The 110,739-nt window shown below is 68.8% G+C and carries 115 protein-coding genes and 1 other RNA gene (2 of these 116 cut by a window edge); 64 read left to right on the top strand and 52 right to left on the bottom strand.

Annotated elements, in window-relative coordinates; genetic code table 11:
• Positions 1-1,258, bottom strand: the 5' portion of a protein-coding gene (gene fliI / locus BrevBR_RS04215) for a flagellar protein export ATPase FliI (RefSeq protein ID WP_332641095.1). 83 nt of this gene lie to the left of the window's left edge; the window shows 1,258 of its 1,341 coding nt (coding positions 1-1,258); the start codon lies at positions 1,256-1,258; the stop codon falls past the left edge of the window.
• Positions 1,259-1,430: 172 nt separating this feature from the next.
• Here fliI and cysK point away from each other — a divergent pair, with 172 nt between their 5' ends.
• From cysK to BrevBR_RS04200, 3 genes are all read left to right on the top strand, one after another.
• Entirely contained in the window at positions 1,431-2,411 is a 981-nt protein-coding gene (gene cysK / locus BrevBR_RS04210) for a cysteine synthase A (RefSeq protein ID WP_332641096.1), read from the top strand.
• A gap of 45 nt (positions 2,412-2,456) precedes the next feature.
• The gene (locus BrevBR_RS04205) at positions 2,457-3,674 is read left to right on the top strand and encodes a DUF2336 domain-containing protein (RefSeq protein WP_332641097.1); all 1,218 of its coding nucleotides are present in this window, start codon (positions 2,457-2,459) and stop codon (positions 3,672-3,674) included.
• 191 nt (positions 3,675-3,865) lie between these two features.
• Positions 3,866-4,300: a MucR family transcriptional regulator gene (locus tag BrevBR_RS04200; RefSeq protein WP_332641098.1), complete on the top strand. Its 435-nt coding sequence runs from the start codon at positions 3,866-3,868 to the stop codon at positions 4,298-4,300.
• Between the two features lie 67 nt (positions 4,301-4,367).
• Here the strand turns inward: BrevBR_RS04200 and BrevBR_RS04195 are convergent, their stop codons facing one another.
• The 7 genes from BrevBR_RS04195 to BrevBR_RS04165 form a co-directional block, all read right to left on the bottom strand.
• Positions 4,368-5,474, bottom strand: coding sequence for a DUF2336 domain-containing protein (locus BrevBR_RS04195; protein ID WP_340000035.1), 1,107 nt, complete (start codon positions 5,472-5,474; stop codon positions 4,368-4,370).
• Positions 5,471-6,364, bottom strand: coding sequence for a hypothetical protein (locus tag BrevBR_RS04190; RefSeq protein ID WP_340000033.1), 894 nt, complete (start codon positions 6,362-6,364; stop codon positions 5,471-5,473). Before BrevBR_RS04190 ends, BrevBR_RS04195 begins: the two co-directional genes overlap by 4 nt.
• Positions 6,365-6,425: 61 nt before the next feature.
• The gene (locus BrevBR_RS04185; RefSeq protein WP_332641101.1) at positions 6,426-7,175 is read right to left on the bottom strand and encodes an ABC transporter permease; all 750 of its coding nucleotides are present in this window, start codon (positions 7,173-7,175) and stop codon (positions 6,426-6,428) included.
• Positions 7,172-7,939 carry an ABC transporter ATP-binding protein gene (locus BrevBR_RS04180; RefSeq protein ID WP_340000032.1) on the bottom strand — a complete coding sequence of 256 codons (768 nt, stop codon included), beginning with the start codon at positions 7,937-7,939 and terminating at the stop codon, positions 7,172-7,174. Before BrevBR_RS04180 ends, BrevBR_RS04185 begins: the two co-directional genes overlap by 4 nt.
• Positions 7,932-8,927, bottom strand: a complete 996-nt coding sequence (locus tag BrevBR_RS04175) for an ABC transporter substrate-binding protein (RefSeq protein WP_332641103.1) — start codon at positions 8,925-8,927, stop codon at positions 7,932-7,934. The genes BrevBR_RS04180 and BrevBR_RS04175 overlap by 8 nt, the downstream gene beginning before the upstream one ends.
• 706 nt (positions 8,928-9,633) lie before the next feature.
• Positions 9,634-10,632, bottom strand: a complete 999-nt coding sequence (locus BrevBR_RS04170; protein ID WP_340000031.1) for an alpha/beta hydrolase — start codon at positions 10,630-10,632, stop codon at positions 9,634-9,636.
• A gap of 52 nt (positions 10,633-10,684) precedes the next feature.
• On the bottom strand, positions 10,685-12,508 hold the full coding sequence (locus BrevBR_RS04165) for an ABC-F family ATP-binding cassette domain-containing protein (protein WP_340000758.1): 1,824 nt from the start codon (positions 12,506-12,508) through the stop codon (positions 10,685-10,687).
• A gap of 134 nt (positions 12,509-12,642) precedes the next feature.
• Here BrevBR_RS04165 and BrevBR_RS04160 point away from each other — a divergent pair, with 134 nt between their 5' ends.
• The 8 genes from BrevBR_RS04160 (at position 12,643) to BrevBR_RS04125 (ending at position 21,921) form a co-directional block, all read left to right on the top strand.
• The gene (locus BrevBR_RS04160) at positions 12,643-13,110 is read left to right on the top strand and encodes a YcgN family cysteine cluster protein (RefSeq protein WP_332638732.1); all 468 of its coding nucleotides are present in this window, start codon (positions 12,643-12,645) and stop codon (positions 13,108-13,110) included.
• Between the two features lie 31 nt (positions 13,111-13,141).
• On the top strand, positions 13,142-15,571 hold the full coding sequence (locus tag BrevBR_RS04155) for a PAS domain-containing protein (RefSeq protein ID WP_332638733.1): 2,430 nt from the start codon (positions 13,142-13,144) through the stop codon (positions 15,569-15,571).
• A gap of 236 nt (positions 15,572-15,807) precedes the next feature.
• Complete coding sequence (locus BrevBR_RS04150) at positions 15,808-16,785, top strand: phage portal protein (RefSeq protein WP_340000030.1); 978 nt, start codon at positions 15,808-15,810, stop codon at positions 16,783-16,785.
• Positions 16,748-17,464 carry a GTA baseplate fiber-binding domain-containing protein gene (locus tag BrevBR_RS04145; protein ID WP_445214740.1) on the top strand — a complete coding sequence of 239 codons (717 nt, stop codon included), beginning with the start codon at positions 16,748-16,750 and terminating at the stop codon, positions 17,462-17,464. The genes BrevBR_RS04150 and BrevBR_RS04145 overlap by 38 nt, the downstream gene beginning before the upstream one ends.
• Positions 17,465-17,587: 123 nt before the next feature.
• Entirely contained in the window at positions 17,588-18,523 is a 936-nt protein-coding gene (locus BrevBR_RS04140) for a DnaJ C-terminal domain-containing protein (RefSeq protein WP_340000028.1), read from the top strand.
• Positions 18,523-19,674, top strand: a complete 1,152-nt coding sequence (locus BrevBR_RS04135) for a phosphoserine transaminase (protein ID WP_340000027.1) — start codon at positions 18,523-18,525, stop codon at positions 19,672-19,674. Before BrevBR_RS04140 ends, BrevBR_RS04135 begins: the two co-directional genes overlap by 1 nt.
• A gap of 82 nt (positions 19,675-19,756) precedes the next feature.
• Entirely contained in the window at positions 19,757-21,052 is a 1,296-nt protein-coding gene (locus tag BrevBR_RS04130) for an adenylosuccinate synthase (RefSeq protein ID WP_340000026.1), read from the top strand.
• Between the two features lie 65 nt (positions 21,053-21,117).
• Positions 21,118-21,921 (top strand): response regulator, encoded by an 804-nt coding sequence (locus BrevBR_RS04125; protein WP_340000025.1) that lies wholly within the window; start codon positions 21,118-21,120, stop codon positions 21,919-21,921.
• Between the two features lie 15 nt (positions 21,922-21,936).
• Here BrevBR_RS04125 and BrevBR_RS04120 read toward each other — a convergent pair whose 3' ends face one another.
• Positions 21,937-22,971: an aldo/keto reductase gene (locus BrevBR_RS04120; RefSeq protein ID WP_340000024.1), complete on the bottom strand. Its 1,035-nt coding sequence runs from the start codon at positions 22,969-22,971 to the stop codon at positions 21,937-21,939.
• 83 nt (positions 22,972-23,054) lie between these two features.
• Here BrevBR_RS04120 and BrevBR_RS04115 point away from each other — a divergent pair, with 83 nt between their 5' ends.
• Positions 23,055-23,474 (top strand): winged helix-turn-helix transcriptional regulator, encoded by a 420-nt coding sequence (locus tag BrevBR_RS04115; protein ID WP_340000022.1) that lies wholly within the window; start codon positions 23,055-23,057, stop codon positions 23,472-23,474.
• A 3-nt stretch (positions 23,475-23,477) separates the two neighbouring features.
• Here the strand turns inward: BrevBR_RS04115 and rpoH are convergent, their stop codons facing one another.
• Both rpoH and BrevBR_RS04105 read right to left on the bottom strand, forming a co-directional pair.
• Positions 23,478-24,416, bottom strand: a complete 939-nt coding sequence (gene rpoH, locus BrevBR_RS04110) for an RNA polymerase sigma factor RpoH (protein WP_332638760.1) — start codon at positions 24,414-24,416, stop codon at positions 23,478-23,480.
• Positions 24,417-24,574: 158 nt separating this feature from the next.
• On the bottom strand, positions 24,575-25,603 hold the full coding sequence (locus tag BrevBR_RS04105; RefSeq protein WP_445214739.1) for an RluA family pseudouridine synthase: 1,029 nt from the start codon (positions 25,601-25,603) through the stop codon (positions 24,575-24,577).
• A gap of 132 nt (positions 25,604-25,735) precedes the next feature.
• On the opposite strand from BrevBR_RS04105, the gene BrevBR_RS04100 reads away from it, so the two are divergent.
• The gene (locus tag BrevBR_RS04100; protein ID WP_332638761.1) at positions 25,736-26,374 is read left to right on the top strand and encodes a DUF2799 domain-containing protein; all 639 of its coding nucleotides are present in this window, start codon (positions 25,736-25,738) and stop codon (positions 26,372-26,374) included.
• Between the two features lie 21 nt (positions 26,375-26,395).
• Here the strand turns inward: BrevBR_RS04100 and fba are convergent, their stop codons facing one another.
• The 6 genes from fba to BrevBR_RS04070 all read right to left on the bottom strand — a co-directional run bounded on the left by fba (position 26,396) and on the right by BrevBR_RS04070 (position 33,552).
• Positions 26,396-27,481 (bottom strand): class II fructose-bisphosphate aldolase, encoded by a 1,086-nt coding sequence (fba, locus tag BrevBR_RS04095; protein WP_332638762.1) that lies wholly within the window; start codon positions 27,479-27,481, stop codon positions 26,396-26,398.
• A 110-nt stretch (positions 27,482-27,591) separates the two neighbouring features.
• On the bottom strand, positions 27,592-28,791 hold the full coding sequence (locus tag BrevBR_RS04090; RefSeq protein WP_332638764.1) for a phosphoglycerate kinase: 1,200 nt from the start codon (positions 28,789-28,791) through the stop codon (positions 27,592-27,594).
• Positions 28,792-28,795: 4 nt separating this feature from the next.
• Positions 28,796-29,809: a type I glyceraldehyde-3-phosphate dehydrogenase gene (gene gap, locus BrevBR_RS04085; protein ID WP_332638765.1), complete on the bottom strand. Its 1,014-nt coding sequence runs from the start codon at positions 29,807-29,809 to the stop codon at positions 28,796-28,798.
• A gap of 106 nt (positions 29,810-29,915) precedes the next feature.
• Positions 29,916-31,241 (bottom strand): S41 family peptidase, encoded by a 1,326-nt coding sequence (locus tag BrevBR_RS04080; RefSeq protein WP_340000020.1) that lies wholly within the window; start codon positions 31,239-31,241, stop codon positions 29,916-29,918.
• Positions 31,241-32,824, bottom strand: coding sequence for an ATP-binding protein (locus BrevBR_RS04075; protein ID WP_340000019.1), 1,584 nt, complete (start codon positions 32,822-32,824; stop codon positions 31,241-31,243). The genes BrevBR_RS04080 and BrevBR_RS04075 overlap by 1 nt, the downstream gene beginning before the upstream one ends.
• Entirely contained in the window at positions 32,821-33,552 is a 732-nt protein-coding gene (locus tag BrevBR_RS04070; protein ID WP_332638768.1) for a response regulator, read from the bottom strand. Before BrevBR_RS04070 ends, BrevBR_RS04075 begins: the two co-directional genes overlap by 4 nt.
• 128 nt (positions 33,553-33,680) lie before the next feature.
• Here BrevBR_RS04070 and BrevBR_RS04065 point away from each other — a divergent pair, with 128 nt between their 5' ends.
• Both BrevBR_RS04065 and BrevBR_RS04060 read left to right on the top strand, forming a co-directional pair.
• On the top strand, positions 33,681-34,403 hold the full coding sequence (locus BrevBR_RS04065; protein WP_340000018.1) for an EF-hand domain-containing protein: 723 nt from the start codon (positions 33,681-33,683) through the stop codon (positions 34,401-34,403).
• A 56-nt stretch (positions 34,404-34,459) separates the two neighbouring features.
• A complete protein-coding gene (locus BrevBR_RS04060; protein ID WP_340000017.1) occupies positions 34,460-35,749 on the top strand; it encodes a S41 family peptidase in 1,290 nt (429 codons plus the stop codon).
• Here BrevBR_RS04060 and purT read toward each other — a convergent pair.
• The 4 genes from purT to tkt are packed head-to-tail and all read right to left on the bottom strand — an operon-like array spanning position 35,746 to position 40,146.
• The gene (gene purT, locus BrevBR_RS04055) at positions 35,746-36,939 is read right to left on the bottom strand and encodes a formate-dependent phosphoribosylglycinamide formyltransferase (RefSeq protein WP_340000016.1); all 1,194 of its coding nucleotides are present in this window, start codon (positions 36,937-36,939) and stop codon (positions 35,746-35,748) included. The two genes, BrevBR_RS04060 and purT, sit on opposite strands and share 4 nt — an antisense overlap.
• Before the next feature lie 17 nt (positions 36,940-36,956).
• Positions 36,957-37,799, bottom strand: a complete 843-nt coding sequence (locus BrevBR_RS04050; protein ID WP_332638772.1) for an alpha/beta hydrolase — start codon at positions 37,797-37,799, stop codon at positions 36,957-36,959.
• On the bottom strand, positions 37,796-38,191 hold the full coding sequence (locus tag BrevBR_RS04045; protein WP_340000015.1) for a VOC family protein: 396 nt from the start codon (positions 38,189-38,191) through the stop codon (positions 37,796-37,798). Before BrevBR_RS04045 ends, BrevBR_RS04050 begins: the two co-directional genes overlap by 4 nt.
• Complete coding sequence (gene tkt / locus BrevBR_RS04040) at positions 38,191-40,146, bottom strand: transketolase (protein WP_340000756.1); 1,956 nt, start codon at positions 40,144-40,146, stop codon at positions 38,191-38,193. The genes BrevBR_RS04045 and tkt overlap by 1 nt, the downstream gene beginning before the upstream one ends.
• Positions 40,147-40,289: 143 nt before the next feature.
• On the opposite strand from tkt, the gene BrevBR_RS04035 reads away from it, so the two are divergent.
• From BrevBR_RS04035 to BrevBR_RS03990, 10 genes are all read left to right on the top strand, one after another.
• The gene (locus tag BrevBR_RS04035) at positions 40,290-40,547 is read left to right on the top strand and encodes a hypothetical protein (RefSeq protein WP_332638774.1); all 258 of its coding nucleotides are present in this window, start codon (positions 40,290-40,292) and stop codon (positions 40,545-40,547) included.
• The gene (locus tag BrevBR_RS04030; RefSeq protein ID WP_332638775.1) at positions 40,547-40,858 is read left to right on the top strand and encodes a cell division protein ZapA; all 312 of its coding nucleotides are present in this window, start codon (positions 40,547-40,549) and stop codon (positions 40,856-40,858) included. The genes BrevBR_RS04035 and BrevBR_RS04030 overlap by 1 nt, the downstream gene beginning before the upstream one ends.
• A 75-nt stretch (positions 40,859-40,933) precedes the next feature.
• Entirely contained in the window at positions 40,934-41,413 is a 480-nt protein-coding gene (locus BrevBR_RS04025) for a MarR family winged helix-turn-helix transcriptional regulator (protein WP_340000014.1), read from the top strand.
• Positions 41,413-42,759 carry a S41 family peptidase gene (locus tag BrevBR_RS04020; protein WP_340000013.1) on the top strand — a complete coding sequence of 449 codons (1,347 nt, stop codon included), beginning with the start codon at positions 41,413-41,415 and terminating at the stop codon, positions 42,757-42,759. Before BrevBR_RS04025 ends, BrevBR_RS04020 begins: the two co-directional genes overlap by 1 nt.
• A gap of 53 nt (positions 42,760-42,812) precedes the next feature.
• Positions 42,813-42,973: non-coding RNA, 6S RNA (gene ssrS, locus BrevBR_RS04015), on the top strand.
• Positions 42,974-43,130: 157 nt separating this feature from the next.
• Positions 43,131-43,676: a 5-formyltetrahydrofolate cyclo-ligase gene (locus BrevBR_RS04010; RefSeq protein ID WP_340000012.1), complete on the top strand. Its 546-nt coding sequence runs from the start codon at positions 43,131-43,133 to the stop codon at positions 43,674-43,676.
• On the top strand, positions 43,673-44,497 hold the full coding sequence (locus BrevBR_RS04005) for a TIGR00282 family metallophosphoesterase (protein ID WP_340000011.1): 825 nt from the start codon (positions 43,673-43,675) through the stop codon (positions 44,495-44,497). Before BrevBR_RS04010 ends, BrevBR_RS04005 begins: the two co-directional genes overlap by 4 nt.
• Before the next feature lie 58 nt (positions 44,498-44,555).
• Positions 44,556-45,014: a MotA/TolQ/ExbB proton channel family protein gene (locus tag BrevBR_RS04000; protein WP_340000010.1), complete on the top strand. Its 459-nt coding sequence runs from the start codon at positions 44,556-44,558 to the stop codon at positions 45,012-45,014.
• On the top strand, positions 45,008-45,337 hold the full coding sequence (locus BrevBR_RS03995) for a BlaI/MecI/CopY family transcriptional regulator (protein ID WP_340000755.1): 330 nt from the start codon (positions 45,008-45,010) through the stop codon (positions 45,335-45,337). Before BrevBR_RS04000 ends, BrevBR_RS03995 begins: the two co-directional genes overlap by 7 nt.
• A gap of 105 nt (positions 45,338-45,442) precedes the next feature.
• A complete protein-coding gene (locus BrevBR_RS03990) occupies positions 45,443-46,273 on the top strand; it encodes a DUF5694 domain-containing protein (RefSeq protein WP_340000009.1) in 831 nt (276 codons plus the stop codon).
• A gap of 120 nt (positions 46,274-46,393) precedes the next feature.
• On the opposite strand, the gene BrevBR_RS03985 is transcribed toward BrevBR_RS03990, so the two are convergent.
• From BrevBR_RS03985 to purL, 3 genes are read right to left on the bottom strand one after another with little or no spacing between them, the layout of a single operon-like run.
• Positions 46,394-47,962 (bottom strand): alkaline phosphatase D family protein, encoded by a 1,569-nt coding sequence (locus BrevBR_RS03985; RefSeq protein WP_340000008.1) that lies wholly within the window; start codon positions 47,960-47,962, stop codon positions 46,394-46,396.
• Between the two features lie 52 nt (positions 47,963-48,014).
• Positions 48,015-48,392: a DUF305 domain-containing protein gene (locus tag BrevBR_RS03980; RefSeq protein WP_340000007.1), complete on the bottom strand. Its 378-nt coding sequence runs from the start codon at positions 48,390-48,392 to the stop codon at positions 48,015-48,017.
• Entirely contained in the window at positions 48,392-50,602 is a 2,211-nt protein-coding gene (gene purL / locus BrevBR_RS03975) for a phosphoribosylformylglycinamidine synthase subunit PurL (RefSeq protein WP_340000006.1), read from the bottom strand. The genes BrevBR_RS03980 and purL overlap by 1 nt, the downstream gene beginning before the upstream one ends.
• A 101-nt stretch (positions 50,603-50,703) precedes the next feature.
• Between purL and BrevBR_RS03970 the strand changes: the two genes are divergently transcribed.
• Entirely contained in the window at positions 50,704-50,859 is a 156-nt protein-coding gene (locus tag BrevBR_RS03970) for a hypothetical protein (RefSeq protein ID WP_332638785.1), read from the top strand.
• Between the two features lie 143 nt (positions 50,860-51,002).
• Here the strand turns inward: BrevBR_RS03970 and BrevBR_RS03965 are convergent, their stop codons facing one another.
• The gene (locus BrevBR_RS03965; protein ID WP_340000005.1) at positions 51,003-51,812 is read right to left on the bottom strand and encodes a hypothetical protein; all 810 of its coding nucleotides are present in this window, start codon (positions 51,810-51,812) and stop codon (positions 51,003-51,005) included.
• A gap of 112 nt (positions 51,813-51,924) precedes the next feature.
• Here BrevBR_RS03965 and BrevBR_RS03960 point away from each other — a divergent pair, with 112 nt between their 5' ends.
• Both BrevBR_RS03960 and BrevBR_RS03955 read left to right on the top strand, forming a co-directional pair.
• Positions 51,925-52,164, top strand: a complete 240-nt coding sequence (locus tag BrevBR_RS03960) for a hypothetical protein (RefSeq protein WP_332638787.1) — start codon at positions 51,925-51,927, stop codon at positions 52,162-52,164.
• Between the two features lie 44 nt (positions 52,165-52,208).
• A complete protein-coding gene (locus BrevBR_RS03955) occupies positions 52,209-53,246 on the top strand; it encodes an aspartyl/asparaginyl beta-hydroxylase domain-containing protein (RefSeq protein WP_340000004.1) in 1,038 nt (345 codons plus the stop codon).
• A 48-nt stretch (positions 53,247-53,294) separates the two neighbouring features.
• Here BrevBR_RS03955 and purQ read toward each other — a convergent pair whose 3' ends face one another.
• Genes purQ through purC form a run of 6 tightly spaced genes read right to left on the bottom strand, consistent with a single transcriptional unit; the run spans position 53,295 to position 56,370 of the window.
• A complete protein-coding gene (gene purQ / locus BrevBR_RS03950) occupies positions 53,295-53,957 on the bottom strand; it encodes a phosphoribosylformylglycinamidine synthase subunit PurQ (RefSeq protein WP_332638789.1) in 663 nt (220 codons plus the stop codon).
• A gap of 33 nt (positions 53,958-53,990) precedes the next feature.
• A complete protein-coding gene (locus tag BrevBR_RS03945; protein WP_340000003.1) occupies positions 53,991-54,701 on the bottom strand; it encodes an HD domain-containing protein in 711 nt (236 codons plus the stop codon).
• A 23-nt stretch (positions 54,702-54,724) separates the two neighbouring features.
• A complete protein-coding gene (locus tag BrevBR_RS03940) occupies positions 54,725-55,189 on the bottom strand; it encodes a YbhB/YbcL family Raf kinase inhibitor-like protein (protein ID WP_340000002.1) in 465 nt (154 codons plus the stop codon).
• Between the two features lie 56 nt (positions 55,190-55,245).
• Positions 55,246-55,377: a hypothetical protein gene (locus BrevBR_RS03935; protein WP_340000001.1), complete on the bottom strand. Its 132-nt coding sequence runs from the start codon at positions 55,375-55,377 to the stop codon at positions 55,246-55,248.
• Positions 55,374-55,610, bottom strand: coding sequence for a phosphoribosylformylglycinamidine synthase subunit PurS (purS, locus tag BrevBR_RS03930; RefSeq protein ID WP_332638794.1), 237 nt, complete (start codon positions 55,608-55,610; stop codon positions 55,374-55,376). Before purS ends, BrevBR_RS03935 begins: the two co-directional genes overlap by 4 nt.
• A 1-nt stretch (position 55,611) precedes the next feature.
• The gene (gene purC / locus BrevBR_RS03925) at positions 55,612-56,370 is read right to left on the bottom strand and encodes a phosphoribosylaminoimidazolesuccinocarboxamide synthase (protein ID WP_332638831.1); all 759 of its coding nucleotides are present in this window, start codon (positions 56,368-56,370) and stop codon (positions 55,612-55,614) included.
• A 270-nt stretch (positions 56,371-56,640) separates the two neighbouring features.
• On the opposite strand from purC, the gene BrevBR_RS03920 reads away from it, so the two are divergent.
• Entirely contained in the window at positions 56,641-56,964 is a 324-nt protein-coding gene (locus tag BrevBR_RS03920; protein ID WP_056617868.1) for a DUF1476 domain-containing protein, read from the top strand.
• 77 nt (positions 56,965-57,041) lie between these two features.
• On the opposite strand, the gene BrevBR_RS03915 is transcribed toward BrevBR_RS03920, so the two are convergent.
• From BrevBR_RS03915 to purB, 3 genes are all read right to left on the bottom strand, one after another.
• Positions 57,042-57,656 (bottom strand): fasciclin domain-containing protein, encoded by a 615-nt coding sequence (locus tag BrevBR_RS03915; protein WP_340000000.1) that lies wholly within the window; start codon positions 57,654-57,656, stop codon positions 57,042-57,044.
• A gap of 118 nt (positions 57,657-57,774) precedes the next feature.
• Positions 57,775-58,272 (bottom strand): DNA-deoxyinosine glycosylase, encoded by a 498-nt coding sequence (locus BrevBR_RS03910; protein ID WP_339999999.1) that lies wholly within the window; start codon positions 58,270-58,272, stop codon positions 57,775-57,777.
• Positions 58,269-59,570, bottom strand: a complete 1,302-nt coding sequence (gene purB, locus BrevBR_RS03905) for an adenylosuccinate lyase (RefSeq protein WP_339999998.1) — start codon at positions 59,568-59,570, stop codon at positions 58,269-58,271. Before purB ends, BrevBR_RS03910 begins: the two co-directional genes overlap by 4 nt.
• Positions 59,571-59,705: 135 nt before the next feature.
• Here purB and BrevBR_RS03900 point away from each other — a divergent pair, with 135 nt between their 5' ends.
• On the top strand, positions 59,706-60,356 hold the full coding sequence (locus BrevBR_RS03900) for a glutathione S-transferase (protein ID WP_339999997.1): 651 nt from the start codon (positions 59,706-59,708) through the stop codon (positions 60,354-60,356).
• 189 nt (positions 60,357-60,545) lie between these two features.
• On the opposite strand, the gene BrevBR_RS03895 is transcribed toward BrevBR_RS03900, so the two are convergent.
• Positions 60,546-62,156, bottom strand: coding sequence for a lytic transglycosylase domain-containing protein (locus tag BrevBR_RS03895; RefSeq protein WP_332638800.1), 1,611 nt, complete (start codon positions 62,154-62,156; stop codon positions 60,546-60,548).
• Between the two features lie 219 nt (positions 62,157-62,375).
• The gene (locus BrevBR_RS03890) at positions 62,376-63,164 is read right to left on the bottom strand and encodes a uracil-DNA glycosylase (RefSeq protein ID WP_339999996.1); all 789 of its coding nucleotides are present in this window, start codon (positions 63,162-63,164) and stop codon (positions 62,376-62,378) included.
• 95 nt (positions 63,165-63,259) lie between these two features.
• Here BrevBR_RS03890 and BrevBR_RS03885 point away from each other — a divergent pair, with 95 nt between their 5' ends.
• The 5 genes from BrevBR_RS03885 to BrevBR_RS03865 all read left to right on the top strand — a co-directional run bounded on the left by BrevBR_RS03885 (position 63,260) and on the right by BrevBR_RS03865 (position 70,009).
• Positions 63,260-65,011, top strand: a complete 1,752-nt coding sequence (locus tag BrevBR_RS03885) for an electron transfer flavoprotein-ubiquinone oxidoreductase (RefSeq protein WP_339999995.1) — start codon at positions 63,260-63,262, stop codon at positions 65,009-65,011.
• A gap of 56 nt (positions 65,012-65,067) precedes the next feature.
• Positions 65,068-66,948: a tetratricopeptide repeat protein gene (locus BrevBR_RS03880; RefSeq protein ID WP_339999994.1), complete on the top strand. Its 1,881-nt coding sequence runs from the start codon at positions 65,068-65,070 to the stop codon at positions 66,946-66,948.
• Positions 66,949-66,951: 3 nt separating this feature from the next.
• Positions 66,952-67,812, top strand: a complete 861-nt coding sequence (locus BrevBR_RS03875; RefSeq protein ID WP_339999993.1) for a 4-(cytidine 5'-diphospho)-2-C-methyl-D-erythritol kinase — start codon at positions 66,952-66,954, stop codon at positions 67,810-67,812.
• Between the two features lie 153 nt (positions 67,813-67,965).
• Complete coding sequence (locus BrevBR_RS03870) at positions 67,966-68,976, top strand: fasciclin domain-containing protein (RefSeq protein WP_339999992.1); 1,011 nt, start codon at positions 67,966-67,968, stop codon at positions 68,974-68,976.
• 106 nt (positions 68,977-69,082) lie between these two features.
• On the top strand, positions 69,083-70,009 hold the full coding sequence (locus BrevBR_RS03865) for a hypothetical protein (protein WP_339999991.1): 927 nt from the start codon (positions 69,083-69,085) through the stop codon (positions 70,007-70,009).
• Here BrevBR_RS03865 and BrevBR_RS03860 read toward each other — a convergent pair.
• Entirely contained in the window at positions 70,006-70,743 is a 738-nt protein-coding gene (locus BrevBR_RS03860; protein ID WP_339999990.1) for a polysaccharide deacetylase family protein, read from the bottom strand. The two genes, BrevBR_RS03865 and BrevBR_RS03860, sit on opposite strands and share 4 nt — an antisense overlap.
• Positions 70,744-70,858: 115 nt before the next feature.
• On the opposite strand from BrevBR_RS03860, the gene BrevBR_RS03855 reads away from it, so the two are divergent.
• Together BrevBR_RS03855 and glyS are read left to right on the top strand one after the other, a co-directional pair.
• Positions 70,859-71,746 (top strand): glycine--tRNA ligase subunit alpha, encoded by an 888-nt coding sequence (locus BrevBR_RS03855; protein ID WP_339999989.1) that lies wholly within the window; start codon positions 70,859-70,861, stop codon positions 71,744-71,746.
• Complete coding sequence (gene glyS, locus BrevBR_RS03850; protein ID WP_339999988.1) at positions 71,746-73,809, top strand: glycine--tRNA ligase subunit beta; 2,064 nt, start codon at positions 71,746-71,748, stop codon at positions 73,807-73,809. The genes BrevBR_RS03855 and glyS overlap by 1 nt, the downstream gene beginning before the upstream one ends.
• Before the next feature lie 405 nt (positions 73,810-74,214).
• Here glyS and BrevBR_RS03845 read toward each other — a convergent pair whose 3' ends face one another.
• The 6 genes from BrevBR_RS03845 to BrevBR_RS03820 all read right to left on the bottom strand — a co-directional run bounded on the left by BrevBR_RS03845 (position 74,215) and on the right by BrevBR_RS03820 (position 79,516).
• Positions 74,215-75,192, bottom strand: a complete 978-nt coding sequence (locus BrevBR_RS03845; protein WP_340000754.1) for a glycerophosphodiester phosphodiesterase family protein — start codon at positions 75,190-75,192, stop codon at positions 74,215-74,217.
• A gap of 3 nt (positions 75,193-75,195) precedes the next feature.
• Positions 75,196-76,104 (bottom strand): cobalamin biosynthesis protein CbiG, encoded by a 909-nt coding sequence (locus tag BrevBR_RS03840; protein ID WP_332638810.1) that lies wholly within the window; start codon positions 76,102-76,104, stop codon positions 75,196-75,198.
• Positions 76,105-76,165: 61 nt separating this feature from the next.
• Entirely contained in the window at positions 76,166-76,681 is a 516-nt protein-coding gene (locus BrevBR_RS03835) for a hypothetical protein (RefSeq protein ID WP_339999987.1), read from the bottom strand.
• A 2-nt stretch (positions 76,682-76,683) separates the two neighbouring features.
• The gene (xth, locus tag BrevBR_RS03830; RefSeq protein WP_339999986.1) at positions 76,684-77,481 is read right to left on the bottom strand and encodes an exodeoxyribonuclease III; all 798 of its coding nucleotides are present in this window, start codon (positions 77,479-77,481) and stop codon (positions 76,684-76,686) included.
• 110 nt (positions 77,482-77,591) lie between these two features.
• Entirely contained in the window at positions 77,592-78,617 is a 1,026-nt protein-coding gene (locus BrevBR_RS03825) for a hypothetical protein (protein WP_332638814.1), read from the bottom strand.
• Between the two features lie 131 nt (positions 78,618-78,748).
• Positions 78,749-79,516, bottom strand: a complete 768-nt coding sequence (locus BrevBR_RS03820) for a hypothetical protein (protein WP_339999985.1) — start codon at positions 79,514-79,516, stop codon at positions 78,749-78,751.
• 163 nt (positions 79,517-79,679) lie between these two features.
• Between BrevBR_RS03820 and BrevBR_RS03815 the strand changes: the two genes are divergently transcribed.
• The 6 genes from BrevBR_RS03815 (at position 79,680) to BrevBR_RS03790 (ending at position 84,718) form a co-directional block, all read left to right on the top strand.
• Complete coding sequence (locus BrevBR_RS03815) at positions 79,680-80,771, top strand: MBL fold metallo-hydrolase (RefSeq protein WP_332638816.1); 1,092 nt, start codon at positions 79,680-79,682, stop codon at positions 80,769-80,771.
• Entirely contained in the window at positions 80,768-81,541 is a 774-nt protein-coding gene (locus BrevBR_RS03810; RefSeq protein ID WP_339999984.1) for an enoyl-CoA hydratase, read from the top strand. Before BrevBR_RS03815 ends, BrevBR_RS03810 begins: the two co-directional genes overlap by 4 nt.
• A gap of 34 nt (positions 81,542-81,575) precedes the next feature.
• The gene (locus BrevBR_RS03805; RefSeq protein ID WP_339999983.1) at positions 81,576-82,073 is read left to right on the top strand and encodes a GNAT family N-acetyltransferase; all 498 of its coding nucleotides are present in this window, start codon (positions 81,576-81,578) and stop codon (positions 82,071-82,073) included.
• Positions 82,074-82,278: 205 nt separating this feature from the next.
• The gene (locus BrevBR_RS03800) at positions 82,279-82,845 is read left to right on the top strand and encodes a DUF1285 domain-containing protein (protein WP_332638819.1); all 567 of its coding nucleotides are present in this window, start codon (positions 82,279-82,281) and stop codon (positions 82,843-82,845) included.
• Entirely contained in the window at positions 82,842-83,504 is a 663-nt protein-coding gene (locus BrevBR_RS03795; RefSeq protein WP_332638820.1) for a CoA pyrophosphatase, read from the top strand. The genes BrevBR_RS03800 and BrevBR_RS03795 overlap by 4 nt, the downstream gene beginning before the upstream one ends.
• A complete protein-coding gene (locus tag BrevBR_RS03790; RefSeq protein WP_339999982.1) occupies positions 83,501-84,718 on the top strand; it encodes a CCA tRNA nucleotidyltransferase in 1,218 nt (405 codons plus the stop codon). The genes BrevBR_RS03795 and BrevBR_RS03790 overlap by 4 nt, the downstream gene beginning before the upstream one ends.
• Here BrevBR_RS03790 and BrevBR_RS03785 read toward each other — a convergent pair.
• Complete coding sequence (locus BrevBR_RS03785; protein ID WP_339999981.1) at positions 84,699-85,694, bottom strand: endonuclease/exonuclease/phosphatase family protein; 996 nt, start codon at positions 85,692-85,694, stop codon at positions 84,699-84,701. The two genes, BrevBR_RS03790 and BrevBR_RS03785, sit on opposite strands and share 20 nt — an antisense overlap.
• A 37-nt stretch (positions 85,695-85,731) precedes the next feature.
• Here BrevBR_RS03785 and BrevBR_RS03780 point away from each other — a divergent pair, with 37 nt between their 5' ends.
• From BrevBR_RS03780 to BrevBR_RS03700, 17 genes are all read left to right on the top strand, one after another.
• A complete protein-coding gene (locus tag BrevBR_RS03780; RefSeq protein ID WP_339999980.1) occupies positions 85,732-86,205 on the top strand; it encodes a DUF4112 domain-containing protein in 474 nt (157 codons plus the stop codon).
• A 60-nt stretch (positions 86,206-86,265) separates the two neighbouring features.
• Positions 86,266-86,823, top strand: a complete 558-nt coding sequence (locus tag BrevBR_RS03775; RefSeq protein WP_339999979.1) for a sigma-70 family RNA polymerase sigma factor — start codon at positions 86,266-86,268, stop codon at positions 86,821-86,823.
• The gene (locus BrevBR_RS03770; protein WP_339999978.1) at positions 86,820-87,560 is read left to right on the top strand and encodes an anti-sigma factor; all 741 of its coding nucleotides are present in this window, start codon (positions 86,820-86,822) and stop codon (positions 87,558-87,560) included. Before BrevBR_RS03775 ends, BrevBR_RS03770 begins: the two co-directional genes overlap by 4 nt.
• A gap of 283 nt (positions 87,561-87,843) precedes the next feature.
• Positions 87,844-89,316, top strand: a complete 1,473-nt coding sequence (locus tag BrevBR_RS03765) for a DUF2793 domain-containing protein (RefSeq protein WP_339999977.1) — start codon at positions 87,844-87,846, stop codon at positions 89,314-89,316.
• The gene (locus BrevBR_RS03760) at positions 89,313-89,480 is read left to right on the top strand and encodes a hypothetical protein (protein WP_339999976.1); all 168 of its coding nucleotides are present in this window, start codon (positions 89,313-89,315) and stop codon (positions 89,478-89,480) included. Before BrevBR_RS03765 ends, BrevBR_RS03760 begins: the two co-directional genes overlap by 4 nt.
• Entirely contained in the window at positions 89,477-89,740 is a 264-nt protein-coding gene (locus BrevBR_RS03755; RefSeq protein ID WP_332640327.1) for a hypothetical protein, read from the top strand. Before BrevBR_RS03760 ends, BrevBR_RS03755 begins: the two co-directional genes overlap by 4 nt.
• Complete coding sequence (locus BrevBR_RS03750) at positions 89,737-90,120, top strand: M15 family metallopeptidase (protein WP_339999975.1); 384 nt, start codon at positions 89,737-89,739, stop codon at positions 90,118-90,120. Before BrevBR_RS03755 ends, BrevBR_RS03750 begins: the two co-directional genes overlap by 4 nt.
• 11 nt (positions 90,121-90,131) lie before the next feature.
• Positions 90,132-90,578 carry a hypothetical protein gene (locus BrevBR_RS03745; RefSeq protein WP_339999974.1) on the top strand — a complete coding sequence of 149 codons (447 nt, stop codon included), beginning with the start codon at positions 90,132-90,134 and terminating at the stop codon, positions 90,576-90,578.
• Positions 90,526-90,726, top strand: coding sequence for a hypothetical protein (locus tag BrevBR_RS03740; protein WP_339999973.1), 201 nt, complete (start codon positions 90,526-90,528; stop codon positions 90,724-90,726). Before BrevBR_RS03745 ends, BrevBR_RS03740 begins: the two co-directional genes overlap by 53 nt.
• A 228-nt stretch (positions 90,727-90,954) precedes the next feature.
• On the top strand, positions 90,955-91,788 hold the full coding sequence (locus BrevBR_RS03735; protein ID WP_332640324.1) for a flagellin: 834 nt from the start codon (positions 90,955-90,957) through the stop codon (positions 91,786-91,788).
• 95 nt (positions 91,789-91,883) lie between these two features.
• On the top strand, positions 91,884-92,174 hold the full coding sequence (locus tag BrevBR_RS03730; protein WP_332640323.1) for a hypothetical protein: 291 nt from the start codon (positions 91,884-91,886) through the stop codon (positions 92,172-92,174).
• Positions 92,175-92,306: 132 nt separating this feature from the next.
• A complete protein-coding gene (locus BrevBR_RS03725; RefSeq protein WP_332640322.1) occupies positions 92,307-93,143 on the top strand; it encodes a flagellin in 837 nt (278 codons plus the stop codon).
• A gap of 276 nt (positions 93,144-93,419) precedes the next feature.
• Positions 93,420-96,173, top strand: a complete 2,754-nt coding sequence (locus BrevBR_RS03720; protein WP_339999972.1) for a transcriptional regulator — start codon at positions 93,420-93,422, stop codon at positions 96,171-96,173.
• Positions 96,174-96,249: 76 nt separating this feature from the next.
• Complete coding sequence (locus tag BrevBR_RS03715; protein WP_332640320.1) at positions 96,250-96,915, top strand: hypothetical protein; 666 nt, start codon at positions 96,250-96,252, stop codon at positions 96,913-96,915.
• Positions 96,915-97,355, top strand: a complete 441-nt coding sequence (locus tag BrevBR_RS03710; RefSeq protein WP_339999971.1) for a hypothetical protein — start codon at positions 96,915-96,917, stop codon at positions 97,353-97,355. Before BrevBR_RS03715 ends, BrevBR_RS03710 begins: the two co-directional genes overlap by 1 nt.
• A 163-nt stretch (positions 97,356-97,518) precedes the next feature.
• Positions 97,519-97,998: a single-stranded DNA-binding protein gene (gene ssb, locus BrevBR_RS03705; protein ID WP_332640318.1), complete on the top strand. Its 480-nt coding sequence runs from the start codon at positions 97,519-97,521 to the stop codon at positions 97,996-97,998.
• An 89-nt stretch (positions 97,999-98,087) separates the two neighbouring features.
• Entirely contained in the window at positions 98,088-98,993 is a 906-nt protein-coding gene (locus BrevBR_RS03700; protein ID WP_339999970.1) for a DMT family transporter, read from the top strand.
• Between the two features lie 55 nt (positions 98,994-99,048).
• Here BrevBR_RS03700 and BrevBR_RS03695 read toward each other — a convergent pair whose 3' ends face one another.
• Together BrevBR_RS03695 and lspA are read right to left on the bottom strand one after the other, a co-directional pair.
• Positions 99,049-99,612: a DUF3035 domain-containing protein gene (locus tag BrevBR_RS03695; RefSeq protein ID WP_339999969.1), complete on the bottom strand. Its 564-nt coding sequence runs from the start codon at positions 99,610-99,612 to the stop codon at positions 99,049-99,051.
• A gap of 64 nt (positions 99,613-99,676) precedes the next feature.
• Complete coding sequence (lspA, locus tag BrevBR_RS03690) at positions 99,677-100,183, bottom strand: signal peptidase II (RefSeq protein ID WP_332640315.1); 507 nt, start codon at positions 100,181-100,183, stop codon at positions 99,677-99,679.
• A gap of 172 nt (positions 100,184-100,355) precedes the next feature.
• Between lspA and BrevBR_RS03685 the strand changes: the two genes are divergently transcribed.
• Complete coding sequence (locus tag BrevBR_RS03685) at positions 100,356-101,612, top strand: cation:proton antiporter domain-containing protein (RefSeq protein WP_339999968.1); 1,257 nt, start codon at positions 100,356-100,358, stop codon at positions 101,610-101,612.
• Between the two features lie 22 nt (positions 101,613-101,634).
• Here BrevBR_RS03685 and BrevBR_RS03680 read toward each other — a convergent pair whose 3' ends face one another.
• Positions 101,635-102,426: a PhoH family protein gene (locus BrevBR_RS03680; RefSeq protein WP_332640329.1), complete on the bottom strand. Its 792-nt coding sequence runs from the start codon at positions 102,424-102,426 to the stop codon at positions 101,635-101,637.
• Between the two features lie 303 nt (positions 102,427-102,729).
• Here BrevBR_RS03680 and BrevBR_RS03675 point away from each other — a divergent pair, with 303 nt between their 5' ends.
• The gene (locus tag BrevBR_RS03675; protein WP_332640313.1) at positions 102,730-103,290 is read left to right on the top strand and encodes a gamma carbonic anhydrase family protein; all 561 of its coding nucleotides are present in this window, start codon (positions 102,730-102,732) and stop codon (positions 103,288-103,290) included.
• Here BrevBR_RS03675 and BrevBR_RS03670 read toward each other — a convergent pair.
• Positions 103,253-103,792 carry a PAS domain-containing protein gene (locus tag BrevBR_RS03670; protein WP_339999967.1) on the bottom strand — a complete coding sequence of 180 codons (540 nt, stop codon included), beginning with the start codon at positions 103,790-103,792 and terminating at the stop codon, positions 103,253-103,255. The genes BrevBR_RS03675 and BrevBR_RS03670 overlap by 38 nt on opposite strands.
• A 142-nt stretch (positions 103,793-103,934) precedes the next feature.
• On the opposite strand from BrevBR_RS03670, the gene BrevBR_RS03665 reads away from it, so the two are divergent.
• On the top strand, positions 103,935-104,795 hold the full coding sequence (locus BrevBR_RS03665) for a hypothetical protein (RefSeq protein ID WP_339999966.1): 861 nt from the start codon (positions 103,935-103,937) through the stop codon (positions 104,793-104,795).
• 127 nt (positions 104,796-104,922) lie between these two features.
• Here the strand turns inward: BrevBR_RS03665 and BrevBR_RS03660 are convergent, their stop codons facing one another.
• The 4 genes from BrevBR_RS03660 to hfaA all read right to left on the bottom strand — a co-directional run bounded on the left by BrevBR_RS03660 (position 104,923) and on the right by hfaA (position 110,551).
• A complete protein-coding gene (locus tag BrevBR_RS03660; RefSeq protein WP_339999965.1) occupies positions 104,923-107,787 on the bottom strand; it encodes a M16 family metallopeptidase in 2,865 nt (954 codons plus the stop codon).
• 139 nt (positions 107,788-107,926) lie between these two features.
• Positions 107,927-109,171, bottom strand: a complete 1,245-nt coding sequence (hfaD, locus tag BrevBR_RS03655; protein ID WP_339999964.1) for a holdfast anchor protein HfaD — start codon at positions 109,169-109,171, stop codon at positions 107,927-107,929.
• Positions 109,110-110,126: a holdfast anchoring protein HfaB gene (gene hfaB, locus BrevBR_RS03650; RefSeq protein ID WP_332640308.1), complete on the bottom strand. Its 1,017-nt coding sequence runs from the start codon at positions 110,124-110,126 to the stop codon at positions 109,110-109,112. The genes hfaD and hfaB overlap by 62 nt, the downstream gene beginning before the upstream one ends.
• Positions 110,123-110,551: a holdfast anchoring protein HfaA gene (gene hfaA / locus BrevBR_RS03645; protein ID WP_332640307.1), complete on the bottom strand. Its 429-nt coding sequence runs from the start codon at positions 110,549-110,551 to the stop codon at positions 110,123-110,125. Before hfaA ends, hfaB begins: the two co-directional genes overlap by 4 nt.
• Positions 110,552-110,720: 169 nt before the next feature.
• Here hfaA and BrevBR_RS03640 point away from each other — a divergent pair, with 169 nt between their 5' ends.
• Positions 110,721-110,739 carry the start of a rhomboid family intramembrane serine protease gene (locus tag BrevBR_RS03640; RefSeq protein ID WP_339999963.1) on the top strand. Its footprint extends 632 nt past the window's final position, so only the first 19 of its 651 coding nucleotides appear in the window; it begins with the start codon at positions 110,721-110,723; its stop codon lies beyond the right edge, outside the window.

Raw genomic sequence — 110,739 nt, 5'->3', positions numbered from 1 at the left:
CGAGAAAATTCTCGAGCGCGGGGTTCAGGGCGATGGCGCGGTCGACGATAGGATCGGCCCCGGTGCGATAGGCGCCGATGCGGATCAGTTCTTCCATGTTGGCGTAGGCGCTCAGGCACTGGCGGGCGCGCTTGTTCAGCTCGCGCTCGGGCGGGGTCTGGCAGGCGGGCAGGGTGCGGCTGACGGATTTCAGCACGTCAATGGCGGGGAAGCGGCCACGCTCGGCGATCTTGCGGTCCATGACGATGTGGCCGTCGAGGATGCCTCGCACGGCGTCGGCGATGGGCTCGTCATGGTCGCCGCCGTCGACCAGGACGGTGAACAGGGCGGTGATCGGTCCGGCGGTGGTGCCGTCGGGGCGGACGGGGCCGGGGCCGGCCCGCTCCAGCAGCTTGGGCAGTTCGGTGAAGACGGTGGGGGTGTAGCCCTTGGTGGTCGGCGGCTCGCCGGCGGCCAGGCCGATCTCGCGCTGGGCCATGGCGAAGCGGGTGACCGAGTCCATCAGGCACAGAACCTCAAGGTCCTGGTCGCGCATGTATTCGCTGATCGCCATGGTCATATAGGCGGCCTGGCGACGCTTCAGGGCCGGTTCGTCGGAAGTGGCGACGACGACGATGGCGCGGCGCAGGCCCTCCTCGCCGAGGGTCTCCTCGATGAACTCGCGGACCTCGCGGCCCCGTTCGCCGATCAGGCCGACGACGACGACGTCGCAGGTGGCCTGACGCGCCAGCATGGACAGCAGCACCGACTTGCCGACGCCCGAGCCGGCGAAGATGCCAAGGCGCTGGCCCCTGCAGGTGGTGGTGAAGACGTCCATGGAGCGGACGCCGAGGTCCAGGCGCTCTCCGACCCGGCCGCGCGAATGGGCGGGAGGCGGAGGCGCGCGCAGCGGATAGGCGGCGGGGCCGGTCGGCAGCGGACCCTTGCCGTCGATAGGCTGGCCGAAGGCGTCGATGATCCGGCCCAGCCAGGCCGTGGTGGGCCGCACGCTGGCGGCGGCGGAGACGATGCGGATGTCGGCGCCGGGCGCCACCCCCTCGACCGGGCCGAACGGCATCAGCAAGGCCTTGGCGTCGCGGAAGCCGACGACCTCGGCGGGCAGGGGATGCAGGTGGCGCCGCTCGATCTCGGCGCGGGCGCCGACCGCCAGCCGGGACAGGCCGCCCCGCGATTCAATCAGCAGCCCGTTCACACCCGCGACCTTGCCGGTCACGACAAGCGGATCGACGGCTTCGACGGCGGTGGCGAGATTACGCAAGGCTGGGTCCCGGGATCAGTCCCTCACGGATGCGCTGACGTGGTTAACGGGGGATGAAGGCCCGTCGGTCGAGGCGCTGTTTCCGAGGGTGCGGCGGAGGTTTCGGCGCGGCCCCTCTTTGCTTGGCGGCGGGAAAGGCTATCTCTTGTTCCGCCCATTCCGGAGATCCGCCATGTCCGACGCCCCTTACGATCCCTCCCGCCATCTGAAGGCCGGGCGCGGCAAGGTCTATGGCTCGATCCTGGACACCATCGGGGACACGCCGATCGTGGGCTTGCCGCGGCTGTCGGCGGAGTATTCGCCGAAGGCCACGGTGCTGGCCAAGCTGGAGTTCTTCAACCCGATCGCCTCGGTCAAGGACCGGATCGGCGTGGCCATGATCGACGCTCTGGAACAGGCCGGGAAGATCGGGCCGGATACGGTTTTGATCGAGCCCACCAGCGGCAATACGGGCATCGCCCTGGCCTTCGTCGCCGCGGCCAAGGGGTATCGGCTGATCCTGGTGATGCCCGAGAGCATGTCGATCGAGCGGCGCAAGATGCTGGCCCTGCTTGGCGCGGAACTGGTGCTGACGCCGGCCGAGAAGGGAATGAAAGGAGCCATCGCCATGGCCCAGGACCTGCTGGAACGGACGGCCGGCTCGATCAGCCCCTCCCAGTTCGAAAATCCGGCCAATCCCGCCATCCATCGCGTCACAACGGCGGAGGAAATCTGGAACGACACAGCCGGCGCTGTCGACATTGTCGTGGCCGGTGTCGGCACGGGCGGCACGATCACGGGCGTGGGCCAGGTGCTGAAAGCGCGCAAGCCGTCGCTGCGCATGATCGCAGTGGAGCCGACGGCGTCGCCCGTGCTGTCGGGCGGCGAGCCGGGACCGCACAAGATCCAGGGCATCGGCGCCGGCTTCATTCCCGCGAACGTCGACCGCTCGGTCATCGACGGGGTCGAGCAGGTGTCAAACGAGGACAGTTTCGACATGGCCCGCAAGGTGGCGCGCACCGAAGGGATTCCGGTGGGTATTTCGTCGGGGGCCGCCCTGACGGCGGCCTTCCGGCTGGCCTCGCGGGACGAGAACGCCGGCAAGACCATCGTCGCCATCGTTCCCAGCTTTGCGGAACGCTATCTGTCGACGGCGCTGTTCGAAGGGCTGTAACCGTCACAGCCGGTTAACCGGCGCGGCCGTAACGTCGGCGCCGACATGTCCGATCTCGCGCCCACCCTCGAGGAGCCCGTCCCGGAAGGCGGCTTCCGCGCGCGCCACGCGCTGCTGAAGCGCCTGGCCGATGTGGTGTCCTTGCCCGCCAGCCGGATCAACGCCTTCGAACGTGCGGTGACCGGCGATCTGCTGGTGGAAATGCTGCGTCTGGCCAGCCCGGAAGACCGGCGGCGCGTCGCCCAGCGGTTGGCGCCCCTGGCTGAGCTGCCCAACGCCCTGGCGCGGATGCTGCTACGGGACGAACCCGCGATCGCCGGCCTGCTGATTGAACAGTGCGCATCGCTGTCGGATGCCGATCTGGTCGCCTGCGCGCGCGACACCGGCCCCGAACACCGGTTCCTGATGGCCAGCCGCCGCTCGCTGTCAGAAGTCGTCACCGAGACATTGCTGAGTTTCGGCGAAACCCATGTGATCGAAGCGGTCTTGCGCAACAACACCGCGCGCCTTTGCCAGACCGCCATAGAGGGCGTGGTCAGTCTGAGCCGGCAGGAGCCGCAATTGTGCGGCCATGTGCTGAAGCGGCCGGAACTGCGGCCGTCGGGCGCCTATGTGATGTTCTGGTGGTGCGGTCCCGAGGATCGCCGGACCATTCTGCAGCGCTTCGCCGTCTCGCGGGAAGTGATGCAGGAGGTGGCCGAGGACGTCTTCGCCATGGCCGCCGACGAAAACTGGCAGGATCCGGTGTCGCGCAAGGCGCTGCAGTTCATCGAGCGTCGGCAACGCAACCGGGCGGCGATTGCAAAAAGCCCCTACGGCGGGCTGGAGCAGGCCGTAGCCGCCGCAGCCGCGGGCGGCCTGAACCGCGAGGTGGCGACCGAGATCGCCTATCTGTCAGGCGTCAAACCGATCACAGGGGCCAAGATCCTGGGCGATCCCGGCGGGGAGCCGCTGGCGATCCTGTGCAAGGCCACAGGCCTGGGCAAGAATGATCTCCAAGGCTTGTGGCGGTCCATGCGCCGGCCGGAAACGGCCGAGGACGGGTCGGTTCATCCGGCCTGGGAGCGGGTGCAGGTCACCTATGACATGCTGGCGGTCGATCGGGCCCAGACCGTGCTTCGTTACTGGAACTGGTCGCTGTCTTCCGCCTTGACCCCCGCTCTACTGAGGGCGATCCGGGACGGCGAAGAAGAGGGGATCGACGATTACTCCGCCCCGGAACGCGCCGCCATGCTGGCTTTGGCGGAAAATTTCGGACGCTGACTACCGCAGTGCAACCAACACGGAACCGGGTTTCTACCCGAACTGGCGCCTGCAATAGTAAACTGTCTCGAATCAGTGAGACGTCGTTCCGGTGAGCGCCGATACAGTTGCTTTCAATACGGAACAAATCTATTGACCTCATCGCTGACTGATTCAGTCCGGAATTGAATTCAACAAGACGGGGCCTGCACGTGGAAGACAACGCTCAACTGCTCGAGATGACCGCGGACATCGTGTCCGCCTACGTTGGTAACAACACTGTTCAGGCGACTGAAGTACCGGGCCTGATTTCCAGCATTCACGCAGCCCTGACGCAGGTTTCCAACGGCGCCGTCGAACCCGAGCCCGAGATCAAGGATCCGGCGGTTCCGGTGCGCAAGTCGATCACGCCCGACTTCCTGATCTGCCTGGAGGATGGCCGCAAGTTCAAGTCGCTGAAGCGCCACCTGCGGACCAAATACAATATGAGCCCCGAAGAATACCGGGCCAAATGGGGTCTTGCGAAAGACTATCCGATGGTCGCGCCGAACTACGCCAAGGCCCGTTCGGACCTCGCCAAGTCGATGGGCCTGGGCCAGGGCGGCCGCAAGCCGGCTCGCGCCGCCGCCGGCCGCGCCAAGAAGTAATCCGCCTGATCGATGGTATGAGACGCCCGCTTCCGGCAACGGAGGCGGGCGTTTCTGCGTCCCGGTGTCAGGCCGCCTGGGCGCCGCGGCGCATGCGCCAGAAGCGCAGCGTGCGCAGGGCCGCGTCGCGACTGAGGTCGGCGTACATGCGGGCGTAGGAGTGCGCCTTGGCCATGGCGTCGCCGTCGTCGTTCAGCAACACCACCGCATAGGTCAGGAACAGGGCCCGATCCAGGTCCGCGGATTTGCAGACCACGGCCAGGGCGTCCAGTTCGCGGCGCTCGATGATCTGGCGGGCGGTATGGAAGTCGATGTCCGACAACTGGGCCAGGGCGATCAGGAAAGACGTGGTCCCGCCCGAGCGCAGGAAGCGGGCCAGCATCTGCGGCGACAGCTGGCCGGCGGCCTTCAGCTCTTCGACATAGGCCAGGCATTCGGCGTAGTCGGCGGGCAGGGCGCCGTCGTCAGTGGCGATGCGGGTGCGGCCGGCGGCGATGGCGCTTTCCAGCAGGGCCGGATCCAGACGCCCGTTCTGTTCCAGTATCTGGGTGCGGAGCCGGGCCTCGACCACGAAATACATCTCATTCAGGAGGTCGGGCGGCAGGCTGGCGCGCTCGACCGCCGCCTCGTGCAGGGCGGGATTGGCCTTTGCCCGTTCGATTGCGGTTTCGGATGCCTGACGGGACAGTCTGGCGCCGTCGTTGCGCAGCAATGTCCCAAGGGTCACGTCGTCGCCGCGTTCGACAATGACGTCCGAAATCGCCTCGGACACCGACGGCCGGGCAGAGACGGCGCGCAAGTGGTCCTGGCCATGTTTTCGCACGACGCTGAGCAGGTCTTCGTCGGTCAACACGGGCGAAGAGGCCAGCACGGCGCCGGCGACGGCGGCCTCGTCATTGGCCAGCCGTCGGATCAGGTTGTGGGGCGCGTCGGGCGCCGCTGCGAAACGGGCCGAAAGCTCGGCGCGGACGGCGATTTCCATGTCCGCCGTCAGCCGGGTCAGGACGGCGCCGTACAGGGTGTCTTCGGTCGCGGTGCGGACCGAGCCGCCGAAGAAATGATCGGTCAATTCACGCAGCAGGGCGCGCCGTTTCTCGCTGGAACCCTCTTCAGCGAGGGCGATCAGATCCGGTAGGCGCGAGGGCGCGGAAGTCGGGGCCGCAACCTGGCTCACTGATGGTCCCCGTCGGAAGCGGCGGGGGCTGGGCGGGTCCGTCCCTGACTGTCGCGTATCAGCGTCGGTCCCTGTTCGGGCTCGGCCAGATCCTGCGAGGCGGGGGTCTGGGTCATGGTGATGGCCAGGGCGTCGACGTAGGTCGGCTCGGGCATCGCCAGCGTATCGGGTTGACGGCCGTTCTGGCGGTGGACGGAATAGTAGCGGGCGCCTTGTTGGGGCGGGCGCTCTCCGGTGTTGGTCACGTCCGCGACAGGACGAGGCCGGGGCGCGGGAGCCCCGCCCTGCTCGGCGGCCGGCGCTTCGGCGACAGATTCAGGCGCACGCGCGGTCTGTTGCAAACGGAAGATCGGAGCGTCGCGGCGGGGAGCCATAGGGTCCGCCGGCTGATCAGGGGCCGTGTTGGACGGCGCGGGTTCCGGCGGCGCGGCATAGACGACGTCGGCGGGCGCGCGCTGGCCGCGCCTTCCCTGATCAGGAAGATACTCCGGCGTCGCGGCCGGGCGAGGAGCCGAAGCGACGGCGGGCGGGGGTGCAGCTTCCGCCCGGGCAGGAGCGGGCATGGCCGGGGCGGGCGCCGGGTATGGCGCGGGAGGACGCAGCCAGGCGTTGGCGGGCGTCAGGGTCCGACGAGGCGCGGTCGCGGCAGGGCCGGCCGGGACGGACCCGGTCGCGCCGAAACCGCCATGGGGGATGACGAGATTGGATCGGCGCAGGTCCGGGCGAGCCGCGGCGGGTGCGTTCGCCGGCGGTGCGGCGGTGTTTCTTCCGGGCCAGGAAATCTGGCGCAGGTCCTGCCGGACGGTCGGTTGGGGCGTCTGGGCCATGGCGGCGCCGGCCAGCGTCGTGGCGGCGAAGAATGCGATCGGGAGGCTGTGGGCGCGGCGCAAGGGTCGGCTCCGGACGCAGGGACTGGAGCCGCAGGCTAGGGGTCAGGGCCTTAAGGCGGGGCTAACGGAACCGTCGCGCGGTGCGTTCCAGCGCACTCACCAGGGCATTGAGCGTCAACCCCATGGCCATCAGGAGCGCCAGCGCCGCGAGCATGTCGGCGGTGCGCAGGCGATTGCCGGCCTCGAGCATTCGCCAGGCCAGTCCCTGGGTCGCGCCCGAGCCGGAGACGAACTCGGCCACTACGGCCCCGATCACGGCCAGCCCCGAGGCGACGCGCAACCCCTCGAGCATGAAGGGCAGGGCCGCCGGAAGGCGCAGGCGGAAGAGGCGCTGGAGAGGGGTCGCACCGTAGAGGTCGAACAGCCGTTCGAGGTCCGGATCGGCGGCCTTGAGCCCGGCGAGCACGCCCGAGAACAGGGGGAAAAAGGCGACGGTGGCGGCCAGAACGACGACGGCCCGGTCGGCATGGTCCAGGCCAGTCCAGATGAGCACCAACGGCGCGATGGCGACCACTGGCGTAACCTGAAGCGCGACCGCCAGCGGCCGCACGGCCTGTTCGGCGGGCCGGCTGAGGGATACGGCCAACGCGAGGCCGCCGCCGAGGACGGCGGCGACGATCAGGGCCTGCGTCGCCATCCAGAAGGTGGCCGCGGCGGAAGCGGCGAGGGCCGGCGCACGGTCGACGAGGGCAACGGCCACGGCGCTGGGCGGCGGCAGAAACCAGACGGGGACGTCCAGCGCCCTGCAAGCGATCTCCCATGCCGCCAGCAGAAGGGCGGTCAGCAGGAGCGGCGGAAGGAGACGTGTCACGCGGCCTCCCGGGACGGCGCGTTCATGGCGTCGGCGAGGGTCCGGGCGAGGTCTTCCACGGCCGCGCGATAGCCCGTGTCCAGGCGCCATTGGGCGGGGCGCGGCAGGGAGCCGGGCGAGGCCCGTTCCGTCGCGACACGTCCCGTCGCCGCCTCAAGCACAAGGGCACGTCCGGCCAGATAGACGGCCTCCTCGACATCGTGGGTTACGAAGACGATGGCGGGCCGGGGCGAGCGGGCGGCCCACAGCCGATGCAGATCCTCGATGAGGCCGCGACGTGTGATGCTGTCGAGGGCGGCGAAGGGCTCGTCGAGCAGTAACAGATCGGGTTCGGTGACCAGCGCCCGGGCCAGAGAGACCCGCATGGCCATGCCGCCTGAAAGCTGGCGGGGACGGGCGGTCAGGCGGTCACCCAGGCCAACGGCCCGCAGCGCCTCGTCGGCGCGGCGACGGGCGTCGGAGGAGGCGAGGCCAGCCAGTTCCAGCGGCAGGGCGACGTTGGTCCGGGCGTCGGCCCAGGGCAACAGGGTCGACGCCTGAAAGACGAAGCCGATCCGGCCGGCGCCGACGGCTGTTGCGGTCCGCCCGTCGGCAGGCTGTTCCAGCCCGGCCAGCAACCGCAGGATGGTGGACTTGCCCGCGCCCGAGGCGCCGACAAGGGCGACGATCTCCCCCGGCGAAATGGACAGGTCGATGGGACCCAGCGGCGGACGGCCGGAGTGGCGAACGACGGCGCCCGAAAGCGCGGCCGTCGGCCTAGCCACGGCCGGGCAGGTACTGGGTGGTGAAGGCCTTGCGCCAGTCGAGGCCGGCCGGATAGACGCCGGCTCCCGAAGTGACGTCGAAGAAGGCCTGCCAGCGTTCGGCGGTCATGGCGCCGAGGCCGTACAGGGCCGCGTCGCCGCCATCGACAATGCCGTTGGCCTTCAGCTTGGCCCGGGCCTGATCCAGGATGTCCTGGGTCATCTCGGGATTGTCTTTGCGTATCAGGGCGTCGGCGGCCTTGCCATCGCCCTGGATATAGTCGCGCCAGCCCTCGGCCGAGCCTGCGATGAAGCTACGCAGGGCGGCGGCGTTGTCGCGCGCGAATGCGTCGGGCGCCAGGACCATGGTGGCGTAGGAAGGATAGCCCTCGTCAGCCAGCAGGAAGACCTTGGGGGTGAAGCCCGCGGTCCGCTCGATCGTATAGGGCTCGGAGGTCAGATAGCCCTGCTGCACCGCCCGCTCGTCAGCCAGGAAAGGCGCGAGGTTGAAGGTGTATTTGCGCACCTGATCGTCAGTGAAGCCGTATTTGGCCTTCAGCCAGACCCAAAAGGCTGTGACGGAGGCATCGGCCAGGAGGAAGGGGCGGCCCCGAAGATCGGCGATGGATCTCAGCGCCGGATCCGGATGGGCGATCAGAACCTGGGGGTCCTTCTGGAAGAAGGCGGCGACGGCCTTCACCGGCGCGCCCTCGGCGACAAGGTTCAAGGGGATGAAGCTGTTGGAGCCCATGCCCAGTTCGACGGCGCCCGAGGCGAGCAGTTGGGGTACGTTCACGCCCGGGCCGCCCTGGATGATCTGGACGTTCAGGCCGCGGCGGGCGTAGGCCCCGGAGGCGAGAGCCTGATAGAAGCCGCCGTGCTCGGCCTGGGCGCGCCAGTCGGTGGCGAAGCGCAGACGGACGCGGCCTTCCTCGTCGACGGGGGCCTCGGACCGCTGGCAGGCCGAGACCGCAGCCACGGCCGCCAGCGCGCCGGCGCCCGCGATCATGGCGCGGCGGTCTGGCCGGAAACGGCGATTCCCACGCAAGGTCATGACCTTGGTTTACGGCTCAGTCGGGAGAAGGGGAAGGGGCGTTCATCCGGCGCGCGCCGGGACTGGAACCCTGGCTCCCGCCGGAATTGAGCGAGGGGACGACGGTCCCCGGCGAACCGGCTTCCCTCGTCCCCTCGCCAAGTCCGGGTTGGACTTGGCCATTGAGGTTCAAGACCCTGGCCTTGCATCCGCGGGGCGAACCCCGACGATGGTCGGCTGTATCCTGTCGCGCTCCTGGTCTCAGGCGTTCCACGAGGTCGAACCTCGCGCCGTCCATCGATCCCGATCCGGTTCCCTCCGGGGTTTTCTCCGGCCGAAGCCTTTGAAAAGTCCTTTGGGCCTTGATCCTGTCTCCCGTCCGTTAAGGTCGAAACCCCCCGGTGCGTTCGATCAGAGAGCCGGGCCGGTCCGCTTTGAGCCCCGGGTCTCCCCGGTTTTCCGCGCCGCCGTGTCCCTCGGCCTGATCAAGCTCGCTCCGATCCGCGGAACTGGCAAGCGGTCCGGAATGACCTTCTGTGGACGGTCTTGGGGATAAAGTTTGCAGTGCGGGGACGGCATTGTGTGGAGTGAGCAATTTTGTGAGCTTTGTGAAGCTCTTGTGACTTCTGCACAGGTCCGGTGTCTCGAGCGAAGTTTTTGCCCAGGAGCCGTTCTCGTCGGTTCAGGTTGCTCCGGCGGTCTCGAGAATGGCCAGACGTCGCTCTAGCCAAGCCTGGATCTCGGCCAGCGACCGGACGGCGAGAGGGCCGCCGAAGTGAATGAAGCCGTGCGGAGCCAGGGGCACCTCCAGGAGCTCGGCGTCGCCGGACCAGGCCTCTGCCATCAGCCGGCTGTCGTCGCGCAGGGGATCGAGGTCGCCGGTGACGAACAGGGCGGCGGGCAATCCGCGCAGGTCCGCGTAGAGGGGCGATATGTCCGGGCGGCGGCGTCCTGCTTCGTCGCGGCCGGGGGTAAGGCGGCCAAGATCGGAGGCGAGGGTGGGCCCGTTAAGGACGAGCGTTTCGGGGCCAGCGGCCCGCGCCGAGGGCGTGCCGGACAGGTCGTAGACGCCATAGGTCAGAACACAGCCCCGGAAGGCGCCGAACCGGCCCTCGTCGCGCAGGGCCAGCGCCGTCAGGGCGGCGAGGTGGGCGCCGGCGGACTGCCCGGAGAGGAACAGGCGGTCGGTTCCGAACCGGGCGCGGGCGTTTGCGGCCAGCCAACGTCCCGCGGCCATGCAGTCAGAAAGGGCGTGTTGCATGAGGACGCCGCGAGGCTCGCTGAGAAGGCGATAGTCGACGGAGACGATCGCCAGTCCCGCCTCCGCGGCGAGGTCGGCGTTCAGATGATCGTTGAGTCCGGCGCTGCCGACGACCCAGCCGCCGCCGTGCATGTCCAACACGACGCCGCGCGGCGAACCCGGAGGATTGAGGATGCGGACAGAAACGCCACCGTCCTCTGACGGGATGCGCAAGGTCTCCACCCGCACGCCGCGCCGCTTCAACTGAGCGGCAGTCACCCGGGCGGCGGTGGCGCCGAACCGGCTGCTGAGCCACTGGGTCGCCGCCAGTCTCCAGCCGTCGGCCCTGAGGCGCGGGACCAATGCCAGGGCCGCATTGCCTCGCGCGGCGGCGCGGGCTTCGGCGGGGGTCAGTTCGAGACGGCGGATCCGGGCGGTCATGGGCGGACGCTAACCCGGCTCCAGCCTGCGCGCGATGCGGCGTTGTGGCCGGTCAGGCGGACAGGGCTTCCCGCTTGGCTTCCAACTCCAGCCACTCCTCTTCCGCGGCGGTCAGAAGCGACCGGGCGCGGTCGGCGTCGGCGGTGGCGCGGTCGAAGGCCTTGCGGTCGCGGGCGTAAAGGTCGGGGTCGGCCAAGGTCGCCTCGTGACGGGCGATGTCGTCAGGCAGGGAAGCCAGCAGGCCCTCCAGCTCCTTCAGACGGTGGGCGTCCTTGAATGTAAGCTTGCCAGGCTTCTTCGGCGCGGCGGCGACCGAGACGGGAGCCGGGGCGGCGGCGCGTTGGGCTGCCTCCTTGTCTTGCGGGCGCGGGTTTGCGCCGGGCTGGAGGAAGCCGGGGTTCTGGCGGATGAAGTCGGTCCAGCCGCCGGGGGTTTCGACGATGTCGCCGCGGCCGTTCATGGCGATGGTCGAGGTGGCCAGACGGTCGACGAAGTCGCGGTCGTGGCTGACCAGGATCAGGGTTCCGTCATAGGATTCGAGCAGTTCTTCCAGCTTGTCGAGCGTGTCCATGTCGAGGTCGTTGGTCGGTTCGTCGAGGACCAGCATGTTGGCGGGCTTGGCCAGCGCGCGGGCCAGCAGCAGGCGGTTGCGCTCGCCGCCCGACAGGGTCGAGATCGGCTGGCGCAGCTGGCCCTCCTGGAACAGGAAATCCTTGGCGTAGGCGGCCACGTGTTTCGAGACGCCGCGGACCAGAACGCTGTCGCCGCCGCCGGGGGTCAGGGCGTCCCACAGGGTCATGTCGGATTTGAGCCCCTCACGGGACTGGTCGAGATAGACAGGCTCAAGATTGGCGCCGAGCCGGACCGCGCCCGCATCGGGCTTGAGTTCGCCTAGCAGGATTTTGACCAGAGTGGTCTTGCCGGCGCCGTTGGGGCCGACGATGGCGAGGCGGTCGCCCCGGATGACGCGGGTGGTGAACGGCTTGATGACGGGGCGGTCGCCGAAGGATTTCGAGACGCCCTTCAGATCGGCGACCAGCTTTCCCGACGCCACGCCTGAATCCACGCCGAGGTTCAGTTCGCGGGGGATGTCCTTAACCCGCATCGCCCGGTCCTGGCGCATGGCCTCCAGCGCCCGGGCGCGGCCCTCGTTGCGGGTGCGCTGGGCGGTGATGGAGCGGTAGAAGGTGTAGGTCTCGGCCTCGATGCGCTTGTTGAGGCGGCGCAGGGATTCCGCTTCCTCTTCCATGACCTTGTCGGCCCATTCGTCGAAGGCCGCGAAGCCCTTGTTGAGGGTGCGGACGCGGCGGCCTTCCAGCCAGTGGCAGGACTGGGTGACGCGGTTCAGGAAGGCGCGGTCGTGGCTGACGACGAGGACCGAGAACCGGGCCTGAAGCAGTTCCTCCTCGAGCAGTTCGATGGCCAGGATGTCGAGGTGATTGGTGGGCTCGTCGAGGAGCAGCAGGTCGGGTTCTTCGGCGAAGGCCTTGGCGAGCGCGGCGCGGCGGGTTTCGCCGCCGGACAGGCTTATGGCAGGCTTGGCGGGATCGAGGCCGAAGGTGGTCAGCCAGGCCTCGGCGGTCCAGCGCTCAGCGCCTTCCGAGGCGGCGTAGTCGAGCAGGGTCTCGCCGGCGATGACGGGTTCCTGGGGGACGTAGGCGAACCGCGTGCCGGCCTGGACTGAACGGTCGCCCGCGTCAGGCTCGATCAGGCCCATGACCATCTTCATCAGGGTCGATTTACCGGCGCCGTTACGGCCCACGAGGGCGGCGCGGGTGCGCGGCTCGACGGCGATGTCGACGCCATCGAACAGCGGGAGCTGGCCGTCCTGGAGACGGACGTTCTTGAGGGCGACGAGAGGAGGACGGGGAGCCATGCAAAACCTGGACACGCGGCGCGGCGGGGAGGCCGTGCGGTCGAACGCGGCCATATAGGGCGTCAGGGCCTTTGTGGCCACCGGCGCCGGCGTCTTGGGGAGACAGAAAGGCTGCAAGGGGCTAACAGGCGCCAATGGAACGGCCCTTCTGGCAAACCAAGCGTCTGGAGCAGATGACCCGCGAGGAGTGGGAGAGTCTGTGCGACGGCTGCGGCCTGTGCTGCCTGGTCCGATTCGAGGACGAGGACACCGGCGAGGTGGTTCCGACGCGGGTTCACTGCAAATTGTTCGATCCCGAACGCTGCACCTGCACTGACTACGCCAACCGCCGTGAGCATGTGCCGGACTGCATCAAGCTGACGCCCTGGAATATCGAGGCGCTGAGGTGGATGCCCTTGTCGTGCGGATATCGCCGCATCAACGAGGGGCGGGGGCTGGCGGACTGGCACCCGCTGGTCTCGGGCGACCCCGAGAGCGTGCATGCGGCCGGGGTGTCCGTGAAGGGGCAGACCGTGTCGGAGCTGGCGCTGAAGAAGGCCGAGGACGCGCTGGATTTCGAGGCGCCCGAGTGGATGCTCGAGCGGGGTTCGGACGCTAACTGAAAGTTCGTTGTTCACCCCGCAAGTTGCTTGCATGGGAGCGAAGAGTTCGAAAAAGCCGCGAAAAGCGGCGTCGAGCCGGCTGGATCTGGAAAGTCCGTTCGATCGGCTGACAGCGCTGGCGTGCGCCATGTTCGACATGCCTCACGCCATGATCGGCGTCTGTGACGGCGACCGGACCGTGTTCCGCGCAAACGTCGGTCTGGGGCAGAGCCAGATGCCCCGCAGTCAGTCAGCGACCAATCTGGTGGCCAGCCTGGGGCCGGGCGCGGTTCTGGTGATCGAGGACAGCCTGAAGGACGAACGGGTCCGCAACCATCCAATGGTGACAGGGAAACCGCACCTGCGGTTTTTCGCCGGTGTCGGTGTCGTCAACGCCGCCGGCGAGAGCGTAGGGGCCATTGGCGTGATGGACGTACGCCCGCGCCCGCGGCCGAGCGAGGCGGAAATCGAGAACCTGAAACTGCTGGCCCGGATGGCGGGTGAAATCCTCGACCGGGCGGAGGCCGCTCGAAAACAGGAAGAACAGCTGGAACTGCTGCGTCTGACGGAGGAGATGGCGGGTGTCGGGCACTGGCGCATGGATGCCAAGACCTTTCGATCGACCTGGTCCGACAGGGTCTACGCCATTTACGGCGTGACGCCGGAGACGTTCGATCCAGGTCTCGACGACGCCGTCGCCTTCTTTCACCCCGAGGACCGGGCCAGAATCCAGGAAGCCGTCATGCACGGCGTGGAGACCGGCGAGGGCTTCCGGACGCGCGCCCGCCTGATCCGGGCTGACGGCGAGGAGCGGCTGGTCGAGACCCACGCGAAGACCGAGCGGGGCCCCGACGGACGGGTCAAGGCGATGATCGGCGTGTTCCAGGACGTGACCGAGACGGAACAGGCGGTGGTGCGGATTACCGAAAGCGAGCGGCGCTACCGGCTGCTGGCCTCGCGGGTGACGGACATCATCGTCACCTACGGCGTGGATGGCCTCGTCACCTATGTGTCGCCGTCGCTGGAGGCCGCGACCGGTTATCCGCCGGAGGCGTTGATCGGTCGTCCGGCCACCTCATTCATCCATCCTGACGACGTGCCCGCCCTGACTGAAAGCTTCCGGAAGTTCGTCAAGGCTCCGCCTGAGTATGCGCAGCGGGGGGTAACTTATCGCGGCCTGCCGCGCGACGGCGAGGTGCGCTGGTTCGAGGCGAGGACTTCCATCATCCGCGACGATGACGGCCGGGTCGTCGAATTCCAGGATGTTGTGCGCGACGTCACCGACACCAAGCGTCTGGAAGAAGCGCTGATCGAGGCGCGCGACCGGGCTGAGGCCGGAGCACGGGCGAAGTCGGAGTTCCTGGCCAATATGAGCCACGAGCTGCGGACGCCGCTGACCAGCGTGATCGGCTTCTCGGGATTGCTGCAGGGCAGTACAAACCTGCCTCCGGCCGAGCGCACCTGGGCCAACCGGATCGCCACGGCGAGCGATGCGCTGCTGGGCGTGATCAACGACATCCTGGACTATTCCAAGCTGGAGGCGGATGCGGTCGACCTGGATCCGCAGCCGTTCGATCCTCGCGCCATGGCCGAGGGCGCGGCCGCGATCGTGGAGTCGCAATGCCTGGCCCGGGGACTGACCCTCATCGTCGATGTCTCCGCCGACCTGCCCGCCGCGCTGATGGGTGACGAGGGGCGGCTGCGGCAGGTGACGTTGAACTTCCTGTCCAACGCCGTGAAATTCACGTCAGCCGGGACGATCCGGCTGACGGTCGCTGAGGACGCGGGACGGTTGAGGGTTGCGGTGAGCGACAGCGGCATCGGCATCGCTCCGGACAAGATCACCCAGCTATTCGACCGCTTCACCCAGGCCGACACCTCGACCACGCGCGTCTACGGCGGGACGGGGCTGGGTCTGGCCATCTCGCATCGTCTGATCGAGATGATGGGGGGGCAGATCGGCGCGGACAGCAGGCCCGGAGAAGGTTCGACCTTCTGGTTCACGATCCCGCTGCGCTGCGCGGAGGCCGCGGGAATACAGGCCGCTCCGGCGGACATGGCCGTTCCGGCCGGACTGCGGGTGTTGATGGCCGACGACGCCCCGGCGAACCGGGAACTGGTGACCGCGATCATGGGCGGGCTGGGCGTGAACCTGGATGCGGTCTGCGACGGCGCCGAGGCGGTCGAGGCCGCTCGATCGGGCGGCTACGACCTGATCCTGATGGACGTGCATATGCCGGTGATGGACGGGCTGGCCGCAACACGGGCGATCCGGGCCATGGGCGGCATGGTGGGGCGGACCCCGATCGTGGCCCTGACCGCCAACGTTCAACCCGAACATGTCGAACGCTGCATGGCCGCGGGTATGGACGGCCATGTCGGCAAGCCGATCCAGCTGACGGAACTGCTGGATGTGATGAACCGCGTAACACAACGCGGCGCTGGCGAGACAGAGCGGGACGGTGACGAAGCCGCGGCCTGAACGCGGCCGATCCCACTGATCGCTGTGCCGACGCATTCTTGAATCTATAGTCGGGTTCGAGGAAAAAAATACTTTATAAACATAAAGTTATACTTTTCTCTATCCTGTTTTCCCGCCTTGGTGCGCTGGTCGGGTAGTCTTTGGGCATGACGGGAAATCAGGACTGACCCGGAGAGGGTCCGTTCCCGGACCGGGCGTGCGGATGCACCCAGTCAAAGCTTTCGGGAAGGGTGAAAATGCAGAAACTGCGCTGGCCAAAGGGCCGCCGCGGGCGTGAAATCGCGCCCGAAATCAAGGACAGCCGCGCCGGGCCGCTGATCGCCCTGACGAGCGGGGGGCGCGCACGCTGGACGCGACGCGACTATGCCCATCTGGCGGTCGAAGGGTTCGGCAAGAATGCGGTGGCGTACCGCTGCGTGCGGATGATCGCGGAGGCGGCGGCGTCGACGCCCCTGATCGTCTTCGCCGGCGGAGCAAGGGCGCCGGACCATCCGCTGGCCCGACTCCTGGCGCAGCCCAACCCCGAGCAGTCGGGGGGCGAGTGGCTGGAGGGATTGTACGGCGCGCTGCAAACGGCGGGCAACGCCTACGCCGAGGCGGTGGGGGAGGCGGAGCCCGAGGAGCTTTGGACGTTGCGGCCTGATCGGATGAAGGTTGTTCCGGGCCGTGCGGGTTGGGCCGAGGCCTGGGACTATTCGGTCGACGGGCGGACGGTGCGGATCGGCCGGGCGGCGGATGGCTGGATGCCGGTGATGCAGCTGAAGCTGTTTCATCCGACTGACGACCACTACGGATTTTCACCGCTGGAGGCGGCGGCCTCGGCGATCGATGTGCACAACTCATCAGCGGACTGGAACAAGGCGCTGCTGGACAATGCGGCGCGGCCGTCCGGCGCGCTGGTCTACGGTTCGAGGGATGGGGAGCGACTGACGGCCGAACAGTTCGAGGCGCTGCGGGCGCAGGTCAACGAGAGTCATGCGGGGAGGATGAACGCCGGCCGGCCGATGATCCTGGAAGGAGGGCTGGACTGGAAGCCCATGAGCTGGACGCCAGCCGATATGGACTTCATCGCCGGCAAGCATGCCGCGGCGCGCGAGATCGCCCTGGCGTTCGGGGTTCCGCCGCAACTGCTGGGGATTCCCGGGGACGCCACCTACGCCAACTATCGCGAGGCCAATGCCGCCTTCTGGCGGGGGACTGAAGGTTCGGGTTGAGGGGCGGTCGCCGGAGAGCCGGGCGCCGATCGCCGTGCTCGCGGGCGCCAACGCAGCGGCGGTCCAAACGGAAGATGGCTGGGAACTGGTGCAGTTCCGGACGGCGGAACTGATCGGCGAAGATGTCTGGCGGCTCTGCGGATTGTTGCGCGGGCAGCAGGGAACGGAGGAGGCCATGGCGGCCGGCGGGCCGGTCGGGGCCACCGTGGTTCTGTTGGATGCCGAACCGGCGCGGGTGGACTCGCCCGCGACCGAGCGGGGGCTGCCATTGATCTGGCGTGCAGGGCCAAGGGCCGGACCGGCGGGCGGGCCTTTGGTGAGCGAGGTCGCCCATACCGTCAGCGGCGTGCACGGCCGGCCCTGGTCGCCTTCGCATGTGCGGGCGACGGCGCGGGCTGATGGCGGGTTCAATGTGACGTGGATGGCCCGGTCGCGGATCGACGGGGACCGCTGGGACGGCGAGCCGGCGTTCGCCGATCCGCTGCGGTTCCGGATCCGAATTCTGGCGGGGGCGATGGCGCTGAGGACGTTCGAGGTCGAGGGCGTTGGGGCGCTGTATTCCGCGTTGAACACGGCGGCGGATTTTCCCGGCGGGCCGGACCTCGATGCAGCGATCGCGGTGGCGCAATGGGGCGAGGGATATGGGTGGGGCGTGGAGGCGGTGGCGCCGCTGCGTTAACAGCGCAGAGTTTTCGGCGGCGCGCCTTTGCGGAATCCCCACGATGGCCTAACTGATCCTTTCGGCATTCAGTGGGCTGACGCGCTTTGCGCTGTTTGATCCCGACGCAGGAGCGATTTCTAGGTGGCGGGCGATCCCTACAAGGAACTGGGCGTTTCGAGGGGCGCGAGCGCGGACGAGATCAAGAAGGCGTTTCGCAAGCTCGCCAAGGAACTGCATCCCGACAAAAATCCTGGCAACACCGTCGCCGACGAACGGTTCAAGCGGATCACGGCCGCCTTTGATCTGCTGGGCGACAAGGAAAAACGCGCCAAATTCGACCGTGGCGAGATCGATGCCGACGGTCGCGAACAGTTCCGCGGTTTCGGCGGGGGACAGGCACGCAGCGCCGGCGGCAACCCCTTCGGTCAGGGCGGGGCGCGACAGCAGGGCTTCGAGAACATCGATCTGGACGAGCTGTTCGGGGGGATGTTCGGAGGCGGAGCCCGACCTGGAGGCGCACGGAGCGGCGGCTTCGCCAACGCGGGGCTGGGACGCGGGGCGGACGTCAAGGCGACGCTGGAGATCAGCCTGGAGGATTCCATTTCGGGCGCGACCCGGCGGATCCAGTTCTCGGACGGGCGAACGCTGGATGTGACCATCCCCAAGGGGGCGGCCGACGGCCAGACGATCCGGCTGCGGGGCCAGGGCGCGCCCGGCGCCTCGGGCCGCAGCGAGGCAGGCGACGCCTTGATCGCCCTCAAGATTGCGCGACATCCGATATTCACCCGGGACGGTGCGGACCTGACGATGGATCTGCAGGTGACGCTGTCCGATGCGGTCCTTGGCGGCAAGGTGCCGGTGCGGACTCCGGAGGGGACGGTCTCGATGACCATTCCCAAGGGGTCGAACTCCGGCAAGGTCTTGCGGCTGAAAGGGCGGGGCGCTTTCGCTGACGGCAAGCGGGGCGACCTGCTGGCGAAGCTGATGGTCATGCTGCCCGAAGAAGAGAATGCGGCCCTGACAAAGGTCGCCCAGACCATTCGGGACGCCGGTCCCTACAAACCATGGCGCGATTGATGGCCAACCGGCCGAATGTGAAACCGGCGCGGCCATGGTTCTCGTCGGGGCCGACGGCGAAGCGGCCGGGATGGTCGTCCCAAGCGATCCCGCATGAGCTGCTGGGCCGCGGCATCCGGGCGCCCGAGGTCGTGGAGCGGTTCGCACACGGCCTGAGGCTGACGCGCGAGTTGCTGCAGGTTCCGGCCGATTGGATGCTGGTCTATGTGCCCGGATCCGACACGGCGGCGGTCGAGGCCGCCATGTGGTCGATGCTGGGAGAACGGCCGGTTCAGGTGCTGGCGTTCGAAAATTTCGGCAAGGTTTGGGCGACCGACGCGGTCGATCACCTGAGGCTGGAACCCGAGGTGCTGACCGCGCCATGGGGCGGATGGCCCGACACCTCAAAGGTGGATCCGACAAAGGACCTGGTGTTCCCGTGGAACGGCACCACCTCGGGCGTCTGCGCGCCGAACGGAGACTTCATCGCTGGCGATCGGGAGGGCGTAGTGATCTGCGACGCGACCTCGGCGGCGTTCGCCATGCCCCTGCCTTGGGACAAGCTGGATGTCGTGACGTTCAGCTTCCAGAAGGCGCTGGGCGGTGAGGCTGGCCTGGGCGTAGCGGCGTTGTCGCCGCGGGCGGTCGAACGGCTGGACCGCTATGCACCGCCGCGCAGCGTGCCCAAGGTGCTGCGGTTGCGGGACGCGGACGGGTTCGACCGGACGCTGGCCACCGGATCGATGCTGAACACCTTCTCGGTCTGGACGATCGAGGACTGGATCGACGCGGTCGAATGGGGCCTGGCCCAAGGCGGCCAGGATGCCCTGATCGCGCGGACGAATGCCAATGCGGCGGCGTTGGACGCCTGGGTGCGGCGCACGGACTGGGTCGAGTATCTGGCCGAGGATCCGGCCACGCGGTCGACGACGTCGGTCTGTCTGAAGATCGTGGATGCGCGGGTGACTGCGATGGACGACGACGCCCGTCGCGCGCTGGTCACTCGCATGAAGGCGCTGGTCGAGGACGAAGGCGCGGCCTTCGATATCGAGAGCCACCGCAATGCGCCGGCCGGGCTGCGAATCTGGTGCGGATGCACGGTCGATGTCGCGGACATCGAGGCGCTGACGCCCTGGCTCGACTGGGCGTTCGAGACCGCGTTGTCGGAATAATCGTCCGACGACGGGACACCCGCCGATTCCCCCGCTATAGGCTGCGCCCGCATTCCGAAATCCCGGACAGCGGAGAACAGTCTTGGCGAACGTCGCGGTGGTCGGCGCCCAGTGGGGCGACGAGGGCAAGGGCAAGATCGTCGACTGGCTGTCGAACCGGGCCGACATGGTCGTCAGGTTCCAGGGGGGGCACAACGCCGGTCATACGCTGGTCGTCGACGGCAAGGTCTACAAGCTGGCGCTGCTGCCGTCAGGCGTGGTGCAGGGCAAGCCCTCGATCATCGGTAACGGCGTGGTCGTCGATCCCTGGCATCTTGTCGGCGAGATTGAGAAGATCGAGGCGCAGGGCGTCCGCATAAGCCCCGATGTGCTGATCGTCGCAGACAACGCCTGCCTTATCCTGCCCATCCACCCGGCGCTGGATGTGGCGCGCGAGGCGGCGGCCAGTGCGCCGGGCGCCCGGATCGGCACGACCGGGCGAGGCATTGGTCCCGCCTATGAAGACAAGGTCGGACGCCGGGCGATCCGGGTCTGCGATCTGGCCAGCGTCGAGGACCTGAAGGTCAAGATCGACCGCTTGCGGGCTCACCACGATCCTCTGCGGGCCGGATTGGGCCTCGCACCGATCGATCCGGAGACGCTGCTCGGTCAGCTGCTGGAGATCGCGCCCCGGATCCTTCCCTATGTGCAACCGGCCTGGCGGGTGCTCGACAACGCGCGGCGGGACGGCAAGCGGGTGCTGTTCGAGGGCGCGCAGGGCGCCTTCCTGGACGTCGACCACGGCACTTATCCCTATGTGACCAGCTCCAACACCGTGGCCGGACAGGCGGCGGCGGGATCTGGCATCGGGCCGCGCGGGGTGGGCTATGTCCTGGGTATCGTGAAGGCCTACACGACCCGTGTGGGTGAAGGCCCGTTCGCCTGCGAACTGAACGATGAGGTTGGCCGGCATCTGGCGACTGTCGGCCGCGAGGTCGGGGTCAACACCGGCCGGGCCCGTCGATGCGGCTGGTTCGACGCGGTGCTGGTGCGCCAGTCGGTGGCGATCAACGGCATCGACGGCATCGCCCTGACCAAGCTGGACGTGCTGGACGGGCTCGAGACGCTTAAGATCTGCACCGGTTATCGCATTGACGGCGCGGTGCTCGACTATCTGCCGTCCAGCCTGAGGGCCCAAGCCGCGGCGGAACCCGTGTTCGAGGAGTTGGAAGGTTGGAGCGAAAGCACTGCCGGGGCCCGCAGCTTCCGCGACCTGAACGCGAATGCGATCAAATACGTCCGGCGCATCGAGGAACTGATCGGCGCGCCCGTCGCCCTGTTGTCGACGAGCCCGGAACGCGACGACACCATCATGATGCAGGACCCCTTCCGGGGCTGAGGGCGTTCAACCGGCCTTAACCGCCTCCCGTTAAGGATAATGATCCCGGTCTGGAGGAGTGCGTCTTGTTTGCTGTCGATCGTCGCGTTCTGGCGAAGCTGGCCCCGATGCTGCGGCGGGTTCTGATCGTCGATCCGAACCCCCATTCCGCCCGCATGCTGACCGATATCATCAAGGGACTGGGCGCAGGCGAGATCGTGGTGGAGCCGAACACCGCCCGCGCGCTGCGCACGGCAGCCGAGCTGGAACCCGGCATCATCTTCACGGAACGGACCGGCGAAAAGCTGGATGGCGAGGCGCTGGCGCGTAACGTGAGACGGTCGCATCTGGGATGCCGTCGCGTCCCGATCATCATGGTGACCGCCGAGGCGACGGCCAGCACTATTCTGGGCGCTCGCGACGCGGGCGTGCATGAATTTCTGCGCAAACCCTTCACCAGCGGCGATCTGTTGAAGCGCGTCGAGAATGTCGCCCTCAAGCCCCGGGATTGGGTCGAGGCGGTCGGCTATGTCGGACCGGACCGGCGGCGGTTCAATTCCGGCGAGTTCTCCGGCCCCGGCAAGCGCAAGGCCGACAAGCCCGCCAGCGGCGCGGCCGCTGATGCCGCGGCCAGGGATCAGGCCATGCGGATTCTGGCATCGGCCCTGGACCAGTTCGACAGCGATCCAGCCCAAGCCGTGCGCGCCATCCGGGAGCAGGCGTCCCAGTTGAAGGCGCTGGCGATGAAGGCGTCGGATTCCCGGCTTGTGGTCGCCGTTGGCGCGCTGGAGGTCAGCCTGGCCTCGGGCCCGGCGACGAAAGAGACGCTGGCCGCTCCGATCGGGACGCTGCTGGCCATGGTTCCGGTCGAGGTCAAGCGGGCAGGCTAGAGCCGCACGGCCTGATCAGACCGGCGGAGGGTTGAGCCGGGCGAAGCCTTCCTGACGCCGATAGGGAAAATGCGGATAAGGGGCTGTCGCGGCGCTGACCGCGTTCAAGCGGGCGATCTGCTCCTGCGCCAAGGTCCAGCCGACGGCGCCCAGATTGTCGCGAAGCTGGGCCTCGTTTCTGGCGCCCATGATGACGCTGGTCACCGACGGCCGGGCCAGCAACCAGTTGATCGCGATCTGCGGGATCGAACGCCCCGTCTCTTCAGCGATCTGGTCGAGAACATCCACCACGTCGAACAGCAAGGCCTCGTCGACCGGCGGCCCGAAGTCAGCGGTCTGGTGAAGCCGGCTATGTGAGGGCAAGGGACGGCCGCGCCGGACCTTGCCCGTCAACCGGCCCCAGCCCAGCGGGCTCCAGACCAGGGCGCCGACGCCCTGATCAAGGGCCAGGGGCATCAGGTCGTGCTCGTAGTCCCGGCCGACAAGCGAATAATAAACCTGATGGGCGACGTAGCGCGGATAGCCATGGCGGTCCGCCACGGCCAGCGACTTCATCAGCTGCCATCCGGCGAAATTCGAAACGCCCGCGTATCGGACCTTGCCGCTGCGAACCAGGTCGTCCAGCGCCGACAGGACCTCCTCCGCCGGGGTGAAGGCGTCGAACGCGTGCAGTTGCAGCAGGTCGATATAGTCCGTGCCCAGCCGCCGTAAGGCGTCCTCGACCGCCTTGATCAGGCGCAGGCGGGAGGTGCCGGCGTCGTTGGGGCCGTCGCCCATCGGCAGGCCGGTCTTCGTCGACAGCAGGACCCTGTCGCGCCGCCCTTTCACCGCCTCGCCCAGAACCTGCTCGGATGCTCCATTGGAATAGACGTCCGCGGTGTCGAACAGGGCGACGCCGGCTTCCAGACAGATGTCGATCAGACGGCGGGCCTCGGCGGCGTCGCTGTCCCCCCAGGCGCTGAACAGCGGACCCTGTCCCCCGAACGTCCCGGCTCCGAAGCTGAGGACCGGCACGCGCAGGCCCGAAGCGCCAAGCAATCTGTTTTCCATCGTTCACTCCAGCCGCGGAATCGCGGCCGGCCTGAGATGGCGTTTCCGGTTTCCAGGGGGCAAGTAGTTACCTGATGGTGACCATGAAAGATTCCCCAAGCACCCATTCACCCGCCGAGGAGGGTTTCGGGCCGCGCTATCCCGCGCGCCGACTTCTGGAGCTGATGGGAGACAAGTGGACGCCGGTGGTTCTGTTCTGCCTGTCCGGTTCGGTCATGCGGTTCGGCGAGATTCAGCGGGCGATCCCCGACATCTCCAAGAAGATGCTGATCCAGGTCCTGCGCGCCCTGGAAGCGGGCGGACTGGTCGAACGGACCGTCTACGCCGTCGTCCCGCCGAAGACCGAGTACCGGCTCACGCCCGACGGGCAGACCCTGCACGGCCCCGTCGCATCTCTCTGTGAATGGGCCCAGCGCAACGAGGCGTTTCTGGACAAAGTCCACGAGCGTCGGCGGACTGCGCAAGACAGTCCCGCCGTCCTCGATGAGGACGGCGGGGTCTGAGGATCAGGCGTCGACCAGATTCCGTTCTTCGGCAGCGGCGCGCATGGCCTTCTGCAGCTTTTCGAACGCGCGGACCTCGATCTGGCGGACGCGCTCGCGCGACACGCCGTACTGGCCCGCCAGTTCCTCCAGCGTGACCGGGTCGTCCTTCAGACGGCGCTCGGTCAGGATGTGTTTCTCCCGCTCGGTCAGCTCCTGCATCGCCTCTTCAAGCAGGCTCATGCGGATGGACTTTTCCTCGCTCTCGGCCAGGGCTGTTTCCTGCGAAACCGCCGTGTCGTCGGCCAGCCAGTCCTGCCACTCGCTTTCGCCGTCCGAGCGGATCGGGGCGTTCAGCGAGGAGTCCCCGCCGAGGCGGCGGTTCATGTTGGTGACCTCTTCCTCGGACACGCCCAGCTTGGTGGCGATGGCCGCGAGATGTTCCGGACGCAGGTCGCCTTCCTCGAAGGCCGAGATCTGGCTCTTGGCCTTGCGCAGGTTGAAGAACAGCTTCTTCTGCGCGGCCGTGGTGCCCATTTTGACGAGCGACCAGCTGCGCAGGATGTATTCCTGGATCGAGGCGCGGATCCACCACATGGCGTAGGTCGCCAGACGGAAGCCCTTGTCGGGATCGAATTTCTTGACAGCCTGCATCAGGCCGACGTTGCCCTCGGAAATCACTTCGCCGATCGGCAGGCCGTAGCCGCGATACCCCATGGCGATCTTGGCCACGAGACGAAGGTGAGAGGTCACAAGCCGGTGCGCGGCTTCAGGGTCCTGGTGCTCGGTCCAGCGCTTGGCGAGCATGAACTCCTCGTCCTTGGCCAGCATCGGGAACTTGCGGATTTCAGTCAGGTATCGCGACAGTCCCTGTTCAGGCGACATAACCGCAAGTGATCTAGCAACAGCCATTTGGTCCCTCCGACCGGGGTAAACGAGCGGGTCCTTCGGAAGCGGCCACATGATGTGCGCCGGCGCCTCACCCCTCAACCGATGACATAGGGTCGGGTTTCCGCCTTTGTCAGTGGCGGATGGTCACAGGAAAGCGCGACCGTTGCCCCGGCGCCACGGCACCGAACGAGGGAGTATATAGCGGGTAGTCAGTCCTTAATCAAGACTGACTAGAGGGCGGCGAGGATTTCTTCCAGCTTCCGCATATCCTCGGGCGGCTGCGTCTCGAACCTGAGGGCCCCGCCGGTGATCGGATGGACGAAGCCCAGGATGGCGGCATGCAGCGCCTGACGGGTCAGTCCGGCCGCGGCGATCGCCTCGCGCACCGGGTTGGCGGGGCTGCACGTGCCATAGACGGGATCGCCGAGCAGGGGCGCGCCCTTTGAAGCCATCTGCACCCGAATCTGGTGAGTGCGGCCGGTGTGCAGGGTGCAGGCGACGCGGGCGGCCAATGGGGGAGTGGCGGCTCTGGACCCCTTCTGCGGAGACGCGCCGAACACCTGCTCGACCACATAGTCCGTGATCGCCTCGCGGCCCCCGCTGCTCAGCACCGCCATCTTCTTCCGGTCGCCGGTCGAGCGGCCGAGGTTGGAGACGATGCGTCCGCGCTCGGGACGGAGCGTGCCGCGGGTCAGGGCGATATAGGTGCGTTCGATGTCATGGGCGGCGAACAGGGCTGAAAGCCCGGCGTGGGCCGCATCGGACTTGGCGGCGACCATCACCCCGGATGTATGCTTGTCCAGCCGGTGGACAATCCCCGGACGCGCAACCCCGCCGATGCCGGACAGGGACGTCGCGCAGTGGTGCAGCAGGGCGTTGACCAGGGTGCCGGTTTCGCTGCCCGGGGCCGGATGGACCGCCATCCCCGCAGCCTTGTCGATGACGATCAGGTGAGCGTCCTCGAAGAGCACCGTCAGGGGGATCGCCTCCGGCTGCGGAATTGCGGACACTACGGCGGGCAGGGCGACGGCGTACAGGCCGGGCAGGGCCTTGCCCGAGGCCACCGAGACCGGTTCGCCGTCCCGGGTGACCACGCCCTCGGCGAGCAGGGCCTGCAGCCGCGCGCGCGACAGGGTCGGGAAGATGTCCGTCAGGGCCTTGTCGAGCCGCACGCCGCCCTTATCGAGACGCGCCTCAAGGATGGCGGCGCCATCCTCGTCAACGATGAGATCTTCGGACAGTAGCGGTTCGTCGGACAAGGCGCGGCTCCGCCGCTCGATCGGGCGGTGGCTGATCTAGCACGGCGGACGAATGGACACGCAAGCTATACGGCTTGGCGAAAGGGTCGCGCTGCGTCATGGTTAAGCTTGGCTTAATGGAGGGGCAAAGCCATGCGATCCTGGATTCTTGCAGCCGCGGCGGGCGGCGCGGTCATTTTGCTGGGCAGCTGCGCGACGATGAGCGCCGAACAGTGCCAGGCCGGCGACTGGTCCGGTCAGGGCTATGCCGACGGCGTGGCGGGCCTGACCATGAGCCGGCTGAACGACCACGCCGAGGCCTGCGCCAAACATGGCGTCACGCCCGACGCCGCCGCCTACGGCGCGGGGCGGGAACAGGGCCTTCTCCAGTACTGCACGCCGGACCGCGGATTCCGGGAAGGGCGGGCAGGATCCACATACGCAGGAGTGTGTCCATCGTATCTGGAAGCGGATTTTGTTCCGGCCTACCGCGATGGTCAGATCGTCCACCAGGTGGATCAGGCGCTGGTCAGCGCCCGCAGCCTCGTCGACTCCCACGGGAACCGGCTGGAAGAGCTCGACGAGAAGATCGTCGCCAAACAGGCCGAGGCGCGCGCAGAGGGGCTGACTGACCAGCAGCGCGAGGCTGTTCGCAACCGGATTCAGGAGCTGCGCCGCGAGCGCGCGGACACCGAGCGGGAATGGCGACGGGCCCAGGATGCGGTCGACGATGCCGAACGCGACGTCCGGGACGTGCGCTGGCGGTTCCGCAGTCAATACGGCGACTGGTAAGACCGGCCGCCGCCTCGGCGGTCAGGCGGCTTTCGAAGCCGTCGCGCCGAAGTGGGGATTCAGTTCGCCCCTGGCGTAGCGCTGGGCCATCTGGGCGGTCGACAGCGGCCTGATCTTCGAGGCCTGACCCTCGCAGCCGAACTGGACGAAACGCTCCTGACAGAGTTTGCGCATCGCCTCCTTGGCAGGCTTCAGATAGGCGCGCGGGTCGAACTCCCCCGGCTTTTCGGCCAGGATTTTCCGGATCGCGCCGGTCATGGCCATGCGGTTGTCGGTGTCGATGTTGATCTTGCGCACGCCGTGTTTAATGCCGCGCTGGATTTCCTCGACCGGCACGCCCCAGGTCTGGGGCATCTGGCCGCCATACTGATTGATGATGTCCTGCAGGTCCTGCGGCACGCTCGATGAGCCGTGCATGACCAGATGGGTGTCGGGCAGGCGGCGGTGGATTTCCTCGATCACATTCATGGCCAGCACTTCGCCGTCCGGTTTGCGGCTGAATTTATAGGCGCCGTGGCTGGTTCCCATGGCGATGGCCAAGGCGTCGACCTGTGTCTCGCGCACGAAGTCCACTGCCTGGTCCGGATCGGTCAGCAGGGCGGAGTGGTCCAGCTTGCCCTCGAAGCCGTGGCCGTCCTCGGCCTCGCCCATGCCGGTCTCCAGCGAGCCCAGCACGCCCAGCTCCCCCTCGACCGAGACGCCGCACGAATGGGCCATCTGGACCACGCGGCGGGTGACGTCGACGTTGTACTCGTAGGACGCCGGGGTCTTGGCGTCTTCTTCCAGCGAGCCGTCCATCATCACCGAGGTGAAGCCGTACTGGATGGCGGTGGCGCAGGTCGCCGGGCCATTGCCGTGGTCCTGGTGCATGCAGACCGGAATGTGCGGATACAGCTCGGCCAGGGCGTCGATCAGCTTGGCGAGGACAATATCGTTGGCGTAGCTGCGCGCGCCGCGGCTGGCCTGGATGATGACCGGCGCGTTGACGGCTTCCGCCGCCTCCATGATCGCCAGGCCCTGCTCCATATTGTTGATGTTGTAGGCGGGCAGGCCGTAGCCTTCCTCGGCCGCGTGATCGAGAAGCTGTCGCAGCGTAATGCGCGCCATGGGGTGTCTCCTGAGCCCGTAAGTTTTGCCGTGGTCTACCGCCGCGAGGCGGCCAAGTCACGCATTGTTACAATCAGAGTCACGCGAGGCGAGCGGGCGTTGCGTCGCGGTCACCGGGTTCGGAGCGCCTCGACGCCGGGCAGGGGTTTGCCCTCCATCCACTCCAGGAAGGCGCCGCCCGCGGTGGAGACGAAGGTCATGTCGTCAGCCACGCCCGCGTGATGCAAGGCGGCGACCGTGTCGCCGCCGCCGCCGACCGCGACCAGCACGCCAGCCTTGGCCAGGGCGGCCGCATGGTGGGCCACCGCGACGGTGGCGGTGTCGAACGGCGGGACCTCGAACACCCCCAGCGGACCGTTCCAGATCAGCGTCTTCGACGCGGTCAGGGCGTCGACCAGGCGGGCGACGCTGGCTGGACCGGCGTCGAGAATCTTGTCGTCGTCGGACAGCGGCTGGCCGGCGACGACGGCGCGGGACGTCGCGCCGGGCCTGACCTCTGTCGCTACGACGAAGTCCACGGGCAGCAGAATCTCGCAGCCCTTGGCCATGGCCTCCGCCATGATCTCGCGGGCTGTGTCGGCCATGTCGCGCTCGGCCAGCGAGCCGCCGATATCGATCCCTTGGGCGAACAGGAAGGTGTTGGCCATGCCGCCGCCGATGGCGAGCCGATCCAGCTTGCCGACCAGGTTCTTCAGCAGGTCCAGCTTGGTCGAAACCTTGGCTCCACCCACGATGCCGATCACCGGCTTCTGCGGCTTGCCCAGGGCGGCGTCGAGCGCGTCGAGCTCGCGCCGCATCGATTCGCCGGCGTAGGCGGGCAGCAGGCGGGCCAGCCCCTCGGTCGAGGCGTGAGCGCGGTGGGCGGCGGAAAAGGCGTCGTTGACATAGAGGTCGCCGAGTTCGGCCAGCTGTTTCGCGAAGGCCGGGTCGTTCTTCTCCTCGCCTGCGTGGAACCGGACGTTCTCCAGCAGGACCACGCCGCCGGCCTCCAGATCGGCAAGAACGGCCCTGGCTTCCTCCCCCACGCAATCCTCGGCGAAGCGGACCGGCGCCCCGAGCAGCTGGGCCAGATCATCGACCACCGGCTTCAGGCTCATCGACGGCACGCGCTGGCCCTTGGGCCGGTCGAAATGGGCCAGCAGCGCGACCTTCGCTCCGGCGTCGCGCAGCCTGTTGATCGTCGGCAGGGCGACGCGCAGCCGGGTGTCGTCGGTAACCCGACCGCCCTCCATCGGCACGTTGAAGTCCACGCGAACCAACGCGGTCTTGCCGGCGAGGGAGTCTGCGTCGTCGAGGGTGCGGAAGGTCATGACCTCAGGCCTGGATCAGCTTGCTCATCACCAGCGCCGTGTCGGACATCCGCGTCGCGAAGCCCCACTCGTTGTCATACCAGGTCAGGACGCGGGCCAGCTTGCCGTCGACGACCTGGGTCTGGGGCAGGGCGGCGGTGGACGAGGCGGCGATGTGGTTCAGGTCGGTCGACACCAGTGGATCGGTGGTCGTGGCCAGAACGCCTTTCATCGGGCCGTCGGCGGCGGCCTGGATGGCGGCGTTGATCTCTTCCACGGTGACTTCGCGGCCGGCGACGACCTTCAGGTCGACGACCGAGACGTTCGGGGTCGGGACGCGGATCGACGATCCGTCCAGCTTGCCCTTCAGTTCCGGCAGCACCAGACCCAAGGCCTTCGCGGCGCCGGTCGAGGTCGGGATCATCGAGAGGGCGGCGGCGCGGCCCCGGTACAGATCCTTGTGCATCGTATCCAGCGTGGGCTGGTCGCCCGTGTAGCTGTGGATCGTGGTCATATAGCCGCGCTCGATGCCGAACAGGTCATGCAGCACCTTGGCGACGGGGGCCAGGGCGTTGGTCGTGCACGAGCCGTTGGAGACGACGATGTCGTCGGCGGTCAGGGTCTCATGGTTGACCTTGTAGACGATGGTCTTGTCGGCGCCGTCGCACGGAGCCGAAACCAGCACGCGTTTCGCGCCGGCGGTCAGGTGAGCCGAGGCCTTTTCCTTCGTCGTGAACAGGCCCGTGCATTCGAAGGCGATGTCGACGTTCAGTTCCTTGTGCGGAAGCTTCGACGGATCGCGCTCGGCCGTGACCTTGATCTTGCCCAGGCCGACGTCGATCCAGTCCTCGCCGCACTCGACCGTGCCAGGGAAGCGGCCGTGAACCGAATCGTATTTCAGCAGGTGGGCGTTGGTGGCCACGGGGCCCAGATCGTTGATCGCCACCACCTCGATGTCTCGACGGCCATGCTCGACGATCGAGCGCAGGACGAGGCGGCCGATGCGGCCGAAACCATTGATGGCGACGCGGACGGTCATGGGGCGGTCTCCGAAGAAGGGCTGATTGTCGGCGCTTCAATGGGACCGGCGGGCGCGAGGATCAACCCCGCGCCCGTAACAAGGCGTGATCAACTGTAACGCTGGCTCAGTCCGAGCGGCGCGCGCGCGGTCCCGGACCGCCGAGACCGACCTGATCCATCGTCACGACCCGCCCCGCCTGGTCCCGCGAGAAACGCACGCGCCGGCCCGGATCTCCAACCACGGTGAACAGATCGCCATCCAGCCGCGCCAGAAGCACCGGAGGACGGCGGCCGCGGACGACATTCAGCCGGTCTCCGGCCACCGACACGACCTGTTCGCCATAGGCGCCGGCATAGGGGGCCAGATCGCCTGCCGCCGTGGTCGAGTTCATCGCCTGCAGGGCCCAGGCGGCGTCGGTGCGGCCGCTGTCGCCGGCCAGGATCGCTTCCAGCGCCAGCGTATGGGCGCGCGCGAGTGCCTGATCCCACGGCACGGCGACATCCGGCAGGACCCCCGTCCCCTCCCAGTTTCCGCCTGTGTTCGGATTTTTCGGCGACCCCTGCGAGATGAACACCGCGAAGCCGCCGCCCACCGGGACCATGCCGCCCGGATTGGCCGCACCGCCCGAGGCCTCGCCGACGATGGTCGCGCGCCGGGCGCCCTGCAGGGTGTAGGGGAAGGCCTCGCCCGCCGAACCGGTTCTGCCGCTGATCAGGACATAGACCGGAACTTCCAGCCGGGGCGTCGGATAGAAGACGGTCGGGGCCTCGCTTTCTGTACCCTCGCGGCTGTGGAAGATGTTGTAGATCGGGGCATTCGCCGGAGTGAAGGCGCTGGTCAGATAGCCGACCATCGAAGGCGCGCCGCCGCCATTGTCGCGCAGGTCGAAAATCACCGCATCGGCGTCGGCGACGAAGCTGAGGGCCGCATCGGCTGCGCGCCGGGCCGGATCGGCCGGGTTCTCGAAGTCGATGTTCGAGAACTGGCGCAGATCGATGTAGCCGACGTTGCCGGGCAGGATCTCTACCTTGCGGAAGCCGTAGTGGCCCCGCGCCTCCATCGGATTGGCCGGACGCGCCCTGCGCACCGGTTCCCCCGCGGCTACGGACGGGGGTGGCGAACCGGGAGCCCGCACGACCCGTTGGGGCCCCGCGCCTGGTCCGGCCGGCGCGTTGGGGTCGAAGGCGACGTTGAAGTGGGCGTCCAGCGGTCGCAGCCGCCGGCTCAATGTCGCCGCGAGATCGCGCGGATCGGTCAGGGCGTCGAAGGCGCCGGCCGCGCTTTCGGCCTCCAGCCCGTCGGCGATGCGATCACCGGCGGCGGGATCGAAATACAGGTCGCGAATGCGCCCGGCGACGGCGTTGGCCGTCTCGCGCGGCGTCTGCGTCGGCGTTTGAGCGAAGGCCGGGAAGGCCGCCATGAGGGCGGTGGCGAAAAGCAGGGCTCGCATCAGGGCGTCTCCGTCGATCGGTGGACAAGGGGCAGGGTCAGGCGGGCGGCCAGGCCGCCGCCGGGCCGGTTGGTCAGGGTCACGTCGCCGCCGAACGCCCGCGCCGCCTGCCGGGCGACCGTCAGACCCAGGCCGGCTCCGCCCGTCTCGCGGCTGCGTGAGCGTTCGGCGCGGTGGAAGGGTTCGAATACCGTCTCCAGCTCGCTCTCGGCCAGGCCGGGGCCGTCGTCCTCGACGACGATCACGGCGCGGCCGTCCTCCGCCGACGCCTTGACCCGCGCCGCGTCGCCGAACTTGACGGCGTTGGCGATCAGATTGGCCAGGGCGCGGCGCAGGGCGGCGGGATCGGCCTCGACCGGAAGCGCGTCGCCGTTGGCGAAGGTCACCGCCGCGCCGGTTTCGGAGAAGCCGGCCGCGCAGTCCTCGGCCAGACCGGACAGATCGAACCATTCCCGCCGCTCCGGGGTCGTCTCGCCGCGCACATAGGCCATGGCCTGGGCGATCAGGGCGTCCATCTCCTCGATGTCGGCGGCCATGCGGTCGCGCACCGCTTCCGGCGCCTGTTCGGCCCTGAAGCGCAGCCGGGTCAGGGGCGTGCGCAGATCATGGGCGATGGCGGCCACCGTCTGGGTGCGCCGGCGCATGTGGTCGCGCAGCGACGCCTGCATGTCGTTGAAGGCCTGGATCGCGGTGCGCACCTCGCTGGGCCCGGACGGTTTCAGCGGATCGGCGTCGGGGTCGGCGCCCAGCCGTTCGGCGGCGTCGGCGAAGACCCGGATCGGGCGGGTCAGCCGGCGCGCCATGAACCAGACCAGCGGCGCCAGCAGCAGCATGGATATGGCGAGGGCCAGCAACACCCGCTGCTGCCATGGCGACAACAGCCCGCGCGGCGGCTCGACTGTGGCCCAGCGTCCATCCGGCTGAAGCACCGAGGCGGCGAAGGGGGCGAAGGTCAGCCTGTCGGCCAGAACCGTGAACTGGCGCGTCTCGCGGTCGATTATGAAGGCTCCACCCGGCCCGTGCGGCGCGACATGGCGCAGGTTCAGCCGGGCCCGGATCTCGCCGCCCTGCTGCAAGAGGGCGATGGCCCCGGGCGCCGGGGGAGGCGGCGGCGCGGGGGCCGCGGCCGGCGGCGGGGGAGCGGGCGGGACCGGCGGCCTGGGGGTCCGGCGCTGGCTTTCCACGAAGACGAAGTTGAGTTGATCCCTCGCCGCGGCGTCCGGCGGCCCGGCCCGCCGCTTCCTTGGCCGGTCGTGATCGACCCGGACTCGTACGGTCTCCGGCTCGACGCCCAGCCGCTGGGCCAGAGCCGCAGTGATGGCCATGGCCATGGGATCAGTCCGGTCGTCCGGACCCAGGGCGGTGGGGCGGTCGGTCAGGCGTCGACGCAGCGTCCGCCCGTCCGATGTCCGGGCCGGTTCGCCTTTCAGCGCATTGGCTGCCGCCTCGATGCTGAATCCGGCGGGCCGCGGCTCGGGCGCCAGCACCACGACGCCGAAGGCCACGGCTTGGGACATGACGACGGCCAGCGCCGCAAGCGCGGCCACCTGGACCAGAACCGGAAAGGACGACGGACGCCTCACGCAGCGCCCCGCGCGCCGGCCTGACGTTCCACGCGGACGTCGAACATGTAGCCCTCGCCGCGCAGCGTCTGAATCATCTCCAGGCCCGAGCCGTCGTCGAGCTTTTTCCGCAGCCGGCTGATCTGCACGTCCATGGCCCGGTCAAACACGTCGGCGTCCGCGCCTCGCGCCCGTTCCAGCAATTGGTCGCGGGTCAGCACCCGGCCGGGCCGCTCGGCGAAGGCACGCAGCAGGGCGAACTCTCCCGCCGAAAGGGAGACCGCCCGTCCGTCCGGCCGCGTCAGCTCGCGGCGCAACAGGTCCAGCCGCCAGCCGGCGAAGGTCAGGGCCGGGCCCTCGGCGGCGCTTTCGTCGCGCGGACGGCGCAGTACGGCCCGGACCCGGGCCAGCAGTTCGCGCGGATTGCACGGTTTGGCCAGATAGTCGTCGGCCCCCAGTTCCAGCCCGACGATCCGGTCGGTGTCCTCGCCCATGGCCGACAGCATCACGATCGGCGGCCCGCCCTTGCTCGACAGCCGCCGGCAGACCGACAGCCCGTCCTCGCCCGGCATCATCAGGTCCAGCACGATCAGGTCGGGCGCCTGGCGCGCGATGGCCCGGTCCATCTCGGCGGCCGAGGCGGCGCCCGTCGCGTCATAACCGTGCTGGCCCAGATAGTCGCACAGCACCTCGCGGATGCCGGGATCGTCGTCGACGACGAGAATACGGGGGGCGGGGTCGGTTTGCATGCCCGCCATTGTGGCGAAGCGGACGCTCGCCGTCATTTCAGCGTTGAAACATTTCCAGGGCCGCCTGAAACACAGACGAAAGGGCGGCATGGTGGAACAGCGTCGCTCCATAACGGGAAACAACCCCCATGCTGACCCTGATCGCCCTGTCCGCCCTCCTGATGCAGGATCCCCCCGCGCCTCCCGCCCCGCCGGCGCCCCCGGCTCCGCCAGAGGTCCATGCCCGTTTCCTGGTGGTGGGGGACGGCCCCGGCGGTCTGGACAAGGACGGTGACGGCCAGATCACGCGCGAGGAGTTCGCTGCGCCGATGAATGACCATTTCGCCCGCATGGACAAGGACGGCGACGGGCGCTTGTCGACCGAGGAACTGTCCGCGGGTCACGGCCCCGGCGCGCACGTCTTCATGCGCGGTCCGGGCGGCGAGGGCGGGCCCGGCGTCCGCCACTTCGAACTGAGCCGTTCCGGCGCTCCGGGCGAGCATGCCGAGCATGACGTCCGCACCATGGTCTTCGCGGGCCGTGGCGAAGGCGGCGCCCACGGCGAGCACGAGATCGTCATTCGCGGCCCCGGCGACGAAGGAGGCCCCCGCATCATCCACCTGCCGCGCGGCGCCGGGGGCGAGCGCAACGTCATGGTTCGCCGGCTCGGCGGCCCGGACGGCGAACACAAGATGGACGCCGACAACGACGGCCGCATCAGCGAGGCCGAGTTCACTGGTCCCCTGCGCGAAGCTTTCACCCGCATGGACGCCGACCGTTCCGGCTTCCTCGAGGAAGGCGAACGCGGTCAGGGTCACGACGTCCAGGTCTTCAGCCACCGGATCGAAACCCGACAGGACCGTGAAGACTGATCCGTTCAGCAACTTCGTGATTTGAAAGTCATCGAAGGCGCTCTTTAAGTGGCGTCATGAAGTTCCGTCGCCTGTTTGAACGACTGGCCGTGTCAGCCGCGATGAGCCTTGCGCTTGTCGCGGCTCCGTCGTTTGCGGGCGATCCCGCCGCATCGGCGGCCCCTCCGGCGACGGAGGCGGCCCCGGCCGCGCCCGGCCGCGAACGTGTTCGGATGAACCAGCGGGTTTTCGACCATGTCTGGAACGAGGTTCGCCGCGAATACTACGACCCGGATCTGCACGGCGTGGACTGGAACGCCGCGCGTCAGACGTGGCGGCCTGTGGCGCTGGCCGCTCCGGACGACCGCACCTTGTACCGTTCGCTGCGCGAGATGCTGAACCTGCTGGACGACGACCACGCCGGCGCCGCGCCGCCCGCGGTGGCGCGCCGACAGGACCAGCTGCGCGAGCCCCGCGCCGCCGTCGGCCTGTCCCTGCGCGCCGACCGGGACGATCAGGACAGCTATGTGGTGGAACAGGTCCGCGAGGGTTCGCCCGCGGCCGAGGCGGGGGTAGGCGTGGGCTGGCGGCTGATCGCCGACGGCGCATCGGGCTGGACGCCGGATCAGGACGTGGTCGAGGGCCGGCCCCTTGTCCTGTCGATGATCGACGCCGAGGGCGCCGCGCGGACGACCATCCTGAACCCCCGCGTGATGGAGCCCCGGCCGGCCTTCGTTGCGGACCGCAGCCGGCCCGATGTCCTTGTCCTGCGGGTCGAGGGCTTCGAACAGGGTCTGGGCCGCTGGATGGGGGAGCAACTGGCCGGCCTGACTCCGGACATCGACGTCGTCCTGGATCTTCGCGGCAATCCCGGCGGCCGGCTGATGGAGGCGGACGCGGTGCTGAGTTGCTTCCTGCCGGTGAACCGGGCCTGGGCGACCCGCACCTCGCGAAGCGGCCGGCGGATCGAGCTGAAGACCGGCGGCGGATGCGGGCCGTTGACCGCGCCCGTCGCCAACGATGTAGCCGTTCTGGTCGACGACCAGAGCCGCAGCGCCGCCGAACTGACGCCCGCCGCCCTTCAGGAGGCGCGTCGCGCTGTCGTGGTCGGGGCGCCGACGGCGGGGGCCGTACTTATTTCGCAGGAAACGCGGCTGCCGGACGGCGGCCGGCTGACGCTCAGCCGCGCCGACTTCGTCACCTCGGGCGGCGTGCGGCTTGAGAAGCATGGCGTGACGCCCGATCTGGCGGTTGCGACCGCCGGGGATGGCGGCGCCAGCCGGGACGCCGCGCTTGAGACGGCGGTCGCCGCCCTGGCGGCGCCGCGCGCGGAACAGGCGTGGGCCATGGTCGCCGCGCCGCTCTAGACCGCGACTGGCCTGACCCTCGACGCCGCCAGCCGCGCCCGTTCGCGGGCTTCGTCCGTAGTCGCCCCCCGCGCCGTCGCCACCCCCATGCGCCGGCGCTCATAGCTCTCGGGCTTGCCGAACAGGCGCAGGTCGGCGGTCGGAACGGCCAAGGCCTCGGCCACGCCCTCGAAGGCGATGCCCACGGCATCCACACCGCCATAGATCACCGCGCTGGCGCCGATATCGCGCTGGCTGACATCGACCGGCAGGCCCAGGATGGCGCGAGCATGCAGGGCGAACTCGCTCATGGTCTGGGTCGCCATCGTCACCAGGCCGGTGTCGTGCGGGCGGGGCGACACCTCTGAAAACCAGACCTGGTCGCCCTTCACGAACAGCTCGACCCCGAACACGCCGAGGCCGCCCAGCGAGTCCGTGACCTTGCCGGCGATATCCTGCGCGGCCATCAGGGCGGCGGACGTCATCGCCTGCGGCTGCCAGCTCTCGACATAGTCGCCCTTGACCTGACGGTGGCCGATGGGCGCGCAGAAGTCCGTCCGCACCGCCCCGTCCCGCATCGACCGCACGGTCAGCAGGGTGATCTCGAAATCGAAGTCGATGCGGCCCTCGACGATGACCGTCGCCGTCTCGACCCGCCCGCCAGACTGGGCATAGGCCCAGGCGCCGGCCACCTGATCGGCGGATTCCACGAAGGACTGCCCCTTGCCCGACGATGACATCACCGGCTTGACGAACACCGGCAGGCCGATCCGCTCCGCGGCCTCCGCCAGTTCTTTGGCCGACGAGGCGAAGGCATAGGGCGAGGTCGGCAGGCCCAGGTCTTCCCCCGCCAGTCGCCGGATGCCTTCGCGATTCATGGTCAGCTGTGTGGCGCGGGCCGTCGGGATGACCACGGCATGGCCCGCCGCCTCTATCTCGGCGAGGACGTCAGTGGCGATGGCCTCGATCTCGGGCACGATGATGTGGGGCGCCTCCGCCGCGATGACCCCGGCGAGGATATGCGGGTCCGTCATCGGTATGACGTGGCTGCGGTGCGCCACCTGCATGGCGGGAGCGTTGGGATAGCGGTCGACGGCGATGACCTCGACCCCCAGCCGCTGCAGCTCGATCGCGACCTCCTTGCCGAGCTCTCCGGCGCCCAGAAGCATCACGCGGACGGCGCTGTCCGACAGTGGTGTTCCAAGGCGCATGGTTCAGTCTCCGGTCGTCAGTTCGCGGGCGGGGGAACGGCGTACAGCCGCCGGAACGCGTCCAGCGCGGCCCCGTGATAGATGGTGGCGTGGCTCTCGTTCGGACGCGGTTCGAACGTCCACGTCACGCCGGGCAGGGCGTGCTCGCGCAGATTGCCGGTCAGGGTGTCCATCAGCGCCTGCGCCTCGGCGCCCTCATTGCCCATCGTCAGGATCAAGGTGCGCGGATCGTTCGAATGATCGCGCAGATGAGCGCCCGACTGACGCGCCAGCCGCCCGCCGTCCCACCACAGGCTGGGGCTGACGGCGACGTATGCGTCGAACATCTGGGGTTCCTTGAGAAAGGTCTCGACCACGAACAGCCCGGCCAAGGACTCGCCCATCAGCGCCGTTTCGCCATTGGTGCGAAAGCGGCCTTCGATGAACGGCTGGACCTCTTCCGCGACAAACCGCCGGAACCGGTCGGAGTGTCCTTGCGTCGGATAGCGGGCGATCAGTTCGGCGTTGTCCGTGGCCAGCGCCAGCTCATTGCGCCGGTCGACCGACGCAATCCCGATCACGATCACGTCCCGCGTCGTGCCGTTGACCGTCCCCAGCTGCGCCAGGCCGGAGATGTGGTGGAAATCCTGCCAGGTCGTCCCGCCGTCCAGCAGATACAGCACCGGATACCGCGTCTCGCCCTCCGCATAGCCGGGCGGCAGCCAGACATTGATCTCACGCGCCGCGCCCATCACCGCCGAGGGCAGGGCGTACGACTGGCCGATGACGATCGGCGTGGGCTCCGACTGGGCCGCGGCGGGCTTTCCGGTCAGAATCGCGCCGGCGATCATCAGGACCGTCATCACTGTTCGCAACATCATCTGGTCCCCCAGACCGGTTCGATCAGGTCCCAGGCGTTGCCGTAGAGATCCTGGAATACGACCACCTTCCCATAGGATTCGCGCCGTGGCGTCTCTCGAAATTCCACGCCGGCGGCCATCCAGGCGGCGTGGTCGCGGACCAGGTCGTCCGTCTCCAGAAACAGCCAGACGCGGTCGCCCGCCTGTTTGCCGATGGCCGCGCGCTGCGCCTCCGTCGTCGCGCGGGCCAGCAACAGGGACGTCTGCCCGCCCTTCGGCGTCACCCGCACCCAGCGCTTGCCTCCGCCCATGTCCGTGTCCTCGCTGAGCTCGAAACCCAGCTTGCCGACGAAGAAGGCGATGGCCTCGTCGTAGTCCCGGACCAGCAGGGAGACGGCCCCGAGATGGACCATCAGCCCTGGAGCCGCGCCTTGACCGCCGCAACCACGGCCTCCGTGGTGACCCCGAACTTCTCGTACAGGACCTCGGCCGGTGCGCTCGCCCCGAAGCCGGTCATGCCGACGAAGCCCCCGTCCTCGCCGATGAACCGCTCCCAGCCCTGCTGGATCGCGGCCTCGACGGCGACGCGGACCGTGCCGCGGCCGATGACGCTGTCCTGATATGTCTTCGGCTGCTCGAAGAAGAGCTCGAAACAGGGAACCGAGACGACCCGCGTCGGCGTGCCTTCGGCCTCCAGCGCGTCGGCGGCGGCCAGCGCCAGCGGGACCTCGGTGCCCGTGGCGAACAGGGTCGCCTTCGCCGCGCCGCTGGCGGCGCGCAGCTCATAGGCGCCCCGGGCCGACAGGTTCTCGGACGCCGCGACTGTGCGAACGGCGGCCGTCTTCTGCCGCGACAGGGCCATGGCCGACGGGGCGCTCTTGCTCTCCAGCGCCAGCTTCCAGCACTCCATGGCCTCGACCGTGTCGGCGGGGCGGAAGACCAACAGGTTCGGAATGGCGCGCAGGGCGGCCAGGTGCTCGACCGGCTGGTGCGTCGGGCCATCCTCGCCCAGGCCGATGCTGTCATGCGTCAGCACATGGATCGCCCGCACCCCCATCAGGGCGCCGAGGCGGATCGCCGGGCGGCTGTAGTCCGAGAAGACCATGAAGGTGCCGCCGTACGGGATCACCCCCCCGTGCAGCGCCATGCCGTTCATGGCCGCGGCCATGCCGAACTCGCGGATGCCCCAGTTGACGTACCGGCCCTCATAGGTCGGCGCGTCGAAGATCGGCGTGCCTTTTACGAAGGTGTTGTTCGAGCCGGTCAGGTCGGCCGACCCGCCTATCAGTTCGGGGATGGCGGCGAACAGTTCGTCCAGCGCAGCGCCCGACGACTGGCGCGTCGCCTGGGCCGGCTTCGTCTCGACCAGTTCGGCGATCTTCGCCTGCAGCTTGTCGAAGGCGCCTGTGGGCAGGTCGCCCTTCATGGCGCGGGTAAAGTCGGCGGCCTGGGTCGAGGCGTTCAGCCGGGCCTCCCACGCCTTGCGCGCCTTGGCGCCCCGGCGTCCGACCTTCTTCCACGCCTTGTCGACCGCTTCCGGCAGCTCGAAGGGCTCATGCGTCCAGGACAGGCCCAGGCGGGTTGCGGCGATCTCGGCCGCGCCCAAAGCCGCGCCGTGGGTCTTGTGGCTGCCTTCCATGGTGGCGGCGCCGCGGCCGATCTTCGTCTTGCAGGCGATCAGGGTCGGCCTGTCCTGACGCGTCGCCCACTGCAGGGCCGACTTGATCGCTTTCATGTCGTGGCCGTCGATGGCCTTCACGGCCCAGCCCGCGGCCTTGAATCGCGCCTTCTGGTCGGTGGCGTCCGACAGCGAGACCGCGCCGTCGATGGTGATCGAATTGTCGTCCCACAGCACCGTCAGCTTGTTCAGCCGGTAGCGGCCGGCCAGGGCGATCGCCTCCTGCGACACGCCTTCCATCAGACAGCCGTCGCCGGCGATGACCCAGGTCCGGTGGTCGACCAGATCGTCGCCGAACCGCGCCGCCAGATGGCGCTCGGCCATGGCGAAGCCGACGCTGTTGGCCAGGCCTTGGCCCAGCGGCCCGGTGGTGGTCTCGACGCCCGGCATATGGCCGAACTCCGGGTGGCCGGCGGTCTTCGAGCCCCACTGGCGGAAGTTGGACAGCTCCTCCTTCGTCGCGGCCTTGTAGCCGGTCAGGTGGAGCAGGGAGTAGATCAGCATCGACCCGTGTCCGGCCGACAGGATGAAGCGGTCGCGGTCGGCCCAGTCCGGGCGGCTGGCGTCGAACTTCAGAAATTTCGAAAACAGGACCGTCGCCACATCGGCCATGCCCATCGGCATGCCGGGGTGGCCGCTCTTCGCCTTTTCCACCCCGTCCATTGACAGCACCCGGATGGCGTCGGCCATCTGTCTCGGGGTGGCCTTTTCGGATGCGGTTTTAGCGTCGGTCACGGGGAGGACCTTTCGTCGGGAGGCGGAAAAAAGAAAGCGCGCCGCTTTACCCCGGCGTGCGCGCGGGTTCTATACGGATTCTGGAGGATGTGACCCGAATGGATGCTGCTTCGGCCGCCAAGGACCGTGTCGATCGCGCGCTCGCCCTGCTTGAGCGCCGCCTGCTGGACCTCAAGGGACGCGCTGCCGGATCCAGCCGCGTGCCGGACGACGATCTGTTCGCGCCCGGACCCTCGAGCGAGACCGACCGCCTTCGCATCCACGAGCTTGAAGCCGCCGGCCGCGACGCCGCCGAGGCCCTGTCCCGCGCCGCCGACGCCATCCGCGACAGCCTGGCCGAACAGGAGGTCCGCTGATGGCGACGGTGACCGTGGAGATCAACGGCCGCCCCTACGCCGTCGGTTGCGCCGACGGCCAGGAGGAGCGCGTCCGCACGCTCGCCAGCCAGTTCGACGGCCATGTGCGTCAGGTGGCGGGAGAGGTCGGCCATGTCGGCGACATCCGCCTGTTCCTGATGGCGGGCCTGATGCTGGCCGATGAACTGCACGAAGCGCGCGCCAACGGCGGGGCCTCCCCGGCTCCGTCCGCCGCCGCCAGCACCGACGGCGTCGCCGAGGCGCTGAACGCCGTCGCCGCCCGTCTCGAGAAGATCGCCCAGGGACTCTAAGGCCGACACGCCTGCGCCCGAAGCCTGTCGGATTTGTCATTTGGCGAGATATATTAGCGCTTATATATCTTTCCCATGACCTATTCCCTTCGCACTCACGGCGTTTTGCTGCGCCGGCTCGTCGACCACCTGGACGGGGCGGTGGAACAGACCTACCTCGATGCGGGCCTCGACTACCGGCCTCGCTTCACCCCGATCCTGCGAGCCCTTCTCAACCACGGCCCGTCGACCCTCCGCGCCCTGTCCTGCCACACGGGCGTCACCCATTCCGCCGTCAGCCAGACCATCACCCAGATGGCGGCGCGCCAGTGGGTCTCGCTCGAGCCGGGAACGGACGCCCGGGAACGCATCGTGACCCTCACCCCCTTCGCGCTGGAGCAGCTGCCCCGGCTGGAAAGGTGCTGGGCCGCCACTGAGGCTGCCTCGCGCTCGCTGGACGAGGATCTCGGCCAGTCCCTCGCCGACGTCCTGATCCGGGCGCTGGAAGCGCTTGAACGCCGCCCCCTCGCCGACCGCCTTGCGGCGGCTCTCTCTCCCAACTCCGGAGTCGTTTGATGAATCGTCTTGTCTTTTCCGCCTGCCTTCTGGCCTGTCTCGCCGGAACGCCGGCTCTCGCCCAGCGCGCCGCGCCGACGGCGGTCGCCCGCGCGGAAGCAGCGGCGACCCTGGACGCCGGACAGCGGGCCGCCGCCATAGCCGCCATCATCCAGACGGTGGAGAGCCGATACGTCTTTCCGGACCGCGTTCCGGCCATCCGGGACAGGCTCAATGAGGGGCTGTCCGGCGGACGCTACGAGACCGCTGACCCGGGCGTCTTCGCCGAGCGCGTGACCGCCGACCTTCGGGAATCGAGCGGCGACGGGCACATGTACCTGAACCATGCGCCCGATCAGTATGCGGCCGCGGCCGGTTCGGACGTGGACGCCGAGGACAACCCGGCGCTCCAGGCGATCTGGGCCGCCGCCGCCCGGCGCAGCAACAACGGCCTGACCGAGATGCGCATCCTGCCCGGCAACGTCCGCTACCTGCGGATCGGCCAGTTCCATTGGGTCGCCGACCGCACGGGGCAGGCCTATGACGACGCCATGCGCTTCATGCGTGACGGGGACGTCCTGATCATCGACCTGCGCGGCAACGGAGGCGGGGATCATGCCGCGGTGCGCTATCTGCTCAGCCACTTCATGGAGCCTGACCAGCTCGACATCACATTCCTGGAAGCGGGCAAGGATCCGATCCAGTCGCGCACGCTCGACAACCTTCCGGCCGGTCGGCTGCGCGGAAAGCCCCTCTATGTGCTGATCAGCCGCCAGGTCGGTTCTGCGGCCGAGGCGTTCGCCTATGACGTCCAGCAGTTCAGGCTCGGAACGCTGGTCGGTGCGACCACTGGAGGCGCGGCGAACAACAACACCTTCTTTCCCGTCGCGCCCGGCTTCATGCTCAGCGTTTCGTACGGACGCCCCGTCCACCCCGTGTCGGGCACGAACTGGGAAGCAGCCGGCGTAGCGCCGGACGTGGCGGTCGATCCCGCCGCCTCCCTCGACACCGCCGCGTCGCTGGCGCTGGACGGCCTGCTGGCCCGGACCGACGCCGACCCTGCGGACCGGGCCGGCTGGGAGTGGGCCCGCGTGGGCATCGAGTCCCGGCGGAACCCCGTCAGCCTGCCCGCGGCCCGCATGCGGTCCCTGGCCGGCGTCTACGGGGGACGCGCTATCCTGTTCGAGGAGGGGCGTCTGTTCTGGCGGCGGAACAACGGCCAGAAGGCCGCCCTGTCGCCCATGAACGCCGACGGCCTGTTCGCGGTCGAGGGCTACGATGACAGGCTGAGGCTCCGTCTGACCGGCGACGCCCTGGAAATGCACTGGATCGACGAGCCCGCGCCGTCACGTTTCGCCCGGGACTGAGGCGGTGGGCCATTGTTCCGCCGCCGGAGAGAGACTATCTTCTCCGGCGGCGGGTCTTGCTGCGGCCCTCGTCGAAGGCAACATTTCCTTGCGACCTTAATTCACTCGAAGGGAGCTGTCCCTGATCAGGCTCGTGGGCCTGGGCACACGGCGCCCACCTGGCTACCCAGGTCGAGAGGATTTAAACGTCCTTCACGGTTCTTGCGGCGCCGCCAACCTTTCTCTTTTTGCGCTATCGCTCGCTCCGCGGAGCCTCATTGCTTGAACGCGGCTTCGTCGCCGTCCGGTTTGACCGGACGGTCTCTGCTTGAGCGCGGTGGGGCCGCGCGCTACCGCTGAGAAGCGTGTTCGACGCGGCCGGACGGCTTTTCATGACCGACAAGCATCAGCTTCGCGCCGCAATGCGAGCCATGCGCAAGCGTCTGGCCGGACTGGACGCGGGCGCCGCGGGCCGCGCGGCCGAACAGGCCGATGCCCTGCCGCCCGGACGGATTGTCGCCGTCTATCGCGCCATTGGCTCGGAACTGGACGTCGACGCCCTGTCGCTGGCGCTCGGCCGGGCCGGGCGCGAGCTGTGTCTGCCGGTGGTGATCGAGCGGAACGCCCCCATGATTTTCCGACGCTGGTCGCCCGGCGAGCCGCTGGAGCTCGACGAGGCCGGCGTCCCCGCCCCGTTCCCGCTGGCCGAGATCGTCGAGCCTGACCTGATCCTGACGCCGCTTCTGGCCTTCGACGCCCAAGGGGGAAGACTGGGGCAGGGGGGCGGTTACTACGACCGGACCTTCGCCGCCTTGCCGAAGGCGCTCAGGATCGGCTTCGCCTACGCCGGCCAGGAGGTCGAGCGTCTGCCCGTCGAGGCGCACGACATCCGCCTGCATGGCGTTCTGACCGAGACCGGCTATAGAGCCTTCGCATGAGACTGGCTTTTTTCGGTGATGTCGTCGGCAAGTCCGGACGGGACGGCCTGAGCGACCACCTGCCCGGCCTGAAGCGCGACCTGAACCTCGACTTCGTGGTGGTCAACGCCGAGAACGCCGCCGGCGGCTTCGGCATCACCGAGAACACCGCGCGCGAGCTGTTCATGGCCGGCGCCGACTGCCTGACCCTCGGCAATCACAGCTGGGATCAGCGCGAGGCCCTGACCTATATCGTGCGCGAGCCGCGTCTGATCCGGCCCCTCAACTATCCGCGCCTGATGGACGCCCCCGGCGCCGGGGCCAACCTGTTCGAGACCCACAGCGGCAAGACCGTTCTGGTCATGAACGTGCTGGGCCGCATCCACATGGACCCGATGGACTGCCCGTTCAGCGCGGTCGAGAAGGAGTTGGCCGCCTGTCCGATGGGCGCCGTGGCCGACGCCATCATCGTCGACATGCATTGCGAGGCGACGTCCGAGAAGATGGCCATGGGCCATTTCTGCGACGGCCGGGCCTCGCTGGTGGTCGGCACCCACACCCATGTCCCGACCGCAGACTGCCAGATTCTGCCCGGAGGCACGGCCTATCAGACCGACGCCGGCGGCTGCTGCGACTATGACTCGGTCATCGGCAACGAGAAGGAAGAGCCTCTGCGGCGCTTCACCACCCGCCTGTCGGGCGGACGCTATGTCCCGGCCCACGGCCCGGCCACGGTATGCGGCGTCTATGTCGAGACCGACGACCGGACCGGGCTGGCCACGCGGGTCGAACCGATCCGGGTCGGCGGGCGGCTCAGCCAGGCGATACCCGTTCAGGCTTGACCGGTTAGTCTACGTATGTAAACTGAATAGATTACATACGTAGACAGGAAGCTTCCTCATGCCTCTTTCCAGAGCTACCGCAGTGGCCGTCATGGTGCTCGCCGCATTGCCGACGGCGGCGTTCGCCCAATCCCGTCTCACCCTGTCCAGCGTCTTCGCCGACGCAGACGAAACCATGAAGGCCCTGATGACCGCCCTCATCGTGGCCGCGCTCGCCGCGATCGTCGTGACAGCGCTCAAGCTGGCTTCGGGCAGGCGGCTAAATGGCGGATCCGCCTTCGTGTCCGCGCTTCGCCTCGGCGGGCCCCTGATCGGGCTGATGGGTGCGGCCTTCGTCCTGCTGATGGGCTTCATCGGCATCGCCAACGCCGGGGGACCGGTGCCGGTGACCGTGCTGGCGCCGGGCTTCGCCGAGGCGGCCCTGCTGTTCCTGCTGGGCCTGCTCGCGGGCGTCGTCGGCGTGATCTGCCACTGGATCATCGAGGCCCGCATTGACCGCACGGTGCTGCAATCCTGACCCCGGCCCGCATATCGGTCACCGAGGCCGAGAGCGCGATCCTCGCCGCACTCTGGCGGTGCGGCCCTCTGTCCTTCGCGTCCCTGATCGAGGAGGTGAAGGCGTCCAATCCCTGGGCCGACGCCACCATCAAGACCCTGCTCCATCGCCTGATGCAGAAGGGGGCGGTGCGCTCGCAGAAGGACGACGGCCGCCAACGCTATCACGCCGCCATCGATCGTCAGGCCTATGTGGAAGGCGAGGTGCAGGACCTGCTGGACCGGCTGTTCGACGGCAGGCCGGACCGCCTCGTGGCCCTCCTGGCCGACCGGCTGGATCTGTAGCCCGCAGGGCCAGCCCGTCGCGCGATTTCGCCTTCGAAAAAATCACCGCCGGTGCATCCGAACGGCCCGATTCCGGCCTCTCGTCTTCAAATCGGGAGCCCGTCCATGCTGAAACTTCTCGCGGCCATGATGGCCCTCGTCCTGCCGACCGCCGCCATAGCCCAGACGCCCGAACCGGCGCCGATCGAGGTCATGGTGCTGGGGACCTATCACATGGGCAACCCCGGCAACGACCTCCACAACGCCCGGATCGACCCGGTCACCACGCCGGGGAAGCAGGTCCAGCTTGAGGCGGTGGCCGAGGGGCTGTCCCGCTTTCGCCCCACGGCGGTGGCCGTCGAACGGATCGCTCGCGACCAGTCCACCCTGCTGGATCACCGCTACCCGGACTTCACCCCGGCCGATCTGCTGACCAATGCCGATGAGCGCGTCCAGATCGGCTATAGGCTGGCCCACCGGCTCGGTCTCGAGCGCGTTTACGGCATCGACGAGCAGGACCGCGAGGGCCAGCCGTCCTATTTCCCCTTCGAGGCTGTGCAGGCCTGGGCCGAGGCCAATGGCGACGGCGGTCGCCTCGGCGCCATGCACGGCGAGATCGCCTCCATGCTCGCCGACCTCGAGCAGCGGCAGGCCACGGAAACGGTCGGCCAGCTGCTGACACGGATCAACAGGCCCGAACGCGTGCAGTGGGATCAGGGCTTCTACGCCCGCCTGATGGCCTTCGGCGCCGCCGACGACCAGCCGGGAGCGGTCCTGAACGCGCGCTGGTACGCCCGAAACGCCCAGATATTCGCCCGCCTGCTGCAGGTCGCCCGACCGGGGGACCGCATCGTGGTGATTTACGGGTCGGGCCACAACTACTGGCTCCGCCAGATGGTCGAGACCACGCCCGGCTTCCGCCTCGTGCAGCCCGGCGACTACCTGCCGGAAGGCTGACGGAAGCGCCTCGCGAACGGCTTGGCCTCACGGGCGGTAGCTGCTGTCTCTCAATTCACCGGTTCCTGTATCCAGGGTCGCCGGGACGCCGTCGTCGAATTCCTTGTCGGTCAGGGCGCCTCAGGCCGGGACGACCCGCGCATCGCCGCTGGCCACGGCCAGCTTCGCCCGGGTTGTCAGCACGCCGTTCCTGTCCGACACCTTGTCCAGCACCTTGAACTCGGTCTGCCACCGTTCCGGGGTCACGTCGCAGACGACATAGCCGCGCTGGGCGTTGTTGAACTTCAGGAACGGATTGTCGGCCAGGTAGCGCCGCCCGTCGGCCCGTTGGTCCTGGCCGTCGCCGGACGAGCTGATCGAGGTGGTGACGAACTCCGAGGCGATGGGCGCGCCCTCCGGGTTCCGGCTGTCGCGGTACAGTTCCCCGGCGTAGTTCTGGTGCTCGTCCCCGGTCAGCACGACGGTATTGCCGATGCGGCGCTCGCGCAGCCGGTCCAGCAGCCGCTGGCGGGGGATCGAATAGCCGGCCCAGGTGTCCAGGTTGTAGCCGGGCTCGGGTCCTTCCTTGCGGTCCAGATCCATCACCATGATCTGCTGCGCCAGCACCTTCCAGTGCGCCCGCGACTGGTCGAGGTTACGGTACAGCCAGGCCTCCTGGGCCTCGCCGAGAATCTGCGCGTCGCGGGCCGAGACGCCCGCGCAGCTGGTCGCCCAGGCGTCGCCGCACGGCTGGTCCGAGCGCCAGGACCGGGTGTCGAGGAAGTTCAGGTCCAGCAGATCGCCCCATGACGACCGCCGGTACAGCTGCATTTCCGATCCGCGCGGGAAGGCCGCGCGGCGCAGCGGCATATGCTCATAGAAGGCCTGCGCCGCCGCCTGACGCCTCAACAGGAACACCTCCGGCGGCACGCCGTCGTCGATATCCCCGACCCAGTTGTTGGCGACCTCGTGGTCGTCCCAGGTCACATACCAGGCGGTCGAGGCGTGGCTGGCCTGCAGATCGGTGTCCATCTTGTACTGGGCGTAGCGGCGCCGGTAATCGTCCAGGCTGTAGATCTCGCCGCCGAAATGCTGGCGCGGGTTCTCCATCGTCCCGCCCGAGCCGGTATAGGTCCGGCTTCCGCGTCCTTCGTAGATGTAGTCGCCGTAGCAATAGATGAAGTCCAGGTCATCGGCCGCCGCCTTGCGGTGCGCGGTGTAGAAGCCCTGCTCATACGCCTGACAACCCAGCACGCCGAAGCGGGCCTGCGCGACCGCGGACCCGGCCGCCGGCGCGGTCTTCGCCCGACCCGTGGCGGTCCGTTCGGTCCCGGCGATGAAGCGGTAGAAATAGTCCCGGCCGGGCTGCAGGCCCGTGACCTCAACGTGGACGGCGTGACCCATTTCGGGCCGCGCGACCGCCTCGCCCTGTTGCACGACGGTGGAGAAGCCGCGGTCGGTCGCCACCTCCCATTTCACGGCTACTGGCTGGGACGGCATGCCGTGACCGATCTCCAGCGGGCGCGGGGCCAGACGGGTCCAGATCACGAAGCCGTCGGGGGCCGGATCGCCGGCGGCGATTCCCAACTGGAACGGATATTCGGCGAACACCGGATCGGCCAGGGCCTGACGGCTGGATCCCGCCAGCACGCCGCCGGCGCCTAGGCTCAACAGCAGTCCGCGACGGGACAGGGAATCGAACGAGCGCATGGCGGCCTCCGGTCAGCGAAGGCTCCGACCTAGCCCGGAAATGTGACGCTCGTCACTGGCCCGGCGTGATCGCCGGCCGCCAGGCGCGCATTTCTGCGATCTCACGCGTCCGAGCGTTCTTTACCGCCTGCGCCATGCGTCGGATGTCGGCGTCCTGCGACTGCGCCAGGGCTACGTCGGCCATGGCCACGGCGCCGCGGTGATGCTCGATCATCCCGGCGATATAGGCCTGATCCGCCGTCCCGCCCGAGGCGGCAGCGCCCTGGCCGGCCGGCGCATGCCCGCCCGCCGGACTGGTGACGCCTTCCTTGACCGCAGCGGACTGGTTCACCGCCGCGGTCTCACGCAGGGCCTGTTGAACCGGATCGCCGCCGCCGTCACAGGCCACGAGAGCGAGCGAGGCCGCCCCGACGGTGAGGACAGCGCGCATCAACCCTCGATCCAGTTCGGCATCCACGCCTCGTGCATCTCCCGCAGGTGGTCCAGCGGCACGCGGAAAAGGTCGCCCTCCGGTCCGCCCGAGGCGAAGTCCCGGCCCCTGGCCCGGCCGACAACCGACGCATGCAGCCCGGCCTTCTGCGCCGCCGCGATGATCCCCGTCGCATCGGTCGTCGCGACCAGATAGCGGGCCTGGTCCTCGCCGAAGAGCAGGATGTGAGCGTGGGACGCCGAGGTGGCGTCCAGCTCCACGCCGCAGTCGCTGGCCAGGGCAATGTCTGCCGCCGCCCCGATCAGGCCCCCGTCCGACAGGTCGTGGACGCAGGTCAGATCGCCCCCCTCGATCAGGCCGCGGACGAAGTCGCCTGTGACCCGCTCCAGCGCCAGATCGACCGGCGGCGGGGCGCCGTCCTCGCGGCCCAGCACCTCGCGCAGATACAGGGACGAGCCGAGCTCGCCGACCGTCTCGCCGATCAGCACCAGCACGTCGCCCTCGACCATGCCGCCGAAGCCGACGACGACGTCATAGTTGGTCAGCAGGCCCACGGCCCCGACCGTCGGTGTCGGCGGAATGGCCGCGCCATTGGTTTCGTTGTAGAGCGATACGTTCCCGCTCACGACCGGGAAGTCCAGCACCCGGCAGGCCTCGGCCATGCCGTCGATGGCGCGGACGATCTGGCCCATGATCTCGGGCCGCTGCGGATTACCAAAATTGAGGTTGTCGGTGATGGCGATGGGCCGGCTGCCCACGGCGGTCAGGTTGCGCCAGGCCTCGGCCACGCACTGTTTGCCGCCCTCATAGGGATCGGCCTGCACATAGCGGGGCGTGCAGTCCGAGGTCATGGCCAGACCCTTGTCCGTTCCGTGGACCCGAACGACGCCCGCGTCGGCAGCGGTGGCCGAGTCATGCAGGGTGTCGGCCATGACGTGGCGGTCGTACTGCTCCCAGATCCAGCGCTTGGACGCCATGTCGGGGCAGCAGACCACCTTCAGCACCGCATCGACCCAGTCGTCCGGCGCCGGTACGTCGGCCGGGGCCAGGCGGGGTTGCAGGGCCGGCTGAACCCACGGGCGGTCATACAGGGGGGCGTCGTCGAACAACGGGGCCAGCGGCACGTCACAGACGATCTCACCGTGGTGCTTCAGCACCAGATGGCCGGTGTCCGTGGTCTTGCCGATGACGGCGGCGTCAAGACCCCATTTCCTGAAAATCCGGTGGCCGTCTTCCTCGCGGCCGGGCTTCAGGACCGCCAGCATCCGCTCCTGGCTTTCCGACAGCATCATCTCATAGGCGGTCATGCCCTCTTCGCGCTGGGGCACGGCGTCCATGTTCAGCTCGATGCCGACGCCGCCCTTGCCGGCCATTTCCACGGAGGAACTGGTCAGGCCCGCCGCGCCCATGTCCTGGATCGCCGCTACGGCGCCCGAGGCCATCAGCTCCAGCGTGGCCTCGATCAGCAGCTTCTCGGCGAAGGGATCGCCGACCTGGACGGTGGGCCGTTTCTCGTCCGAATCCTCGTCGAACTCGGCCGAGGCCATGGTCGCGCCGTGAATGCCGTCGCGCCCGGTCTTCGATCCGAAATAGACCACCGACATGCCGCCGCCCGGCGCCGCCGAGTAGAAGATGCTGTCCGCCTTGGCCACGCCCACGCACATGGCGTTGACAAGAATGTTGCCGTTGTAGCCGGCGTGGAAATTGGTCTCGCCCGCCACCGTCGGAACGCCGACGCAGTTGCCGTATCCGCCGATGCCCGAGACCACGCCCTTGACCAGCCGCTTCGTCTTCTCGTGCGAGGGGTCGCCGAAGCGCAGGGCGTTCAGCAGGGCCACAGGCCGTGCGCCCATGGTGAACACGTCGCGCATGATGCCGCCCACGCCCGTTGCCGCGCCCTGATAGGGTTCGATGTAGGATGGGTGGTTGTGGCTCTCCATCTTGAAGATGCAGGCGTCGCCGTCGTCGATGTCGATGACCCCGGCGTTCTCGCCCGGTCCGCAGATGACGCGCGGCCCCTTGGTCGGGAATTTGCCGAGATGGATTTTCGACGACTTGTACGAACAGTGCTCGGACCACATCACCGAAAAGACGCCCAGTTCGACGTTGTTCGGCTCTCGCCCCAGCCGGTCGAGGACGACCTGATACTCGTTCGGGGCCAGGCCGTATTCGGCGGCCAGTTCGGCCATGGTCTTCTGCGGAGCGCTCATGGGCGCGCCTTCTAGCTGTTCATGGGGCGAGTGTCAGCCGCCCAGAGCGGAACATCGCGCCGGGACGTCCATTGTTTCCGTGAAGCTCAAGGAGCCCCGCGATGCCTGACCAACCGATCGACCCCGCCGCAACGCCTGAAGACCCTGACGCCCCGGAGATCGCGGCCGACGACGCCGGCGCCTCGGCTGCCGCCGAGCGGGCCTCGAAAGAGGCCGCCAACGATGACGATCAAGCGGACCCCGCCGCGGCGGACTAGCCGCGCACGATGCGGACTCGAAAAAACACAGTCCGAAGAGTCCGAAGAGTCCACTCCGTCCGCTTTCATTCGATTGTCAAAGAAAGCCGGACCACAAGATCACGCTCATGCGTCAAATCTGGACGCAGAGCGCCACAGCCGGGCTAGGCCTCGGTCGATTCGCGGCGTTCGACGCCGCGGCGCAGGCGCAGGCTCAATACGATCGCGCCGACAAGGACCGCGACGGCCGCGGCCAGCGCGAAAAGGGCGAGGCTGGCGTTGCGCGGCTGCTCGGCGACGAAGGCGCCCAACAGACCCCAGGCGACGGGCAGGGCATAGGCCACGGTCCGTATCCGTTGCGTCACAGAGAGGGCGACAACGGCGACCGCGGCGATCGCGATCATCGCCCAGACCGTCGGAGACAGGGCCGCGGGTAGATCGCCGTTGCCGGTCGCCACCGTGATCAGGTTCAGCGGCGCGGCCACCGTCAGCCATCCGGCCAGCATCGCCAAAGGCCAGACCACCATCCAGCGGTCGCGTTCCCGCAAGGGCAGGGCGCGAATGGCCCCCGCATTCGACAGCAGGGGAAACAGCAGAGCCGCCAGCGAGCCGAAGATCAGCACGACCGTCGCGATCTCCGCGTCCAGCGCCGCCGCAATGATCCACAAGCCGATGCCTGCCATCGCGGCCGCCGAGGGCCATCCGAAGCGATGGATCATCCGGCTCTCCCCCGTCTGCGGCAGGACCTGCCGCACGGCGTAGACCAGCAGGCCCAGATAGATGACGCCCCAGATGGCGAAGGCGTAGCCCGCGACCTTCAGCGTCGCATCGCTGTCGGCGGCGAACTCGGCGGCGGTCTGTCCCCAACCGAGCGCCATCTGGCCCTGCCCGGCGACAATGGCGAAGATGGCCGCGGCCAGCACGATCACCCGCCGGGTCATCTGGGCAGGGGTGGCGCGAACAATGGACGACATCCGATTCTCCCTGGGCGTGGACACATGTACGTGCGGTTCAGGCCAAAGGTTCAATGCCGGAACCGGGACCTCTCGACGCGGGTTGAATCGGCCGCAGGAATGGAGACAGACCATGGCCGACAAGGAACGTCCGACCCCCGCCGAATCCCCGGTGTTCGAAACGGATGCCGTTCAGGCTGATCGCGCCCGCGAACAGGGCCTCGGGCTCGGAGAGCGCGAACTGGCCGCCCAACGCGATCCCGGCGGCGTCCGCACGCCCGACGAAGCCGATCCCGATGCGCTGGACCAGTCCGTCGGAGCCGGAGGTTCCGACGGCGAAGACACGTCGCGCGCGGACAATCCCGGCGTTTAACGTTTCGTCTTGACGGACGCTGCTCGGCGACCTCCGATCAGCGAATGGTAGACGACACCGCTCAGCGAACGTTGGAGGCCCGGCTGGCCGAGGCTGACCGGGCGCTGGCCGCCAATCCGCGTGACCTTCGCGCCCTGATCGCCAAGGGCGACGCCCTGGTCGGGCTGGGCGATGCGCGGGCAGGGGCCAGCTTCTACGGCTCGGCCTTGCGGGGCGCCGCCGGGGTCCCGGACCTGCCCGCGGATCTGGTCGCGGCGTTGCGGCGAGCTCAAGGGGCCATTCAGGACCAGAGCGCCCGTTTCCAGTCGTATCTGACCGACAGCCTGGGCCGGTCGGGATTCGATATCGCCACCTCCAGCGACCGGTTCGCCCTGTCGCTGGACCTGATGGCCGGGCGCAAGCGGCTGTATCAGCAGGAGCCCCGATTCTACCTGCTGCCCGGTCTGCCGCAAATCCAGTTCCAGCCGCGCGAGACCCTGCCCTGGATGACGGCGGTCGAGGACGCGACGGCGGACATCCGGACCGAGCTTGAGGCGCTTCTGGCCGAGCCGGACCTGTTCCGCCCCTATGTCGAGCCGCGCGCCGACCGGCCCAATGCGGATGCCCAGGGCATGACTTCGAACGCCGACTGGAGCGCCCTGTTTCTGTGGAAGGACGGCGAGGAACAACCGGACATGGCCCGCCGGTGTCCGCGCACGATCGAGGCGCTGGCCCGGGTTCCGCTGTGCCGCGTCCCGGGCCGGACGCCGTCGATCCTGTTCTCGCGACTTAAGGCCGGCGCGCGTATCCCGCCGCACCACGGCCTGATCAACACCCGCCTGATCTGCCATCTGCCGCTGATCGCCCCGCCGGGCTCGCGCTTCCGCGTCGGCAACGACGTCCGCGAATGGAAGGAGGGCCAGGGCTGGGCCTTCGACGACACCATCGAGCACGAGGCCGCCAACGACAGCGGTCAGGACCGCACCATCCTGATCTTCGACGTCTGGAAGCCAGAGGTGACGGAGGAAGAGCGCACCCTGGTGTCCGCCATGTTCCAGGCGATCGACGGCTATGGCGCGGGCGGCAAGGCCTGGGGCGTCTAGAGCGAAATCAGTCGGGCTGGACCTGCCCGACCCAGATTCGGTCCATGGTCAGGCGGCGGCGTAGATCGACCGGAACAGGGTCGCGCCGTCGGCCGAGCCCAGTTCTTCCTCGAAGGCACGATCCGGGTGGGGCATCATACCCAACACGTTGCCGCGCGCGTTCTGGACGCCGGCGATGTCGTTCACCGAGCCGTTGGGATTGTCGACATAGCGGAACACGACCTGCCCCTCGCCCTCGATGCGGGCGAGGTCTTCAGGGGCGGCGAAGAAGTTACCGTCGCCATTGCCCTGGGTCATGATCACTTCGCGCTGGCCCTGATAGCCGGCGGTGAAACGGGTCTGGCCGTTGGTCACGGTCAGGCTGACGGGCTTGCAGACGTATTTCAGCCCGGCGTTTCGCAGCAGGGCGCCCGGCAGCATTCCGGCCTCGCACAGGATCTGGAAGCCGTTGCAGATGCCCAGCACCGCCACGCCGTCGTCGGCGGCCTTCTTCACCGCCCGCATGACCGGTGACTGCGCGGCCATGGCCCCGCAGCGCAGATAGTCGCCGTACGAGAAACCGCCGGGCAGCACGATCAGGTCCAGGCCGGAGGGCAGCTCCGTCTCCTGATGCCAGACCATCTGGACGGTCTCGCCCGTGGAGCGTTCGACGGCGACCTTGCAGTCGCGGTCGCAGTTGGAACCGGGGAAGACGATGACGGCTGCGCTCATGGCGGCGCCCTTTAGCAGCGTTCGGCCGCCTTGTCAGGGTCTGGCGCCGTCCGGCGTCTCGCGTCGCACGGTGGCGAGGAATTCGGACATCGCCGCCACGCGGGGCCCGGCCATCCGGCGGGCCGCGGCGGTTTTCAGGCGAGGCGGGATGTCGACCGCGAATCGCTCGATCCGCCCCAGCGCCTGATCGTAGTCGGGCCGGTCGCCTGTCGCCGCCAGCAACCGGGCGGCCCCGAGCGCGCCGAGGAAGTCCAGCGCATCGGCGTCGTGAAGGACCAGCGCCTCGGGACCTTCCGGCTCCTTGTCGTACATATGGCCCAGGATGGCGGCGCGGACGGCAGGAAATTTCTCCATCGGAAAGCCCGCCTCGCTCAGGAACGGCTCGGCCAGCTGCACCGAGCGCACCGCGTGATCCACGCCGGCGACGGCGAACGGTTCGATCCCGCCCCAGTCATGCAGGAAGGCCGCGGCGAACATCACGTCAGGGTCGACCGGCAGCCCCTCGGCCTGCGCCACCGCCATGCCGAACAGATAGTCGCGCTCCGAATGCCGCCAGCCCCAGCTCGGGTGCCGCAAATGGTCGTTCGCCTGCGCATAGACGGCGCGTCGCCACGCGCTGTCGATCGGAATGCCCGCCGGCGTGGCCGTTACGGTCGCGATCGCCGGAGCTTCCTGGGCCCCAGCTGCTCCCGCTGCAGCCAGAAGCAGCGTGGCCGCCGCGATCGCCTTGACCATAATTCCCATGCCGCCCCTCCCGATCGACCTGCTCAGCCCCTGTTCTCGTACACGCCCGTGATCGACGCCCTGGCCAGCGTGTGGAAATGCAGGTTGAAGCCGTATTTGGCGCCCGAATCCTCGGGCGTGACCGGCAGGCTGTCCACGTCGACGGCGAAGACCGTGAAGATGTAGCGGTGCGGCCCGTGCCCGGGCGGCGGCGCGGCCCCGCCGAAGCCGGGCTCGCCGAAGTCCGTGCGCCCCTCGACCGCGCCCGCGGGCACGGGGCCGCCCTCGGCCAGTTCGGTAACGTCGGCGGGGATGTTGGCCACGGTCCAGTGCCAGAAGCCCGAGCCGGTCGGCGCATCGGGGTCGTAGCAGGTGACGGCGAAGCTCTTCGTACCCTGGGGCGCGCCTGACCAGCTCAGCTGCGGTGAGCGATTGCCCTTGGCATGGACCTGGGCGTCCGGCAGGGCGCCGCCGTCGGTGAAGCCGCTGGAGGTGACGGTGAAGGCCATGGATCGCTCCTCGCTATGTCCGGAGCCAGCCTAACGCACAATCGCGGTCCGGGTCGCTAGTGCGCCGCATCCTTCGCCGCCTGGGTGAACGCGCGATCATCGGTCAGCCCCCCGGCCAGCGCCGTCGCGAAAATCAGCACGCAAACCACCACGAAGGCCGCGACCGAGAACTGGATCAGCCGCTTCACGCGACCTCGATGCGGTAGCTTTCGATCACGGTGTTGGCCAGCAGCTGCTCGCACATCTTCTTCGCCTCGGCGGCCGGATCGGCCACGCCGTCCAGATCGAACTCGATCAGCTTGCCGACGCGGGCGTTGGCGACGCCGGCCCAGCCCAGTCCGTGCAGAGCCTGCTCGACCGCCTTGCCCTGGACGTCCAGGACGCCGGGCTTGAGAAACACATGCACCTTCACCTTGGCCATCCTAGTGCAGTCCACCCTGAATCACGGTCGGCATATCCTTCATGATGCCGAGGCGGCGGGCCACCTCGGTGTAGCTTTCGATGACATTGCCCAGATCGCGGCGGAAGCGGTCCTTGTCCAGCTTCTCGCCCGTGTTGGTGTCCCACAGGCGGCAGGAATCGGGGCTGATCTCGTCGGCGAGGATGACCCGGCTGAAGTCGTTCTCCCATACCCGGCCGAACTCGATCTTGAAGTCCACCAAGGTGATGCCGACGGCGCCGAACATGCCCGACAGATAGTCGTTCACGCGGACGGTCATGGCCAGGATGTCGTCCAGCTCCTGGGTCGTGGCCCAGTTGAAGGCGGTGATATGCTCCTCGGTGACCATCGGGTCGTTGAGCTCGTCCTTCTTGAGATAGAATTCGATGATCGACCGGGGCAGGGGCGTGCCCTCGTCGATGCCGAGGCGCTGGCTCATCGAGCCCGCAACCACGTTGCGGCACACGACTTCCAGCGGAATGATCTCGACCTCGCGGATCAACTGCTCGCGCAGGTTCAGACGCTTGATGAAGTGGTTGGTCACGCCGATGCCGTTCAGGCGCGACATGACGAATTCGCTGATGCGGTTGTTGATGACGCCCTTACCTTCCAGCTGGGCCTTCTTCTCGCCGTTGAAGGCGGTGGCGTCGTCCTTGAAATACTGGATCAGGGTGCCGGGCTCGGGCCCCTCGTAGAGGATCTTGGCCTTGCCCTCGTAGAGCTTCTTGCGCTTGACGTTCATCATCTTGGGTCCGGGCGGGGCCTGCCGGAAACGCAGATCGCGCGGCCAGACCGTGTCTGGGCGGCTTGATCCGGAATCGGGCGGGCGGGAAAAAGTCGCGCGAACCCTTAGCGGATGCGGCGCCGCGACACAAACCAGCGTCGTTTTGGCGCGCACTGGGGACGCCTCGTCGCAACCCCGTCAGTTCCGGTTGCGTTCGGGTAGGCGGTGGATATAGACCACCTCGACCGCGGCCCCGCTTGGGTCGCCTGACGGAGCCTCGCAACGCGCATGACCACCTTCGACGATCGGGAAAAGGGCTTCGAGTCCAAATTCGCCCTCGATCAGGAACAGGAGTTCAAGGCGGTCGCCCGGCGGAACAAGCTCCTGGGCCTGTGGGCCGCCGAGAAAATGGGCCTGAACGCCGCGGGCGCCGAGGAATACGGCCGCGCCATCGTCAAGGCCGATTTCGAACAGCCGGGCGAGGAAGACGTCTTCCGCAAGATCGCCCAGGACCTTGAGGGCGCCGGCCTGACCGTCTCGGAAGGCGAAATCCGCCGCAAGATGGACGAACTGCAGTCCATCGCCCGCGACCAGATCCGCAACGGCGAGTAACGCGTCGGTTCAAGGCGGACGAAAAAGGCCGCTCCAGCGATGGAGCGGCCTTTCCCGTTTCAGCGATGACGCCGTGATTAGGGCATCAGGACCGTGTCGATGACATGGACCATGCCGTTCGACTGGGCGACGTCGGCTTGGGTGATGGTCGACTTGCCGCCCTTGGCGTCGGTGATGACCCAGGTGTTGTTCGGACCGGCCGAGACCCTGAGTTCCTCGCCCTGGACGGTGGTCAGGGTGGCCGTGCCGCCGCCGGCCTGGGCCTGCGACGCGATGTCGGCGGCCGTCAGACGGCCCGGGACCACATGATAGGTCAGGATTTTCGTCAGATCGGCCTTGCCGGCCGGGGCCATCAGGGCCGAACGGGTTTCGGCGGGCACCTTTTCGAAGGCCGCATTGTCGGGCGCGAAGACCGTGAACGGGCCGGGGCCCGACAGGGTCTCGCCCAGGCCGGCGGCGGTCACGGCGCTGACCAGGGTGGTCAGGTTCGAGGCCTTGGCGGCGTTGGCGACGATAGTCTCATTGGGGCTCATCGGCGCGCCGCCGACCATCGGGTCGGTCGAGGCGGGGGTCATGGCGTCGGTCGCGGCGGCGTCGGCCGGGGCGGCTTCCTCGGGCTTGTTGCAGGCGGCCAGGGTCAGCAGGGCGGCGGCGGATACGGTGGCGAGGGTTGCGAACCGGGTCGGGATCATTGGGGGACGTCTCCTGATACGCGCCGCCCTGACGGCGGCGTCGCATGCAGGTACTGACCAGCGCCGGAAAGGATGCACCGGGCATCACGATTTCCGGCGCGACACGTGACCGCAGACGTCAGGTTCCGCTGACGAAGGGCTTCAGTACGCTCCAGGCCTCGGTCTTGGATTGGAAGGACCGGGTGTGGGCGGGACTGGACGACGGCAGGTCGATCAGCTGCACGTCGGCGGGCGGGTTCAGCGTCCGACGCCCGATCCGGGCCGCCGTCCCGCCATTGAAGGCGACGGCCTTCAGGTGCGGCAGATCGCCCACCAGCCGGTTGAGGTCGGCCGTCTCGGCGTCGCGGATGGCGGCATCCAGACTGCCGGGCCGGGTTGCGCTGGCGATGACGTCCCACAGGCCGACCCCGGCCGCCTTCAGCGCTTCCAGCCGGTCAGGATAGGGCAGGGCGGCCAGATCGCGCCCGGTTACGCCGCCCACCAGCCGCCAGAAGGCGTTCTGCGGATGGGCGTAATATTGGGCCGCCTTCAGCGAGGCGTCTCCTGGCAAGCTGCCGAGAATCAGCAGCCGCGTGTTCGCGTCCGTGACCGGGTCGAAGGCGCGCTTTGCGCTCACGCCGCCCCGAACACCCGGGCGAATACGGTGTCCACATGTTTGGTGTGATAGCCGAGGTCGAACAGCGCCTCGAGTTGTTCCGTGGGCAGGGTCACCCGCTCGTCGGCCTTCAGGAAGTCCAGGAACCGGCCCTCGCCGCGCCAGACCTTCATGGCGTTCTCCTGCACGGCCGCATAGGCGTCCTCGCGGCTCACACCCGCCTGCGTCAGGGCCAGCATCACCCGCTGCGAGTGAACCAGCCCGCCCAGCAGGTCGAGGTTCTTTTGCATGTTCTCGGGATAGACGTTCAGCCGCTCGACCACGCCCGCCAGCCGGTGCAGGGCGAAGTCCAGATGGATGGTCGCGTCCGGCCCGATGCCCCGCTCGACCGACGAATGGCTGATGTCCCGCTCGTGCCACAGGGCGACGTTCTCCATCGCCGGCACCACCGCCGAGCGCACCAGACGGGCCAGGCCGGTCAGGTTCTCGGTCAGGATCGGGTTGCGCTTGTGCGGCATGGCCGACGAGCCCTTCTGGCCCTTGTCGAAGAACTCCTCGGCCTCCAGCACCTCGGTGCGCTGCAGGTGGCGGATCTCGATGGCCAGACGCTCGACCGACGAGGCGACCACGCCCAGGGCCGCGAAGAAGGCGGCGTGGCGGTCACGCGGGATGACCTGGGTCGAGACCGGCTCGACGGCCAGACCCATCTTCTCCGCGACATATTCTTCCACCGCCGGATCGACGTTGGCGAAGGTGCCCACGGCGCCCGAGATGGCGCAGGTGGCGATCTCTTCCTTCGCCGCCAGCAGCCGCCGCTTCGCCCGCTGGAACTCGGCGTAATAGCCGGCCAGCTTCAGGCCGAAGGTCACCGGCTCGGCGTGGATGCCGTGGCTGCGGCCGACGCATGGCGTGAATTTGTGCTCCTTCGCCCGCGTCTCCAGCGCCGCCAGCACCCGGTCGACACCCTCGATCAGCAGGTCCGAGGCGCGCGCCAGCTGGACCGCGAAACAGGTATCCAGCACGTCGGAACTGGTCATGCCCTGGTGCAGGAAGCGCGCCTCCTCGCCGACGATCTCGGACACATGGGTCAGGAAGGCGATGACGTCGTGTTTGGTGGTGCGTTCGATCTCGTCGATGCGGTCGGCGTCGAAGACCACATCGTTGCCCTTGGCCCAGATCGCCTCGGCGGCGCTGGCGGGGATGGTGCCCAGCTCGGCCATCCGCGTGGCGGCGTGCGCCTCGATCTCGAACCAGATCCGGTATTTGGTCTCCTGCGACCAGATGGCGACGGCGGCGGGGCGGGAATAGCGGCTGATCATGGGCGCGTCGTGTCGGTCTCGCGACCGGTTGAGTCAAGCGCCGCTTGTTCCGGACCCCTTTAAACTCGCCCATCGGCGGCTGGCGGCAGGCCCCGACCGGCCGTATTGCAGGGGACCGCATTGCTGGAGGGGCACATGGAACTGATCATCGGACCGCGTCTGTATTCGACCTGGTCGCTGCGGCCCTGGCTGGTGCTGAAGCGCTGCAAGGCGGACTTCACCGTGCGCGAGATGGACATCTACAGTCCCGAGGGACAGGCCGAGCTGGAACGCATATCGCCGTCCCGTCTGGTGCCCCTGCTGCGCGTCGACGGAGAGACCATCTGGGACTCCATGGCCATATCGGTCTGGTGCGCCGAGAATTTCCCGAACGTCCGCCTCTGGCCCGCCGACGCTCACGCGCGCTGGCTGGCCCGGTCGGCGGCGTGTGAGATGCACGGCGGCTTCATGGGCTTGCGCACCGACTGCGGCATGGGTCCCGACCACACCATGGTCGGCCCCGATCGCTCGCCGCCGCCGACGGGCGAGGCCGTGGCCCGCGACATCCGGCGCATCGTCTCCCTGTGGCGCGAGATGCGGACCCGGTTCGGCGAAGGCGGCCCGTATCTGTTCGGCGAATGGTCGGTGCCGGACGCCTTCTTCACCCCGGTGGCGACGCGGTTCCGCCATTTCCAGATCGATCTGGCCGCCCACGGCGACGACGGGACGGCCGCCGCCTACTGCGACACCCTGCTGGCCCAGCCCGATTTCCTCGAATGGTCGGCCGAGGCGCTGGCGAACCATTAACCGCCTCGCGGAACCCGGCTTTAAGACAACGGCGGTATTTTGCACCCTGCAAGAACGCCTGTGCGTTCAGGGATCCGCCATGTCCATGCCCGTTCAGCAGCCCGGTACGCGTCGTCCCAGCCTGATGGTCTACGGGCTGATGATCGTGATCGCCTGCTGCCTGCCCGCGCTGCTTCTGGTCAGCGTGATCTAGTTCGTCCCGGTGGTCGTGGCCGCCGAGGCCAGGTCGATCGCCTGCGTCGGAGCCGGCGGCGGCGCGACATAGTCCAGAGCGATCGGAACCCGCGACGCGCCTGACGCCACCGCATCCAGCGTATTCAGCGGCCGGCCGTTCATGCGCTGGTAGATCCAGTAGGCCGCCACGACCTTTTCGACGTATTCCCGCGCTTGCGGCACGTCGATCGTCTCGATCAGCAGCAGGGGATCGGCGTCCGGACCCAGTTTGCGAACCGCATCCACCATCGGGCCCGGCCCGGCGTTGTACGAGGCGGCGGCCCGCAACAGATCGCCGTTGATCGCCGGCAGGGCCAACACCCTGTTCACATAGGCCTGACCCAGACGGGCGTTGATATTGGGGTCGAACAGCCGCTCGGGATTGCTGACGAAGCCCCGGTCGCCGGTGAGCTCGGCGGCGGTCGTCGGCATGACCTGCATCAGGCCATAGGCGCCGGCGCCCGAGCGAGCCCGGGCGTTGAAGTCGGTTTCCTTGCGCGCGATGGCGTAGACCAGCGAGCGTTCGACGGTGAAGCCGCCCTCGGGCTCGATCACCGGCTGCGGATAGCGGTCGGCGTCGACGCGGCGGACATCGTCGCCCGAACCCGTGACTCGCGGTCCCAGCGCCCGGCCCAGCGCGGCCCACAGTTCGCGGCCGCGGTCGGTGGCGGCGGCGCGAATGCCGGTCTTCAGCTCGTCGCGGGCGTCGGTGCGGCGTCCGACCTCATAGAAGGCCACGGTGCGCAGGGCGCGCGGCTCCGAGCGGACAAAGGCTTCCAGTTCGGCGGCGTCGACCCCGATCGGCTCGTCGGCCTGATACGAGGCTTGCTGCATCCGGGCCGCTCCATAGGGGATCGGACCGAGGTTCTCGATCGTCGGCTCCTCGCCCAGCTGACGCATGGCGATCTGGCCGTAGAAGGTCGCGGGCCAGGCGGCGGCGCGGCGCAGCAGAGGTTGGACGCGATCCTGCTGGCCGGACCGCGCCGCCGAGCGCGCGGCCCAGAAGGCGGCGCCCGAACGGGTCCATCCATCCTCGGTCGGATCGTCCAGCACGCGCTGGAAGGCGGTCTTGGCCTGAGCGAACTCGCCGAGGCGGTACTGGGCCAGACCCACCGTCCACCAGTCGCCCAGCTGATCGCCGAGGGCCACCGCGCCGCTCAGGTCGTCGCGATTGAGAGCGACGCGGGCCGCCTTCATCGGATCGCCCTCGGTGTTGCCGCCGGCCGCCGCGATGGCGTTCCAGGTCCGGCCGCCGCCCATGCGCGTCGGGCGCCGCGGCTCGGGCGCGCCATCCGGCCGGCGCCGCATGGCCAGGGTCCAGGCGCGCTCGGCGCACTGCAGATCGGCGTATTCCGCCAGCCAGGCCGACAGCTCCTCATAGGTGGCGGTGTAATCAGCGTGGAACAGGCGTTCGAACTCGACCTGACCCAGCAGGACGCGGTCGTTGGCCTGACGCGCGGAATCCCGGGCGGCGTCCAGATCGCCGCGGCGAAGGGCGTCGAAGGCGGTGGTGTAGCTCAGACGGTCCGCAGCGCTCAGGGCGGTGGGCGCGCGGCGGACTTCCTCGGCCCGGCCTGCGGTCGCCATGGCGCACAATGCCACGGCCAACGTCGGCGCGATCATCGCGCGGCGGAAATCAAACGGCACTGAGGCGGCCCCCTTGAAGCGTTGGATCGACCCGTCTCGACTCGGGTCGGCCTGCGCGGTTCATTCGGTCGTCAGGCAGGAAAGGCGCCATCGCCCCCGGCCCATGTCAAGATTTCTCCCCATTTTGGGGCAGTTTTGAGTCTGAAGGATGAACAGACTTCAGCCGTCGGCGTCCAGACGCGCGGCCAACGACAGGATGTCCGCCCACGCCTGACGCTTGGCGATTGGCTGCCTCAGCAGGAAGGCAGGATGCAGCGTCGGCATCACCGGGGCGGACACGGCGCCCTCGGACAGTCGCCACTCCCGCCACTGGCCGCGCATCCGCATGATGCCCTCGTCCGTCGCCAGCACCGACTTGGCCGCCGCCGCGCCCAGCAGCAGCACGGCCTTCGGCTTCAGCAGGGCGAAGGCGCGCTCGACGAACGGCGCGCAGACCGCCTGTTCGGCCGCCGTCGGCGTGCGGTTGCCCGGCGGCCGCCAGAAGACGGTGTTGATGATGAACACCCGGCCCTCGAGCCCGGCTTCCCTGAGCATCCGGTCCAGCAGCTGTCCCGCCTTGCCGACGAAGGGCTGGCCGCGCTGATCCTCTTCCGCGCCCGGACCCTCGCCGATGACCAGTACGGGCGCCTCGGGGGCGCCGCGGCTGAACACCGACTGCGTCGCACCCATCCCCTTCAGCGGGCAGCCCTCGAAGGCCGCGATGGCCAGTCCCAGCTCCTCCAGGGTCCCGGCCCCGGCCGCCAGCCTGCGCGCCTCCGACAACGCATCGCCCGCGGCCGGCGCGGCGACCACCGAGGCCGTGGCCTTGGCCACCGCCTTCACGGCGGGCGGCGGAGCGACATGGGTGCGGTCGACCGGAGCGTCCTCGAAACAGGCGTCCACCCCCGCGTCACGCCAGAAGGCGAGCAGGCTTTCGGTCGCGGCGGCGTCGGAGGGTCGGGTCGTCATCACGGTCCGCACAGGGATAGTCCTTGACCACCCTTGCGTCACCTTCCGATAAGCGGAAAACACGAAGACCACACGGACTGCGAGGAAATCAGGGCATGGCCGAGGACGCGATCGAGGGCGGCGCGACAAACGCCTGGCAGGAAGCCGTGATCGACAAACTGCCGCCCGCCGAGGCCCTGACCGGGGTCGAGCGCGAGGTGATGGAATACGACGTCGTCATCGTCGGCGGCGGCCCCGCCGGCCTGTCCGCCGCCATCCGCCTGAAACAGCGGGCGGAAAGGGACGGCAGGGACATCACTGTCGCCGTGCTGGAAAAGAGCGCCGAGATCGGCGGCCACATCCTGTCCGGCGCCGTCATCGACCCGCGGGCCCTGACCGAACTCTTCCCCGACTGGAAGGAACGCGGCGCCCCGCTCGAGACGCCCGTCACCGAGGACCGCTTCATGGTGCTGGGGCCGATGGGGCAGGTCAGCCTGCCCATGCCCCTGCTTCCGCCGATGATGCACAACGACGGCTGCTACATCGCCTCGCTCGGCAATGTGGCCCGCTGGCTGGGCGAGCAGGCCGAGGCCTTGGGGGTCGAGGTCTATCCCGGGATGGCCGCCAGCCATGTGGTCTGGGACGAACCGTCGGGAACGGTGAAGGGCGTCGTCGCCGGAGTCTTCGGCATCGACCGTCACGGCAAGCCGACCGATGACTTCCAGCCCGGCATCGAACTGCACGGCAAATACGTCTTCATCGCCGAGGGCGTGCGTGGCTCGCTGGCCAAGACCATCATGGCCCGCCACAATCTGTGCGACACGGCCGAACCGCAGAAGTTCGGCATCGGCCTGAAGGAGCTGTGGCAGGTTCCGGCCGACAGGCACCGCCCCGGCCTGGCCCAGCACACCACCGGCTGGCCGCTGGACGAATTCACCGGCGGCGGCAGCTTCCTCTATCATTTCGGCGACCGCTACGTGGCCATCGGCTATGTCGTTCACCTGAACTACAAGAACCCCTTCCTGTCGCCCTTCGACGAGTTCCAGCGGTTCAAGCACCACCCCTCGATCGCCGAACATCTGGAGGGCGGAACCCGCATCTCCTACGGCGCCCGCGCCATCACCGAGGGCGGCTTCCAGTCGGTGCCGAAGCTGTCATTCCCGGGCGGTGTCCTGATCGGCTGCTCGGCCGGCTTCGTGAACGTTCCGCGCATCAAGGGCAGCCACAACGCCATGAAGACCGGCATGCTGGCCGCCGACGCCGCCTATGACGCCGTCATGGCCGGGCGTTCGGGCGACCGGCTGGTCGAATACCAGGCCGCCTATGAAAGCAGCTGGGTCTACAGGGAGCTGAAACAGGTCCGGAACGCCAAGCCGTATCTGTCGAAGCTGGGCACGACCCTGGGTGGGGCGGCGGGCCTCATCGACATGTGGTTCTCGTCGATCTTCGGCGTGAACCTTCCGTGGACCCTGAAGCACGGCAAGACCGACGCCGGCGCGACCGAAAAGGCCTCGAAGCACAAGCCGATCGCCTATCCGCGGCCGGACGGGAGGCTGTCGTTCGACAAGCTGTCGTCGGTCTTCATCTCCAACACCAACCACGCCGAGGAACAGCCGGCACACCTGAAGCTGCTGGACCCCTCGATCCCCATACAGGTCAACCTGCCGCTCTACGGCGAGCCCGCGCGGCTCTACTGTCCGGCGGGCGTCTACGAGGTGCTGTACGACGAGCAGGGGAACAACCCGCGCTTCCAGATCAACGCCCAGAACTGCGTCCACTGCAAAACCTGCGACATCAAGGATCCATCCCAGAACATCGTCTGGACCACGCCCGAGGGCGGCGGCGGCCCCAACTATCCGAATATGTAGGACGGAGAAGGCGAGGGGGCCTTGTCGTCGCCGCATAATCCGGTGAGGGTTCGGTCATGCGCTTTTCACGCCCCGCCTCCCTTCTGACCGGTTGCGCCATCCTGGCCCTGTCGACGTCCGCGTTCGCGCAGGACGCGCCGATCCTCATTGACCCCCCATTGAACCCGCCGGCGAACCAGGCGCCCGCCGTCGTTCCCGCGCCGGGCCTCGATCAGGTCGAGCCGAGTGGAGCGTTGCCGCCTCTCATCCGCCCGGTCGAGGAGATCGCGGTCGTCGAACCTGAACCGGCCGCGCCTCCCATCCCCGCAATCTGGGCCCCCGTGCCGGTCGACGCCTCTGGCCAGTCCGCCTACGGTCTCTATCTGGCCGGCCGTCTGGCCAGCATTCGCGGCGACCGCGCCGCCGGTTCGGAGTTTCTGGGCGAGGCTCACGCCCTCGCGCCCGAACAGCCTGCACTTGGCGAGGAAGCCTTCCGCTCCGGTCTGTTCTCCGGCGATCTCGGCGATGTGGCGCGTCTGACCCCCACCGTCGCGGATACGCCTGACCTGGCCGAGGCCGGCCGGATGATCGAACTGGTGCAGGCCCTGCGCTCCGGAGAAGGGCGCCGGAGCATGGCCCTGTTGAACCAACGCCCGTTCGCCGAGCCCTTCAGCGCGGCGGCCCGGTACCTGACGCCCGCCGTCGCCGCCGCGGGGGGGGACTGGGACACGGCGCTCAAGGCGGTGGACACGCCGCCGACGGACCCCGCGGGCCTGATCCTGCATCAGCAGCGCGCCGGCCTGCTGGAAAGCCGCCGCCGCTTCGCCGAAGCCGACGCCGAATACAAGATCCTGATGGCCGCCCCCGGCGGCGCCATGCTGTACGCGCTGGACTATGCCGAATTTCTCGAGCGGCAGGGGCGCCGGGATGAGGCGCTGGCGATCTATGACGCCGCCCTCACCGGCGGAAATCCGAACTCCGAGGCGGTTCTGGGCCGGGCCCGGATCGTGGGACGAGGTCGTCCGCCGGCTGAGCCGACCGCGCTGCAGCGGGCCGCCGACGCCCTGGAATTCGCCGCCTTGCAGACCACCGCCGCCCAGTCGTGGGAACTGTCGGCGATCTATCTGCGCATGGCCGACAGCCTGCACCCCGACGACCTGATCAGCCTTCAGTTGGGACAGGCTCTGGCCTCCGGCCGTCAGCCCCTGCTGGCCCGCGAGGCCTTCGCCCGGGTCAGCCAGACCGATCCCATCACCTATGCCCGGGCCCAGGTCGGCCTGGCCGGAGCGCTGGACTCCCAGGGCGACGCCGAGGGCGCGCTGGAGGCGCTTCGCCGCGCCGACGCCGCCGCGGCCGACCAGGCCGCTTTCGCCTACGCCCTGGCGGGACATCTACAGGGAATGGGGCGGCACGAGGAGGCGCTGGCCGTCCTCAACCGGCCTACGATCAACGTCGCGGGTCAGCCCGCGCATTTCCGTTTCCTTCGCGGCGCGGTGCTGGAGAACCTGAACCGGATCGACGAGGCGGAGGCCGAGTTGTGGGCCGCCCTGCAGGCCCAGCCCAACGACCCGACCATTCTCAACTATCTCGGCTACATGTGGGTCGACAGCGGCCGGCGGGTGGCCGAAGGCGCCGGGATGCTGGCCCGCGCCCACGCAGCCGACCCCCAGAACGGCAACATCCAGGACTCGCTCGGCTGGGCCCAGTTCCGGCAGGGCCAGTACGAAATCGCCGTCCAGACCTTGGAAGAGGCCGTCGGCAAACAGCCCGGCAATGCCGAGATCGTCGACCACCTCGGCGACGCCTACTGGCAGGTCGGGCGCCGCCGCGAGGCCGAATGGCAGTGGAACCGGGTGCTGACGCTTGAGCCCGACGCGCCGCGCCGCGCCGAGGTCGAACAGAAGCTGGCGCGCGGCCTGCCCGAGCCGCCGCCGCTTCCCGACGGCGGCCAGCCCTGAGGTATGGCGCCGGTCCGCCTTCTCGCACCCGCCAAGGTCAATCTGTTCCTTCACGTCGGACCCGTGGCGGCTGACGGCTATCATCCGCTCGCCAGCCTGGTCGCCTTCGCCGACGTCGGCGACGCTGTCACGGTCCAGCCTGCCGGGGGCTTGTCGCTGACCGTGACCGGGCCGTTCGCCGGGGAGCTGAACGACGGCGGGGACAATCTGATCCTGCAGGCCCTGAGGGCCCTGGGTCAGGCGACCGGCGTCGGCGACCCGCCGGTGGCCGTGACGCTGGACAAACAGCTGCCGATCGCCGCCGGACTGGGCGGCGGCTCGTCCGATGCGGGGGCCGCCCTCAAGGCTGTGCGCGATATGCTGGATCTGCCGCTGGACGACGACGCCTTGGCCGGCGTCGCCGTCGGGGCGGACGGGCCCATGTGCCTTCACGCCCGCGCCGCCTGGGCCGAGGATCGGGGCGACCGGCTGACCTTCGAGCCGCGCCTGCCGCCCCTGCCTGCCTTGTTGATCAATCCGGGCGTCCCGTCGCCCACGGGGGCGGTCTATCGCGCGTATGACGAGGGGTCGGCGGGATCGGCCGACCGTCCCGAACCGCCGGGCGACTGGGCGGTGTCGACCGTTATCGACTGGCTGTCGGAACAGCGGAACGACCTCGAGGCTCCGGCGGTCGCGCTCCAGCCCGCCATCGGTGAAGCCCTGACGGCGGCGGCGCGGCTTCCGGGCGTCCGCCTTGTCCGGATGTCGGGTTCGGGCGCCACGGTCTTCGCCCTGTTCGACACGGCGGATCAGGCCGCCGCCGCCGCCCGGCGCCTGATCCAGACCCATCCCGACTGGTGGGCGAGGCCGTCACTTCTGCGCTAGGTCCGTTCGGCCGTGAGAGGGCGCGACGATCAGGTCCGGTCATTCCCGCATGGAACTGAGCCCCCGCCCGCGTCTTTCACAGTGCAGGTTTCGGGCGCCTCTGGCCGCGCCTTCCTCCCTTTGCGGCCACCGCCCAAGGAAAGGGATATCGCCATGCTTCGCCTTCATCTTCTGACCGCAACCGCCGCGGCCGCCCTACTTGCGGCGCCCGCGGCCCTCGCCCAGACCGCCCCGACGCCGCCGCCTCCATCGCCCGTGCCTGTCGCTCCGGCCACGCCCGCGACGCCGCCGGCCTCAGCGTCGAGCATGCCTGCGCCAGCCGCCACGCCCGCTGAGCCCGCCGACGAAGCGACGCCGGCCGCGCAGGCGCCGACCGCCCAGGTTCCCGCCGCTCCTCCCGCAGCCCAGGCCGCCCAGCCCGCGACCCCCGCCGCCGTCGGCAATGTCATCGACGTCCTGACCGCACAGGGCAATTTCACCATCCTGCTGGCGGCTCTGAACCAGGCCCAGCTGACCGATACCCTCAAGTCGCGCCCGGCGGTCACCATCTTCGCCCCGACAGACGAGGCCTTCGCGGCCCTGCCGGAGGCTGAGCGCACACGGTTGATGGACCCCGCCAACGCCCAGGAGCTGCGCAATCTGTTGCTCTATCATGTGATCGTCGCCGACGTTTCCTCGTCCCAGATCACCGGCGCCAGGGGCGGCGTCCAGACCGCCAACCGCACGCGTGTCCTGCTGGACGGCACGGGCGAGGGCCTCCGCATCGACGGCGCCCTCGTCACCCGGGCCGACATCGACGCCTCCAACGGCGCGATCTTCGCCATCGACAAGGTCCTGAACCCCGCTCAGTCCATGGCTCCCCCGGAAACTCCGGCGGCGGCCCCTGCCGCCAGCCCGGCTCCGGCAGGGACGCCCGCTACCGCCCCCGTTCCGCCCGGGGCCACAGCGACGACCCGTCCCGCCACGCCGGGCACAAATGCGCCCAACGGCCAGCCTGCCGCGACCACGACGACCATCGCCGCCCCGCCCGTCCCCAATCCGACCGACGGGCAGGTGGACGCCCAGCCTGACCCGTCCCGCACGACGCCGCCGGTCGACACCCCGGATCCGGCCGACGATGACGACGACACCCCGGCGCCCCCTCCGCCCACGCCGGGCGACTGATCCGGCGAAGCCTGCGACGACGGCGGCGGACCCCCCCTCCGCCGCCGTTTCGCTGTCCGGTCCCGGCCTTAACCGCCGGACAACCGGTGTTTGCTAGCCTGCGGTCATGGAAACGCTCTCCCGATCCCAGATCGCCGCCTTTGAAGCCGTGCTGAACCGGGTCCCGGCGGACGACCGCGCCCGCATCCACGCCCTCAAGGCCGCCGCCGCCACGGCCGCCGAGGCCTCTGCCCCGCACTGGGACTTCGATCAGCCCGGCCGTCGCGCCGAGGAAGCCCTGGCCGGAGCCTTCGGGCCCGCCCTGACCGACGATCACCGCCGGGCCCTTATCGCCGTCTGGGCGCTGGAAATGCCGGCCCGGGTCCCTGCCGCCGACCTGCCGTCCGCAGTGCTCGAACTGTATCCGGAATGGATCCAGCGTCTCGCCGACTTCCTGACCGCCGCGGCTGACCCCTATGACCGCGACTACTGGGCCAAGGACGTGCGCATCTCGCTGGTGCTCAGCGTGCCCGGCGCCCGCACCCAGATGATCGACCTCAGCTCGCCCATGGGCCCCGGACAGGTCCTGCGTCACGCCCGCGAGGGTTGGGGCTGGTCGGTGATCCCCGCCTACGCCGCCGCCCAGGCCTGGAAGCCGTGGCTGGAGGTCCATACCGAAAGCCGCGAACTGTCCGACTTCAACGAGGCCGGCTGGGACCGCGCCTGGGCGACTGCCGCCGAGATCTGCAAACGTCGCCCCGAGATGGCCGGCATGCTGGGCTCCAGCTGGTTCTACGACCCGCCGCTGGAGCAGATCAGCCCGCGACTCGCCTATCTGCGCGTCAACCCGCTGAAGAACGGCGCCTTCCTGCTGCATCAGGGCCCGGGCGAGATTCACACCCAGCGCGCCGCGACCTCCTCGCCGACCCGCGCCGCCCTGATCGAAAAGGGCGAGTACACCGCCCGCTCGTGGATCGTCGCCTGGCCCCGCGCCGCCCTGATCCGCTGGGCGGACGCCCGCAAGGCGCAGCAGGGGATGGCGGAGGCGGCCTAGGCCGTCACGGCCCGCCACGCCGCCCCGACCGGCAGCACCTCCAGCCCCGCCGCCTTCGCCGCCCTCAGCACCCGGTCCAGATCGTCCGGGGTACAGCCATAGTCCGTCGGCCGGTCCGACACGTCATGGCCATAGGCGTTCAGCCAGCCTTTCGACGCCGCCGTTTCGGCCATCAGCGCGTCGAAGTCGTAGCCGGGCAATCGCCGGCTCTCCAGCCCGATGCTCTTGATCAGGGCCCGGTCCTCGCGCCCCGCATTGACCCCGTCGCGCACCCCGCGCGCCATGGCGAACCGCTCGCGCACGACCCGTTTCGCCCCCACCGTCGCATCCCCGAACGGCCAGGCGAAGGTCGTCATCCGGTATCCGTCCAGCCGCTCGCCGACCCAGGCGGCGTTGGCGTCCAGGCTCAGGCCGAGGGCCCGGGCGTCCATACGTAGCACGCTGGTATGGCCGAAGGTGTGGCAGCCGACCTCATGCCCCGCTGCGTGCAACGCCTGCAGGTGGCGCACCTCGAACTGGTCGCGGTCCATGTTCCGCCTGCCGGCCAGCCCGCCGCAGACATAGTAGGTCGCCTTGACCCCGTGCTGGGCCAGCACCGGCCCCGCCTCGGTCCAGGCGCTGGCGGGAATGTCGTCGAAGCTCAGCGAGAACACACCCCGCGGCGACGCGATCGTCACCGGGTCTATGTCGAGATAGCGCGCGGCCCGCCGGCGCATCTGGTCGATCTGTTTCATGGCTACGTTATGGGGCCACGCCGCTTAAGGAAGCGTAGGCGGGGCTCCGCCTTGCCCGGCAAAGGCCGCCCGTCTAGGGTCCGCCGCCTTCTTCCCCGGACGAAAAAGCCCGCCTGTGACCACCGAACCGCTCGCCTTCCAGGACCTGATCCTCACCCTTCACAAATACTGGGGCGATCAGGGCTGCGCGATCCTCCAGCCCTATGACATCGAGGTCGGCGCCGGCACCCTGCACCCCGCGACCGTGCTGCGCGCCCTCGGCCCGCGCCCGTGGAAGGCCGCCTACGTCCAGCCCAGCCGCCGCCCCGGCGACGGCCGCTACGGCGAAAATCCCAATAGATTACAACATTATTACCAGTATCAAGTGATCCTGAAACCGAACCCCGAGAACCTGCAGCAGCTCTATCTCGGCTCGCTGGCGGCGATCGGGATCGATCCGAAACTGCACGACATCCGCTTCGTCGAGGACGACTGGGAGAACCCCACCGTCGGCGCCTGGGGGCTGGGCTGGGAGGTGTGGTGCGACGGGATGGAGGTGACGCAGTTCACCTATTTCCAGGGCGTCGGCGGCATCGAGGTCGACGTCGTCTCGGGCGAGCTGACCTACGGCTTGGAGCGTCTGGCCATGTACGTCCAGGGCGTCGACAACGTCTACGACCTGAAGTTCACCAAAGAAGGCCTGACCTATGGCGAGGTCTTCCTCGAGAACGAGCGCCAGCAGTCGGAAGCCAATTTCCACGGCTATGACGTCGACGGCCTGAAGCGCCGGTTCGAGGACATGGTGGCCGAGGTCACGACCCTGCTGGCCATGAAGGGCCCGCAGGATCAGGCGCTGGTCCTGCCGGCCTATGATCAGGTGCTGAAGGCCAGCCACCTGTTCAACCTGATGGACGCCCGCGGCGCCATCGCGGTGGCCGAACGCCAGAGCTACATCGGCCGCATCCGCGACCTCTGTAAGGCCTGCGCCACCGAATGGGTCGAGCAGGAAAGGGGGCGCGTCTGATGGCCCAGCTCCTTCTCGAACTCTTCTCCGAAGAAATCCCCGCCCGCATGCAGCAGGGCGCCGCGCGCGACCTCGAACGCATGGCGGCCGAGCGGCTGAAGGCGGCCGGGCTGACGTATGAGGCCCTGACCACATTCGCGGGCCCGCGCCGGCTGACGCTGGTGGTCGAGGGCCTGCCGACCGCGACGCCGGACCGGGAAGAGGAGCTGAAAGGCCCCCGCACCTCGGCGCCTGAACAGGCGCTGGACGGCTTCCTGCGCAAGACCGGCCTGACGAAGGACCAGCTCAGCGAACGCGACGGCGTCTGGTTCGCGGTCGTCCGCGAAAAGGGCCGGCCGACGGCCGATCTGATCGCGGACATGGTCGACGGCGTCGTCCGCGGCTTCCCCTGGCCCAAGTCGATGCGCTGGGGCTCGGGCGCCCTGCGCTGGATCCGGCCGCTGAAGCGGATCGTCGCCCTGTTCGACGGCCATGTGGTGCCGTTCGAGATCGACGGCATCCCCTCCGGCGACCTGACCGAGGGGCACCGCTTCCTCGGCTGCGGCCGGCCGTTCGCGGTCAGGGATTTCGCCGACTACCGGGCGAAGCTGGAGAGCGATTTCGTGCTGCTCGACGTCGTGGACCGCAAACTGCGCATCCTCGAGGGCGCGCAGGCGGCCTGCGCGGCCCGGGGACTGGCGCTGGTCGACGACGACGGCCTGCTGGACGAGGTGGCGGGGCTGGCCGAATGGCCGACGCCGATCCTGGGCGACATGGACCCACAGTTCCTGACCCTGCCGCCGGAGGTGATCCGGCTGTCGATGAAGGTCCACCAGAAATATTTCGCGGTGCGCGATCCGGCCATCGGAGAGCTGGCGCCTCACTTCGTGGTGGTCGCAAACATCGCAGCCGTCGACGGAGGTGTGGCCTTGGCGGCCGGGAACGCCCGGGTCCTATCCGCTCGGCTCGATGACGCCCGCTTCTTTTGGGACGAAGACCGAAAGGTCGGATTCGCGCCGTGGCTTACGAAGTTGGCAGGTGTCACCTACCACGCGAAGTTGGGTACCATGGCTGAGCGCGTCGACCGCCTTTCGGTCTTGGCTGGGGTGATCGCTCCGTACGTAGGTTCCGATGAGAATGTCGCCAAGGAGGCCGGTCGGCTGGCCAAAGCTGATCTCGCCTCAGGTATGGTTGGCGAGTTCCCCGAGTTGCAGGGCGTTATGGGTGGGTACTACGCGCAGCACGCCCAGCTTGGCTTGCCCACGATTGACGCCATTCGGAACCACTATCAGCCTCAGGGCCCGAAGGATCATGTACCGACGGCGCCAACAGCGGCGGCTGTGGCCTTGGCGGACAAGATCGATGCGTTGGTTGGTTTCTTTGCAATCGACGAACGTCCCACAGGATCGAAAGACCCGTTTGCCCTCCGTCGCGCCGCCCTCGGCGTCATTCGGATCGTTCTCGAAGGGCCTCACCGTCTTCCGCTGACGGAAGTTCTGGAGGCCGCAAGGACCATCCTGATCACCAGTCGGGCGATGAGTTTGGATACGCCGCCGACCACAAAAGAGATCCTCGCCTTCTTCGCCGACCGCCTGAAGGTCCTCCTCCGCGATCAGGGCAAGCGTCACGATCTCGTCGACGCCGTCTTCGCGCTGGGCGACGACGACCTCGTCCGCATCGTGCGGCGGGTCGAGGCGCTCGACGCCTTCCTCGCGACCGAGGACGGGGCCAATCTGCTGGCCGGGTACAAGCGGGCGTCCAACATCCTCAAGGCCGAGGAGAAGAAGGGACCCGTGCCGACCGGCATGGTCGAGACCGGCCTGCCGAACCAGCCCGAGGCCGAGACGACCCTGGCCTTCGCCGTCGCCGTCGCCGCGACCGCCGTGGACGCGGCGCTGGAGACCGAGGACTTCGCCGCCGCCATGCGCGCCCTCAGCCTGCTCCGCGCCCCGGTCGACGCCTTCTTCGACAAGGTGATGGTCAACTCCGATGTGACCGAGGAACGGGAGAACCGTCTGAAACTGCTGGGACAGGTTCGCGCCGTCATGGGCCGGGTCGCGGACTTCGGACAGATCGCTGGGTAGAGAGCCTCTTCCTTCTCCCCTTGCGGGAGAAGGGCGGGAGTCTCGACTGGTCCGAAAAATGCGAAAACCGCTACTTTCGCCCCTTTGAGGACACGCTGACCGGCGCGTTCGAGGGTGTCGCCGCGCCTGAGCGGTCGCGGCTGAGGCTGGATTGTCAAAGACTCCGCGGCGTTCGGGCGCCGCCAACCGTATTTTACGACGGCTGGAAGGGGCGCCAGGAAGAAAATTTGGCCGAGGGGCGGGAAGGGCGAATTCCGGGGGCGAGAAGGGCGGGCCGTCGGGGGCGGGAGTCTTGATCCTGTTGCAAAGTAATCCTTCTCCCCTCGGGGGAGAAGGTGGCCGGCGGAGCCGGTCGGATGAGGGGGCTGTCAGCGACCGCTCCCAACCACCCGTTCCGCGTCGGACTTACCCCTCATCCGGCCCTGAGGGGCCACCTTCTCCCCCAAGGGGAGAAGGGCGGTAGCGGGGTTGGTCCATGAATGCCGCATCCAGCCCGTAGCCGGCGAACCGCGCCAGCCGCTCACGCAGCCGTCCATGCGCCGCCGGCGCCTCGCCGATCCGGTCACCCTGCGGCAGGAAGACGTTCTCGGCGCGGAAGGTCCAGCCGGCGACCTTCAGCCCCGCAGCATGGGCGTCGGAGATTAGGGCGGTTGGCGCGCCGGGCGAGGGCTCGATCAGGGCCGTGTCGGCGCCGATCCAGTCGGCGTAGGCGGCGATCCGGCCGAGGCCCTCGGCCGTCGTCATGGTGGCGTAGCTCAGCGCTGAACGATCGAACGGCCCACCGAACGCGGCGACCAACTGCAATAGCGGCGTGGCGACCCGCCCCCGCAGCTGTTCCAGCGCCCCGACCTCGAAGCACTGGACCAGCATCGGCGCATCCCGGCCCGTCAGCCCCCGACGTTCCAGAACCGCCACGAAGGCGGCCTCCATCGGCAGGCCGAGACCGGCGAAATACGTTGGATGCTTCAGTTCCGGCGCCACACCCACGCCGGCCTTGGCGGCGATGTCCAGCACCTCCTCGAAGATCAGGATCGGCTCCTGATCGAAGGCGCAGTTGGCGGGCCGCAATTCCGGCAGGCGTTCCCGGGCCCGCAGGGTCTTCAGCTCGGCGAGGGTGAAGTCCTCGGCGAACCAGCCCGTCACGGGCCAGCCGTCGACCGTCTTCGTTGCGCGCCGGGCGGCGAACTCCGGCCGGGCCGCGACATCCGTCGTCCCGCCGATCTCGTTCTCGTGGCGGACGACCAGCACGCCGTCCAGGCTCATCACCAGATCGGGCTCGATGAAGTCGGCGCCCTGTTCGATGGCCAGTTCATAGGCCGCGCGGGTGTGTTCCGGCCGTTCGCCCGAGGCCCCGCGATGCGCGATGATCAGGGGCCGGGCCAGCCGTCAGGCTCCCAGAATCCAGCCTTCTTCCTGCTCGACCCTGGCGATCAGGGCCTCGTCCGCGGTCCTGGGCGGAGCGAAGGCGGCGGACAGGGCGCCGGTCTCGTCCAGCTTGGCGAAATGCTCGGCCGTGACCCGGACCTGGGCCTGATCCTTGAACTCGCCGGGGTTGGGTCTGGCGTCGAACATCGACGGATAGACCTCGACCACCAGCGCCGACAGCGGCTCGACGTCGGCCGTGTCCAGCGCGCGCCAGCCCGTGCCGAACGGCCAGACGGCGCCCGAGGGCCCGAGGCTTTCCAGCAGGCGGCGCACGGCGGGGATGCCGACCAGCGTCTGCCCTCCGACGGCGCCCGCCCCATGCATCTGCCAGACCGACTTGGGCTGCAGCCTGCCCTTGCGGACGGCGTCCTGCGTGGCCCGGTATTCCGGGATGTCGGCGCCGGCGCCCGCCGGGGGCTTGGTCGTGGTCAGCCAGCGCTGCGCCTGATTGGCCGGCGCGCCCCACAGCGGCCAGGGCTCATCGGTCATCAGCCGGTTCATCTTGGCGGCGACCTGATAGCGGTTGTTGGTGTTGTCGGCCTTGTCGACGACGTTGGAGGCGATGAATTTCCACATCGCCGACCAGGCGGGCGTCCCCGTCAGCTTCAGCCGCGCGGCCGTGCCGGCGGGATAGCCGAAATTGAAGTCGAACCCGACCAGCACCCGGTCGCCACGCTTGCGGTGTTCGGCCAGCAGCGAGGCCAGCAGCGTCTCGCCCTCGGCCCGCGTCGCGACATTGTGGGTCTCGGTATAGAGGCGGAAGCGCACGTCGCGCTTGGCCACGCCGATCCAGACCGAGCCGTCGCCCAGCTTCCTGCCCTCGGCGGCCGTCCAGTCGGCGATGATGTAGGCGTCGAACAGCCGGGCCACGGGGGTATCCTTGGGTACGCGAAACAGAAGGGGCGCTTCTAGCCCTCCTCCTGACCGGCGACTACCCCTTCAGCAGGGCTTCGAGGTGCGACAGCCAGCGCCGCCCGAGGCGCAGGGCCTCGCCCGGAGAGCCCGTCTGCACGGGCAGGGTCGCGTCCCACAGGGCCAGTTCGAACTCGGGATGGCGGGCGTCTGCGAACAACAGCCGCAGGGTCACCTGCTCGGCCTCGGGCGCCAGCACGTCCAGCGCCTTGCGCGTCTCGCCGCGGCGCACCCGGGCCACGACATGGCCGTCGACGATGATCTCGCCGCCCTCGATCTCCTCGAAGGCGTAGACCAGACCCGAGCCGCCCCGGTTCCACAGCACCGCCACCTGCGCCCCGTCGAAATCGAGGCCTGCGGCGCGGCCTTCGGCGGGTGACAGGGCCTCGGCCTCGGGTACGGCGCCCAGCGACTTCAGCAGGGCCCGCTTCATGCGGCGCACGGGCTCCATCCACCAGGCCAGCACCAGGGCGCCGGTGGTCAGGGCCGCCGCCGCCAGCGCCACCAGCAGGATGACCCGGAGCGCGTCCGCCACGGCTAGTCCTCCAGTTCGACGACGACGGGGACGTGGTCGGAGGGCTTCTCCATGTCGCGGGCGTCGCGGTGGGTCTCGATGCCCACAAAGCGGTCCGCGGCCTGCGGCGACAGCAGATGGAAGTCGATGCGGATGCCGTGATCGCGCTGCCAGGCCCCGGCCTGATAGTCCCAGAAGGTGTATGTGCCCGGCGGCTGCTTGCCCAGTTCCCCCGCCTCGGACAGGCCGAGGTGGTTCAGGGCGCGGAAGGCGGCGCGGCTCTCGGGCTGGAACAGGGCGTCATTGACCCATGCCGACGGATTCTTCGCGTCGTCGGGCGTCGGGATGACGTTGTAGTCGCCGCACAGGGTGAAGGCCTCCTCCTGCAACAGCAGGGCCTTGGCATGGGCCTGAAGGCGATCCATCCACGCCAGCTTGTAGGCGAATTTCTCAGTCCCGATCGGATTGCCGTTGGGCAGATAGATGCAACCGATCCGGACCGGGCGGGGGGCCTCGATCACGGCCTCGATATAGCGGGCCTGTTCGAACTCGGCCTCGAAGCCCGAGGCGTCGAGGCCGGGCAGGCCGCGCCGCACGTCGCCGAGGGGATATTTCGAGAGCAGGGCGACCCCGTTGTAGGTCTTCTGCCCATTGGTCTCGACGTTGTAGCCGAGGGATTCAAAGGCCTCGCGCGGGAATTTCTCGTCCAGGCATTTGATCTCCTGGAAGCCGACGACGTCCGGCTGGGCCGCCTCCAGCCAGGCCAGCACCGTCGGCAGGCGGGCGTTGACGGAGTTCACGTTCCAGGTGGCGATGCGCATGACGCCATGAGTACGGCGTGTCGGGCCGGTCTGTGAAGCGGGATCGTGCAAACGAAAACGCCCCGGGGAAGACCCCCGGGGCGTCGGCTTCGTCGATTATGGGCCGCAGCCTATTCGGTCGGGGCCGGAGCGGCTTCCGGCTCGAGGGCCGGGGCCGGCGTCAGGGTGCAGCCGCCGCCAATCCGCTGGGCGGTGGCGCAGGGATAGATCTGCTGGGTGACCCCTTCGGGGCTGACGCGGGCGATATAGCCCTCGCCCTCGGCGGCGCATTTGGCCTCATAGAAGCGGCCGTTGGGGTTCTGGCCCATCAGACGGACCTGGGACACGTCGCAGGCCGAAGCCTCGGTGCCGGCCAGTTTGGGCTCGAAGCCGTCAGCCTGTTCCTGGGCGGTGGTGAACCGGCAGGTTCCGCCCACCGAGACGACCTGGAGGCAGTCCTGCAGCTTCCAGCCGGTCCCGGCCTTTTCCAGCCAGTAGCCATCGGCGCCCGCGCAACCGACTTCGTAGACGATGTTGTTCGCACTGCTCTTGCCGATGGCGACGGCCTCGTCGATCGTGCAGGCCACGCCCGCCTCGCGGGCCCAGCCGCCAATCACGGCAAGGCCGTTCTGGTTGGCGGGCAGGACGCACTGCTGGCCCACGTCGGCCGCCGGATCGCGCAGCCGGGCGGTGTGGGCCGTGCCGGCCAGCTCGAGGCAATCGAAGCTCTGGGGCGGGGTCGAGGCGATCAGGATATAGCCAGGGCCGGTGGCGCAGGCCGCTTCATAGATCTTGACCTGTTCGGCGGTCACGCCGGGATTGACGGCCTCGGTGACCTGACAGGCCAGCCCCGCGGCGGTGGCCTGGGTCTGGGCCTCGGCGAGGATTTGTTCCGGCGTGGCGGCGGCCGGCGCGGGCTGCCGCTCGCGCTGCTGACGGTTCATCCGCTCCTGACGGCGTTCCTCGGCCGTGCCGCGGTTCATGCGCGAACCACTGGTGTCGCGCGTCACGGTCGTGGGGTTGGGATCGGTGGCGCTGCCCGGAGCCGAGGGTGAAGCGGGCTCAAACGGGACCGACTGGGCTTGGGCCGGCGCAGTGACGGCGAGGACGATGGCGCAGGCTCCGCCCGCCAGGGCGAGCATGTTTCGCTTCAACACGGAGAACTCCAGGATGGACAATCGTTGGCCCACCCTTGGCCGTCCCTTGTGGCAGGGTCAAGGCGTCGCGACCCTCCCGACGACACAGGCGTTCACCGGCGCGCGGGAGGGCTCGGGCCGAAGCCGGAAGACTAGCTCCGGGACCTGGCGAAGCGGCAGGTTTCCCCGGCCGCCTCAATCTGGGCGCAGCCCTGCAGAAGCCAGTTGCCATCCGCCTTTTCCAGCCAGTAGCCGTCGGCGTCAGCGCAACCGATCTCGTAGATGGGGTTGCTCGCGGTGCTCCTGCCCACAACAACGGCCCGGTCGACCTGACAGGTCACTCCGGCCTCGCGGGCCCAGGCGCCGATCACCGGCAGGCTGTTCTGGTTGGCGGGCAGTTCACACTGCTGGCCGACGTCGGCGGCGGGGTTGTCGAGGCGCGCGGCGGCGGCCGCCCCCGCGAGTTCAAAGCAGCCAATGGATTGAGGCGGCGCCGATGCAATCAGCAGATATCCCTGCCCCTCGGTGCAGGCGGCCTCGTAGATCGGCGACTCCTGCGCGTCCACACCCGGATGCGCGGCCGCCACGACGCTACAGTTCAGACCAGCCGAGGCGGCGACGGACTGTGCGGCGGCGATGACTTCCGCCGGGCTGGGGTTGTCGGGAGCGATCATTTCCCCGCGCTCGACCCGACGCCGCCTTTCCTCCATGCGGCGTTCCTCTTCCCTTTGGCGGTTCAGACGCGAGCCGCTGGTGTTGTCCCGCGTGATGGGGGTGTTGGAAGGGGGGTCGAACAAATACCCCGGGTTGTTGGCCCCGGACCAACCTTGCGCCATGTCGCCGCCGCCGCCCGACGGGGCGCCCTTCTGCGCGGCGGCCGGCTCGGCGGCGAGAAGAAAGGCGCAGGCGCCGATCAGCAAGGCGAGCATCTTTTGACTGAACACGTGAAGCCTCCCTCCAGTGGTTTTCCTGAAAGGCACATTTTGCCCTTGTCGGAGCCCGGTCAAGTCTCAGCGTTCGGCGGGCTGGACGAGCGCGCAGGCTTCAGCCTATCTACCGGTTGAGTTTCAATTGGAGACGGACTTGGCCGACGGCGTGAATCCGGCGAGCAGCGACATGGAGACGCGCGACGCGCGCGGCTTGACCTATCCGTGTCCGCTCACGCCCGGGTTCGGCGAAGCCGTCGAGGTCGCCCCGGGGGTGCTGTGGATGCGGCTGTCGATGCCGATCGCCCTGAACCACATCAATGTCTACGCCGTCGAGGACGGCGAAGGCTGGGCCCTGGTCGACACCGGGCTGAACATTCCGGACTCGCGGGATCGCTGGGACGCCCTGCTGGCGGGCCCGCTGGGCGGGAAGCCGGTGACGCGGGTGATTTGCACCCATATGCACCCCGACCACATCGGCCTGGCCGGGTGGCTGTGCGAGCGGTTCGGCGTCGGCCTGACCATGACCCGCCTGGAGTATGTGACCGGGCGGATGCTGCTGGCCGATACGGGCCAGCCGGCGCCGGAAGCGGGGGCCGTCCACTATCGCGCCGCCGGCTGGGACGAGGCCCAGGTCGAGACGTACCGCCGGGAATACGGCCAGTTCGGGCGTGCGGTCTCGCCCCTGCCGTCGGGCTATACGCGGATGCGCGAGGGCGACCGCATCAGCATCGGCGGCCAGGACTGGCGGGTGGTGGTCGGCGAGGGGCACAGCCCGGAGCACGCCTGCCTGTGGCGCGAGGCCGACGGCGTGGTGCTGGGCGGCGATCAGATCCTGCCGAAGATATCCTCGAACGTGTCGGTCTGGCCGACCGAGCCGGAGGCGGATCCGCTGGGCGACTGGCTGGCCTCGCTGGAGCGGATGAAGACGGTCTTCCCGGACGACGTGCTGGTGCTGCCGTCGCACGGCGAGCCCTTCAGGGGCGTGCACACGCGGCTGGACGCCCTGATCCGTGGTCATATGACCGCGCTGAAGCGGCTGGAGAAGACGTTGCGGGAGCCGAAGCGGGCGGTCGATGTCTTCGGCGCCCTGTTCGCCCGGCCCGTCGGGGACGGGGTGCGGGGCATGGCGACCGGCGAGGCGCTGGCGCATCTGAACTATCTGCTGCAAGGCGGCCGGGTCAGCCGGACGCGGGACGCCGACGGCGTCGACTGGTGGACCATGATCGATGAGGGAGAGACGGCGTGACCGACCATATTCGCACTGAGCTGGCCGATGGCGTCCTGACAGTCACCCTGGCGCGGCCCGAGAAGAAGAACGCCATCACCCAGGCCATGTATGCGGCCCTGTCCGACGCCACCGAGCGCGCGCGGGCGGATGACGCGGTCCGCGTGCTGCTGTTCCGCAGCGACGGCGACAGCTTCTCGGCCGGCAACGACATCGCCGACTTCATCGCCATCGGATCGCAGACAGGCGAGCCGCTGGACATGTCGGTGTTCCGCTTCCTGAAAGCCCTGGCCGAGCTGGACAAGCCGGCGGTGGCGGCGGTGCGCGGCCGGGCCGTGGGCATCGGCCTGACCCTGCTACTGCATTGCGACATGGTGGTGGTCGCCGAGGACGCCCTGCTGTCGGCGCCCTTCATCAATCTGGCGCTGGCGCCCGAGGCCGCCTCGTCGCTGCTATTGCCGGCGGTGCTGGGCCATCAGCGGGCGTTCGAGATCTTCGCCCTGGGCGAGCCGATCGACGGGCGGACGGCCCTGGCCTGGGGCCTGGCCAATCGTGCCGTCCCGGCCGAGCAGGTCGAGGCCGTTGCGGCGGAACTGGCCGGCAAGCTGGCGACGCGCGCGCCCAATTCGATCCGCAAGACCAAGGCGCTGATGCGGGATTCAGAACGCCTGTGGGCCCTGATGCAGCGCGAGGGCGAGGCCTTCGGCAGCCAGATGAAGAGCCCCGAGGCGATGGAGGCCTTCATGGCCTTCAGCCAGAAGCGCGCGCCCGATTTCTCGAAAGCCGGTTGATTCACAGGTTGATTCGGGGGGGCGAGGGCCCTAGTTGCGCCGCCTGATGTTCGACGCCCCGCCCAAACCCGCGCCTGTGCGCATCGAAGCCGAGACGCCCGCCGATGCGGCGGCGGTCGAGGCGCTGGTTCTGGCCGCCTTCGGTCCGGGCCGGTTCGCCAAGACGGCGGAGCGGTTGCGGGAGCAGGCGGGCGTGGCCGCCGCCTTCGTGGCGCGCGACGAACACAAGGTGATCGGCTCGGTGCGCCTGTGGCGGATCATGGCCGGTGAGACGCCGGCCCTGTTCCTGGGCCCCATCGCCGTGGCCTCGGACAGCCGCAAGGCGGGACTGGGCGCCGATCTGGTGCAGGCGTGTGTGGATCACGCCGCCCACGCTGGGACCGACATCCTTCTGGTCGGCGACATGGGCTATTTCGAGCGGTTCGGCTTCGCCGTCGCGCCCGAGGTGCAACTGCCCGGGCCGGTGGACCGGGCGCGGGTGCTGTGGCGCGGCGCCGATTTGCCCGCCGGTCCTGTGCAGGCAATGCGCTGAGCGCTGAAAACACAGTCCGGATGGTCCGGATGGTCCGGATAGTCCGGATGGGTCGTCCGGCGCTCCGGTGTCGATATGCAATTGTCAAAGACCGGACTCGAATGGGTTCCGGCGATGAAACCATGCCGATGCGTCAAATCCGGACGTAGGCTCCGCAGGCTGAAGGGGGTTTGCCGTCGGCGTCCCGACGCCTAAGTCTGGACCCATGGCTTCCACCGCCGACAACAAGACCGGACTGGCCGGGGTCGCCGAGGCGGCGAAACAGGCACCGGGTAAAGGGCTGCCCCCGGTCCATCTGTGGCATCCGGCGCATTGCGGCGAGATCGACATCGTCATCCGCCGCGACGGGGTCTGGATGCATGAAGGCTCGCCCATCGGCCGGGCCGAACTGGTGCGGCTGTTCTCGACGGTGCTGCGCAAGGACGACGATGGCTATGTGCTGGTCACGCCGGGCGAGAAGCTGTCGATCATGGTCGAGGACCTGCCGTTCCGGGCGGTGACGGTGGAACGGCGCGGTGGGGGGCTGGTCTTCACCACCGACGTCGGCGACGAGGCCGAGGCGGGGTCCGAACATCCCATTGTCGTGGAAACCGATCCGGCGACGGGCGAGCCCTCGCCGTCGGTGCGGGTGCGCGCCGATCTGTGGGCGCGGATCGCGCGGCCGGTCTTTTATGAACTGGTCGAGATGGCGGAGGTCGAGGACGGGCGGCTGACGGTGCGTTCCAACGGCGCGGCCTTCGCCCTGGGGCCCGTCGGGGCGGGGGTGGAATGAGCCTGTCCACCCTGCGTGCGCGACTGATCGAGCGGCTGGACCCGGCCTCGGGCTGGCTGCCGGACAGCGCACCCATGCGCTCGGATTTCGACCTTAATCCCGGGACGGCGCGGCCGGAACGGACGCTGCGTCCGGCCGCGGTGCTCATCCCGGTCATCGCCGGACCGGAGGGTGCGACGGTCCTGCTGACCCGCCGGGCCGACAGCCTGGCCAGCCACACCGGCCAGATCGCCTTCCCCGGCGGGCGGCTCGACCCGGGCGAAACAGCCGTCGAGGCCGCGTTGCGCGAGGCGATGGAGGAGGTCGCTCTGGACCCGGCCAGGGTCGAGGTTCTGGGCGTCGGCGACGCCTATGAAACGGGCACGGGATTCCTGATCACTCCGGTGGTCGGCTGGCTGACCGAACACCCCGTCACAACGCCCGCGCCGGAGGAAGTGGCCGAGGTGTTCGAGGTTCCGTGGGACTTTCTGATGGACATCGCCAACCACCGCCGCGAGGCCTGGGACCGCGAGGGGCAACCGCGCCGCTGGTACTGGGCCATGCCCTATGGCGAGCGCTACATCTGGGGCGTGACGGCGGGCGTCATCCGGTCCCTGCACACGCGGCTGTACGGTCTGGAAGAGGCGCCCGACGCGGCGGCGGCGGAGGACGCGGCGTGACCGTGCGGCTGACGGACCAGCCCTGGCTGACGGCCTCGTCCACCCGGGCGGTGATGGCGGCGCTGGAGGCGGCGGGCGGACCGGACTGCGCGCGGTTCGTCGGCGGATGCGTACGCAACGCCCTGATCGGCGTCCCGGTCGACGACATCGACATCGCCACGACCCTGAAGCCTGAGGAGACGGACAGGGCGATCCGCGCCGCCGGGCTGAAGGCCGTGCCGACCGGCATGGCCCACGGCACTCTGACAGCCATCACCGAGCGGACGCCGTTCGAGATCACCACCCTGCGGCGCGACGTCTCCACCGACGGGCGCAACGCCACCGTGGCCTTCACCGACGACTGGGCCGAGGACGCCGCACGGCGGGACTTCCGCCTGAACGCCCTCTACGCCGACGGCGAGGGCCAGGTGTTCGATCCGACCGGCCATGGTGTGGCGGACGCCGAGGCGGGCCGCATCGTCTTCGTCGGGGATCCCGAAACGCGGATCACCGAGGACTATCTGCGCATCCTGCGCTTCTTCCGCTTCTTCGCCTGGTACGGACGAGGCGAGCCGGACGCGGCGGCGCTGAAGGCCTGCCGCAAGCTGGCGCCGGGGATGAGCCGGCTGTCGGCAGAGCGGGTATCGAAGGAGTTTATGAAGCTGCTGGCCGCGCCCGATCCGCGTCCGGCCATGGCGGCCATGGACGAGGCCGGGGTGCTGAGACAGCTTCTGCCCGAGGCGTCCCGGGCCCTGTTCGACGCCGCCGTCAGCGCATCCGACGATCCGGTGGTGCGGCTGATGGCGCTGTTCCCGGCGGAGGAGCCAGTGGTGCGCGCGGTTTCCGCCCGTCTCCGCTTCGCCAACGCTACGCGGGACCGGCTGGTCGGATCGGCGCTCGCGTCCCCCGTCACCGACCTGTCGATGAGCGATGCGGCGGTCCGGGCCGCCGTCTACCGCCACGGGTCCCGCGCGGTCGCTGACGCGGCGTATCGGCGCTGGGCCGAGGCGCCCGGGCGCGAGGACGACGCCCGGCGGCTGATCGGCCTGGCGCAGGCGTGGACCCCGCCGCGCTTGCCCGTCGGGGGACGCCAGGTCGCGAAACTCGGCGTCGAGCCGGGGCCGGAGACGGGCCGTCTGCTCAAGGCGTTCGAGGAAGGCTGGATCGCCGACGACTTCCCGGCCGAGGGTCACGCCGAGCGTCTGGCCGCCCTGATCAATCCCCCGCGAGGGTGAGCTCGGTCACCACCGGCCGGTGGTCCGAGCCCGTGGCCCGGCCGAGCCGGCGGCTGACGAAGGCGAGGTCGGGCGAGCGGTACACCTGATCGATGGTCACGCCGAACACGGGCGGGACGGTGCTGGGCCAGGTGCCGGGAAGGCCCGGGGCGGGAAACAGGCCGATGTCGCGCCGGATCTGGCGGCCGATGCGGGCGCTGGAGACGCTGTTGAAATCGCCTGCGACGACAACGGGCCCGGTCAGGTCCGAGACGACGGCGTCCAGCGCCATGGTCTGGCTGATCTGCCCCCATTGCTCCTGAAACGGCCAGGGACGGGTCAGGTGGACGCCCAGCACATTCAGCGGGCCGATTGGCGTACGGATCGTGGCGCCGACCGCGTGCAGACCGTCGGGCCGGTCGCGGATCGCCGTCAGCGGCCAGCGCGAGGCGATGATGGATCGAGCCGCGCCGCTGGGGCGGTCGATGCGCGGCGTGGCGACCCGGTGCGGCCAGGCCGCCAGCATCCGATCCAGCCGGGCGGCGGGAGCATCGCCCAGTTCCACCAGCACGACGATGTCGGCGTCGGCGGCCGCGATCGAGGCCTCGATCGCCTCTACATCGGTGTTCAGGGCCCAGAGGTTGGCGGAATACAGCCGCACGAGGGGCGATCCCGGCCGGGGCGTCGCTGAGCCGGGAAACCATTGTGGAGCCACTGCGAGGGCGAGGGCGATGGTGGCGGCCAGTCCGCACAACGCCGCCGCCTTCAGACGCGCGACGATCAGCACAGCCGTCAGGCCTGCGGTGAGGAGCAGCACTGGAGCGGTGAATTGGAACAGGACGTCGACCCACCGGTGTCCGACGCCCGACAGCGCCAGCAGACCCAGCGTCAGCGGACCGAGGAGAACCAGCTGGAACAGGGTCTCGAGCCGCCGTCCCCGCGCCAACAGGCTGCTGAAGCGCGGTGCTTGCCATTTAAGGTGAACGGGGTTCGTCATGGCGCGTTACGGTCTCGCTTAACTGGAGAGGGCAGGCATGGCCAGACGATCCGTCGCGGATATCGAGAAGATCTGGTCCAATGTCGAGGGCGTGAAGAAATTGTCGGACCGGGCCGTCGGTGTCGGCCCGTTCGGCATCGGTCTGGACGGTCTGCTGACCTGGATCCCGGTTGTGGGCACGGTCTACAGCGTCGGCGCCGCCGGGTGGCTGCTGATCCAGGCGGGCAGGGCGAAGGCGACGCCTTCCACCCTGATGCGGATGGTCGGCTATCTGGGCCTGGACAGCGCGACCACGGCGGTCGGGGAGGTGATCCCCTTCGCTCCGGACGTGGTCGACTTCTTCTTCCCCGGACACCTGATGGCGGCCAAGGTGCTGCAGAAAGACATCGAAAGCACTCACTGGGTCGAGGCCAGCGAACGCGAGGCGCGGGCCTCGGGCGAACACGACCGGCATGTCGCCGACATGCGGCGAAATCCCAAACTGCGTCGGATTGTCTACCTCCATGACTGACAGCTTGACCGGGGCCCGCGAACCACAGCAGTTCGGGACCCTGGCTTTCCGGGCGCCCGTATGAGTTCGATCCTTACCCGCGATGAACTGGCCGTGGCGCTCGGTCGGGCCGGGGAGGGCGACCGCGCGGCCTTCCGACGGGTCTATGAAGCCACGTCCGCGAAGCTATTGGGCGTCACCCTGCGTATCTTGGCTGACCGACAATTGGCCGAGGACGTTTTGCAGGACACCTATCTGACCGTGTGGAGAAAGGCCGGGAGCTTCGATGCGTCCCGCGCAAGCCCGATCACATGGCTGGTGACCATCGCCCGCAACCGGGCGATCGACCGGCTGAGGTCGGGCGCCTCCGCGCGGCGCTCCACGCCTATCGACGACGCGTTCGAGGTGGCCGACGACGGCCCGTCCCCGGCTCAGGCGCTGGAGACCGGCGACGACGTGCGCCGCCTGAACGACTGCCTCGGGCAATTGGACGACCGCACGGGCGGAGCCATCCGCACGGCCTTTCTCGAAGGCGTGACCTATGACGCTCTCGCCTCGCGTGAGAATGTGCCGCTGGGGACGATGAAGAGCTGGATACGGCGCGGGCTGATGCGGCTGAGGACCTGTCTGGAATCATGACCGATCCGACCGACATCGAAGGCATGGACGAGGACCAGGCCCTGGCCGGGGAACTGGCCTTGCGCGTGCTCTCGCCGGCCGAGGAGGCCGCCGCGCGGGCCCGCGAGGCCGTCGACCCCGCCTTCGCGGGCGACGTCGAGCGCTGGAACGAGCGGCTGGCCGGGCTGGCGGACGATATCCCGCCGGTCGCGCCGTCGCCCCGGGTCTGGCCCCGTGTGGAGGCGGGCCTGCCGCCCGTCGCCGCCCCCGTCGCTGCTAATGACAACCGGCTGGCCTTCTGGCGGACCTGGGCCGTCGGCTCGACGGGCCTGCTGGCGGCCAGCCTGGTCGCCGTCGTGGTGCTGCTGGCCCAGCCGTCGCCGGTCCCGCCCGCCTCCGCGCCGGCGGCGCCCGTGGCCGTGACCCGGGTCGCGACCCTGACGCTGGAGAACGGCCACGCCGCCATGACCATCGCCTACGACCCGGCCAGCGGCGAACTGTATCTGGCCCCGACGACCGAGATGGCCGGCGACACCCGCGTGCCGCACCTGTGGCTGGTCATGCCCGAAGGCGGGGTACAGCTGGTCGGCGCCATCGACGGCTCGGCCACCTCGCGGCACAACCTCGGCCGGGTGCTTTCGGGCAAGGCCGGTCAGGCGCGGGCGGTGGCCGTATCCATGGAGACTCCAGGCCACACGCCGGCGCCCGACAGACCCGACGGCCCCGTCGTGGCCTCCGGCGAGCTTCAGCGCCTCTGACTGCATCCGGGCCCCGGAGCGGTCCGTAGCTGCCGTGGATGAGTCCGTTGCGGACGCGCGCGAGCGCGCCGCCTGGTCCTGACAGCCAACGGGCCCGTCAGGCGGGGAAGCCGTCCTGCCCTTCCGCCCGGCTTCCCCGCTACCCTTTCCCGCCGAAACAGACGACTTTGGGAAGCCAGCTCGCTGATTTCGCGGACGTTTTTCGTTCGAGTAGCGTCATTTGCGAGCCGCAGGAAGCGGCGCCTCCACACTGATCTCCGACATCCCGTGCGGAGAGAGAGTGATGAGCGACGACCACAGCGCCCGACTGGAGCTGCCCTATCTGGCGGCCGGGCAGATGCAGAAACATGTGACCCTGAACGAGGCCCTGACCCGGCTGGACGCCCTCGTCCAGACGGCGGTGGTCAGCCGCACGGTGACGGCCCAGCCCGGCGCACCGACTGACGGCGCCCTGTGGATCCTGCCCGCCGGCGCGACGGGCGCGGACTGGGGGGCGCGGCCGGCGGGGACGCTGGTGCGGGCCGAAGGCGGCGGCTGGAGCGCGGTGGCGGCGCCGGACGGGCTGGTGGTTCTGGTCGCGGACGCGGCCGAGGTGGTGGTGCGCCACTGGGACGGCTGGGCGCCGCTGGGGCGGCGGCTCGGTGAGATCCAGGACCTCGGCCGACTGGGGATCGGCGCTACGGCGGACAGCTGGAATCCCTTCCTCGCCAAGCTGAACAACGCCCTCTGGACGGCGCGGGAAGCGGCTTACGGCGGCACCGGCGACCTGAGGCTGACGATGAACAAGGAGGCGGCGGGGGACGTCCTGTCGCTGGTGTTCCAGAGCGGATACGGCGGCCGGGCGGAGCTGGGCCTGGTCGGCGACGACGACCTGAGACTGAAGGTCAGCGCCGACGGTTCGACCTGGAGCGATGTTTTCGCAGTCGAGCGGGCGACGGGTCGGGCGGTGTTCGCCCAAGGCGCCGCGCGGCGGTCGCTGACCGTGTTCGGTGCGTCCGGAACATATGCGCCGCCCGCCTGGGCCAGAACCATCGAGGCGGTGGCCGTGGGGGGCGGAGGCGGCGGCGGAAGCGGCGCTTCCGGCGCCTCGGGCGCGCGGCCCGGCGGCGGCGGCGGCGGGGCGGGCGGCGTCAGCCGGGCGGAGTGGGCGGCCGAGGTGCTGGGCGCCGGCCTGACCATCACGGTCGGAGCGGGCGGGTCGGGTGGAAGCGGCGGCGCGGGCGCGACAGGGGCCGACAGCGTGATCGCGCTGGGCGGCGACCCGCTGTTGACCGGCGCCGGAGGCTCCGGCGGGCAGGGCGGCGGTGCGGGCGGCGCGGGGGGCGACGGCGGATCCGGAGCACCCGCGTCGAACGCCGGCGGGGCCTCCGGCGTCACGGCGGCCGGCGCACCGGGCAAGAGCCGGGACAGGCCCGATGGGCCGGGCGGCGGCGGGGCAGGGGGCGGTCTGGACGGCGCGGGCGTCGTCCGCGCGGGCGGAGCTGGCGGCGATGGCGGGACATTGGCGGTTCTGGCCGGGGGCGGCGCGGGCGGGGCCGGCGCCGGTTCGGCGGGCGGGACCGCGCCGCAGCCCGCCCTTCACTGGGCCGGCGGCGGAGGCGGGGGCGGCGGCGCTGTCGACTCAGGAACCGGACATGCGGGCGGAGCGGGCGGCGGGGCCGGCGCGGGCGGCGGCGGGGGCGGAGCCGGCGTGGCGGCTGGAGGCGTCGGCGGCGCGGGCGCGCCCGGCATGGTCTGGATTACGGCCCTCGGATGACCCGCCGCCTGACAACCCATGATGACCGGAGCGGTCCCGCAGTGCTCGACGCGGAGGCATGGGACGCGCCCGCCCGGCTGACTGACGACGACCTGTTCACCCACGGCGGCGACGGCTGGCGTCGCGCCGCCTGCGACCTTGAGGACCCTGAGGATTTCCGATGATCGACCCTGAAAACGACAAGGCGACGTCGCCATTGGCCGAGAGCCGCTGGCTGTGGCGCCGGCTGTATGTCTTCGCCGTCAGCGGCGGGGCCTGGCTGCTGCTGGACCGGCTGATCGCGGCCACCCCGCCCGAGGCCGCGCCGCGGCTGGCGCAGGGGCTGATGGCGCTGCTGGCGCTGACCATGGTGCTTTATCTGGTCGCTCCGACCGCCCAGCAGCTGATCGCCAGCCTGGCCATCCTGCGGGAGCGCCGGCCATGAGCTTTCGCCTGTCCGAACGATCGCTCAGGCGGCTCGAGGGGGTGCATCCGCGACTGGTGGCCCTGGTCAAGGAGGCCGCGGGCCTGACGCCTGTGGATTTCATGGTCACCGAAGGCCTGCGCACGCCCGAGCGCCAGGCCGCTCTGGTCCGGGCGGGGGCCAGCCGGACCCGCAAGTCGCGCCATCTGACCGGGCATGCGGTCGATGTGGCCGCGCTGGTCGATGGACAGGTGCGCTGGGACTGGCCGCTGTATCCTCGCATCGCGGCGGCCTTCAAGGCAGCCGCCGCCCGGCAGGGCACGGCGATCGTCTGGGGCGGCGACTGGACCTCCCTGCGCGACGGGCCGCATTTCGAACTGGACCGCAAGGTGTTCCCGTGAGGCCGCTCGACTTGTTTCGCAGCCTGACCCCGCTGGGCTGGGGTCTGGCCGCCGCCCTCGTGCTCGCGGTCCTGCTGGCGATGGGTCATGGGCTGGGGCTGCGCTGGGATCCGTTCGGACTGGCCGGGCGCAGGCTCGCGGCCGCCCAGGCCCGGGCCGCGACCGCCGAAGCCGACGCCGGCGCGCGACGGCTCGAAGCCGAGGGGGCCGCCGATCAGGCCCGCCGCCTCGATCTCCATCATCAACAGGCCGTCTCGGTCGCCGTGGCGACCGACCGCGCCCAAACGGACGCAAGGAGCGCCCATGACGCCTCGACCCCGCTGGACCCCGCTCGCGCCGCTCGTCTGCGCGAGCATGATCGCCGGCTGTGCGAACTCGCTTCCGCCGTCTGCGGCGCCGCCCCGGATGATCCTGCCCGAGGCGGCGACGACGCCTTGCCGGCTGGACCGGCTGCCTGAGGGGGCGACCCAGGCCGATCTGGAGGCGTCCTACGCCGCCCGGGGCGCGGCCCTGGTGAGGTGCGACGCCGCCCGCGCCATGGCGGTCGAGACCCTGGAGGCCGAACGCGCCCTGCAAGACCGATGGCGGGCTCGGCGGCTCCCGTGACCGGTTCGGCGGCACAAGCTGCCGACCCGGTGGGCATACATTGCCGGGCGCCCGGCACATCCTGCCGGGCGCCGGACGTGCTTAACGAGAACTAACGCAACAAAATCAACGGCCGGTGCTCTGGCATGTCGGTTCGGCGACTGGTCCCGTCCTTGCTGCGATAGCTGCGAGCAAAATGCTCCCGGCAGCCAAAATGGCGTCGGACACCTTGAAACAAGGAATATCGTCATGGCGCTGAACAGCGTTAATACGAACGTGGGCGCAATGGTCGCCCTGCAGGCCCTGCAAGTTACGAACAACGAACTTGCCACGGTCCAGAACCGCATCAACACCGGCAAGAACGTCTCGTCCGCCAAGGACAATGGCGCCATCTTCGCCATCGCCACCGGCCAGCGCGCTGAAATCGGCGCCCTGAACGCCGTCAAGGACAGCCTGAACCGCGGCCAATCGGCCGTGGACGTCAGCCTGGCCGCCGGCGAATCGGTCTCCGATCTGCTGAGCCAGCTGAAGGAAAAGGCCCTGTCCGCCACGGACAAGAGCCTGACCACCTCGGCGCGTTCGGCCCTGAACGAAGACTTCAAGGCCATTCGTGACCAGATCACGACCGTGGTCAACAACGCCAAGTTCAACGGTATCAACCTGCTGGACAACTCGACCACGACCAATGGCTTCAAGGCCCTGTCCAACACGGCGGGTTCGACCCTCCAGGTGAAGGGTGAAAACCTCTCGCTGGGCGGCGCGAACGTGACCGTTACGGCCACGACCACCATCGGCACCTCCACGCTGGCCACGACCGCCCTTGGTCTGGTCAACGCCTCGATCGACAAGGTTTCGGCCTCCCTGGCTCGCCTGGGCACCGGCTCCAAGTCGTTCTCGACCCACCTGAACTTCGTCGGCAAGCTCCAGGACGCTCTGGAAGCCGGCGTGGGCAACCTGGTCGACGCCGACCTGGCCAAGGAAAGCGCCCGACTGCAGGCTCTGCAAACCAAGCAACAGCTGGGTGTGCAGGCGCTGTCGATCGCCAACTCCTCGACCTCCATCCTGCTCGGACTGTTCCGCTAAGGATCGACCGGAAGGGCGGGATTCCGCGTGGATCCCGCCCGACCGATCCCCAGTCCCTTCAATAGGAAGCCGCGGCCCAGCCGTCGGACGGAGCCATGCAAACCAATGCCAAAATAGCCGCAGTATCCGCGTCCGCCATCCTGCCCGCCGCCGCCGCCGGTTCCACCGCAGGCGGCGACTTTCATGATTCCAGGGCGTCCCAGGACGCCGAGCGCGCCGCGCGCTATCGCCTGGTGATCGAGGAAGGGCCGTCAGGGTCGTTCATCTACAAGACGATGGACCGGGTCACCGGCGAGGTTGTCAAACAGCTGCCCCGCGAACAGGTCGTCGACCTGATGCAGACCGGGGAATACAGCTCCGGCTCGGTCATCAACACCACCGCCTGACCGCGCCGCACAATCGATCCACCCGCCGCGCAGGAGCGATCCGCGCGGGTTTTGGCGTGGTTATCGCGCGTTAACCATGTATGCACGCTTGCCGCCTTAAGCCTTGGATGAAACCTCACAGGGCTGAGTCGGATGACGAATAGCGTCCACACCAACAACTCCGCGGCCATCGCGCTGCAGAACCTCACGCGGACCAATGACCGCCTCGGCGACGTCCAGGGCCGGATTTCCACGGGCCTCAAGGTTCAGGGAGCCAAGGACAACGCCGCCATCTGGGCCATCGCCCAGGGCCAGCGCGCGGACGTCGGCGCCTTGAGCGCGGTCAAGCAGAGCCTGGATCGGGCGACCTCGGTGGCGGATGTCGCCCTGTCGGCCGGCGAATCGGTCTCGGACCTGCTGAACCAGCTCAAGGAAAAGGTCGTCGCGGCCAAGGACGGGTCGCTGAAGACCCAGTCCCGCCAACTGCTGGACAACGACTTCAAGGCCCTGCTGCGGGCGCTGGCCTCACAGGTCAGCAACGCCTCGTTCGACGGCGGCAACCTGCTGAACGGGTCGCTGACCAACGGCATCAAATTCCTCGCCAACGCCGACGCCACCAGCTTCGTCACCCTGACGGCCAAGGATCTGTCGCTGGGCGGCGCCATCATCGAACTGGCCCTGTCGGACAGTCTGCTGACCCTGACCGGCGCGACCCAGGCCCTGACCCGGCTGGACGATTCGATCACCCAGCTGAACGCCGCACTCGGCTCGATCGGCGCCCAGGCCAAGCAGATCGAGGCGCACAACAGCTTCGTCACCAAGCTGATGGACACGCTGGAATCGGGGATCGGCAATCTGGTCGACGCCGATCTGGCCAAGGAGAGCGCGCGACTTCAGGCCTTGCAGGTTCAGCAGCAGCTGGGCGCGCAGTCCCTGTCGATCGCCAACCAGGCGCCGCAGATCATCCTGTCGCTGTTCCGCGGCGGTTAAGCCGCGCGCCCCGGTCCGATCCGGATTGCGGCCGGCCGCCGGCGCAGGGCGGTCCGCGGTCCGAAGCCGTACAGGGAAAGCAACGATTTCAGGGCATTGACGAAGGCGGTCATCACGGCGTCCTCCTCATCCGGCGCCCGATGAACGGACGCCGACAATCATTGTTCCCCGAGTCGGCCCCGGAGTCCCGAGCCTCGCCGTTCCGCGCCGCCGTTAAGCCCCCGCGTTAAGCCCTCGTTACGCTCAAAGCCTCACAGTGCGGGCCGGGAGCCGCGTGTGATCAACAACAGCTATCTTCTGGGACTGTTCGGCGGTTCCGCCATCGACACCACGTCGACGGCGACGGCCGCGGCCTTGCAGCAGGCCGCGAAGAAGCAGCCTACGCCGCCCTGGTCCTCGAGCGCTGTGGTTCCCAAGCAGGATGCGCTGGTCCGCGCCGCCCTGGCCGGCCGCAAACTGATCAACGAGGACGCGGCCCAGCTGGACATGAAGTCGGCGCCCGCCGACTATCGCAAACTGTTCGCCCTCTATCAGGGCCTGGACACGCTGAACGCCCTGACCAACCGCGCCGCGACCAAGGGCGTCGCTCCGTTGGAGCTGACCCAGCTGAACAGGCGCTTCACCGCCGGCCTGGCCGAGATCGGGTCGTGGCTTTCCTCGTCGGAGTTCGACGCCGTCCGTATGGTGCAGGGCGCGACGAAGTCCGTCAGCAAGACGACCGCCGCCACGCCCCGCGACAGCGCCGTCTCCATCACCGGCCCCATCCATGAGGGGGCGGTCAGCACCCCCGTCGCCGCCTTCGCGGGCGATGTCCGCTTCAACATCACCATCAAGGTGCCGGTCGGCGTGACCGATTCCCTGACCACGGCCGTCCCGATCGATCTGGCGGGCATGGGGGCCAGCCCCCGGACGCTGGACAACGTCCTGGAGTTCATCAACGCCCAGCTGCAGACCGCCGGCTTCGCGACGCGGATCGGCCGTGATCAGATCAAGGCCGAGCCGAAGACGGTCCAGGTCAACGGCAAGCCGGTGACGCTTCCCGCGGGTCCCGACCAATGGCGCCTCGCGATTCGTGGAAGTTCGACCGAGACAGTCGGCTTCACCGCCGCCGACACCTCGGACGCCGTCTATGTCGTTCAGTCCGCAGGTACTGCAGGCGGGAACCAGCTGCTGAAATTCCAGAGCGACGGCGGCGCGGCGGCCGCGCCCACGGCGGGCGGCGTCGGCGAGACCCAGTGGGTCGACGGCCGTTTGTCCCAGAACGCCTTGCCGGACGGGGTCCAGAACGTCCGGGCCAGCGCCGTCGGTCCCGACGGCTCGCTGTGGATGGTCGCCGACGTTACGGCCGGCCCCGACACCCAGCCGATCAAGGGCGTCCAGGACGTGGCCCTGATGCGATACGACACGGCCGGACGTCTGGTTTCCACCCGGACCCTGGGCGCAGCCTCGACCGCAAGCGGCTACGCCATCGCCATCGACGCCAACGGCAATGTGGCGGTCGCGGGCTCGGTTACCGGATCCCTGAATACCTCGAAGACAGACGCCGGCAAGGAGGGCGAGGTGGCCGGCGTTGCGGACAGTTTCGTCACCGTCTTCAACAAGGACGGCGAGGAGCAATGGAGTCAGCGCCGCGGGGCGCGTGCGGCCGATGAGGCGACCTCGGTCAGCTTCGGCGCCGACGGCACGGTCTATATCGCCGGCCGGGCGAAGTCGGCCGTCACCGGTGCGTCACCCGTCGGCGGCTGGGACGGCTATGTGCAGGCGTTCAAGGCCGGCGAGCCCTATCCGACCGCGGGCATAGTGGTGAAAACGACCGCGGCGGCCCAGTTCGGAACAGCCGGCGACGACACAGTCGACGCCATGACCATCGACGGCTCCAATCTCTACACCGCCGGGGTCGAGGACGGCCGGGCCGTCGTGCGCCGGTTCACGCTCGACGCCGCCGGCGTACCGACCCTGGCCTCGACGCGCGATCTGGGGATCATCAGCGGCGACATCGCCGGCGTGGCCGTCTCGGGCGGCCAGGTGATCCTGACCGGGACCAGCCGCGACAGCGGCCTGTCGGCGGGCACGACCACGACCGCCCACTCCGGCGGCAAGGACGTCTTCATCGCCACGCTGTCCGGCGACCTGACCGCCGGAGCCGGCGACCGGCTGACCTGGCATGGCGGCGCGGGCGACGACACGGCCGCCGACGTCAAGGTCCATGACGGCAAGGTCTGGATCACGGGCATCGAGAACCGCGATCCCGCGGCCAAGACGACCGATCCGACCAGGGCTTATCTGGCCCGCATCGATCCGCTGAGCGGTGCGGTCGAATATGAGCGGAGCTGGTCCGGCGACAACGATCAGGCCAAACCCCTGACGCTTGCCGTGGCCGCCAACGGCGCCAGCGTGCTGGACCGGCTGGGCCTGCCCAAGGGCGAGATCGACCAGAGCGATTCCAAACGGCTGATCGACGCGACCTCGGTCCGCGTCGGCGACCGCTTCTACATCAGTCCGCCGGACGGCGGCCGCGCCGTTTCCGTGACCATAGAGGCCAAGGACACCCTGGCGACCCTGGCCCGCAAGATCGAGATCGCCTCGGCCGGCAAGCTGAAGGCCTCGGTGGTGTCGGAGGGCGGTTCCGTGACGGGCAAGACCGGCGAAACGACGACCACTACCGGCGGTTTCCAGCGTCTGTCGATCACGGCCCGCGACGGCAAGTCCGGCGGCGTCATCACCGCCGGAGAGACGGGCCGCGATGCGCTCGCTGGACTGGGCCTGTCGCCCGGCTATATCGGATCCTCCGTCGGCGACGACGTCATCAAGACCTTCGGCCTGGCGCTTCCTTCCAACCTGACCCTTGCGGACGCCGCCTCGATCAAGACGGCCGGCGAGAAGCTGCAAGCGGCCATGAAGGCGGTGCGGGACGCCTATCGCGCGCTGGATCCCGCCACGACCGCCCCGGCCGCCAATGGGCCCGTGCCGGCCTATCTGACCAACCAGCTGGCCAACTATCAGGCCGCGCTCGCCCGCCTCGGCGGCTGACCGGTCCGCCGACGAAGGCCGTTGACGGCGCGGGCTTCGACGGAGTTATTGGGGGCTCCATCCGCGCGAGCCTTTCATGCCCCAGGACAATCGTCTTCTCATCGCGATCGGCGCCGGCCTGGCGATCGTCGCGGCCGTCGTGCTGGCCCTCGTTTTCAGCAGCGGGCGAGGGGACAACGGTCCGCCGCCGGCCGCACAGGGCGGTCTGACGGTCGATGTCGCCGACGCGCCCGCGCTGAACACGACCCGCGAGCTGCGCTGTTTCGTCAACGGCCAGTTCATCGGCATGGCGACCCTGTCCGACTGCGCCCGCCGGAACGGTCTGGCTACCGACGCCCTCGACGTGGGGATCGACGAGACCGGGGCCCTGGCCGCCGCGCCAACGGCGTCCCTGGCGCCGCCGCCGAGCCTGCCGCCCATCGAACTGACCGACGTCGAGCAGCCCGTGGCCGCCGACGAGCCGACCCAGCCCCAGCCGACCCCCCAGGCCGCCTCCGGCAGCGCCTGCCTGCGCTACACGGGATCGGACTGGCGTTCGCTGTCCTCGAACATGAGCCTGAACGCCTGCGTCCAGGCGCTGTACGCCGGCACATGCGTCCGCCCGGGCGAGGCCCTGTACGGCCGCTGGGGCGAGACGACGCTGCGCCTCGTGCCGCGCCGGGTCGAACAGTCGCCCGACAACAACCGCTTCCGCACCCTGGTCGAGCAGGACCGGAGCTGCCAGTTCCCGGGTCTGCGCTGATGAAGTATCTGACGATCGCCACCTTGGGGGCCGGCGCCCTCGCCCTCGCGGCCTGCGAGAAAACCACTGAGGCCCCGTTTGATCAGGGCGTCTGCTACGCCGTCGAGCTGAAGGCGGAGGGCGAGGCGCCGCAGTTCAACAAGGTCGCGGACAACCAGCCGCAGATCGAATTCTGCGCCGCCCGCCTTGAGGAGATGCGCCTGCGTTTCCTGCGCATGGGCGGCAACCGCCGCGAGATCGTGGGCTCGTACCAGGGGCAGTTCATCTTTATCGACCGCGCCGGGGTGTGGATCGGGCAGACGCTGGAAGGGTCGCGCTTCATCCTGCTGGCCCGGACCGGCGACGGGCGGCTGGCCATCCCCAGCGCCATCCAGCGCGCCATCGACGGCACCCCGGTTTCGGTCTCGGCCAATCCGGAACCGGCGCCGCCCGCGCCATAGAGCTGGACGACGCGGAACAAACGTGGAACAAAACGCGCCTGTGGATGATGGCCACAAACCTGACCTCCGGCTCACGGAAGCGCGCTAGTCAGGCCTGACAGACAATCCCGGTCCGAACGGCGCGAAGCGCGGCGGACCCGAACGAAGAAGAAGGAGCTCGGCGATGGCGGGCAGCGTCAACAAGGTCATTCTGGTCGGCAATCTGGGCAAGGACCCGGAGATCCGCACCCTGAACTCGGGCGAGCGGGTCGCGAACCTGTCGCTGGCCACCTCGGAACAGTGGCGCGACAAGGCCACCGGCGAGCGCAAGGAAAAGACCGAGTGGCACCGCGTCGTCATCTTCAACGAGAACATCGTCAAGGTGGCGGAGAACTATCTGAAGAAGGGCTCGACCGTTTATGTCGAGGGCAGCCTGCAGACTCGCAAATACGAGCAGAACGGCGTCGAGAAATACACGACCGAAATCGTGCTGCAGAAATTCCGCGGCGAGCTGACCATGCTGGGCGGTCGTGACGGCGGCGCCGGCGGCGGGGCCTCGCGCGGCGGCGACGACGACTACTCCTCGGGCTTCTCGACCGGCGGCGCCAACAAGCCGAGCGGTCCGAAGGAAAGCTACGACCTGAACGACGACATTCCGTTCTAGGGCCTGACCTGGCGGGTGACGGAGCATGCGAAATGCTCCGTTACCCGCTTTGAGGCCCCGGCGGCGCCGACCTGTGCCATAGCCGGGGAGTGACAACTCCCGACAAGCCCCACAGCCCGCTCTCCCTGATCGAGATTCTCGCCATCCTCGCGGTGGTCGTGATCTGGGGCGTCAATAACGCCGCGGCCAAACAGGCGACCCTGACCCTTCCGCCGCTGCTGGTCGCCGCGCTGAGGTTCGCGATCGCGGCGGCCTGCCTGATCCCGTTCGTGCGGCCGCCGTTCCCGAACTGGAAGAGCCTGGCGATCATCGTCCTGCTGGGCGGACCGATCCACTACGGCCTGATCTATCTCGCCTTCTGGCTGGCGCATGACGTCAGCCCGGTCTCCGTCGCGGCCCAGCTGTGGGTGCCGTTCACGGCCCTGTTCGCCTTCCTTCTGCTGGGCGAGCGGCTGCCGAAATTCGCCCTGCTCGGCATGGGCGTCGCCTTCCTCGGCGTGGCCTGGATGACGCTGGACGCGCATGCGGTGGCGGACTGGAAGGCCATTCTGGTCGTCATCGCCGGCAGCGCGGCCTGGGCAATGACGACGGTCATCGCGCGCCGCACCACCTCTATCCCGCCGCTCAAGATGCAGGGGCTTCTGGCGCTGGTCGCCCTGCCGGCTCTCGCCCTCGCCTCCGCCATGTTCGAGCGGGGGCAGTGGCAGGCGATCCAGCAGGCGGACATGCTGGTCTGGGGCTGCGTCATCTGGGCGGGCCTGGTCTCGTCCGTGATCGCTACGACCCTGGTGTTCTGGCTGGTCCAGAAGCGCGAGGCGGGGCGGGTGACGCCCTATCTGCTGGCCACGCCGGTCGTCTCGATCCTGATCGGCTGGGGCTTCATGGGCGATGTGCTGACGGCCCAGATCCTGACCGGCGCGGCTCTGACCATGGGCGGCGTCGCCATCGTGGCCCTGGCCGAGCGCGGGCTCAGGGCCGGGGCGGCGAAGGCCTGACAAGCAAAAGGCCCGGATGGTTTCACATCCGGGCCCCGTTTCGTCGGGTCGGGTCCTAGAGGCCCGGAAGCTTGAAGCCCGTGTCGCGGCGCTGCTGGATCACGATGCCGTTGCGGCCGCCGGTCAGTTCCTGCAGACGCGCATATTCGGTGGCGGCGTCGACGGTGACGGCGCCGTCCGAGGTCTGGGTCGTGGTCGCCGCCTGGCTGGCGGGGTCCTCGCGGCGCCAGAACAGCAGGCGGTTGGCCCAGCCCTCTTCCTTGTGCGCCAGATCGCCGAACTCGTCGTCGACGACATAGCGGGCCAGGGGGTCGGCGCGATCGCCGCCGGCCTGGGCGACCAGCTGCTGTTCGCCCAGCGAACGGGTGATGGCCTGACGCTGACCCAGCAGGATCTGGCGGGCGGCGGACTCGGGGGCCAGTTCCTGCGGGCGCGGCTGGCCCGGCGCGGGGGGACGCAGGCCGTATTCCGGCGGCACGGTCAGCGGGGCGGTCGACACGGTCAGGAACTCGTCGGGCGTGATCTTGGTCAGGCCGATCCCCTGACGGACGCTCGAGCAGGCGCCGAGCGCGAGCATGGAGGTGGCGAGGGTCAGAACGGCGACGGTACGAAGGCGCATGTATTTGATCTCGGTGCGAAGCGCCGGAGCGGGCGCGCGCGTAGGCCTTGAATGATGCGGCTGATTACGACTTTTCGGCGGCGAGGCCAACCTTGGCCGCCCGTTCGGACAGCAGGCTGTCCAGAATCAGCAGGATGACGCCGACGGTGATGGCGCTGTCGGCGATGTTGAACACCCAGGGAAAGACCCCGGTGCCCGAAAAATCGATGAAGTCGACGACGAAGCCGAAGCGGATGCGGTCGATGACATTGCCCAGCGCGCCGCCCATGACCAGGCCGATGGCGGTGATCAGCAGCCGCCGGTCGGCCCGCAGCGCCCACCAGCCCAGGATGCCGGAGACGATGATCGAGAACAGGCTCAGCATCCAGCGGGCCGAGCCGTCGCCGAACAGGCCGAAGCTGACGCCGCGGTTCTCCACCCAAGTGAAGTTCAGGATGGGCGGCAGGACCGGGTGCTGACGTATCTCGCGCAGATCGAGGCCGGACAGGATCCAGGCCTTGGTCAACTGGTCGAGGACGACGACAATGAGGGCGAAGGCGAAGGCCGTGACGGCGAGGCGTGGGATTTTCATACGGGCCGCTGAAATGTGGAGGCCGTTCGGTTAGCAGTCCGCGGCCCATGCGCGAAGGGGCAATCGTGTCACCGGTTCGCGCCGGCGCGTCAGCGGTTGCTTCACAGTGGGCCAGACCCCAGATGTGAAGCCTCCAATCCAAGGAAAGACCCCTCGCATCTCAGGAGCGCCGATGCCGCATGCCGACAGCCTGATCCTCACCCTCGTCGGCGGCTTCGTGCTGGCGTTCGTGTTCGGCATGTTGGCCAATCGGCTGAAGCTGTCGCCGTTGGTCGGTTATCTGGTCGCCGGCATCATCGTGGGGCCCCACACTGCCGGCTATGTCGCCGACGTTGAACTGGCGCCGCAGCTGGCCGAGATCGGCGTCATCCTGCTGATGTTCGGGGTCGGGCTGCATTTCTCCCTCGCCGACCTGATGAAGGTGCGCAGGATCGCCATCCCCGGCGCCCTGGTTCAGATCGCGGCCGCGACCGGACTGGGCTGGGGTCTCGGCCGGCTGATGGGGATGAGCGATCTGGAGGCGACCCTGACCGGTTTCGCCCTGTCCGTGGCCTCGACCGTCGTGCTGCTGCGGGCGCTGGAGGAGCGCAAACAGGTCAAGGGGCCGGTGGGCCGCCTGGCCATGGGCTGGCTGATCGTCGAGGATCTGGTGATCGTCATCGCCCTGGTGATCCTGCCCCTGCTGGTCATCCAGCCCGGCCAGACCCTGAACCCGGCGGAACTGGCGCAGTCGATCGGCTGGACCCTGTTCAAGGTCGCGGGTTTCACCGGCGTGATGCTGGTCGTCGGCTCCCGGGTGCTGCCCTGGGTGCTGGTCCGCATCGCCCATACCCGGTCCCGGGAGTTGTTCACCCTCGGCGTTCTGGCCATCGCTCTCGGCATCGCCTGGGTCGCCTGGGCCCTGTTTCACTCTTTCGCCCTCGGCGCCTTCCTGGCCGGTCTGGTGCTGAACAGCTCGCCGCTGGGCCACAATGCGGCCGAGCGGTCCCTGCCGTTGCGCGACGCCTTCGCCGTGCTGTTCTTCGTCTCGGTCGGCATGCTGTTCGACCCGACCATTCTGGTCCGCGAGCCACTGGCGGTTCTGGGCGTGCTGGGCATTGTCATCGTCGGCAAGTCGATCGCGGCCCTGGCCATTACCGCCGCCTTCCGGCTGGACAAGGCGACCAGCCTGACTGTCGCGGCGGCGCTGGCCCAGATCGGGGAGTTCTCCTTCATCCTCGCCGCCCTCAGCGTGCAGTTGGGCGGCATGCGGCAGGAGACGCACGACCTGATCCTGGCGGCGGCCCTGCTGTCGATCTCGCTGAACCCGTTCGTCTTCGCCCTGATCGACCGGATGGGGGCCCGGCCGAAGCCGCCGGCCAGCGGTTCGGTCGAGGGACTGGCCTTGGCCAAGGAAAAGGCCGCCGCGGTGAACCCCGCGACGGCCTGATCTGTCTGCGGTCAGACTGGCGTCAGAGGACGCCGATCATGCTCGCCACCAGCGGGTGCCGGACGATGTCCTGTTCGGCCAGTTTCACCACGGCGATGTTCGGCACGGGCAGCAGGCGCTCGGCGATGTCCGACAGGCCCGAGATGCCCGGCAGAAGGTCGGACTGCTGCGGGTCGCCCGTCACCACCATGGTCGAATGCCAGCCCAGACGCGTCAGCAGCATCTTCAGCTGGACATAGGTGCAGTTCTGGGCCTCGTCGACGACGATGAAGGCGTTGTTCAGCGTGCGGCCGCGCATATAGCCGATGGGGGCGATCTCGATCAGCCCCTCGGCCATCAGCGCCTTGACCCGCTTCATGCTCAGCCGGTCCGACAGGGCGTCGTAGAGCGGGCGCAGATAGGGGGCCAGCTTGTCCTCCATGTCGCCCGGCAGGAAGCCGATCGACTCCCCGGCCTCGACGGCGGGCCGGCTCAGGACGATGCGGCCGATCTTGCCGGCTTCCAGCGCCTCGACGGCCTTGGCGACGGCCAGATAGGTCTTGCCGGTGCCCGCGGGCCCGAGCGCCAGGATCATGTTGTGATGGTCGATGGCGGCCATCAGCTCGGCCTGACCGTCGGACTTGGGCTTCAGCGTCTTCAGATAGGCCTGGTCCCGGTCGTCGTTGGACGGGTAGGGCGACCAGCCGGCGTGCGTCGGCAGGCGGCGTACCTTGGAATCCTCCATGAACTGGCGGGAATCGAGCACGCCGTGCTCACGCGAAGTCTCGCGGGTCTGGCGTTTGATGGCTGCACGCTTGGTCATGGACGCCTCCAGGGCATGAAAAAAGGCGACGCCGTAAAAGCATCGCCTCGAACGAAGGTAGGGAGGGAAGAAGAGGATGCGACGCATCCGCCCGGGTCGGAGGAGGGCCCCTTCCGGGACCGGGAAACTCCCAGCGGCGCAAGCCGCCGAACCGAACGCACCACGCACGTCCCCCGAGGTCTGACCGGACCGGGCTTGATCCGGCTTCCGATCCGGGGCCGAAATGGCGGCCTCGAATCGCACCAACACAATGATGCTAGCTTGGTTTACGAAGGCTTAAAGCCAAGAAACCGCTCAAGATAAGGTTATGTTTTGATGACGATTTATGCGTTGGCTGACAAGAAACCGCAGCTTCCGCCTGAGGGCGAATACTGGGTGGCTCCGAACGCGATCCTCACAGGAGACGTGATTCTCAAACCGGGCGCCAGCGTCTGGTTCGGCGCCGTCGTGCGGGGCGACAACGATCCCATCACCATCGGCCGGGACACCAATATCCAGGACGGCAGCGTGCTGCATTCCGATCCCGGAGAACCGCTGACCATCGGCGACGGGGTGACGGTCGGCCATATGGTCATGCTCCATAGCTGCGAGATCGGCGACAATAGCCTGATCGGCATCGGGGCGGTGGTGCTGGGCCGGGCCGTCATCGGGAAGAACTGCCTCATCGGGGCGAACACCCTGATCACCGAGGGCAAGGTCATTCCCGACGGCTCGCTGGTCATGGGCCAGCCGGGCAAGGTGGTGCGTCAGCTGGAGCCGGGACAGATCGAGGCGCTGAAGGCCTCGGCGGCGCACTATGTCCAGAACTGGAAGCGGTACGTCCGCGACCTGACCGAGGTCAGGCCAGACGCCGGCCGTGAACCGCCGCAAGGCTGAGCGGTGGGCGGGCCGGTTCGCCGACGCCGACCGAAACCCGAGCGGTCAGCAGGCGCGACTCGTCCTTCGCCAGCGTCAGGGTGGCGGCCGGCGTGTAGAGGCCAAGGATCCGGTCAGGCTCGCCCGAAGGCCCGCGCAGGGGGACAAGGGTGATCTCGATCTGGGCCGCGGCCAGACCGGCCAGACCCACCACCACGACCGGGCGGGCTTCGCGCACGGCCTGGGCCTGGGCGGCGGCCAGCAGGGGCCGCGAGGCAGGCCGCCACAGGGACAGCAGCGGCTGATCCTTCAGATGTTCGCCGTGGAAGGCCTCGATCCAGCCGCCGGCCAGCCGCACCACGGCCTCCTCGCCGGGACGGTCGGCCATGAAGACGCGGGGCAGGCGCAGGCCCAGTGCGGCCGGGTCCACGGCGGCACGGGCGGGAATGCCGGCGCGCGCGTCGGCGCGGCGCGACAGGCCGGTCCAGTGGTCGATCAGAAACTGCGTATCAGGATGAAACATAGCCGTGGCCTCTGCCCCTTCAGCCGCAAGGGATGGGCCGGACCGAAAGCAACGGAAATGAAAGGCTTCCTGGCGTTTGATGCAGGCTGGAGCGGCCCGCGCCTTGCGGGGACCGCACAAGTTTTGACGTGGAGGTCGGCCCATGCGGGTGCGGATCATGAACTGGCTGTTGGCGCTGGGGGGCTTTATGGTCCTGATGGCGTTCGCCGACCCGGCTGCGGCGCAGTGCGGCCCGCCGTGCGAACCGCCGCCTCCGCCGTGCTGCGAGCCGCCTCCGCCGCCCCCTCCGCCGCCTCCGTGCTGCGAGCTTCCGCCCCCTCCGCCGTGCTGCGGCGGCGGTGGAAACCTGAACGTCAATGTGAACGTCAACGCCAATTCCAGCGCCGCGGCCCGGGCGGGTCTGAACGCACGCGCCGGCGGCAGCGTCTTCGTCAGCGGCGGGGGCTCGGCCTATGTGACGGTCGAACAGCCCTATCCCACCACCATCAACGGCCTGAACGTCGAGGGCGCGCGCGTGCGCCGGACCATCCGCGTTCCCTATGAGGCCCGCCGGCGCTGGGAAAAGCGGGTGGTGATCCGGGCCTTCTGCATCGACGACCGCAATGTGCCGCATCCGGCGTCCCAGGTCCGGCCGGACCGCGAGGTGGACGGCAGCTATGAGGGTGAGTTGTATCGCTGCCTGGCGGGCACCTGGCTGCAGATCACCTGGGCCGAATACCAGGGCAATGCCGATTTCGGCAGCGGCGAAACCATGGACTGCCGCAAGGGCGAGGCCCTGTGGCATGGCCGCGGCGGCCAGATCGAGTGCAAGCGCCAGCGCGACGAGCGCGACTGCAACGAACGATCCCTGCTGCGCCGCTATGGCGCGGGCGTGAAGATCGTGACCTGGGTCCGCGAGGAGACCTACACCGAATACCGCGAGGAAGTGATCGAGGAGGCCGGCATGGCTGTGTCGGGGGCGATGATCACCCTGGACGGCGGCGTCGGCGGGCGGGTTTTCTGACGCCAGTATGAACACCGGCGTTCAGCCGCGGGTCAGCCGCGGACGCCTAGAACGGTCATTGTCGACTCCGTCGACATCCTGAGAAGCAAACTGGCCCCGATCCGAAAGGACCGGGGCCATTTTTCGTTTACTGGGCCGGCGCCGTCGGGGCGTTGGTCGAGGTGACCGTGGCGCGCCAGGCGGTGTCCGGACGCAGGTACTGACGCGCCAGGGCCTGAATGTCGGCCGTGGTGACGGCCTCCAGGTCGCTGATGTGGGTCAGGGTCTGCTCGATGTCCTCGGGGTGGGATGCGACCCGGCTCAGCTGGCCAAGCCAGTATTCGTTGCTGGCCTGGCTGCGGCGCAGGGACTCGATGATCGGCAGACGGGCGCGGTTCAACTCGTCTTCCGTGACCGGTTCGTCGCGCACCTTGGCGACGATATCATCCACCGCGGCATAGAAGGCGTCCAGCTTGTCGGCCGCCGTCTCGGCCCGGATGACCAGCGAACCATATCCCGGGTAGGTGTCCGAAGCGCTGGAGCCGACGCCAGGCCCGTAGGCGAGAGCCTGACGCTCGCGGATTTCCTCAAGAACCCGCAGGTTCAGGACAGCGGACAGCATGCTGATGCGGCGGGCCTCGGTGCGGTCGGCGATCGCATCGGTGGTCGGCCAGGCGATATAGGCGAGGGCCTGTTCCGCCGGTCCGTTGTGGTTCAGCCGCACGGGCTCGACCGTGCCGGCCGGGAAGCGGCGCTGGTCGGATCCGGCCGGAGGCGCGGCGTCCGGGCCGCGCGGGGGCAGGGCGCCGAAGGTCGAGGCCACGCTGGCGATCGCGTCATCGACGGTCACGTCGCCGACCATGACGACATCGATCGGTCCGGTGGACAGGCCGCGGGTGATCGAGGCCTTCATGTCGTCGTTCGTCCAGCCGGCGATCTCGGCCGCCGTGGGCAGGGCTTCCCGCTTGTCGCCGCTGGCCAGCAGTTCGGAGGACTGCAGCCCGAAAGCGCCGCCCGGCGTCGCCATCTGCTGCGCGATGATCTGCGGGAAGAAGGCCTTGATCTGCTGGAACGGCGCGGGACGCAGGCCCGGGTCGGTCAGATAGGCGGCAAGCACCTGGGTTTGCAGTGGCAGGTCCTGCGGACGGGTGGCGCCCGACAGAACGTAGCTGTCGCTGTCGGTCGAGAAGCCCGCGGAATAGATGCGGCCGTTCAGCACGCGGCTCAACTCGTCAGCCGTCAGTTTTCCGAGGCCGCCCGCCGCGAAGACCAGCGGAGCGAGGCCCTGCGGGTCGATGCGATCTGTCGGCAGGCCCAGTTCCCCGATGCCGGTGTGGACGCTGACAAGAATCTGCTCGTCGCGGAAATCCGTCGGCTTCACCGTCAGCCGCACGCCGTTGGCGAAGGTGACGACCGTAGCGCCGACGGCGGCCAGTTCGGTGCGGCTCTGGACCGCGCCCGCCGCGCCGAACTCGGCATAGGGCCATTCAAGCCGGACCTGGGCGGCCGGCGGCGCCACAGGAACCAGGCGCGAGGCTTCCAGCGCGGCGGTGACCGCCGCCTCTCCGCCTTCGATCTTGACAGGCGTGACGACCAGGGCCAGCGGCCCCTGGCCCTGGAACACCGACGGCAGGACCTGATTGACCTGGGCGGCGGTCAGGTTCGTGACCGCAGCGTTGAACAGTTCGAGGCTGGTCTCAGGAGTGTTGAATACGAAGCGGCCGTTGACTGCGCCGGTCAGCGCGCTCGCGAGCGCGGGTGTGCGGCGGGTGGCGGCGCCGGCGACGGCGTTTTCAAGAGCCGCGCGGGTTCCGGTGATCTCGCGCTCCAGTTCGGCGTCCGACACTCCGAACTGGATCAGCCGACGCTGTTCCTGCTCGATCGTCTCGAGGGCCCGTTTCCATTCGCCCGGATTGAAATTGGCCGAGACGGACGCCGAGGCGAAGCTGTCCGCCACTTCCTGCTCACCGCCGGTGGCGCTGATGAAGGGCGGATTGTCGGCGCGGGCCAGTTCCCCCAGGCGACGGTTCAGAACGGCGAGTCCGAGGCGGCGGACCAGATTGTCGCGGCGCTCGGCCACGCTGTCGGGATCGCGGTCCGGATTGCGGATATAACCCAGCTCGATAGAGGACTGGATTCCAGGCTCCACGAGGATGCGGGTTTCGGGTCCGCGCGGCGCGACCGCCCCGAGATCGGGTTCGGGGCCGGCCGGGCCCGTCGCCTGCCAGCTTTCGAAGGCGTTCCGGACCTTCGCTTCCATCCGGTCGACATCGAAGTCGCCGACGGCGACGAATGTCGCGCGCTCGGGGCGGTAATAGCCACGGTAGAATTCAACAAACCGCTCGCGCGGGGCGGTCCGGATGATGTCCAGGTCGCCGATCGGCAGGCGATTGGAGATGCGCTGTCCGGGGGCGAAGAGACCCAACTGGGCCTTGATGCTGCGAAGGCCGGGCGAGTTACGCAGCCGCTCTTCGCCGACAATGACGTTGCGCTCGGCCTCGACGGCGTCCGCGGCCATCAGGGCTTCGGACATCTGTTCGCGCATGATCCGCAGCGAATCGTCAACCGTCCCGTCTTCGGCGTTCGGCAGCTCCAGCATGTAAACCGTCTCGTCGAAGCCGGTGTAGGCGTTGGTGTCTGCGCCGAAGGCCAGCCCGCGGCGCTCCAGGATCCGCAGAAGCTCGTTCTCGGGGATGTTCGTGGTCCCGTTGAAGGCCATGTGCTCCATGAAGTGGGCCAGACCCAGCTGGTCCTCGTTCTCCATCAGCGAGCCGGCGTCGATGCGCAGGCGGAAAGAGGCCTGTCCGGGGGGCGTCGCGTTGCGCATGATGGCGTACTGCATGCCATTGGGCAGAACGCCGAAGCGGACATTGGAATCGGCGGGAATGTCGCTGGCCGCCTGGGCCCAGGGATCGGACGGCGCCACCAGCGCCTGCGCCAGGGCGGGCGATGCCGCGATCAGGACGGTGGCGGAAGCCGCGATAAGCAGCAGAAGGCGACGGGGGGAACGCATTCTCGGTTTCTTTCCGAAGGGCGCGATGGCGCCCGGATCGGGCCGCGCTGTACAAGGGGTCAGGGACCGACGCGCTGATTGCCGCCGCTCCTCATGCAACCTTTCGGTGACCGGTCGGGCCGGCTCAAGTTACCGAAGATTAATGTGACGGCCTTGAGACGTAGAAGTTGGCGGAGTTGCCGACCGCTGTCGCGCCGGTGATGACCGCCCGACCCGAACCGTAGACGGCGGTGTTGGCCACGGCGGAGACGTCGCCGTTGTTGGTCTGGACGTTGGTCGCGTCCAGAGTCGCCTGGCATTCCGAGCAGGCATAGCCGGTGACGCTGTTGCCGACGGCCTCCGCCCCGACATAGACGTCATAGCCGTTCGTGCCCGAGAAGGTCGCCGTGACATCCACCCCGCCAGAGTTGAACTGGGTGTTGTCGATCTCGACGAAGACGTCGTTGTTTCCGACCGACAGCTCATTGGCGACGCCGCGCGCCTGGGCTTCCGCCTGACCATAGTCATAGGCGGTCGTCAGGGCCGAGGCGCGCACGAAGGCGCTGTTGTTCTGATCCGACTCGGTCACGACCGAACCGCCCTCATTATAGAGGATGGCCTGGTTGCCGCTGGCCCGGGCGCGGGCGGCAAGATCCCAGGCGTTGCCGGCGTTGGAGCTGGCCTCGGCCTCGACGAAGTCGCCGGTCGAGCGCTGGGTGATCGACAGGTTCTGGCCCGAGGTGGCGTTGCTGTTGACCGCTACGGCGTTGACGATGGCCTCGCTGGTCACGCTGCCGGCGGCAGGGATGTACTGGCTCTGGATCCGGCCGAACGAGCGGACCACGGCCGATGACGACTGGTCGACGGTTCCCTGCAGGAACGAGGCCTGACCGGCGAGGGCGGTGGTGTTGGAAATGGCCGAGGCGTTGACCGCCACGCCGCCGTGCAGCCGGGCGTCCGTGTCGCCCACCTCTGTGGTGGCGCTGACCAGATCGCCGGTGTTGGACTGGTTTGCATCGACCGTCAGATCGGCGTTGTAGGCGCTGACAGCCAGATAGTTGCCGCCGGCCTGGCTGGTCGCATTGACCTCGCCATAGGTGTCGCCGCCCAGAATGACGTCGGTCCGGGCGACCGAGTCGCCGCGCATGTCCTGGTTCGACTGAACCGTGATGGCGCCGTTCTCGACCGCGCCCGAGGCCGAGTTGCCCTGGGCCGAGGTCTCCACGGTCACCTGTTCCTGGGCGTCGACGACGTTCAGCGTCTGGCCGGCGAAGACATCGCCCAGCTGGAGCTGTTCGTTCAGGACGATCGCGCCGTCCTGGGGCGGTGTCTGGGCGGCGGCCTCAGTAGCGGTTGCCGCGCACAGCACCGTCGCGGCTATCGTGCCAGCGAGACGGGTCCGCACGTGTAGCGCCATTGTTCGTGTCCGTGTTGGGGTAGGCGGCGTAATAGCCGCCGGTCGGGCCTACGGTGCCGCCGAGAGGGTCGGGACCGGCGTTCAGGCAGACTTCGGGGCCGGGCGCGCCGTACAGATTGGCCATGAATTCGACGGTGGCCCGCTCGATCAGGGCGCGGACGGCCAGCTGCACCGGCTCCAGCCCGCCTTCGCCCGCCGAAATGTCGAAGACGTTGCCGTTCAGGAAGTCGAACACCCCGGCCGAGATTTCGCGGCCGATGATCTGCTTCTGGTAGGAGACTACGTCGACCACTTCCATGGTCGTGGTCTGGACCAGACGCAGGTCGATGGCGATGTTCATCACATAGGCCTTGCCCGCGAACGCCGTCGACAGCGGCGTCTGGCTGCTGGCCTGGCCCGCGGCCATGTCGAAGCCGCCGGATCGGATGTTGTAGTTCACCTCGGTGATGCCGCCGACGATATAGAAGTCCGAGCCGGGCACTTGGCCGGCCAGGATGCGGCGGTACTGGGTGTCGCCCGGACCGCCCGGACCTTCGTCGCCGATCAGCCGGTTGTTGGCGTAGCGCAGCTCGAGCTCGGAGACCGAGGTGTCATAGCGTTCGACAATATGGGCGCCGGCCTTGGCCAGGGCCGTATTGGCCATCAGCGAGGCGCCGCCGGTGACCTGCCGGCCGCCGTCGGCCGAAACCGTGCCGGTGTAGTCGCTGATCCGGCCGACCGCGATGCGTGGCGAGGGCAGGCTGTAGCGGCGGGCGTAGTCGGCCATGCAGTAGAGCGCGGCGGAGTAGGGGGTTGGATTGGCCGTCACGGGCGCGTCGCCGATCGGCGAGGCATACTGCCCGTTGGGCCCGGCCGAGGCCGAGATACAGCCGCTGAGCAGCGCCGCGGCCGCACAGGCTACGCCCGCGGCTCGCAGCCGGCGGGAAAGGGAGCCAACGCTCATGGAAGCCTCAGGGTGCCGTTCAGGCTGGTTCCGGCGTTGATCGCGCCGTTGTTGACCTGGGTGGAGTTGACGATGACGGTGTTGTGGTTGCCCTGAACGACTACGTTCAGGTTGTTGCCGATGGCGGTCGAGCCGCCGATGGCGCCGTTGCCCCCCGCGCCCGAGAAGCTGGAGGAAACGCCTCCGCTGGCGCTGGAGTAGCTGCTGGCGCCGGCCTGGATGATTCCGTCGATGATCAGCCGGTTGCCGTTGGCGTCCCTCGTCGACCCCGTCTGTGGGCGCGCCGTGGTGTAGCGCGAGGCGCCGTAGCCGGCCTGATAGGTTCCCATGCTCGACGAACCCGCCGACTGGGCCGAGGCCGCGACGGGCGCGGCCAGGGCGGCGGCAAGGGCAAGCGCAGGCACGAGCTTGATGTAGCTGTTCATGGCGACCACCTCTCACGCGGACAGAGTCAACGGACCGGTAAGGATCCTTCGTCCCACTCTGGGTCATGGTTATTAAGAAGCGCTTGCCATGATGGCCCCGGACAACCGATTGGTTTGTCTTTGTGAATCCCCGGAGCTTTTCGTCCTGAACGCGCAACCGTCCGAACGTGTGTTCAACGCCCCGCTGG

Source organism: Brevundimonas sp. BR2-1, assembly GCF_037626195.1.
Taxonomy (GTDB): domain Bacteria; phylum Pseudomonadota; class Alphaproteobacteria; order Caulobacterales; family Caulobacteraceae; genus Brevundimonas.
Note: the sequence above shows the minus strand (reverse complement) of the source record. Positions and strands in the feature narration are given on the sequence as shown.

Coding starts and splice junctions, on each gene's coding strand:
- purB (WP_339999998.1), bottom strand. CDS start 59,570: ATGATCAGCCGCTATTCCCGCCCCGCCGCCGTCGCCATCTGGTCGCAG.
- BrevBR_RS04155 (WP_332638733.1), top strand. CDS start 13,142: ATGGGAGCGAAGAGTTCGAAAAAGCCGCGAAAAGCGGCGTCGAGCCGG.
- purC (WP_332638831.1), bottom strand. CDS start 56,370: ATGAACGTCAAGCGCAAGAAGCTCTACGAGGGCAAGGCCAAGATCCTC.
- BrevBR_RS03800 (WP_332638819.1), top strand. CDS start 82,279: ATGGCTTCCACCGCCGACAACAAGACCGGACTGGCCGGGGTCGCCGAG.
- BrevBR_RS03955 (WP_340000004.1), top strand. CDS start 52,209: ATGGTAGACGACACCGCTCAGCGAACGTTGGAGGCCCGGCTGGCCGAG.
- BrevBR_RS04065 (WP_340000018.1), top strand. CDS start 33,681: ATGCTGACCCTGATCGCCCTGTCCGCCCTCCTGATGCAGGATCCCCCC.
- BrevBR_RS04100 (WP_332638761.1), top strand. CDS start 25,736: ATGCGATCCTGGATTCTTGCAGCCGCGGCGGGCGGCGCGGTCATTTTG.
- BrevBR_RS03920 (WP_056617868.1), top strand. CDS start 56,641: ATGACCACCTTCGACGATCGGGAAAAGGGCTTCGAGTCCAAATTCGCC.
- BrevBR_RS03780 (WP_339999980.1), top strand. CDS start 85,732: ATGGCCAGACGATCCGTCGCGGATATCGAGAAGATCTGGTCCAATGTC.
- xth (WP_339999986.1), bottom strand. CDS start 77,481: ATGCGCATCGCCACCTGGAACGTGAACTCCGTCAACGCCCGCCTGCCG.
- BrevBR_RS04145 (WP_445214740.1), top strand. CDS start 16,748: ATGCCGCCTTCTGGCGGGGGACTGAAGGTTCGGGTTGAGGGGCGGTCG.
- purT (WP_340000016.1), bottom strand. CDS start 36,939: ATGCGCCTTGGAACACCACTGTCGGACAGCGCCGTCCGCGTGATGCTT.
- BrevBR_RS03945 (WP_340000003.1), bottom strand. CDS start 54,701: ATGGGAATTATGGTCAAGGCGATCGCGGCGGCCACGCTGCTTCTGGCT.
- purL (WP_340000006.1), bottom strand. CDS start 50,602: ATGAGCGCTCCGCAGAAGACCATGGCCGAACTGGCCGCCGAATACGGC.
- purQ (WP_332638789.1), bottom strand. CDS start 53,957: ATGAGCGCAGCCGTCATCGTCTTCCCCGGTTCCAACTGCGACCGCGAC.
- BrevBR_RS04050 (WP_332638772.1), bottom strand. CDS start 37,799: ATGATGTTGCGAACAGTGATGACGGTCCTGATGATCGCCGGCGCGATT.
- BrevBR_RS04115 (WP_340000022.1), top strand. CDS start 23,055: ATGAAAGATTCCCCAAGCACCCATTCACCCGCCGAGGAGGGTTTCGGG.
- BrevBR_RS03735 (WP_332640324.1), top strand. CDS start 90,955: ATGGCGCTGAACAGCGTTAATACGAACGTGGGCGCAATGGTCGCCCTG.
- BrevBR_RS03875 (WP_339999993.1), top strand. CDS start 66,952: ATGGCGCCGGTCCGCCTTCTCGCACCCGCCAAGGTCAATCTGTTCCTT.
- BrevBR_RS04170 (WP_340000031.1), bottom strand. CDS start 10,632: ATGACCGCCCGGATCCGCCGTCTCGAACTGACCCCCGCCGAAGCCCGC.
- BrevBR_RS03760 (WP_339999976.1), top strand. CDS start 89,313: ATGACCCGCCGCCTGACAACCCATGATGACCGGAGCGGTCCCGCAGTG.
- purS (WP_332638794.1), bottom strand. CDS start 55,610: ATGGCCAAGGTGAAGGTGCATGTGTTTCTCAAGCCCGGCGTCCTGGAC.
- BrevBR_RS03725 (WP_332640322.1), top strand. CDS start 92,307: ATGACGAATAGCGTCCACACCAACAACTCCGCGGCCATCGCGCTGCAG.
- fba (WP_332638762.1), bottom strand. CDS start 27,481: ATGGCGCGCATTACGCTGCGACAGCTTCTCGATCACGCGGCCGAGGAA.
- ssb (WP_332640318.1), top strand. CDS start 97,519: ATGGCGGGCAGCGTCAACAAGGTCATTCTGGTCGGCAATCTGGGCAAG.
- BrevBR_RS03970 (WP_332638785.1), top strand. CDS start 50,704: ATGCCTGACCAACCGATCGACCCCGCCGCAACGCCTGAAGACCCTGAC.
- BrevBR_RS04160 (WP_332638732.1), top strand. CDS start 12,643: ATGGAACGGCCCTTCTGGCAAACCAAGCGTCTGGAGCAGATGACCCGC.
- BrevBR_RS04070 (WP_332638768.1), bottom strand. CDS start 33,552: ATGCAAACCGACCCCGCCCCCCGTATTCTCGTCGTCGACGACGATCCC.
- rpoH (WP_332638760.1), bottom strand. CDS start 24,416: ATGTGGCCGCTTCCGAAGGACCCGCTCGTTTACCCCGGTCGGAGGGAC.
- BrevBR_RS03695 (WP_339999969.1), bottom strand. CDS start 99,612: ATGCGCCTTCGTACCGTCGCCGTTCTGACCCTCGCCACCTCCATGCTC.
- BrevBR_RS03860 (WP_339999990.1), bottom strand. CDS start 70,743: ATGAAACAGATCGACCAGATGCGCCGGCGGGCCGCGCGCTATCTCGAC.
- BrevBR_RS03755 (WP_332640327.1), top strand. CDS start 89,477: ATGATCGACCCTGAAAACGACAAGGCGACGTCGCCATTGGCCGAGAGC.
- BrevBR_RS03665 (WP_339999966.1), top strand. CDS start 103,935: ATGCGGGTGCGGATCATGAACTGGCTGTTGGCGCTGGGGGGCTTTATG.
- BrevBR_RS04080 (WP_340000020.1), bottom strand. CDS start 31,241: ATGCGAGCCCTGCTTTTCGCCACCGCCCTCATGGCGGCCTTCCCGGCC.
- BrevBR_RS04165 (WP_340000758.1), bottom strand. CDS start 12,508: ATGGCTCCCCGTCCTCCTCTCGTCGCCCTCAAGAACGTCCGTCTCCAG.
- BrevBR_RS03980 (WP_340000007.1), bottom strand. CDS start 48,392: ATGCGCGCTGTCCTCACCGTCGGGGCGGCCTCGCTCGCTCTCGTGGCC.
- BrevBR_RS03715 (WP_332640320.1), top strand. CDS start 96,250: ATGCCCCAGGACAATCGTCTTCTCATCGCGATCGGCGCCGGCCTGGCG.
- BrevBR_RS03885 (WP_339999995.1), top strand. CDS start 63,260: ATGGCCGAGGACGCGATCGAGGGCGGCGCGACAAACGCCTGGCAGGAA.
- BrevBR_RS03660 (WP_339999965.1), bottom strand. CDS start 107,787: ATGCGTTCCCCCCGTCGCCTTCTGCTGCTTATCGCGGCTTCCGCCACC.
- BrevBR_RS03960 (WP_332638787.1), top strand. CDS start 51,925: ATGGCCGACAAGGAACGTCCGACCCCCGCCGAATCCCCGGTGTTCGAA.
- hfaB (WP_332640308.1), bottom strand. CDS start 110,126: ATGAGCGTTGGCTCCCTTTCCCGCCGGCTGCGAGCCGCGGGCGTAGCC.
- BrevBR_RS03775 (WP_339999979.1), top strand. CDS start 86,266: ATGAGTTCGATCCTTACCCGCGATGAACTGGCCGTGGCGCTCGGTCGG.
- BrevBR_RS04060 (WP_340000017.1), top strand. CDS start 34,460: ATGAAGTTCCGTCGCCTGTTTGAACGACTGGCCGTGTCAGCCGCGATG.
- BrevBR_RS03785 (WP_339999981.1), bottom strand. CDS start 85,694: ATGACGAACCCCGTTCACCTTAAATGGCAAGCACCGCGCTTCAGCAGC.
- BrevBR_RS03870 (WP_339999992.1), top strand. CDS start 67,966: ATGCTTCGCCTTCATCTTCTGACCGCAACCGCCGCGGCCGCCCTACTT.
- BrevBR_RS03795 (WP_332638820.1), top strand. CDS start 82,842: ATGAGCCTGTCCACCCTGCGTGCGCGACTGATCGAGCGGCTGGACCCG.
- BrevBR_RS03900 (WP_339999997.1), top strand. CDS start 59,706: ATGGAACTGATCATCGGACCGCGTCTGTATTCGACCTGGTCGCTGCGG.
- BrevBR_RS04010 (WP_340000012.1), top strand. CDS start 43,131: ATGACCGACAAGCATCAGCTTCGCGCCGCAATGCGAGCCATGCGCAAG.
- BrevBR_RS04150 (WP_340000030.1), top strand. CDS start 15,808: ATGCAGAAACTGCGCTGGCCAAAGGGCCGCCGCGGGCGTGAAATCGCG.
- gap (WP_332638765.1), bottom strand. CDS start 29,809: ATGACCGTCCGCGTCGCCATCAATGGTTTCGGCCGCATCGGCCGCCTC.
- BrevBR_RS04025 (WP_340000014.1), top strand. CDS start 40,934: ATGACCTATTCCCTTCGCACTCACGGCGTTTTGCTGCGCCGGCTCGTC.
- BrevBR_RS04135 (WP_340000027.1), top strand. CDS start 18,523: ATGGCCAACCGGCCGAATGTGAAACCGGCGCGGCCATGGTTCTCGTCG.
- BrevBR_RS03865 (WP_339999991.1), top strand. CDS start 69,083: ATGGAAACGCTCTCCCGATCCCAGATCGCCGCCTTTGAAGCCGTGCTG.
- BrevBR_RS03670 (WP_339999967.1), bottom strand. CDS start 103,792: ATGTTTCATCCTGATACGCAGTTTCTGATCGACCACTGGACCGGCCTG.
- BrevBR_RS03685 (WP_339999968.1), top strand. CDS start 100,356: ATGCCGCATGCCGACAGCCTGATCCTCACCCTCGTCGGCGGCTTCGTG.
- BrevBR_RS03985 (WP_340000008.1), bottom strand. CDS start 47,962: ATGCGCTCGTTCGATTCCCTGTCCCGTCGCGGACTGCTGTTGAGCCTA.
- BrevBR_RS03990 (WP_340000009.1), top strand. CDS start 45,443: ATGCTGAAACTTCTCGCGGCCATGATGGCCCTCGTCCTGCCGACCGCC.
- BrevBR_RS03740 (WP_339999973.1), top strand. CDS start 90,526: ATGATCCTGCCCGAGGCGGCGACGACGCCTTGCCGGCTGGACCGGCTG.
- BrevBR_RS03880 (WP_339999994.1), top strand. CDS start 65,068: ATGCGCTTTTCACGCCCCGCCTCCCTTCTGACCGGTTGCGCCATCCTG.
- BrevBR_RS03730 (WP_332640323.1), top strand. CDS start 91,884: ATGCAAACCAATGCCAAAATAGCCGCAGTATCCGCGTCCGCCATCCTG.
- tkt (WP_340000756.1), bottom strand. CDS start 40,146: ATGGCCGACGCCATCCGGGTGCTGTCAATGGACGGGGTGGAAAAGGCG.
- BrevBR_RS03675 (WP_332640313.1), top strand. CDS start 102,730: ATGACGATTTATGCGTTGGCTGACAAGAAACCGCAGCTTCCGCCTGAG.
- BrevBR_RS04120 (WP_340000024.1), bottom strand. CDS start 22,971: ATGGAAAACAGATTGCTTGGCGCTTCGGGCCTGCGCGTGCCGGTCCTC.
- hfaA (WP_332640307.1), bottom strand. CDS start 110,551: ATGAACAGCTACATCAAGCTCGTGCCTGCGCTTGCCCTTGCCGCCGCC.
- cysK (WP_332641096.1), top strand. CDS start 1,431: ATGTCCGACGCCCCTTACGATCCCTCCCGCCATCTGAAGGCCGGGCGC.
- BrevBR_RS03940 (WP_340000002.1), bottom strand. CDS start 55,189: ATGGCCTTCACCGTCACCTCCAGCGGCTTCACCGACGGCGGCGCCCTG.
- BrevBR_RS04000 (WP_340000010.1), top strand. CDS start 44,556: ATGCCTCTTTCCAGAGCTACCGCAGTGGCCGTCATGGTGCTCGCCGCA.
- BrevBR_RS03750 (WP_339999975.1), top strand. CDS start 89,737: ATGAGCTTTCGCCTGTCCGAACGATCGCTCAGGCGGCTCGAGGGGGTG.
- BrevBR_RS03765 (WP_339999977.1), top strand. CDS start 87,844: ATGAGCGACGACCACAGCGCCCGACTGGAGCTGCCCTATCTGGCGGCC.
- BrevBR_RS03965 (WP_340000005.1), bottom strand. CDS start 51,812: ATGTCGTCCATTGTTCGCGCCACCCCTGCCCAGATGACCCGGCGGGTG.
- BrevBR_RS04020 (WP_340000013.1), top strand. CDS start 41,413: ATGAATCGTCTTGTCTTTTCCGCCTGCCTTCTGGCCTGTCTCGCCGGA.
- BrevBR_RS04030 (WP_332638775.1), top strand. CDS start 40,547: ATGGCGACGGTGACCGTGGAGATCAACGGCCGCCCCTACGCCGTCGGT.
- glyS (WP_339999988.1), top strand. CDS start 71,746: ATGGCCCAGCTCCTTCTCGAACTCTTCTCCGAAGAAATCCCCGCCCGC.
- BrevBR_RS04175 (WP_332641103.1), bottom strand. CDS start 8,927: ATGATCGCGGGCGCCGGCGCGCTGGCGGCCGTGGCTGCGGTCTCGGCC.
- BrevBR_RS04205 (WP_332641097.1), top strand. CDS start 2,457: ATGTCCGATCTCGCGCCCACCCTCGAGGAGCCCGTCCCGGAAGGCGGC.
- lspA (WP_332640315.1), bottom strand. CDS start 100,183: ATGAAAATCCCACGCCTCGCCGTCACGGCCTTCGCCTTCGCCCTCATT.
- BrevBR_RS04005 (WP_340000011.1), top strand. CDS start 43,673: ATGAGACTGGCTTTTTTCGGTGATGTCGTCGGCAAGTCCGGACGGGAC.
- BrevBR_RS03710 (WP_339999971.1), top strand. CDS start 96,915: ATGAAGTATCTGACGATCGCCACCTTGGGGGCCGGCGCCCTCGCCCTC.
- BrevBR_RS04045 (WP_340000015.1), bottom strand. CDS start 38,191: ATGGTCCATCTCGGGGCCGTCTCCCTGCTGGTCCGGGACTACGACGAG.
- BrevBR_RS04035 (WP_332638774.1), top strand. CDS start 40,290: ATGGATGCTGCTTCGGCCGCCAAGGACCGTGTCGATCGCGCGCTCGCC.
- BrevBR_RS03895 (WP_332638800.1), bottom strand. CDS start 62,156: ATGGCGACCGCAGGCCGGGCCGAGGAAGTCCGCCGCGCGCCCACCGCC.
- BrevBR_RS04090 (WP_332638764.1), bottom strand. CDS start 28,791: ATGACCTTCCGCACCCTCGACGACGCAGACTCCCTCGCCGGCAAGACC.
- BrevBR_RS03915 (WP_340000000.1), bottom strand. CDS start 57,656: ATGATCCCGACCCGGTTCGCAACCCTCGCCACCGTATCCGCCGCCGCC.
- BrevBR_RS03770 (WP_339999978.1), top strand. CDS start 86,820: ATGACCGATCCGACCGACATCGAAGGCATGGACGAGGACCAGGCCCTG.
- BrevBR_RS03890 (WP_339999996.1), bottom strand. CDS start 63,164: ATGACGACCCGACCCTCCGACGCCGCCGCGACCGAAAGCCTGCTCGCC.